The organism is Roseateles noduli, assembly GCF_050626985.1.
Classification (GTDB): Bacteria; Pseudomonadota; Gammaproteobacteria; order Burkholderiales; family Burkholderiaceae_C; genus Roseateles; species Roseateles noduli_A.
In genome coordinates this window covers 6,051,378-6,164,807 of record NZ_CP192463.1, presented here as the reverse complement: position 1 = coordinate 6,164,807, position 113,430 = coordinate 6,051,378, and the positions used below count along the sequence as shown (strand labels likewise).

The 113,430-nt window shown below is 68.6% G+C and carries 99 protein-coding genes and 2 pseudogenes (1 of these 101 cut by a window edge); 47 read left to right on the top strand and 54 right to left on the bottom strand.

The window, feature by feature from the left end:
* The first annotated feature begins 10 nt into the window (after positions 1–10).
* From ACQ4L4_RS26875 to ACQ4L4_RS26835, 9 genes and pseudogenes are all read left to right on the top strand, one after another.
* Positions 11–898 (top strand): NAD-dependent epimerase/dehydratase family protein, encoded by an 888-nt coding sequence (locus ACQ4L4_RS26875; protein WP_431101849.1) that lies wholly within the window; start codon positions 11–13, stop codon positions 896–898.
* A gap of 49 nt (positions 899–947) precedes the next feature.
* Entirely contained in the window at positions 948–1,979 is a 1,032-nt protein-coding gene (locus ACQ4L4_RS26870) for a GDP-mannose 4,6-dehydratase (RefSeq protein WP_431101848.1), read from the top strand.
* Positions 1,979–3,235, top strand: a complete 1,257-nt coding sequence (locus ACQ4L4_RS26865) for an oligosaccharide flippase family protein (RefSeq protein WP_431101847.1) — start codon at positions 1,979–1,981, stop codon at positions 3,233–3,235. Before ACQ4L4_RS26870 ends, ACQ4L4_RS26865 begins: the two co-directional genes overlap by 1 nt.
* A gap of 16 nt (positions 3,236–3,251) precedes the next feature.
* Positions 3,252–4,253, top strand: coding sequence for a glycosyltransferase family 2 protein (locus ACQ4L4_RS26860; protein WP_431101846.1), 1,002 nt, complete (start codon positions 3,252–3,254; stop codon positions 4,251–4,253).
* 16 nt (positions 4,254–4,269) lie between these two features.
* Positions 4,270–4,851, top strand: a pseudogene (locus ACQ4L4_RS26855) (acyltransferase); the annotation flags it as partial.
* Positions 4,852–4,946: 95 nt separating this feature from the next.
* A complete protein-coding gene (locus tag ACQ4L4_RS26850) occupies positions 4,947–6,170 on the top strand; it encodes a hypothetical protein (protein WP_431101845.1) in 1,224 nt (407 codons plus the stop codon).
* A gap of 18 nt (positions 6,171–6,188) precedes the next feature.
* A complete protein-coding gene (locus ACQ4L4_RS26845; protein WP_431101844.1) occupies positions 6,189–7,292 on the top strand; it encodes an EpsG family protein in 1,104 nt (367 codons plus the stop codon).
* A complete protein-coding gene (locus ACQ4L4_RS26840) occupies positions 7,293–8,402 on the top strand; it encodes a glycosyltransferase family 4 protein (protein ID WP_431101843.1) in 1,110 nt (369 codons plus the stop codon).
* Positions 8,399–9,622 carry a glycosyltransferase family 4 protein gene (locus ACQ4L4_RS26835; RefSeq protein ID WP_431101842.1) on the top strand — a complete coding sequence of 408 codons (1,224 nt, stop codon included), beginning with the start codon at positions 8,399–8,401 and terminating at the stop codon, positions 9,620–9,622. The genes ACQ4L4_RS26840 and ACQ4L4_RS26835 overlap by 4 nt, the downstream gene beginning before the upstream one ends.
* Positions 9,623–9,625: 3 nt before the next feature.
* Here the strand turns inward: ACQ4L4_RS26835 and ACQ4L4_RS26830 are convergent, their stop codons facing one another.
* The 21 genes from ACQ4L4_RS26830 to ACQ4L4_RS26730 form a co-directional block, all read right to left on the bottom strand.
* Positions 9,626–10,987, bottom strand: a complete 1,362-nt coding sequence (locus ACQ4L4_RS26830) for a hypothetical protein (RefSeq protein WP_431101841.1) — start codon at positions 10,985–10,987, stop codon at positions 9,626–9,628.
* Entirely contained in the window at positions 10,984–11,946 is a 963-nt protein-coding gene (locus ACQ4L4_RS26825; protein ID WP_431101840.1) for a lysylphosphatidylglycerol synthase transmembrane domain-containing protein, read from the bottom strand. Before ACQ4L4_RS26825 ends, ACQ4L4_RS26830 begins: the two co-directional genes overlap by 4 nt.
* 27 nt (positions 11,947–11,973) lie before the next feature.
* Positions 11,974–12,375, bottom strand: coding sequence for a GtrA family protein (locus tag ACQ4L4_RS26820; RefSeq protein ID WP_431101839.1), 402 nt, complete (start codon positions 12,373–12,375; stop codon positions 11,974–11,976).
* Positions 12,372–13,664: an NAD(P)/FAD-dependent oxidoreductase gene (locus ACQ4L4_RS26815; RefSeq protein WP_431101838.1), complete on the bottom strand. Its 1,293-nt coding sequence runs from the start codon at positions 13,662–13,664 to the stop codon at positions 12,372–12,374. Before ACQ4L4_RS26815 ends, ACQ4L4_RS26820 begins: the two co-directional genes overlap by 4 nt.
* Before the next feature lie 8 nt (positions 13,665–13,672).
* Positions 13,673–14,629 (bottom strand): NAD-dependent epimerase/dehydratase family protein, encoded by a 957-nt coding sequence (locus ACQ4L4_RS26810; RefSeq protein ID WP_431101837.1) that lies wholly within the window; start codon positions 14,627–14,629, stop codon positions 13,673–13,675.
* Between the two features lie 5 nt (positions 14,630–14,634).
* Positions 14,635–16,650: a hypothetical protein gene (locus ACQ4L4_RS26805; protein WP_431101836.1), complete on the bottom strand. Its 2,016-nt coding sequence runs from the start codon at positions 16,648–16,650 to the stop codon at positions 14,635–14,637.
* Positions 16,651–16,769: 119 nt separating this feature from the next.
* Complete coding sequence (locus tag ACQ4L4_RS26800) at positions 16,770–17,513, bottom strand: SDR family NAD(P)-dependent oxidoreductase (RefSeq protein ID WP_431101835.1); 744 nt, start codon at positions 17,511–17,513, stop codon at positions 16,770–16,772.
* 10 nt (positions 17,514–17,523) lie between these two features.
* Entirely contained in the window at positions 17,524–18,834 is a 1,311-nt protein-coding gene (locus tag ACQ4L4_RS26795) for an FAD-binding oxidoreductase (RefSeq protein ID WP_431101834.1), read from the bottom strand.
* Positions 18,831–20,261 carry a UbiA family prenyltransferase gene (locus ACQ4L4_RS26790; RefSeq protein ID WP_431101833.1) on the bottom strand — a complete coding sequence of 477 codons (1,431 nt, stop codon included), beginning with the start codon at positions 20,259–20,261 and terminating at the stop codon, positions 18,831–18,833. The genes ACQ4L4_RS26795 and ACQ4L4_RS26790 overlap by 4 nt, the downstream gene beginning before the upstream one ends.
* Before the next feature lie 58 nt (positions 20,262–20,319).
* Positions 20,320–22,221: a polysaccharide biosynthesis protein gene (locus ACQ4L4_RS26785; protein WP_431101832.1), complete on the bottom strand. Its 1,902-nt coding sequence runs from the start codon at positions 22,219–22,221 to the stop codon at positions 20,320–20,322.
* 49 nt (positions 22,222–22,270) lie between these two features.
* Positions 22,271–22,864 carry a sugar transferase gene (locus ACQ4L4_RS26780; protein WP_431101831.1) on the bottom strand — a complete coding sequence of 198 codons (594 nt, stop codon included), beginning with the start codon at positions 22,862–22,864 and terminating at the stop codon, positions 22,271–22,273.
* Positions 22,865–22,904: 40 nt separating this feature from the next.
* Complete coding sequence (locus ACQ4L4_RS26775; RefSeq protein WP_431101830.1) at positions 22,905–24,116, bottom strand: DegT/DnrJ/EryC1/StrS family aminotransferase; 1,212 nt, start codon at positions 24,114–24,116, stop codon at positions 22,905–22,907.
* Positions 24,113–24,838, bottom strand: a complete 726-nt coding sequence (locus ACQ4L4_RS26770) for a class I SAM-dependent methyltransferase (RefSeq protein WP_431101829.1) — start codon at positions 24,836–24,838, stop codon at positions 24,113–24,115. Before ACQ4L4_RS26770 ends, ACQ4L4_RS26775 begins: the two co-directional genes overlap by 4 nt.
* A 130-nt stretch (positions 24,839–24,968) precedes the next feature.
* On the bottom strand, positions 24,969–26,186 hold the full coding sequence (locus ACQ4L4_RS26765) for a glycosyltransferase family 4 protein (protein WP_431101828.1): 1,218 nt from the start codon (positions 26,184–26,186) through the stop codon (positions 24,969–24,971).
* 18 nt (positions 26,187–26,204) lie between these two features.
* Complete coding sequence (locus ACQ4L4_RS26760) at positions 26,205–27,353, bottom strand: glycosyltransferase family 4 protein (RefSeq protein WP_431101827.1); 1,149 nt, start codon at positions 27,351–27,353, stop codon at positions 26,205–26,207.
* Positions 27,350–28,654, bottom strand: coding sequence for a lipopolysaccharide biosynthesis protein (locus tag ACQ4L4_RS26755; RefSeq protein WP_431101826.1), 1,305 nt, complete (start codon positions 28,652–28,654; stop codon positions 27,350–27,352). The genes ACQ4L4_RS26760 and ACQ4L4_RS26755 overlap by 4 nt, the downstream gene beginning before the upstream one ends.
* A complete protein-coding gene (locus ACQ4L4_RS26750; RefSeq protein WP_431101825.1) occupies positions 28,651–29,904 on the bottom strand; it encodes a DegT/DnrJ/EryC1/StrS family aminotransferase in 1,254 nt (417 codons plus the stop codon). The genes ACQ4L4_RS26755 and ACQ4L4_RS26750 overlap by 4 nt, the downstream gene beginning before the upstream one ends.
* Positions 29,901–30,461: an acyltransferase gene (locus tag ACQ4L4_RS26745; RefSeq protein WP_431101824.1), complete on the bottom strand. Its 561-nt coding sequence runs from the start codon at positions 30,459–30,461 to the stop codon at positions 29,901–29,903. Before ACQ4L4_RS26745 ends, ACQ4L4_RS26750 begins: the two co-directional genes overlap by 4 nt.
* An 82-nt stretch (positions 30,462–30,543) precedes the next feature.
* Positions 30,544–31,647, bottom strand: coding sequence for a DegT/DnrJ/EryC1/StrS family aminotransferase (locus ACQ4L4_RS26740; protein WP_431101823.1), 1,104 nt, complete (start codon positions 31,645–31,647; stop codon positions 30,544–30,546).
* Positions 31,644–32,276, bottom strand: coding sequence for an acyltransferase (locus ACQ4L4_RS26735; RefSeq protein WP_431101822.1), 633 nt, complete (start codon positions 32,274–32,276; stop codon positions 31,644–31,646). The genes ACQ4L4_RS26740 and ACQ4L4_RS26735 overlap by 4 nt, the downstream gene beginning before the upstream one ends.
* A gap of 1 nt (position 32,277) precedes the next feature.
* Positions 32,278–33,342: a Gfo/Idh/MocA family protein gene (locus tag ACQ4L4_RS26730; RefSeq protein WP_431101821.1), complete on the bottom strand. Its 1,065-nt coding sequence runs from the start codon at positions 33,340–33,342 to the stop codon at positions 32,278–32,280.
* A 52-nt stretch (positions 33,343–33,394) separates the two neighbouring features.
* On the opposite strand from ACQ4L4_RS26730, the gene lysS reads away from it, so the two are divergent.
* Positions 33,395–34,936, top strand: coding sequence for a lysine--tRNA ligase (gene lysS / locus ACQ4L4_RS26725; protein ID WP_431101820.1), 1,542 nt, complete (start codon positions 33,395–33,397; stop codon positions 34,934–34,936).
* Positions 34,937–35,257: 321 nt separating this feature from the next.
* Here lysS and ACQ4L4_RS26720 read toward each other — a convergent pair whose 3' ends face one another.
* The 7 genes from ACQ4L4_RS26720 to ACQ4L4_RS26690 form a co-directional block, all read right to left on the bottom strand.
* On the bottom strand, positions 35,258–35,542 hold the full coding sequence (locus ACQ4L4_RS26720) for a DUF4148 domain-containing protein (RefSeq protein WP_297531435.1): 285 nt from the start codon (positions 35,540–35,542) through the stop codon (positions 35,258–35,260).
* Positions 35,543–35,931: 389 nt separating this feature from the next.
* Positions 35,932–36,741 carry an enoyl-CoA hydratase gene (locus tag ACQ4L4_RS26715; protein WP_431101819.1) on the bottom strand — a complete coding sequence of 270 codons (810 nt, stop codon included), beginning with the start codon at positions 36,739–36,741 and terminating at the stop codon, positions 35,932–35,934.
* A gap of 91 nt (positions 36,742–36,832) precedes the next feature.
* Complete coding sequence (locus ACQ4L4_RS26710) at positions 36,833–38,074, bottom strand: DUF3108 domain-containing protein (protein ID WP_431101818.1); 1,242 nt, start codon at positions 38,072–38,074, stop codon at positions 36,833–36,835.
* Complete coding sequence (locus tag ACQ4L4_RS26705; protein WP_431101817.1) at positions 38,059–39,825, bottom strand: M61 family metallopeptidase; 1,767 nt, start codon at positions 39,823–39,825, stop codon at positions 38,059–38,061. Before ACQ4L4_RS26705 ends, ACQ4L4_RS26710 begins: the two co-directional genes overlap by 16 nt.
* Before the next feature lie 111 nt (positions 39,826–39,936).
* A complete protein-coding gene (locus tag ACQ4L4_RS26700; RefSeq protein WP_431101815.1) occupies positions 39,937–40,407 on the bottom strand; it encodes a DUF3429 domain-containing protein in 471 nt (156 codons plus the stop codon).
* Positions 40,408–40,442: 35 nt separating this feature from the next.
* Entirely contained in the window at positions 40,443–41,216 is a 774-nt protein-coding gene (locus ACQ4L4_RS26695) for a DsbC family protein (RefSeq protein ID WP_377157473.1), read from the bottom strand.
* A 42-nt stretch (positions 41,217–41,258) separates the two neighbouring features.
* Positions 41,259–42,368, bottom strand: a complete 1,110-nt coding sequence (locus ACQ4L4_RS26690; protein WP_377157475.1) for an FAD-dependent monooxygenase — start codon at positions 42,366–42,368, stop codon at positions 41,259–41,261.
* A 179-nt stretch (positions 42,369–42,547) separates the two neighbouring features.
* Here ACQ4L4_RS26690 and ychF point away from each other — a divergent pair, with 179 nt between their 5' ends.
* Positions 42,548–43,639, top strand: a complete 1,092-nt coding sequence (gene ychF / locus ACQ4L4_RS26685; RefSeq protein ID WP_431101813.1) for a redox-regulated ATPase YchF — start codon at positions 42,548–42,550, stop codon at positions 43,637–43,639.
* A gap of 91 nt (positions 43,640–43,730) precedes the next feature.
* Here ychF and yddG read toward each other — a convergent pair whose 3' ends face one another.
* Together yddG and ACQ4L4_RS26675 are read right to left on the bottom strand one after the other, a co-directional pair.
* Entirely contained in the window at positions 43,731–44,633 is a 903-nt protein-coding gene (yddG, locus tag ACQ4L4_RS26680) for an aromatic amino acid DMT transporter YddG (RefSeq protein ID WP_431101811.1), read from the bottom strand.
* Positions 44,620–45,561, bottom strand: a complete 942-nt coding sequence (locus tag ACQ4L4_RS26675; RefSeq protein WP_431101809.1) for an AraC family transcriptional regulator — start codon at positions 45,559–45,561, stop codon at positions 44,620–44,622. Before ACQ4L4_RS26675 ends, yddG begins: the two co-directional genes overlap by 14 nt.
* 94 nt (positions 45,562–45,655) lie before the next feature.
* On the opposite strand from ACQ4L4_RS26675, the gene ACQ4L4_RS26670 reads away from it, so the two are divergent.
* Entirely contained in the window at positions 45,656–46,420 is a 765-nt protein-coding gene (locus tag ACQ4L4_RS26670; RefSeq protein ID WP_431101807.1) for an SDR family oxidoreductase, read from the top strand.
* A 7-nt stretch (positions 46,421–46,427) separates the two neighbouring features.
* Here the strand turns inward: ACQ4L4_RS26670 and ACQ4L4_RS26665 are convergent, their stop codons facing one another.
* The 6 genes from ACQ4L4_RS26665 to ACQ4L4_RS26640 form a co-directional block, all read right to left on the bottom strand.
* Positions 46,428–47,297 carry a glycoside hydrolase family 16 protein gene (locus ACQ4L4_RS26665; RefSeq protein WP_431101805.1) on the bottom strand — a complete coding sequence of 290 codons (870 nt, stop codon included), beginning with the start codon at positions 47,295–47,297 and terminating at the stop codon, positions 46,428–46,430.
* Positions 47,298–47,405: 108 nt separating this feature from the next.
* Positions 47,406–48,713, bottom strand: coding sequence for an ABC transporter substrate-binding protein (locus ACQ4L4_RS26660; protein WP_431101804.1), 1,308 nt, complete (start codon positions 48,711–48,713; stop codon positions 47,406–47,408).
* Entirely contained in the window at positions 48,710–49,606 is an 897-nt protein-coding gene (locus tag ACQ4L4_RS26655; protein ID WP_431101802.1) for an MOSC domain-containing protein, read from the bottom strand. Before ACQ4L4_RS26655 ends, ACQ4L4_RS26660 begins: the two co-directional genes overlap by 4 nt.
* Positions 49,607–49,613: 7 nt before the next feature.
* On the bottom strand, positions 49,614–51,017 hold the full coding sequence (locus ACQ4L4_RS26650; RefSeq protein ID WP_431101801.1) for a glycoside hydrolase family 30 protein: 1,404 nt from the start codon (positions 51,015–51,017) through the stop codon (positions 49,614–49,616).
* 213 nt (positions 51,018–51,230) lie between these two features.
* Positions 51,231–52,469, bottom strand: a complete 1,239-nt coding sequence (gene galK / locus ACQ4L4_RS26645; RefSeq protein WP_431101800.1) for a galactokinase — start codon at positions 52,467–52,469, stop codon at positions 51,231–51,233.
* On the bottom strand, positions 52,466–53,638 hold the full coding sequence (locus tag ACQ4L4_RS26640) for a UDP-glucose--hexose-1-phosphate uridylyltransferase (RefSeq protein WP_431101798.1): 1,173 nt from the start codon (positions 53,636–53,638) through the stop codon (positions 52,466–52,468). The genes galK and ACQ4L4_RS26640 overlap by 4 nt, the downstream gene beginning before the upstream one ends.
* Before the next feature lie 140 nt (positions 53,639–53,778).
* Here ACQ4L4_RS26640 and ACQ4L4_RS26635 point away from each other — a divergent pair, with 140 nt between their 5' ends.
* Complete coding sequence (locus tag ACQ4L4_RS26635) at positions 53,779–54,789, top strand: ArsR/SmtB family transcription factor (RefSeq protein WP_431101797.1); 1,011 nt, start codon at positions 53,779–53,781, stop codon at positions 54,787–54,789.
* A gap of 93 nt (positions 54,790–54,882) precedes the next feature.
* Here ACQ4L4_RS26635 and ACQ4L4_RS26630 read toward each other — a convergent pair whose 3' ends face one another.
* Complete coding sequence (locus tag ACQ4L4_RS26630; RefSeq protein WP_431101795.1) at positions 54,883–57,153, bottom strand: aminotransferase class V-fold PLP-dependent enzyme; 2,271 nt, start codon at positions 57,151–57,153, stop codon at positions 54,883–54,885.
* A gap of 103 nt (positions 57,154–57,256) precedes the next feature.
* Here ACQ4L4_RS26630 and ACQ4L4_RS26625 point away from each other — a divergent pair, with 103 nt between their 5' ends.
* Positions 57,257–57,718: an Lrp/AsnC family transcriptional regulator gene (locus ACQ4L4_RS26625; RefSeq protein WP_431105022.1), complete on the top strand. Its 462-nt coding sequence runs from the start codon at positions 57,257–57,259 to the stop codon at positions 57,716–57,718.
* A 12-nt stretch (positions 57,719–57,730) separates the two neighbouring features.
* Here the strand turns inward: ACQ4L4_RS26625 and ACQ4L4_RS26620 are convergent, their stop codons facing one another.
* Together ACQ4L4_RS26620 and ACQ4L4_RS26615 are read right to left on the bottom strand one after the other, a co-directional pair.
* A complete protein-coding gene (locus ACQ4L4_RS26620) occupies positions 57,731–58,372 on the bottom strand; it encodes an NrsF family protein (RefSeq protein WP_431101794.1) in 642 nt (213 codons plus the stop codon).
* Positions 58,369–58,914 (bottom strand): sigma-70 family RNA polymerase sigma factor, encoded by a 546-nt coding sequence (locus ACQ4L4_RS26615; RefSeq protein WP_377157498.1) that lies wholly within the window; start codon positions 58,912–58,914, stop codon positions 58,369–58,371. The genes ACQ4L4_RS26620 and ACQ4L4_RS26615 overlap by 4 nt, the downstream gene beginning before the upstream one ends.
* Positions 58,915–59,094: 180 nt before the next feature.
* On the opposite strand from ACQ4L4_RS26615, the gene ACQ4L4_RS26610 reads away from it, so the two are divergent.
* The 8 genes from ACQ4L4_RS26610 (at position 59,095) to ACQ4L4_RS26575 (ending at position 68,529) form a co-directional block, all read left to right on the top strand.
* Entirely contained in the window at positions 59,095–59,373 is a 279-nt protein-coding gene (locus ACQ4L4_RS26610; protein WP_377157499.1) for a BufA1 family periplasmic bufferin-type metallophore, read from the top strand.
* A 13-nt stretch (positions 59,374–59,386) separates the two neighbouring features.
* Positions 59,387–60,235, top strand: a complete 849-nt coding sequence (gene bufB, locus ACQ4L4_RS26605) for an MNIO family bufferin maturase (RefSeq protein WP_431101793.1) — start codon at positions 59,387–59,389, stop codon at positions 60,233–60,235.
* Positions 60,232–61,032 carry a DNA-binding domain-containing protein gene (locus ACQ4L4_RS26600; protein ID WP_431101792.1) on the top strand — a complete coding sequence of 267 codons (801 nt, stop codon included), beginning with the start codon at positions 60,232–60,234 and terminating at the stop codon, positions 61,030–61,032. Before bufB ends, ACQ4L4_RS26600 begins: the two co-directional genes overlap by 4 nt.
* Positions 61,029–61,514 (top strand): DoxX family protein, encoded by a 486-nt coding sequence (locus ACQ4L4_RS26595; protein ID WP_431101791.1) that lies wholly within the window; start codon positions 61,029–61,031, stop codon positions 61,512–61,514. The genes ACQ4L4_RS26600 and ACQ4L4_RS26595 overlap by 4 nt, the downstream gene beginning before the upstream one ends.
* Positions 61,515–61,680: 166 nt before the next feature.
* The gene (gene groES / locus ACQ4L4_RS26590) at positions 61,681–61,971 is read left to right on the top strand and encodes a co-chaperone GroES (RefSeq protein WP_297524612.1); all 291 of its coding nucleotides are present in this window, start codon (positions 61,681–61,683) and stop codon (positions 61,969–61,971) included.
* A 51-nt stretch (positions 61,972–62,022) separates the two neighbouring features.
* On the top strand, positions 62,023–63,660 hold the full coding sequence (gene groL / locus ACQ4L4_RS26585) for a chaperonin GroEL (protein WP_377157505.1): 1,638 nt from the start codon (positions 62,023–62,025) through the stop codon (positions 63,658–63,660).
* 261 nt (positions 63,661–63,921) lie between these two features.
* Positions 63,922–66,048 (top strand): DUF1631 family protein, encoded by a 2,127-nt coding sequence (locus ACQ4L4_RS26580; protein ID WP_431101789.1) that lies wholly within the window; start codon positions 63,922–63,924, stop codon positions 66,046–66,048.
* 99 nt (positions 66,049–66,147) lie between these two features.
* Positions 66,148–68,529 (top strand): patatin-like phospholipase family protein, encoded by a 2,382-nt coding sequence (locus tag ACQ4L4_RS26575; RefSeq protein ID WP_431101788.1) that lies wholly within the window; start codon positions 66,148–66,150, stop codon positions 68,527–68,529.
* 42 nt (positions 68,530–68,571) lie between these two features.
* On the opposite strand, the gene yihA is transcribed toward ACQ4L4_RS26575, so the two are convergent.
* On the bottom strand, positions 68,572–69,273 hold the full coding sequence (gene yihA, locus ACQ4L4_RS26570) for a ribosome biogenesis GTP-binding protein YihA/YsxC (RefSeq protein WP_431105021.1): 702 nt from the start codon (positions 69,271–69,273) through the stop codon (positions 68,572–68,574).
* Between the two features lie 601 nt (positions 69,274–69,874).
* Between yihA and ACQ4L4_RS26565 the strand changes: the two genes are divergently transcribed.
* The 7 genes from ACQ4L4_RS26565 (at position 69,875) to ACQ4L4_RS26535 (ending at position 77,503) form a co-directional block, all read left to right on the top strand.
* A complete protein-coding gene (locus ACQ4L4_RS26565; RefSeq protein ID WP_431101787.1) occupies positions 69,875–70,465 on the top strand; it encodes a c-type cytochrome in 591 nt (196 codons plus the stop codon).
* A 126-nt stretch (positions 70,466–70,591) separates the two neighbouring features.
* Complete coding sequence (locus tag ACQ4L4_RS26560; protein WP_431101785.1) at positions 70,592–72,730, top strand: cytochrome c biogenesis protein ResB; 2,139 nt, start codon at positions 70,592–70,594, stop codon at positions 72,728–72,730.
* Between the two features lies 1 nt (position 72,731).
* On the top strand, positions 72,732–74,153 hold the full coding sequence (gene ccsB / locus ACQ4L4_RS26555; protein ID WP_431101784.1) for a c-type cytochrome biogenesis protein CcsB: 1,422 nt from the start codon (positions 72,732–72,734) through the stop codon (positions 74,151–74,153).
* A 174-nt stretch (positions 74,154–74,327) separates the two neighbouring features.
* The gene (gene msrP / locus ACQ4L4_RS26550) at positions 74,328–75,320 is read left to right on the top strand and encodes a protein-methionine-sulfoxide reductase catalytic subunit MsrP (protein ID WP_431101782.1); all 993 of its coding nucleotides are present in this window, start codon (positions 74,328–74,330) and stop codon (positions 75,318–75,320) included.
* A 19-nt stretch (positions 75,321–75,339) separates the two neighbouring features.
* Positions 75,340–76,011, top strand: a complete 672-nt coding sequence (locus ACQ4L4_RS26545; RefSeq protein ID WP_431101781.1) for a sulfite oxidase heme-binding subunit YedZ — start codon at positions 75,340–75,342, stop codon at positions 76,009–76,011.
* Between the two features lie 52 nt (positions 76,012–76,063).
* Positions 76,064–76,585: a GNAT family N-acetyltransferase gene (locus tag ACQ4L4_RS26540; protein ID WP_431101780.1), complete on the top strand. Its 522-nt coding sequence runs from the start codon at positions 76,064–76,066 to the stop codon at positions 76,583–76,585.
* Between the two features lie 87 nt (positions 76,586–76,672).
* Positions 76,673–77,503, top strand: a complete 831-nt coding sequence (locus ACQ4L4_RS26535) for an APH(3') family aminoglycoside O-phosphotransferase (protein ID WP_431101778.1) — start codon at positions 76,673–76,675, stop codon at positions 77,501–77,503.
* Positions 77,504–77,530: 27 nt separating this feature from the next.
* Here ACQ4L4_RS26535 and ACQ4L4_RS26530 read toward each other — a convergent pair whose 3' ends face one another.
* Complete coding sequence (locus tag ACQ4L4_RS26530; RefSeq protein ID WP_431101776.1) at positions 77,531–78,307, bottom strand: SDR family NAD(P)-dependent oxidoreductase; 777 nt, start codon at positions 78,305–78,307, stop codon at positions 77,531–77,533.
* A 130-nt stretch (positions 78,308–78,437) separates the two neighbouring features.
* On the opposite strand from ACQ4L4_RS26530, the gene ACQ4L4_RS26525 reads away from it, so the two are divergent.
* The 7 genes and pseudogenes from ACQ4L4_RS26525 (at position 78,438) to ACQ4L4_RS26495 (ending at position 85,069) form a co-directional block, all read left to right on the top strand.
* A complete protein-coding gene (locus ACQ4L4_RS26525; protein WP_431101775.1) occupies positions 78,438–79,391 on the top strand; it encodes a LysR substrate-binding domain-containing protein in 954 nt (317 codons plus the stop codon).
* Positions 79,392–79,461: 70 nt separating this feature from the next.
* Positions 79,462–80,433 (top strand): annotated as a pseudogene (locus tag ACQ4L4_RS26520) (FAD-dependent oxidoreductase); the annotation flags it as partial.
* An 84-nt stretch (positions 80,434–80,517) separates the two neighbouring features.
* On the top strand, positions 80,518–80,886 hold the full coding sequence (locus ACQ4L4_RS26515; protein ID WP_377161568.1) for a dihydroneopterin aldolase: 369 nt from the start codon (positions 80,518–80,520) through the stop codon (positions 80,884–80,886).
* A 106-nt stretch (positions 80,887–80,992) separates the two neighbouring features.
* Entirely contained in the window at positions 80,993–81,997 is a 1,005-nt protein-coding gene (gene ttcA / locus ACQ4L4_RS26510) for a tRNA 2-thiocytidine(32) synthetase TtcA (RefSeq protein WP_377157524.1), read from the top strand.
* A 254-nt stretch (positions 81,998–82,251) separates the two neighbouring features.
* The gene (locus tag ACQ4L4_RS26505) at positions 82,252–82,893 is read left to right on the top strand and encodes a DUF4136 domain-containing protein (protein ID WP_377157526.1); all 642 of its coding nucleotides are present in this window, start codon (positions 82,252–82,254) and stop codon (positions 82,891–82,893) included.
* 130 nt (positions 82,894–83,023) lie between these two features.
* Positions 83,024–84,397, top strand: coding sequence for a bifunctional UDP-N-acetylglucosamine diphosphorylase/glucosamine-1-phosphate N-acetyltransferase GlmU (glmU, locus tag ACQ4L4_RS26500; RefSeq protein WP_431101773.1), 1,374 nt, complete (start codon positions 83,024–83,026; stop codon positions 84,395–84,397).
* A gap of 195 nt (positions 84,398–84,592) precedes the next feature.
* Entirely contained in the window at positions 84,593–85,069 is a 477-nt protein-coding gene (locus tag ACQ4L4_RS26495) for a hypothetical protein (RefSeq protein ID WP_431101772.1), read from the top strand.
* A gap of 2 nt (positions 85,070–85,071) precedes the next feature.
* On the opposite strand, the gene ACQ4L4_RS26490 is transcribed toward ACQ4L4_RS26495, so the two are convergent.
* Together ACQ4L4_RS26490 and ACQ4L4_RS26485 are read right to left on the bottom strand one after the other, a co-directional pair.
* Entirely contained in the window at positions 85,072–85,902 is an 831-nt protein-coding gene (locus ACQ4L4_RS26490) for a transposase (protein ID WP_431101771.1), read from the bottom strand.
* Between the two features lie 226 nt (positions 85,903–86,128).
* Positions 86,129–86,611: a thioredoxin family protein gene (locus ACQ4L4_RS26485; RefSeq protein WP_431101770.1), complete on the bottom strand. Its 483-nt coding sequence runs from the start codon at positions 86,609–86,611 to the stop codon at positions 86,129–86,131.
* Between the two features lie 146 nt (positions 86,612–86,757).
* Between ACQ4L4_RS26485 and ACQ4L4_RS26480 the strand changes: the two genes are divergently transcribed.
* The 5 genes from ACQ4L4_RS26480 (at position 86,758) to ACQ4L4_RS26460 (ending at position 90,220) form a co-directional block, all read left to right on the top strand.
* On the top strand, positions 86,758–87,672 hold the full coding sequence (locus ACQ4L4_RS26480) for a DUF808 domain-containing protein (RefSeq protein WP_431101768.1): 915 nt from the start codon (positions 86,758–86,760) through the stop codon (positions 87,670–87,672).
* Positions 87,673–87,677: 5 nt separating this feature from the next.
* Positions 87,678–87,920 (top strand): hypothetical protein, encoded by a 243-nt coding sequence (locus tag ACQ4L4_RS26475; RefSeq protein WP_377157536.1) that lies wholly within the window; start codon positions 87,678–87,680, stop codon positions 87,918–87,920.
* A 79-nt stretch (positions 87,921–87,999) separates the two neighbouring features.
* Positions 88,000–88,611: a UPF0149 family protein gene (locus ACQ4L4_RS26470; RefSeq protein ID WP_431101767.1), complete on the top strand. Its 612-nt coding sequence runs from the start codon at positions 88,000–88,002 to the stop codon at positions 88,609–88,611.
* Between the two features lie 111 nt (positions 88,612–88,722).
* Complete coding sequence (locus ACQ4L4_RS26465; RefSeq protein ID WP_431101766.1) at positions 88,723–90,039, top strand: M48 family metalloprotease; 1,317 nt, start codon at positions 88,723–88,725, stop codon at positions 90,037–90,039.
* 7 nt (positions 90,040–90,046) lie between these two features.
* On the top strand, positions 90,047–90,220 hold the full coding sequence (locus ACQ4L4_RS26460; RefSeq protein ID WP_431101765.1) for a hypothetical protein: 174 nt from the start codon (positions 90,047–90,049) through the stop codon (positions 90,218–90,220).
* A gap of 170 nt (positions 90,221–90,390) precedes the next feature.
* On the opposite strand, the gene ACQ4L4_RS26455 is transcribed toward ACQ4L4_RS26460, so the two are convergent.
* On the bottom strand, positions 90,391–93,072 hold the full coding sequence (locus ACQ4L4_RS26455; protein ID WP_431101764.1) for a prolyl oligopeptidase family serine peptidase: 2,682 nt from the start codon (positions 93,070–93,072) through the stop codon (positions 90,391–90,393).
* A 213-nt stretch (positions 93,073–93,285) separates the two neighbouring features.
* Between ACQ4L4_RS26455 and ACQ4L4_RS26450 the strand changes: the two genes are divergently transcribed.
* Both ACQ4L4_RS26450 and ACQ4L4_RS26445 read left to right on the top strand, forming a co-directional pair.
* Complete coding sequence (locus tag ACQ4L4_RS26450) at positions 93,286–93,885, top strand: hypothetical protein (RefSeq protein WP_431101763.1); 600 nt, start codon at positions 93,286–93,288, stop codon at positions 93,883–93,885.
* 73 nt (positions 93,886–93,958) lie between these two features.
* Positions 93,959–94,252: a hypothetical protein gene (locus tag ACQ4L4_RS26445; protein WP_377157546.1), complete on the top strand. Its 294-nt coding sequence runs from the start codon at positions 93,959–93,961 to the stop codon at positions 94,250–94,252.
* A 93-nt stretch (positions 94,253–94,345) separates the two neighbouring features.
* Here ACQ4L4_RS26445 and uvrA read toward each other — a convergent pair whose 3' ends face one another.
* Positions 94,346–99,982, bottom strand: a complete 5,637-nt coding sequence (gene uvrA / locus ACQ4L4_RS26440) for an excinuclease ABC subunit UvrA (RefSeq protein WP_431101761.1) — start codon at positions 99,980–99,982, stop codon at positions 94,346–94,348.
* Positions 99,983–100,319: 337 nt separating this feature from the next.
* Between uvrA and ACQ4L4_RS26435 the strand changes: the two genes are divergently transcribed.
* The 3 genes from ACQ4L4_RS26435 (at position 100,320) to ACQ4L4_RS26425 (ending at position 101,519) form a co-directional block, all read left to right on the top strand.
* Positions 100,320–100,850, top strand: a complete 531-nt coding sequence (locus ACQ4L4_RS26435) for a response regulator (protein ID WP_431101760.1) — start codon at positions 100,320–100,322, stop codon at positions 100,848–100,850.
* A 191-nt stretch (positions 100,851–101,041) separates the two neighbouring features.
* A complete protein-coding gene (locus ACQ4L4_RS26430) occupies positions 101,042–101,254 on the top strand; it encodes a hypothetical protein (RefSeq protein WP_431101759.1) in 213 nt (70 codons plus the stop codon).
* 1 nt (position 101,255) lies between these two features.
* Positions 101,256–101,519, top strand: coding sequence for a hypothetical protein (locus ACQ4L4_RS26425; protein WP_431101757.1), 264 nt, complete (start codon positions 101,256–101,258; stop codon positions 101,517–101,519).
* Positions 101,520–101,538: 19 nt separating this feature from the next.
* Here ACQ4L4_RS26425 and ACQ4L4_RS26420 read toward each other — a convergent pair whose 3' ends face one another.
* From ACQ4L4_RS26420 to ACQ4L4_RS26380, 9 genes are all read right to left on the bottom strand, one after another.
* Positions 101,539–102,384: an alpha/beta fold hydrolase gene (locus ACQ4L4_RS26420; RefSeq protein WP_431101756.1), complete on the bottom strand. Its 846-nt coding sequence runs from the start codon at positions 102,382–102,384 to the stop codon at positions 101,539–101,541.
* Positions 102,381–103,448, bottom strand: a complete 1,068-nt coding sequence (locus ACQ4L4_RS26415) for a branched-chain amino acid ABC transporter permease (RefSeq protein ID WP_431105020.1) — start codon at positions 103,446–103,448, stop codon at positions 102,381–102,383. The genes ACQ4L4_RS26420 and ACQ4L4_RS26415 overlap by 4 nt, the downstream gene beginning before the upstream one ends.
* A gap of 22 nt (positions 103,449–103,470) precedes the next feature.
* The gene (locus ACQ4L4_RS26410; protein WP_431101754.1) at positions 103,471–104,481 is read right to left on the bottom strand and encodes a branched-chain amino acid ABC transporter permease; all 1,011 of its coding nucleotides are present in this window, start codon (positions 104,479–104,481) and stop codon (positions 103,471–103,473) included.
* The gene (locus tag ACQ4L4_RS26405) at positions 104,478–105,251 is read right to left on the bottom strand and encodes an ABC transporter ATP-binding protein (RefSeq protein ID WP_431105019.1); all 774 of its coding nucleotides are present in this window, start codon (positions 105,249–105,251) and stop codon (positions 104,478–104,480) included. The genes ACQ4L4_RS26410 and ACQ4L4_RS26405 overlap by 4 nt, the downstream gene beginning before the upstream one ends.
* A 74-nt stretch (positions 105,252–105,325) precedes the next feature.
* Positions 105,326–106,081: an ABC transporter ATP-binding protein gene (locus tag ACQ4L4_RS26400; RefSeq protein ID WP_377157557.1), complete on the bottom strand. Its 756-nt coding sequence runs from the start codon at positions 106,079–106,081 to the stop codon at positions 105,326–105,328.
* Between the two features lie 34 nt (positions 106,082–106,115).
* Positions 106,116–107,630, bottom strand: coding sequence for an extracellular catalytic domain type 2 short-chain-length polyhydroxyalkanoate depolymerase (locus ACQ4L4_RS26395; protein ID WP_431101752.1), 1,515 nt, complete (start codon positions 107,628–107,630; stop codon positions 106,116–106,118).
* A gap of 56 nt (positions 107,631–107,686) precedes the next feature.
* Positions 107,687–108,889 (bottom strand): substrate-binding domain-containing protein, encoded by a 1,203-nt coding sequence (locus ACQ4L4_RS26390; RefSeq protein ID WP_431101751.1) that lies wholly within the window; start codon positions 108,887–108,889, stop codon positions 107,687–107,689.
* Between the two features lie 329 nt (positions 108,890–109,218).
* Positions 109,219–110,844 carry a methyl-accepting chemotaxis protein gene (locus ACQ4L4_RS26385; RefSeq protein WP_431101749.1) on the bottom strand — a complete coding sequence of 542 codons (1,626 nt, stop codon included), beginning with the start codon at positions 110,842–110,844 and terminating at the stop codon, positions 109,219–109,221.
* Between the two features lie 180 nt (positions 110,845–111,024).
* Positions 111,025–112,605, bottom strand: coding sequence for a sigma-54 interaction domain-containing protein (locus ACQ4L4_RS26380; protein ID WP_431101748.1), 1,581 nt, complete (start codon positions 112,603–112,605; stop codon positions 111,025–111,027).
* A 239-nt stretch (positions 112,606–112,844) separates the two neighbouring features.
* On the opposite strand from ACQ4L4_RS26380, the gene ACQ4L4_RS26375 reads away from it, so the two are divergent.
* Positions 112,845–113,430 carry the start of a malonyl-CoA decarboxylase domain-containing protein gene (locus tag ACQ4L4_RS26375; protein ID WP_431101747.1) on the top strand. The gene runs 722 nt beyond the window's last position, so 586 of the gene's 1,308 nt are visible here — the first part of the coding sequence; its start codon is at positions 112,845–112,847; the stop codon falls past the right edge of the window.

Genomic DNA, 113,430 nt, shown 5'->3' with positions numbered 1-113,430 from the left:
CGACGGCGAGATGCGCATCCTCCTGACCGGACCGAGCGGATTTCTCGGCAGCGCGCTCGCCCGTCATTGGGCGGCACGCGGCCACGAGCTGTGGCTGCTCGCGCGCCCCGCATCGCGCCTGGAACGCCTGGCGGACCTGCCCGCCTCGGTGCGGGTGGTGCGCGCCGCCGCGCCTGAGGAGATCGTCGCCGCGTTCCGCGACGCGGCACCGGACGCCGTCGTGCACACGGCCTGCTCCTACGGGCGCAAGGGCGAATCGCCGCTAGATGTGCTGGACGCCAACCTGCGGTTCGGCACGCTGCTGCTGCAGGCTGCACTGGACGCCACGCCGCGGGGCGGCGGTCCGGTCGCGTTCCTCAACACCGGCACGGTGCTGGCGCCGGACGTGAGCCTGTACGCGCTGAGCAAGACGCAGTTCTCGGCCTGGGGAGCGACGCTCGCGACCGCGTCGCCTGACCGGCTGCGCTTCATCGACATCCGCCTGCAGCAGATGTACGGGCCGGGGGACGACAGCTCCAAGTTCACGACGCACGTCATCGAGTCCTGCCGCCGGAACGAGCCGCGGCTCGCGCTGACCGCGGGAGAGCAATTGCGCGACTTCATCCATATCGACGACGTGGTGCGGGCCTACGACCGGATCGTCGATCGGCAGGACGATTTCGCCGCCAGTGACGCGATCGAGGTCGGCTCGGGTGACGCGGTCACGATGCGCAGCTTCGTCGAACTGGCCAGGCGGGTGGCGGGTGCGACGACGGCCCTGGAGTTCGGCGCCGTGCCGTATCGCAGCAACGAGGCCATGCGGTGCGTGGCCGACACGACCCGGCTGCGAGGCCTGGGTTGGCAGCCCGAGGTGGCCCTGGCCGACGGTCTCAAAAGCATGATCGACGCGCCGCGCTGAGGCGCAAGCGCGACCTGCCCCTGTCTCTCGACCTTCTAGAGCAAAACCCATGAAACTCCTGATCACCGGCGGCTGCGGCTTCCTGGGCTCCAACCTGGCGACGCATGCCCTGACCCAGGGCATCGAGCTCTGCGTCTTCGACAGCCTCTACCGCCACGGCTCGCAGAACAACCTGCAATGGCTGCGCGGCCAGGGCGCGTTCGAGTTCGTGCACGGCGACATCCGCAACGCCAACGACGTGCAGCGCGTGATCGCGCGCTTCAAGCCCGATGCGGTCTTCCATCTGGCGGGCCAGGTTGCGATGACGACCTCGATCGCCGATCCGCGGATGGACTTCGAGGTCAACGCAATGGGCACGCTGAACGTGCTGGAGGCGGTGCGCACCCACGTGCCCGAAGCCGTCGTCATCTACTCCTCGACCAACAAGGTCTACGGCGACCTGGAGCAGTTCCAGTACCGCGAGACCGACACCCGCTACGCCTGCGTCGAGCAGCCGAACGGTTTCGACGAGCAGACGCCGCTGGACTTCCACTCGCCCTACGGCTGCTCCAAGGGCTCGGCGGACCAGTACCTGCGCGACTACCACCGCATCTTCGGCCTGAAGACGGTCGTGTTCCGCCATTCCTCGATGTACGGCGGCCGCCAGTTCGCGACGGCGGACCAGGGCTGGATCGGCTGGTTCTGCCAGATGGCGGCGCAGACGCGCGCCGGCACGCTGAAGGCGCCCTTCACCATCTCCGGCAACGGCAAGCAGGTCCGCGACGTGCTGCACGCCGAGGACATGATCTCGCTGTACTTCTCGACCCTGCAGCATGCGGACGCAGCGGCTGGACAGGCCTTCAACATCGGCGGCGGCATCGCCAACAGCCTGTCGCTGCTGGAGTTGTTCGGGCTTCTGGAAGCCGAGATCGGTCAGCCGCTGCAGTACACGAAGCTGCCCCCGCGCGAGAGCGACCAGCGCGTGTTCGTCGCGGACATCGGGAAGATGGAGCGGCTGACCGGGTGGAAGCCGCAGGTCAGCGCACAGCAAGGCGTCTCGCGCATGCTGGCCTGGACATCCAGCATGCTCGCCGAGCGCTGATGAAGTCCACGACTGCGGTGCTGGCCGGATGGTCCGCGCGCGTGGTGGTGGTCGCGTGTTCCTTGGTGAATACGCGCCTGCTGCTGAACATGCTGGACGTGCCCGCCTACGCCGTCTATGCCATCGTGCTGTCCCTGGGCCCCTGGTTTAACCTGCTGGCACTGGGGGTGCCCAATACCGCTCAGAACGCGATCGCACGTCATCGGGCCGAGGGTACGGACCACCGGAGGCTTCAGCACACCGTGGTGAATACTGCCGCGGCGGCGGCGGCGCTGGCTCTGGTCCTTTGCTGGCCGATCGGTTGGGTCGTCCAGCACACGGTGCTGTCCGGCCAGGACGGGATGCCCACTTCCGCCGTGGCGCTGATGTGTTTCGGCCTGTGCCTGACGGCGCTCACGCCGGTCTTCAACCAGGTCCTGTTCGGGCTGCATCGCGGCCTGTGGCCGAACGTGATGCCGGGTCTGCAGAGTCTCACCACGACCGCGCTACTGCTGACGATGTCGAGCCTGGGCCTGAACGGCATCGACTGGGCGGTCGCGACATTCGCCGGCCCTGCCCTGCTCGTCTTCGTCGTCCTTGCGAAGGTAGCCGGCGCCGCACCCCGTCACGGGATCGATTGGCGCCAGCTGAAGCAGGTCATGGTGGAAGGACGCCACTTCCTGCTGTTCGGTCTGCTGTCGACCGGCGCCCTGTCCGCCGACTACATCGTCATGGCCCGCACGCTGGCCAGTCCGGCCATCGTCGAATACAACCTGGCCAGCAAGGTATTCACGGTGTTGCTCACCATCCATGCCGTCGTCCTGTCGACATCCTGGTCCAGCCTGTCCGATCTGCATTACCGAGGCCATACGGAACAGCTGCGGCGCCGCGTGCGATCGCTCTTGCTCGTGGGCGTCCTCGTGGTCCTGCCCGCTGCCCTGCTGGTGGTCGCGCTCCAGGCCGATGTGTTCCGTCTGATCGGCGGTGCGCGCACGGTCACGGTCTCGATGGCGCTGTTGGCGCTATGGCCCGTCTACCTCCTGATCCGCGTCTGGTGCGACACCTTCGCACTCGCACACATGAGCGCCGGTCGCGTGGGCACCATGAACGCGTATGTGGCCGGCCAGACCGCGGTGAGCGTCGCAGGCCAGATTTGGCTGGGCAACCGGTACGGTCCCGCAGGTATCCTCGCGGGCATCTCGCTCTCTTTCCTGGTGACTGCGGCGTGGATCCTTCCTGTCCGCTTCGTGCATCTCACACGTGCCAACGGGTCCTGACCTTTCTCACGCTGCCATGGTTCCACTCATCTCCATCGCGATCCCGACCTACAACCGCGCCTCGATCCTTGCCGAGACGCTGAGCGCCTTGGCAACTCATCCGGAGTTGATGGGCGACGACGTCGAGCTGGTCATCAGCGACAACGCCTCGACCGACACGACGGCCGAGGTCGTCCGGGACTTCACCGCACGGACGGGCAAGGCGGTGCGTTTCAGCCGCAATGATCGCAACCTCGGCATCGACGGCAATATCCATGCGGTGTCCCACCTCGCAACGGGACGCTATCTGCTATTGATGTCGGACGATGACTTCCTGAGGCCAGGCGCGCTCACCCACTTGGCGGCACTGGTCGCCCAGCATCCGGACCTGCTGTTCTGCTTCGCCAACGGCGGCTCATTCAACGGCCGGTACGACCCCGCCGCGGCATTGCCGTCTCTGATTCCGATCCGGGACACGCTGGTGACGCAGGACCCCGACGCCGTGCTCCAGACGATCTGGATCTGGGCCACCTTCATCTCCGCGTTCTTCGTGGACCGGCAGGCCTGGATCGGAGTGCCGGACCAACAGCGCTTCATCGGCAGCGACATCTACCTGACGCACGTGCTGTACCGTGCCCTGGCCGGCAACCGGGGACGGACCTGCGTGGTGACCGCCGACCAGCTGACGGCAGCCCGCATGGAGTACACCGGCAGCTTCCGGATCTTCCATGCCTTCGGCAACAGCTTTCTGGGGCTGGTGTGCAAGGAAGCGCCGCGCCTGGGCTTGGGCAAGACCGCGATGCGCGCGGTCAAGCTGGCGACGATCCGTCGGGGCCTGCCGCCGATGGTGCTGATGGTGCGGCGCGGCCTGAAGCCGAGACGGCTGACGTGGCTCGAGTGGCGCCTCCTGTTCCGCCATACCTGGTGGGAACCGTCGGCCTGGGCGTTTCTGTTGCCGATCTGTCTGCTACCGCAATCGGGCATCGAGGCGCTGATGCGCCTCAAGCGTCGGATCGTCAAACGCTCCCTGTTCGCGTGATCACATGAGGTCGCCGATGGTCATGATCCTGGATCTGAGTGCCCGACTGGCGGGGGCCGCGTCCTACCGCTGGCGCCGGCTGAGGAGCGTGCTCATCGCTCGCCGTTTCGGCCACGCGCCGGGTCACGTCTATCTGGGCAAGGATTGCGTGATCCTGGGTCACCGCCACATCCACCTGCAGGGCCGGCTCGTTGCGCTGGCGCGCAATCGCATCGAGGCCATCGACCGCCACGGCGAACACCGCTTCACGCCCCGGCTGCAGATCGGGGACGGCGTCTCCATGGAGTACGACTGCCACATAGGTTGCGTCAACGAGGTGCGGATCGGCGCACGGGTCCTGATGGCCAGCCGGGTCTACATCTCCGATCACGCGCACGGCGGCACCGCCGCGGAGGACCTCCTGGTGCCCCCGAATGCGCGTCCGGTGGTCTCCAAGGGGCCGGTGATCATCGAAGACGACGTATGGCTCGGTGAAGGCGTCGCCGTGATGCCCGGCGTGCGCATCGGACGCTCGTCGATCATCGGCGCGAACGCGGTGGTCACCCGGGACATACCGCCCTTCAGCGTCGCCGTGGGCGCGCCGGCTCGGGTCATCAAGACCCATGCGGCGGCATCGTCCGACCTTTCTCCGAACAGCATCCTGGGAGCGCAGAACGTCTCCCCGGGCACCCGCATCAACGCCGTTTCCGAGTCATGAGCACTACCGTCTTCACCATCGTCTCCCGCAACTACTTCGCCTATGCACGCACACTGGGCGACAGTCTGCGACAGTCCAATCCGGGGGTCGAATTCAATGTGCTGATCGTCGACCGGAAGGATCCGGCGTTCGAGGCCCGTCATCCCGACTGGCGCGTGACATGGGTCGAAGATCTCGGCGTCCCCGACTTCGAGCAGGTGGCGTTCAAGTACGACATCCTCGAGCTGAACACCAACGTCAAGCCGACGTTTGCCAAGCATCTGCTGAAGCGGCACGACAAGGTCATCTACCTCGATCCCGATATCTTCGTCTACAGCAGCCTGCAACCGATCGTCGACCTCCTGGATCGCCATGCCGTGGTGTTGACGCCCCACATCACGGAGCCGATCGACGACGGCAAACTTCCGGGGGAGCCGGAGTTCCTCACCTCCGGCATCTACAACCTGGGTTTCGGCGCATTCAACGCCGGTGCGGAAAGCCTGAAGGTGCTGTCGTGGTGGGAGCAGCGCTGCCTGCACCAGGCCTACAACGAGCAGAGCCAGGGCTTCTTCGTGGACCAGAAGTGGATGGACTTCGTGCCCAGCCTCTGCGCCTCGGCGTTCGTCCTGCGAGATCCTCAGTACAACACCGCCTACTGGAATCTCCATGAGCGCCAGGTCGTGTGGGTCGATGGCAAGGCGACCATCGCCGGCAAGCCGCTGGTCTTCTTCCATTTCAGCGGCTTGCCGCCGTTGGGTGACGACCGCGTCTCGAAGTACCAGACGCGTTACCGGCTGACCGAGCGGCCCGACGTTGCCCCGCTCTTCACCGCCTATCGCGACCATCTCGGCGGCAACGGTCATGCGGACTACCTGAAGCTCCCCTACGGATTTGGCACCTTCAGCAATGGCACCCCAATCTCGTCGGTTGCCCGCCGAGTGGCCGCAGGATCAGTCGAACTTTCCGCTTCCCCGAAGCCATTCGAATCGGGCAGTGCGATTCAGCGCCTGCTCCAAGCCTCTCACCTGTTGAACAATGCGCCGTCGTCAAAGTCAGGCTCCGGGAATGGCGCTGCGGTCCAAGCGTCAGGTGAAGAGGCCCGATTGCAGCGCATCACCGCCATCGTGTTCCGCGGCCTGCTTCGAATCTTCGGACCAAGCCGCTATGAACGACTGATGCGCTACGTGGCCAGATCCGCCAATCTGCGCGGTCAGAGTTTCCTGCTCCGGCGCGACCGCTGACAATCCCCGAGAGGGCGCATGGAACCCTATCTCTTCATCTTCCTGGTCACCGCGGTCCTCGTGCCGTCGGACAGGATGAACTTCACGCCGCAGGCGCGCCTGGCCAGCCTGAGCGTGCCATTCGTGCTGCTTCTGTTGCTGACCGGAACACGCGTCTCAACGGGCAACGACTGGCGTCCTTATTACGATTATTTCGCCAATCTTTCCTCGCTCAGTGACAAGGCCGACGATTTCGAGATCGGCTATCGCCTGTTCGCCTATGTTGCAAAGGCGGCTGGGCTGAACAACGAGAGCTTTCTCCTGCTGTCCTCGTTTCTTTATCTGGGCGCCTTCTTCCTCGTCTTTCGCAAACAGCGCGGCGCAGTCGCTCTGGTACTGCTGTTTTACTGCACCTATCTACTCGGATGGATGGGGACGGCACGACAGGTGATCGCGATCGGACTGACCGTGCTGGCCGGCCAGTCCTTGCTTGACGGGCACCGACTCCGGTTCTTTGTCCTGGTCCTGCTGGCCGGCACCTTCCACCAGACGGCTGTGATTTTCCTGCTGGCGTGGTACCTCGTGAGACCAGTGCCACGGCTGTGGACGACGCTGGCGATCGTCGCGACATGCGTCGCAATCGGTCAAACGGGCAAGATCTTGCTCCCGGTGGCGCTGGATCGATTCACTGGCGTTGAAGGCCTCGGCGACAAGCTACTTTTCTATGGCGACCTGGGTAGCGAAGAACTCGGTCAAGCCTCGGGCGCATTGCTGGGCGTGCTCTGGTATGTGAAGCGCCTCGTGTTCCTCGGCTTCTTTCTCGCGCTCCGAAATCACTTCAACACGCGCGCGCTCGCTTTCTACTTCAACGCCTACCTGCTTTCGGTGGCCTTGTTCCTGATGGTGGATCCCACATTGCCGATCCTCGCCACGCGTGGCGCGAACTACTTTTCCGTGTACGAGCTCTTCTTGCTGGCGTCCTTGGTGGCGACTCGCGCCCGGCTGTCGGTACTCGTGATCCCGATGATCATCCTGCTGTCTGGACAGCGTCTCTACACATCGCTCTACGCGTACCACCCCGACCTGTATTTGCCCTACAAGGGTCTCTTTATCAATGAAGACTTCCGCCGTGAGGTGTATTGAGTGGGTCTGAAAATAGGCATTGACGCCACGGCGCTCGTCGCCAAGCCGACCGGCGTCGGCAATTACATCCGGGCGCTTCTGGAACCGATGGTCGATGCGCATCCCGAGGCAGAGTTCATCCTCTTCAGCAATGAGGAGGTGGCCTTTCCCTCCCGCCCGAACGTCCGTACACGCGTCTCGCAGCCCAAGCGCCGCGGCCCGTATTGGCAGAACACGCAGTTGCGCCTCATGCTCTCCGAAGAACGTCCCCACACCTACTGGGCCACCAACGGCCTGTTGCCGCTGCTGCGCCCCCGCGGCATGGGCACGGTGCTGACGGTGCACGACCTCGTCTACAAGTTCGCGCCCGAGACCTTGCCGACGGTCAGCCTGTGGGGCCGACGTCTGGGTCAGCAAGCCGCCGTGCGCGCGGCCGATCGCGTCGTCGTGGTATCGAACGCAACGGGCGTCGATGCGGCGCTGGCCTATCGACGCACTCCCGATGCGGTAATACCTCCGCTGGCGGATCCGATCTTCGAGCGGCCGACGCGGGCCGTCATCGAGCAGGTCCGACATCGCCTGGGGCTGTCCTCCCCCTACCTGCTCACGCTCGGGACCCTGGAGCCACGCAAGAACCTGGTCCGTCTGCTCGACGCCTACCTGCGCCGTCGCCGGGCCGGCGTTCCGCTCCCCACGCTGGCGCTCGCCGGCGGGAAAGGCTGGCTCGACGACGACATCGGTCGCCTGCTGGCACAAGGCGAGGCATCCGGCCACGTGAAGCGGCTCGGTTACGTGGCGCTGGAGGACCTGCCCGCCTTGTACGCCGGCTGCGACGCCTTCGTGATGCCCTCGATCTACGAGGGCTTCGGCATGCCGCTACTAGAGGCGCAACTCTGTGGCGCCGCCGTGATACACGGCCCTCACATTTCCATGCGCGAGGCTGCCGGCGAACTCGGTGCGATCACGCCCGTCGATACCGCCGGCATCGAAGGGATGCTGGACCAGTTGGCCGCAGGCGAGCTGGCGGTGAACTGCCGCCTGCCAGGCGACATCGTCAACGATGCCACCGTCGCGGCCGACCGCCTCTGGCACCTGCTGATGGAGACCTGCGGCGGAGCCACACGCCCATGAAGTCTCTGCTGATCCTGACGCCCCGCTTCCCCTATCCGGTGATCGGAGGCGACCGCCTGCGCATCTATCAGCTCTGCCGCGCGCTCGCCGGCCGCTATCGGCTGACCCTGCTCAGCTTGTGCGATAGCCCGGAAGAAATGGCAATGGCGCTGCCCGACGACGGCGTATTCCATCGCGTCGAACGCGTCTTTCTCCCGAAATGGCGATCCTGGCTGAACACGACGCTCGCCTTGCCGTCGCGGACCCCATTGCAGGTCGCGTACTACCGCCATGCCGGATTCCGGCGCCGGGCCCTGGCGCTGATGGCGGAACACGACGGCACGCTCGCGCATCTGATCCGCGTCGGCGACGTCATCAAGGACGCGCCCGGCGTGAAGTTCCTGGAGATGACCGACGCGATCTCCCTGAACTACGAGCGCATCCGCTCGACACGAGGCTCGAAGAGCGACCTGCGCGCCAGGATCTATTCTCTCGAGGTGGACCGCTTGCGGACCTATGAGGAAGCGATCGTCGACCGCTTCGACCACAGCTTCCTGGTGTCCGACATCGACCGCCGGCATCTCTTCGCGGACCAGCCCGGAAAGCTGTCGCGCGTCAGCGTGTTCTCGAACGGCGTGGCACTCGACGCCATGCCTTACCAGTTCGATGCCCGCGGACGTGACATCGTCTTCATCGGAAACATGTTCAGCCTGCAGAACTTCGACGCTGCCCTGTACATGGCGGCCGACGTGTTGCCGCTGGTTCGGAAGGTCCGGCCCGAGGCGCGCCTGCGACTGATCGGTCGCATCCAGCCGGATCAGGCGGCGCAGCTGAACGCCTTCGAGGGCGTCGACGTGACCGGCGAGGTGCCCGACGTGGTGGTGGCCGCGCGAGGCGGAGCGGTCGGCGTCTGTCCGCTGCGCTTGGGCGCGGGCGTGCAGAACAAGGTGCTGGAGTACATGGCGCTGGGCCTGCCGACCGTCTCGACGACGATGGGACTGGAAGGCTTCCATGCGTCACATGGCCGGGACCTGCTCGTCGCCGACGGCACCGAGAGCCTGGCCGCCGCCGTGGTCCGCCTGCTCGACGATCGCGCGTTGGCGGAAGCGATGGCACGGTCGGCGCGCCACTACGTCGAATCGACGCATTCCTGGTCCGCCATGCTGGCGCCGATGATGCAGCTCATCGACGCGCGGCTCGACGCAGGCCCGACGTCCGGCCAGGAAAGCGTGACTGCCTGACAGTCAAGGCGCCTTGGGCGCCAGGATCCAGGACGGGACCTCGATGTCCTCGAACGCCTGCCGCGCCGCACGGACGCGGAACGGCGGCGCGTGATCGCCTGACACCACGAACAGGGACTCGGGATGGGCCTGCATCTGCCGGCCGACCTCTTGCAGCGTGTGGCCCAGCGCGGCGGTCAGCTGGCAGACGCTGTCGGTCACACCTGCCGCGGCGCATAGCGGCGCGAGCTCGGTGGGGATCGCCGTCTCCTGCAGGGGGAGATGGGTGTTCAGCGTCACCACGTAGACGAAGGTGGATGGCTTCAGGCGAGTCCCCGCAGCCTCGAGCACCGCCCCGTCGCAGTGTCCGCGGAACGCGGCGCCACACTGCGGCAGACCCGCCTTGGCCAATTGCTCTGCGAAAAGGCTCTCATCGAATCCGATGGCCGGCCACCACATGCGCCTGTCAAACATGTTCCCGGTGAAGCCATGCATGCCGATGCTGTGCCAGCCCATGCCCGACAGACGCATCGGGAGGCAGCCCTCGGCATGGCTGTCGTCCAGCAGTTGGTAGCTACCCGTGAGCAGGCAGAGCGTGCGCAACTCGCCGTAGGTCGTGGGACCGATGAACTGGACGGGGGCGCGCCGGATCTCGCGCGAGGCGGCATGTCCGGTCAGCCGGCTGTCCAGCCATTGGCGCAGTGCCGGATCCCGCAGGACGCCGAGCGACTCGACGAGAACCAGCATGGTGCTGCCGTCCGGATGGGCGCGGGCCCAGTCCTCGAGCGCGCGATGCAGCGCGACGGCGGCCGGCGTGGCCAGAGGCATTAGCGGCTGCGTTTCCTTCTTGATCGCCAGGACCACGGTCGGACTGCCGGCCAGATTGGCTCGGATCAATCTCACATCGCGGTTCGACAGCAACGACGACCCATTGAGGACGTCCAGCAACAGCAGTCCCACCAATGCGCCGCCGAATCCGATCCAGCGCACGGGTTCCCTCAACAGCCGCGTCAGGGCCAGGAAGGCGACCACGAAGCCGGCAGCCATGACGGCATCCCACAGCGAGAACAGCTCCTTGATGTCGAGCGCCTGTCCGAAGCGGGCCGAAGCCAGGAAGGCCGCCGGAGAACGGAAGTGATAGTTCAACGACAGAGACACCATCACGTCCAGCAGCCAGACCAGGACCAGCAGTACGGCGCCTGCGCGCCGATATCGGCAGGCAATGGCCAGCGCGACGAAGGCATCGAGGTTGAAGATGGGCCGGCTGACCTGATCCAGCATGCCCATCGCCCAAAGCGGCAGATGGAACAACACGACGGCAGCGACGACGCGCAGAACGTCTGCGGCGATGGGGCGCCGCACGGAGGGAACGGTGGTAAGACTCATGAATCTAACGGGGCGCCACGGGGATCTGCCGACCGCTTGTCGCTCGTGCCGCGGACGGCTTGCCATTCCAAGCCGATCATCGACATCAGACCGCAGAGGATGGCAAACCAGAGCGTGGACAGCCTGATGCCGACCGCCGCGAGCACGCCGACGGCGACATCGACGCGGGCCAGCGCCAACAGGGCCGCAATGGTAGCTTCTGTGGAGCCGATGCCTCCGGGCAGCATGGAAGCTGCGCCTGCGAGCATCGACAGCGGGTAGATCGCCAGGGCCTCGGCATCCGGCACGGTCGTGACCCCGAGAGCGCCGATCAAGTGTCGAAAGCCTGCGGCCACCAGACCCCAGGCGATCAGACCCAGCGCTGCGCTCACCGCGAGATCCAGCGGTCTGAACCAGACACGCCCACCCGCAAGCCCGTCCCTCAGCACCCCGGTCCAGCGGGCGGGTGCTGGTAGCGACCGTCGGCGCAGCAGATCCGAGACCATCGTCAGGATCTCCGGACGCCAGGCCAGCAGGACGACGAGCGCCAGGCAGATCAGCACGAAGGCGAACGACACCGCGAGCACGCGGGCATCCTGGATCGCCAGCATGGCGAGCGCGAGGACAACCAGCAGGTCCATCGCGCGCTCGAAGACGAACGCCGCGACCACCCGCCAGGCGGGTATGCCGAAGCGTTGGAAGTAGCGCACGCGGATCAGTTCGCCGACCTTGCCAGGCGTGGCCGTGAACGCAAATCCGGTCAGGTAGGCGAAGAAGCCCGCCACGACGGGCACGGCATCACCGGCGCGACGCAGCAGCCACCACCACCGCAGATAACGCGCGAGATAGCTGCCCATGGAGGCCGCCAGCAGCGCGGGCAACACGCCGGTCAACGCTGCGAGCCCGTCGAATACCTGTCGCCGGCTGTCAGCCCACACCAGCACCGCCACATAGGCGGCCGTGAGCAAGAAGAAGCCCACCAGGGCGCCTCGGATCCGCATGGGGGCCTACCGGAACGACAGATGCTTGTGGCCGAGGTAGCTGGTGAAGACCGGCACCACCACCCCCACCGCATGGCCGATCTCGGGTGCGAAGCGCGTCACGCCCATGGCCGGCAGCAGATAGTCCGCGAGTCCCACGCTCACCGCCCAGGTCTGCAACACGGCAACCGCATTGACCAGCACGAAATACATCGCGGAGTGGTGCAGCGCCCGGCTGCCGTCCTTGAATACGAACTGGCGCGCCAGGATGAACGCCGTCGTCATGCCCAGCAGATAGGCCAGCAGGATCGCCCCCGAATAGCCCATCCACTGGCTGAACAGGATGCGCGAGCCGAAGTTCACCGCCGCCGCCAGCCCGCCGGTCAGCAGGAAGACGAGGAACTGCCGGGAGCGGAACGCCGCGATCACGCCGCCGCGTCCCGCGCCATGTTGCGGCCGTAACCGATGCTCTCGGAGATGCCGCGATCCTCCGGGTAGTAATACGAGGTGTCGGCGACCCACAGCCCCTGCACCGGGAGGCGGGCGGGCGGCAGGCGGTCGAGGTAGCCGGGATCGCAAATCGGCTGCGCGTATCGGTAGCGGCTGGCGCGCATGTCGATGAAGTCCGCATCGGTCAGCACCGGGTTGATGCGCTTCAGGTAGCGCTTCACCTTGTCGAGGAAGACCTCATCGTCATGGGCGAAATTCGGATGCTCGCCAGGCAGGTAAAACGGCACATAAACGATGTGATCCTTCATCGGGCGCAGATTCGTGTACTCGACGACACCCGGGATGTCCATGTCCGGGTCGTTCGTGTTCAGCCAGAACTTGTCCGTCACCGGCTTGCGCAGCTTGGCGATGACGCAGACGACGGCGATGTTCTTCAAGGCCTCGAACTTCGCCAGGATATCCCTGGGCAGGTCCGGCATCAGGCGGCTCACGTATGGCAACGGCACGGTGCTCACGACCTTGTCGAAGGCCTCGTCGCCGCCCACCAGACGCACGCCGCGCACACGGCCCGCCTCGATCAGCACCTGCCGTACCGGCGTGCTCAGGCGGAACTCGCCACCGTGCGCCTCGATCGCGGCCTTCATGCCATTGAGCAACGTGGACGAACCGCCCTCGAGGTAGCCCAGCTTCTCCTTGAAGAGGTTGTAGCGCGAGCGTCCGATGCGCCGGATGCGGCTCCAGATCCAGGCCGCCGACAGCTTGTCGGTGTAGCCGTGGAACTTCAGTTCGAACAGCTTGCGCCACAGCACCTCGTACGCCTCTTCACCCACGCCGCGGCGCAGCCAGCCGGTGGCCTCCAGGTGGTCCAGCGGCTTCCAGTCGTTGCGCTTGATGCACAGGAATGCATGCACGCCGGCACGGATCTTGGCTGGCAGGCTCAGCCCCTTGAATCCCAGCAGCGCGAACGGCGTGCCCCAGGCCTGCAGCCGGCCCTGGTACCAGTAACCCATCTTCGTGGCCACCCAGCGCATGCGATCCGCCAGGCCGAGTTCGTCGAGCATCTGGAGGAACGCGACGTCCGAGGTGCAATGGAAGTGGTAGTAGCGTTCGATGTCGAGACCGCCGAAGTCCTGCGTCGCGGTCATGCCTCCGACGCGATCGTCCGCCTCGAAGACGACGGGCCGATGTCCGTCGAGTGCCAGCTGGTAGGCCACCGCCAGGCCCATCGGGCCGGCGCCCAGCACGGCGATGCGTTGCTGCTGCGTCATGTCTTCTCTCAGAACTCGAGCACCACGCGGCTGTAGCGCGGGTCGTTGAAGGTCTCTTCCACGGCGTCGCGGAAGGTCGTGCGGGTCACGCCGAAGATGCCAGGCCAGTCGATCACCTCGAACTCGTCCTTGGCGCTGAGCGCGGCCAGCTGCTGCGTGGTGAACGGCGGGTTCTTGTCGAACAGGCCCCAGATCCACAAGGCTGCGAAGAAGGCGTGGTAGGGGATGCGCACGATCGGCGTGCGCGAGCGCGTGGCCCGCTTGATCTCCCGGATGATGTCGATGTAATCGACCTTTTCGTGGCCGGAGATGTTGTAGATCCCGTCCTTCACCCGGCCCTCGATGCACCGGATGATGACGTTGCAGAAATCACCGGCGTACAGCGGCTGGCGCATGTACCGGCCATGGCCCGGGATCGGGAAGAGCGGCACCTTCTGCATGAAGCGCGACAACCAGCCGAGGTGCTTGCGATCGAACCAGCCGAACATCAGTGTCGGGCGCAGGATCGGACAGACGATGCCGCTCTCGACGACCAGTTGCTCCTGGTCCTTCTTCGTCTTCGTGTAGAAATCGTCGGCGACGGATTCCACCACCGACGAGCTGATGTGCACGAGGCGCGCGATGCGATGGCGGCGCACCAGCTCGAGGATCAGCCGCGTCGACTCCACGTTGTTCCGGACGAATTCCTGGTAGTCGTTCCCGCCGATCTGCGCCTGCAGCATGACGACCGCGCCGGCGCCTTCGAAATGCCGGGCCCAGTCGCCGGGCTGCGACACATCGGCGAGCTCGGAGACGATGTCCGGCTGGACCTGACGCAGCACGCCGAGGTTGGCCGCATGCTTGTCGATCACGACGATGTTCCGGTACCCCGCGGCCTTCAGGCGGGCCACGAGATTCTGTCCGACGAGCCCGGCGCCGCCGGGCAGGACGATCTTGGTGTCGGAGGGCAAGGAGGCTGGCAGCATGGGGTTCAGGGAGCGGAAATGGGAGCGGCCGCGGGCTGGAGGGCGCGCGGTACGGCGGCGGTGCCGGCATCGTGCAGGTGCACGGTGTAGGCGGCCGACCAGCCCGGGATCGGACTTTCGGACACACCGTCGCGGATCACGAAGCTTTCGATGCGGCGTCCGCGCGGGCTGTCGCCGTCGAAAAGCGCATGCCGGAGTTCATCGGCATTCTCGACCAGCGGACTCAGCGGCAGCGGCAAGGCAGCCATGCCGGGCACGAAGCGGAAGCTGCGGCTTTCCCCGTCACAGGTGCGAACGTCGATCACCAGCCGACGCGTCTTGTAGAACATGGAGGCCAAGCGACCCGTGACGGTCGGCTGGAAATCGAAGCTGGCAGTCACCTGCGGACGGTCGCAGGACAGGACCACGGCTTCGCCCAGCCGCGCCGGGCGGGTCTCGGCAACGCCCGGCACCGAACAGTCACCGCCGGCGCGAACCAGCGGCAGGAACGTCCCCTGCAGCGGACCGGCCGGCCGATAGCGCTGCGCGAGGCAGGTCCATCCGTGGCCTTCTTCGAGGACGGGGAGCCGCTCGTCGATCGGCCTGACGTCGACGAACAGGTGATCCGGTGCGCCGGAACCGGCAACGTGCGCGCGGTTGAGAGTCAGCAGCCGGGGCGTGTACGCGCTGTAGCTCTGGAAGACGGGCCTCGGCTTCCAGGCCATGTCGTGCACCAGCAGGCAGTTGATGTCGGTCGGATAGATGTCGACGCTGCCGTCGACGCGCGCGATCGGGCACGCTGCCAGGATCGCCTGCCTGGACCGGGCCGCGGCATCGCGGAAGGAGTCCCCGCCGCTGGCGACGGCGCGGGCCAGACGCACCGCGTTGTCGCTGCGCTCGGCCAATCCGGCCAGCGGGCTCGGCAGACTGGCGAGGAAAGTCCCCGGGGCCGAAAACACGTACGAACGCCAGTAGCCGGGGCTGCGCTTGAGCGACTGCCAGTCCAGCCCCTGGGCCACCGCATGGTCGCGCGCCGCGAAGACGATGCGACTGATGCTGGTGCCGTCGCCGTTGTAGATCGGCGCGGACACGACCGTGAGTGCCAGTGCGCAGCCGCAGATCAGCCTTGCCAGACGCGGCAGCCGGGCCGGGCCGGGCACGGCGGCCAGCGCCAGCACGCACAGGAGGATCCACGGGAAGACCGAATGCACGCCGCCGTGACGAACGACAGCCGCCTTGATGACGACGGTCAGGACCGCTGCCATTGCCAGCAGCAGATAGGTCCGCGCGGACACCCCTCGGGCCGACCGGATGATCGCGACCAGCAGCGCGGCCGAAGTCAGGTAAAGCAGGACCGTCTCCAGCATCTGGAGATTCACCCCGGCGAACGCCACGCCGAGGTCCCACTCCATGGCGCTCGTATAACCCTTGATGATTTCACCGTCGAGCAGGTACCCGGGCAGGTCGCCCAGCGCCCGGCCGCCAAGCAGCCACAGCACGGCCAGCGACGCGCAGAACAACGCGGCACCCGCGACGGCAACGCGCCAGCGCCCCCGCATCGCTTCGAAGGCGCAGGTCAGCAGCAGCAGCACCGCGCTGAGCGGCAGGAACGACAGCTTGGCCAGGGTCAGCGCGGGCGCGAGCACCGCGGCGGTCAGGAGCGCGCCCCGCCCTTCGCCGTCCGTGCCCGACCGCGCCGCGGCCAGGGGGATCACGCCGAGGAACAGATAGAACAGCGACTCGTTGCTCGGGCTGAGCAGGCACACCAGCACGGCCGCGGGCAGGAAGCGCCGGCCCGCGGCACTGCGCAGGAGCACCGCGAAGTTGAACGCGATCGCCAGTGCCAGCGCCAGGCCGAGCCCGAAGCCCGGCCCGGCATACGCCGTCAACATCCCCGCGAGCGGGCCGTAGGTGAACAGCAGGTCACGGCCCGGCACGGCGCCTTGGGCGAGCGCGGTCGTCAATCCGTTCATCCAGGACGAATCGAGCGACGCGTCCGGAAGGTTGGGAAAGAAGTCGACGCTGAGCAGGATCAGCAGCACGCCGATGCTGTCGGTCAGACGCCAGCCGCGCGGGCCGTGTGGCGTCGACAGGTGTTCATGGCTTCTTACCATGTTGTTTGTCCCTGAAAGTCGATGGTGCCGGTCTCGCGGACCGGCGCTCAGATGTTCATGCGATGGAACACGGCGCGCGGCAGATTCCGGATCACCGCCATGATCAGCGCCCACTTGCCCGGCGTGTACAGCACGGGCCGGCCGGCGTCCGTGGCGGAGACGATCTCCCGCGCCACCGCGCCGACATCGGCCAGCTTCGCGCCTTCCCGCTTCAGGTGTGCCGTCATCGGTGTGTCCGTCGGCCCCGGCTTCACCAGCGTCACGCGGACCGCAGTCGCCGCGAGCCGGTGCTGCAGTCCCTCGACATACCGCTCCACCAGGCCCTTGGCGGCACCGTACACGTAATTGGATCTGCGGCCGCGATCCCCCGCCACGGAGCCGATCACCGCCAGCGCTCCACGTCCCGCGCGCTGCATCGACCCTGCGATCGCCTCCGCGAAGAGGACCGGGGAGACTGCGTTGACCGACAGCTCGCGAGCCGTCAGCGCCAGATCGCCTTCGCACTCGGCTTGATCGGGCAGATGGCCGTGGGCCACCAGCGCGACGTCGATCGGCAACTCCGCAGCCGCTGCCGCCACCAGCGCAGCGATGGCCGCGGCGTCCTCGAAATCCACGATGCGGGTCGTCACCTCGACGCGCTGGCCGCGCACGCGCAGGTCCTGCGCGATGGTGTCCAGCCGTTGCGCGTGGCGTCCGACCAGGACCAGGCGGGCATCGCCGCGCGCCGCCCACAAGCGGGCGCACTGCTCGGCCATCGCCGAGGTCGCACCGATGATCAGGATGTGTTTCATCTCTTCCTCTTCACTCGCCCATGAGGCGACGGGACATTTCGGACGACAGTCCCGGGTCCCGATAGCGCTTGAATTCAGCCAGGCGTGGATAGCCAGCCTCGAACAGCGACCGCGGCATGCGACCGTCCTTGGCCAGGTACAGCCGGCCGCGGCACTCGGCGACGATGGCGTCCAGCCGCTGGAACAGCGTCTCCAGACCGGACCCGGTGTTGGCGAAGTCCAGCGCCAGCGTCACGCCGGGCCGCGGAAAGCTCAACAAGCCGAGGGCTTCGCGGTCGCCGAATGTCTTGAGAACGGCCAGGAACGAGCCACGCCCCGATCGACCGATCTCGGCCAGCATGGCCTGCACACCGGCCGCTCCGCTCTCCGAGGGCAGCACGCATTGGTACTGATGGAAGCCGCGCGGACCATAGATGCGGTTCCATTCGTGCAGGTTGTCCAACGGATAGAAGAACGGCTCGTAATGCTGCGTCGTGCGTCCGGCGCGCCAGCTGCCCATGCTGTAGTACGCCGCGTTGAAGGCGCGCAGGCTCAATCCGTTCACCAGCGACACCGGCGGCGTGAACGGCACGCGCCGCGCCTTGTCGCGCGGCAACGGACCGCGATCGACGGACGCATGGTTGCCGCGCATGAACAGGCCCCGTGCCTGGCCACGGCCCATGCCGCCAGACAGGCAATCGATCCATGACACGGTGTACTCCCAGTCGGCCTCGGACCGGCGGCTCAGCGCGAAGAACTCGTCGAGCGTCCCGTAGGGCAGCGATTCGGTGTCGAGCCAGGCACCGGGTACAGGCCGCAGCTGCAACTCGGCCCATACGATCACGCCGGTCAGGCCGATGCCGCCCACGGTGGCGGCGAACCAGTCCGGCTGCAAGTCGGGGCCGCATTCGATCGTCGTGCCGTCGGTCCGCTGCAGCACCAGTCGCCGGACATGGTCACCGAACGAACCCATCACATGGTGGTTCTTGCCGTGCACGTCGTTGGCGATCGCGCCGCCGACGGTGACGAGCTGCGTGCCGGGGCTGGCGGCCAGCATCCAACCGCGCGGCACGCACAGGCGCTGGATGTCGCGCAGAAGCACACCGGCCTCGCAGCTCAGACGGCCGCTCTCGGCGTCGAAGTCGATGAAGCGATCCAGCCCGCGCGTGGCCCACAGCAGTCCGCCCGCGTTGAGCGCGGCGTCGCCGTAGCTGCGACCCATGCCATGGGCAATGCCGCCGGGTCGTTGCCGGAGCTGGCCCCCGACGCGGAAACGGTCGGTCAGCGGGATGACCTCGTGCGATGCCTCGCTCAACCGGCCCCAGCCACCGACCTTCATCACGCCAGCGCCCCGACGGCCAGCACTACGCCCACGCAGGCGCCGGCCAGCAATGACGTACGGTCCTTGACGGCGAACACCAGCGGGTCGTCGTGCATGCGGCCGCGGTGGGCCTGCATCCACATCCAATGGATCCAGAACAGCATTACCGGCACGGCGCCCCAGATCACCTCGGGGTGGCGGTAAAGCCTAGTCACGGCATCACTGTTGAGGTACAGCGCCAGCACCAGCACCGACGCCTGTCCGGCGGTGATGCCCATCGTCTGGATCAGCGGCGCATCGCTGGTCAGGTAACCGCGCCCGTGCAGCTTGGTCCGGCCGCTGGTGCGTTGCAGTTCGAGCTCGGCGTAGCGCTTCACGAAGGCGAGCGACAGGAACAGGAAGACCGAGAACGCCAACAGCCAGAAAGACAGCGCCAGACCCACGGCGGCGCCACCGGCCAGCACGCGCAAGGTGTACAGGATGGCGAGCGTCAGACAATCCACGAGGATCAGGCGCTTGAGCAGCCAGGAGTACCAGCAGGTCAGGACAAAGTAGACCGACAACCAGCATAGGAAGGCCGTGCCCACGATGCTGGCCAGCCCGAGGCTGGCCACCAGCAGCACCGGTGCCAGCGCCACGCCTGTCCAGACCGGGAGCGCGCCAGAAGCGAATGGACGGGCCCGCTTGCGCGGGTGCAGCCGGTCACTCTCCAGGTCAAGCAGGTCGTTGGCCAGATAGACCGAAGAGGCGCACAGGCTGAAAGCGATGAACGCGATCGCCAGCGTGCCCCAGGCCTGCGCGTTTCCCAGCTGATGCGCCGCCAGCAGCGGCATGAACAGCAGCAGGTTCTTCAGCCATTGATGCAGGCGCAGCGCGCGGCGCCAGACGAAGAAGCCGGCGGCCGGCGCCTCGAAGACCCGCGCCACGGTGAAGCGGGCACGGGCCGCGGCGACGAGCGCGGCGGACGCGTTGACGACGACCGCCTCCCGGGCGCGCTCCCAGACCGCCAAGTCTGGCGTCGCGTTGCCGGCGTAGTCGAAGCCTTTCGGTCCGAAACGCGCTTCGAGCGCGTCGGCCTTGTTGCCGCCGGCCAGATTGACCGTGCCATCGGTGGCGATGACCTCGTCGAACAGCTGCAGATGCGCGGCGATCGCCTCGGCGATCGAGCGGTCCGTCGCCGTGCACAGCACCAGCCGCCGGCCCGCCGCGCGTTGTTCCCGCAACCAGGCGATCAAAGGCTCGTTGTAGGGCAGCGTCTCGACATTGAGCTCTGTCAGGGACGAGATCCTGCGCTTCATGTGCGCCTTGCCGCTGGCCAGCCAGCCCGGAATCCGCAGCGTGCTCGCCGGCTTGTCCCGCAGCAATTGCAGCGCGGACTCATGCAGGGTGTCGGTGTTCAGCAGCGTGCCGTCAAGATCGACCACCAGCGGGTACGGATGCGAAGTCAAAATTTCCCTCAATAGCTCGTGTCTGCTCCCAAGGAGCGGGGCGTATTGTCGTTGGAATTCAGCGAGGCTCCGACGCCGCCGGTTCGGGGCGGCGACCGTACTCGGGGACGAATCGGGAAAGGCCTCGCACGACACCTTCACGCTGACGATCACCGCCTGGGTCGGGGTTGAGGATCCACGGCAGCAACCCGTCCTCCGGGCCGGAGTCGGCGTCTGCCTGCCCCAGCTTCGCAATCCTCACCCGCGCAATCCGCGTGGGCACCGTCCTGTCCGAATCCGCGATCAGCTCCTCATACAGCTTCTCTCCCGGCCGCAGCCCGGTGAACCGTATCCCGATCTCCTGCTCCGAGCGTCCCGCCATCCGGATCATCGTCTTCGCCAGATCCACGATCCTCACCGGATCGCCCATGTCGAGCACCAGCACCTGTCCACTCTCGCCGATCGCACCGGCCTGCAGCACGAGCCGCGCCGCCTCGGGGATGGTCATGAAGTAGCGAATGATGTCCGGATGCGTCACCGTCACCGGCCCGCCCTTCGCGATCTGCTCCTTGAACTTCGGGATCACGCTCCCGCTTGATCCGAGCACGTTCCCGAACCGCACCGCCATGAACTTCGTCGCATGCCCCTGCCCGGCCATGTGGCTGATGACCAGCTCCGCCGCCCGCTTGGTCGCCCCCATCACGTTCGTCGGATTCACCGCCTTGTCCGTCGAGATCATCACGAAGCGTTCCGCGCCGGACTCCGCCGCCGCCGTGCACGCGTGATACGTCCCCAACGTGTTGTTGCGGAGTGCCGCCCACGCGTTCTCCTCCTCCATCAACGGCACATGCTTGTAAGCCGCCGCATGGAAGACGATCTGCGGCCGGTACTTCCCGAACGTGAACCGCAGGTGCTCCAGGTCCTTCACATCTCCGATCAGCCGCACCAGCGGGATGTGCGGGAACTTCTCGCTCAGCTCCTGCTCGATCCGATACAGCGCGAATTCGCTCAACTCATACAGCACGATCTTCGACGGCCCGTACCTTGCCACCTGCCGGCACAGCTCCGACCCGATCGAGCCCCCCGCGCCGGTGATCAGCACCACCTTGCCGCCGATGCACTCGCTGATGCCGCCCTCGTCCAGCTCCACCGGCTCGCGCCCCAGCAGGTCCTCCGGCTCGATGTCCCGCACCTGGTTCACCGCGCGCCCCGCCAGCAGCTCCTGGCTGCTCGGCACCGTCAGCACCGCCAGCCCCGTCTTCCCCGCCAGGTCCAGCGCACGGCGCCGTTCCATCGTCGTCGCCGCCGGCATCGCCACGATCACGTGCGTGATGCCGTGCATGTCGGCCAGCCGCGTCGCGTCCTCCAGCGTGCCGATCACCGGCACGCCCGCGACGCGCGCACCGCGCTTCTCCGGCGCATCGTCCAGATACCCCACCACCACCCAGCCCTGCTGGTGCTGGATCCCCGCCACCAGCAGCCGCCCGGCATCGCCCGCGCCCATCACCAGTGCGCGGCGCTGCTCCAGCGCGCTGCCGCTGATGCGGCTGCGCATGTGCTCGTAGAGCATGCGGTAGCCCATGCGGATCATCGCCAGCACCATCAGCGTGAACACCGGGTGCAGCGCCAGCACCGCGCGCGGCACCTTGGTCAACTGCGCCATCAGCACCGCCACCGCCGCGATCAGGCCCGCAGTGACGCACACCGCCGCCAGCCGCTTGACCTCGCCGAAGCCGCTGAAGCGCCACATCCCCTTGGGCACCTGGAACAGCTTCAGCAAGCCACCGTACAGCGCCACGATGCCCAGCATCACCCAGTGGTCGTAGTCGGGCCGGGCTTCGAACCAGCGCTCGAACCCCAGCCGGAACAGATACGTCGCCTGCCACGCGAGCGCCACCGCCACCATGTCCAGCGCAAGCGCCAGCGCCTCGCGGTAGGGGCGGATCCGCGTCAGGAAGGCATCCAGGGACAACCAGTTCATCGCGTGCTCTTCTTCTTGAACGTCTGTCTGTTTGTCTATCAGGACGGGCTCAGGCCTTGATCGCGCCCAGCGTCGCCAGGATCAGCCGGATGTCGCCGCCCAGGCTGGCATTGCGCACATAGTCCGCCGCCAGCCGCAGCTTCATCGGCATGACCACCTCCACGTATTCGCGCTCGGGATCCTCGGCCTGCGCCAGCAGCTCGCTCTCGTTGCGGAAACTCAGCGAGGCCGGATCCGTGATCCCGGGCCGCACCGACAGCACCAGCGCGCGCAGTTCCGCGGGGTACAGCGCCACATAGCGCGGCACCTCGGGCCGCGGGCCCACCAGGCTCATCGCGCCGCGCAGCACGTCCCACAGCTGCGGCAGCTCGTCGACCTTGCTCGCGCGCAACCAGCGGCCGCTGCGCGTGATGCGCGCATCGTCGCCGATCGTGATCTGCGGACCGAGTGTCGGCGCGTCGACGCGCATCGTCCGGAACTTGTGGATGCGGAAGCTGCGGCCGAAACGCCCCACCCGCTCCTGCCGGAACATCACCGGCCCGCGCGAATCCAGCTTCACCCACACCGCCACGGCCAGCAGCAGCGGGCTCAGCAGCAGCAGGCCCACGCCGGCGCAGAGGATGTCGAAGAGTCGCTTGGCCATCGGCCGTTCCGTCCCGTTTCCGTATGCCTGAGGCGTCCGCTCAGAAGCCCAGGCTGCGGCGCACCGCGGCGATCACGCGCTCGACCTGCTCGTCGGTCATCGCCGTGTACAGCGGGATCGTCACCGTGCGCTCGTAGGCCTTCTGCGATTCGGGGAACATCTCCGGCGTCAGGCCGTAGAGCTCCTGCCAGTACGGGTGCTGGTGCAGCGGCACGTAGTGCACGCTGCAGCCGATGCCCTGCTCGAACATGCGCTCGATGAAGAGGTCGCGCGACACCTCGGTCGCGTCGGACAGGCGCAGCACGTACAGGTGCCAGCTGTGGACGTCCTCGTTGGGCGCCTTCGGCGGCAGGATCAGCGGCAGGTCGGCGAGCGCCTCGAAGTAACGCGCCGCGATCTGCTCGCGCCGCTTCTGGAAGGCCGGCAGCCGCTTGAGCTGGTGCAGCCCCAGCGCCGCGGCGATGTCGGTCAGGTTGTACTTGAAGCCGGGCGCGACGATCTCGTAGTACCAGCTCGGCACCTTGGCGGTGAAGCGGTCGAACGCGTCGCGGTTGATGCCGTGCAGCCGCATCACGCGGGCGCGCTTGGCCAGCTCCGGATCGCGCGTGACCAGCATGCCGCCCTCGCCCGTCGTCATCGTCTTGTTGGCGTAGAAACTGAACACGGTGGCGTTGCTGCCCATCGTGCCGATCAGCTCCTTCTCCAGCGTCGTGGGCAGCGCGTGCGCGGCGTCCTCGACCACCTTCAGCCCGTGCTTGCGCGCGATGTCCAGCAGCGTCAGCATGTCCACCGCCAGGCCGGCGTAGTGCACCGGGATGATCGCCTTGGTGCGCGGCGTGATCGCGGCCTCGATCTGGTCGATCGCGATGTTCATCGTGGCCGGGTCGATGTCGACCAGCTTCACGTCCGCGCCCAGGTAGCGCACCACCTCCGCCGTCGCGGTGAAGGTGTGCGTCGTCGTGATGACCTCGTCGCCGGGGCCGATGCCCAGGGCCTCCAGCGCCAGGTGCAGGCCGGCGGTTGCGGAGTTGACCGCGATGCATTCGATCTGCGGCTCGGCCAGGAATTCGGCGAAGGCCTGCTCGAAGCGCCTGGCCTTCGGGCCGGTCGTGATCCAGCCGCTCTTGAGCGTGTCGACGACCTCGGCGATCTCCTCGTCGCCCAGCTCGGGCAGCGCGAACGGAAGGAACGGGAGCTTGGGCTCGGCCGGGCGCTCTGACGTCGGATCGGACTTCGGATCGTTGGTGCTCATGGTGTCTTGGTGATCAGCGCCAGCACGTGGCTGCGCAGGAAAGGGATCGTGTTGAGGACGCGGTAGGCGCCGGGATGCACGCGACAGGCGGCACGCGCGATCGGCGGAGCCAGCGTGACGCGGCGCACCGCCATCCGGCCCTCGGGGAACAGCGCGCGCACGCGTTTCAGCGGCACGCCCCGGACGTCGGGATTGCGGGGATTGTCGACGATGAAGTCGTACCAGAGCACCGCACCGCCCGGCTTGACCCACCGCCACATCGCCTCGGCGAGCCGGCGCTGCAGGCCGTCGTCCAGGATCGAGGAGAACACCGTCGACTGCAGCACGAGGTCCTGGCTGCCGGGCTCGACCTCCGCCTGCGACGCATCCCCCGCCAGCAGCCGCACCTGCTGCGGCAGCGCGGCCCGCGCGGCGTCCAGCCGCTCGGGCAGCAGCTCGATGCCGGTCAGGTGCTGCGGCTGCAGGCCCAGCCGCAGCATGTCCATCAGGTTGCCGCCGGCGCCGCAGCCGACTTCGGCCATCCGCCAGCCGCTCAGCGGCGCGGCCGGATCCGGCAGGGTCGCGCGGTGCGCCGCCAGCAGCCGCAGCATCGCGGCCTGGCGCTCGTGCAGCATCTGCCAGACCTCGGGGCGCAGCAGGCTGTAGCGCTCCAGCCCGGCCAGCCGCTGGTCGCGCCGGGCGTAACGCTGGGCGATGGCCTGGAGTTCTCGGTCCTGGGTCATGTCGTCGTCGGTCGGAGCCGTGGTGAGGACTGCGTTGATCGGGACTGCGGGGACGTTGGAGGAACTGCTCGCCAACTGCGGGAACTGCGGGAACTGCGGAACTGCGGAAACGGCGTGGGAGCGAAGCCGCTCAGGACACCGCGTCGATGAAGCGCTGCGCCAGGACAGGATAGGTGTGATTCGCCAGCACGAACTCGCGCCCGCGGCGGCCCATGGCGGCGCGTTCCTCGGCCGGGACGGCGGCGAGCTTGAGCAGGCCCTCCGCCACCGCCCTCGGATCCTGCGGCGGCACCGTCAGTCCGGCGCCGGCCTCGGCCACCGGATCGTTGCCCGCCTCCACCGAATGCAGCACCGGCCGCTGCGCCATCATGTAGTCCATCAGCTTGTTGGGCGCGATGCCGAAACGATAGATCGGCGTGCGCTGCCAGCCGATGTAGGCGATGTCGAAGCCCTTCAGCAGCGACGGGATCTGGGCCTTGGGGATGGCCGGGAACATCGCGACGTTCGTGAGGCCCTCGTCGCGCACGCGCGCTTCGAGCTTGTCCCGCAGGTGTCCGCCGCCGACGAGCACGAAGCTCAGTCCGCTTTTGTCCTTCAGCAGCTTCGCCGCGTCCAGCAGCACGTCCAGCGCGTTGGGCTCGCCCATCGACCCCGCGTAGCCGACGACGGTGCGCCCCGCCGCCCGCTCGGCGTCGAGGTGCGCCTGGATCGCGGCCTCGAGCGGCTCGCCGTGTTCGGACCATTCATCCAGCGTGATGCCGTTGGGCACGATGTGCAGCTTCTTCAGGTCGAGGCCGTGCGCGGCCATGTGCTGATGCACCTTGGGCAGCATCGACACGACGACGTCGGCATCGCGGTAGGCGTCGTTCTCCGCCTTCTGGCAGAGCATCGCGAACGGATGCCATTTCGACATGCCGGACAGCTCGATCGGCGACAACGGCCACAGGTCGTGCACCTCGTACACGAGCTTCGCCTTGGCCATCTTCGCGACGCGGCGCGCGACCCAGATGTCCATCGGATAGGTGCTGGAGGCGATCACGACGTCCGGCGCGAATTCGCGCGCCAGGATGTCGGCGTCCTTCCAGACCTGGCGGCAGAAGGACCAGATGTTCTTGACCCGGCCCGTGCCGTTGCCCTGGTACTCGGGCGTGTCGTAGAAGAGGTAGTTCACGCCGCTCATCGCCGCCATGCCGGGCTCGGGCTGGGTCGTGCGGACATGCGAGTAGGACGCGCCCAGGATCAGCGCCTGGTGCCCGGTGCGGACCCATTCGCGGGCCAGATAGAACGGGCGGAATTCCATGCCGTGCTTCGGCGAGCCGGCGTAATGGTTGATCAGCAGGAGCTTCATGGGAAGGAAGGGGAAGGCTCAGAAGCGCTTCAGGCGCTCGATGAAGGTCTTGACGGCGGGGCCGAACATCGCGTGCTCGGCGACCCACGCGCGGTTGGCCGCGCCGAGGCGGTCGGCATCGACCGAATGGCCCGCCACGTCGCTCTGCCCGACCATCAGCTGAAGGCGGTCGGCCAGCGTGGCCAGGTCGTCGCCGTCCTTCAGGATCAGGCCGTGACGGCCCAGCAGCTTGACGTTGGGATGCATCGCCGCGTCGATGCTGCCGGTGCCGCCGGTGCCGAGCACCTCGTCGTTGGCGGGCAGGTCGGACAGGATGGGCAGGCACTCGTGCGCCATCGCCTCCAGCACGGAGACGGACACCGAGTCGCTCTGCGGCAGGCTCAGGAACCAGCGCGCCGGCGCATAACGCCGGCCTTGCGAGGTCGCGTCGACGCGACCGATGAATTCGACGCGGTCCGCGAGGCCGAGCGACGCGACCTGCGCTTCCATCGCGCCGCGCAGCGAGCCGTCGTTGCCGACGACCAGGCGCGCCTCGGGCTGCTTCGCGGCGATCGCGGCGAAGACCTCGATCACGCGATGCGGCCGGTAGATCGGCTCCAGGCCCCGGTTGGTGAAGAAGAGCCAGGGCTGCTTGCGGACGTTCTGCTTGGGCAACTGCTCCAGCCCGAAGGGGAAGGTCATCACCTCGGCCGCGCCCAGCGCGCGCATGCGGGCGCTCATGTGCTCGGAATCGGAGGTCGTGATCGCGCAGGCCTTCAGCACCTGCGTGGTGAGCCAGCGGTAGGCCCAGCCCTGGTCGGGCGTGACGAGGATGTCGCTGCCCCAGGCGGAGCCGGCGATCCTGGCGCGCAGCTTCCAGCCGCGGCGCGCGGCCCAGGCCAGCGTGCCGTGCGAGGTCAGGTAGTGCGCGTGCAGCCAGTCGGCATCGACCTTCTTGAGCCAGGCGCCCAGTGTCGGCAACTGCTTGAGCACGGCGATGTTGCCGCCGGCATGCGCGGGATCGGTGTTGAGCGCGAGGCGGCGGTCCTCGGGGATCAGGAACTGGAACTCCGGCGCGAAGCCGCGCGTGGACGCGGCCCACAGTTCGAGCTCCCGCTGCTGCGACAGCGCGCGCGCCCATTTCAGGAGGTGGGGACTCTCGCCGTCCCCGATCAGGACCAGTCTCATGCAGGCACTCCGTGCAGGGCGGGTCGCGGCGCCGAGCCGCGCACCAGCCACGCCAGATAGATGGCGAAATAGATCGGCAGCAGCACGGCGATGGCGGCCAGCGCCGTCGTCAGCGCGCCGCCGGTGCTGAGCACCAGCGCGACCGGCAGCACGTACAGCGCGTTGCCGACCAGGCTGAACACCAGCGCGCCGCGCTGGCGGCCGGTGACCATGGGCGTGACCGTCAGCGGCGCGGCGATGAAGTGCGCCGCGACGTAGGGCGCGAGCCAGCGGCCGTACTCGCCGGCCCGCGCCCAGTCGGCGCCGAGCAGCCAGCCGAACAGCGCGGGACCGACGGCGATCAGCACGACCATGCAGGGCAGTGCGACCATCGCCAGCAGCTTGATGCCGCGCAGCAGGCGCGGGCGCAGGTCGACGCCGCGCTGCCAGTCGCGGGCGAGCTCGCCGAGCAGGGCCTCGGACAACGCGCCGCCGACCAGCGTCGCCGGCGCTTTCACGAGGCGCACCATCAGCGCGTAGTAGCCCGCCGTGGCGGCGTCGGCCCAGGCGGCGATCATCGCCAGCACCAGCGTCTCCTGCGCCGCGTTGACGAAGGCATGCGGGCTGTTGAGCAGCGGGAACTGCTTGTAGCGCCAGGCCAGGCGGCGCAGGTGGCGCCAGTGCCAGGTCTTGCCGGCGCGATCCAGCCGCGTCGCACGGCGCCACCGGGCCCCGCGCCGGAGCAGCCACAGCGGCGCGAGCAGCGCGGCCAGGCTTTGCGACAACACCAGCGCCGCGACGCTGGCGAACCCGCCCAGCGCGGCCGCGGCCTGTGCCGCCGCCATCACGCTCTGCTGCAGCACGCGGGCCTGGGCGATCACGTCGATGCGACCCTGCCGGTTGTTCCAGAGGCTCAGCGCCTGCTGCATGCCGGCCAGCGCGACCACGGGCGCGAGCATCAGCAGCCACGGATCCAACTGATCGAGGGAGACCCAGCGGCCACCCAGCTTCGCGTGATGCGCCATCAGCAGGTGCCAGCCCGTAGCGCCGACCGCCGTGAGCAGCCCCATGCCCAGCGCGATCCACAGCGCCAGCTGCAGCACCAGGGCCGCCTCGCCGTCCCGGCGCGGCAGGACGATGGCGAACTCGTAGCGTGCATTGGCGATGGTCGCCAGGTTCGCGGCCAGCGCCACGAACAGCGCCCAGTGGCCGAGCGCCTCCGCGCCGTACCAGCGCGTCAGCAGCGGCGCGATCAGCATCGGGATCGCCTGCGTCAGCATCGAGGCGCCGGCGAGCTGTGCGAAGCGGCGGCGGACGGTCATCGAGCCTTCCCTCCGTGACGTTCCGCGATCGCGCGCACGGCGGCGCGTTGCGACGGGCTCAGCCGCGCATGGCGGCCCAGCGGCAGGTTGAGCACGGTGCGCGCGGCGCGCTCGCCGTTCAGGCACTCGCCCTCCGTGTAGCCGAAGCGGCGGCTGCCGCGCGGATGGACGACGTCGTCGAACCAGGTGCCGCCGACGATGCCCTCGTCCTCCAGCGCCGCGATCGCCGCGTCGCGCGTCGCGGCATCGGGCAGCAGCAGCGGATAGCGCAGCAGCACGGCGCCCGGTGCGCGCACGGGCCACTCCCATCCCGGCAGATTGGCCAGCAGCGCGTCGTAGTCCTGCGCCTGCATGCGGCGCAGCGCATGGATCTCGTCGAAGCGGCTCGCCTGCATCAGGCCGATCGCCGCGCTCAACGGGTGCAGGCCGGCGCGGTAGTCCGGCTGCGTGTCGCCGGCGACTTCGCTGTCGGGCGTCTTCGCGACGACGCCCAGCATCCGCGACGGCGCGCGCAGCAGCGCGATCAGCGCCTGCAGCGCCGGGCGCGGCAGGCTCATCGTCAGGCGGTGCCAGCACAGCGTCAGCAGCTGCTTGAGCACCGTCGACGTCGTCGGCGCATGCAGCGCGGGCATGCGCGCCGCGAAGCGCTCGCGTGACGCGGGGTCGTGGATCACCAGCGCGCCGCCGATGCCGGTGGTCAGCGGCTTCGAGTACTCGAAGCTGAAGAACGCCGCATGGCCCAGCGTGCCGACCTCGCGGCCGATCGCGTCGGTGCTGCCCCAGGCGTGGGCGGCGTCCTCGATGAAGACGACGTCGGGGTGCTTGGCCCGCAATGCGTCCAGGCCCTCGGTGACGAGGCCGAAGTTGTGCGGCACGACGACGAGGCGTGTCGCCTCGCCGATGGCATTGGAAATCGCGTCCGGCGTCGGATTGAAATCGTCCCGCGCGATGTCGACGTAACGCACGGCGAGCCCGAGGTGCATGAACACGTTGGGCACGACGACGCAGGTGTAGCCCGGCAGCAGCACTTCCGAGCCGGGGGGCAGGTCCAGCGACGCGGTGAACGCATGCAGCGCCGCGCGTCCGGTGCCGAAGAGGCGGACCTCGCCGGCCTGCGCCGGATCGAGGCCGAGGCTGCGGGCGAACGCGGCGCGGAAATCCTCGGCGCTGCGCGCGCCGTGGCGGAGCCAGTGCCAGAGCGCTCCGGGCAGGTCGCGCCAGCGCAACGCGCCGGCGACGTGACCCTTCACGGGCCGGTCGACGGCGGACGGGCCCCGTCGATCCGGTGGAGCGGCCGGGCCGGCACGCCGCCGTAGACCCAGCCGCTGGGCAGGTGGCCGCGCACCACCGCGTGCGCCGCGACGACGACGCCGTCGTCGATGAAGCTGCCCGGCAGCACCGTCACGCGGGCGCCGATGAACACGTTGCTGCCGATGCGGATCTCGCCGCGCCGGTAGTGGTCGCGGAACAGGCCGGTGGCCGTGACCGCGTTGGACTCGCAGAACAGCATCAGGCCGGGGCCGATGGCGACGTCGTCGCCGATCGACAGGCGCTGGTCGCCGACCAGCAGGTAGCCGCCCGGCGCGATGTGACTGCGCGCGCCGATCGTGAAGCGCCCTTCCCCGGTGGCGAGGATCTGCACGTCGCGGTACAGGATCGATCCCGCGCCCAGCGCGCTGCCCGCGCCGCAGCGCACGCGCGCGCCGGGGTGGATCTGCGCGCGGGTGCCGACGTCCAGTCCCAGCCACGCCGCGACCCGCGCGCGCATCCGGGCGCGTACCGCATCCAGCGTGTAGCCGATCAGCATCGGGAGCAGGTCCTCGTGGTGGTCAAGGGGATGGCCGGGACGGTGGAAAGGGCGGAAAGGACCGAGGCGACGCGGCGACCGGTCAGGTCAGCGCGGCCCGCAGCGCGGCGACGACCTGGTCCTGCTGCGCCTCGCTCAGGTCGGCGCTCATCGGCAGGCTCATCACGCGCCGCGCGGCGGACTCGGCGTTGGGCAGCGGCGTCGCGACGCGGCAGCGCTGCTCGTAGGCGGGCTGGCGGTGCAGCGGCTTCGGGTAATGGACCGCCGTCGGGACGCCGGCTTGCTTCAAGGCCTCCGCGATCTCGTCGCGGCGGTCCACCTGCACGGTGAACTGGGCCCACACGCAATCGCGGTCCTCGCGCACCGCCAGTCGTTGCACCGGCAGTCCGGCGATCAGGCGCTGGTAGCGATCGCCGATCGCCAGTCGCTGGGCGATCTCCCAGTCGAAGCGCTCCAGCTTGCCCAGCACCACCGCGCATTGCAGCGTGTCCATGCGGCCGCCGACGCCCACCCGCGTGTGCGTGTAGCGCTGGCTCTGGCCATGGACACGGATCTCGCGCGCGGCCTGCGCCAGCGCGTCGTCGTCGGTGAACAGCGCGCCGCCGTCGCCATAGCAGCCCAGCGGCTTGCTCGGGAAGAAGCTGGTCGCGCCCCAGGTCGACAGGCCGCAGCTCTTCTTCCCCTTGTAGGAAGCGCCGAAGCTCTGCGCCGCGTCCTCGATCACGGGGATGTTCCCGTGCTTCGCCGCGACCTGGTTGATCGCGTCCATGTCGCAGACCTGGCCGTACAGGCTCACCGGCATGATCGCCTTGGTGCGCGGCGTGATGGCCGACTCGATCAGCGTCGCGTCGAGGTTGCAGCTGTCGGGCTCGATGTCGACCAGCACCGGCACGCCGCCCAGCAGCACGATGGTCTCGACCGTGGCCGCGAAGGTGAACGGCGTGGTGATGACCTCGTCGCCGGGCTGCAGGTCCAGCGCCATCAGCGCGATCAGCAGCGCCTCGGTGCCGCTGGCGACGGTGATGCAGTGCTTCGTGCCGACGTAGGCGGCCAGCGCGGTCTCCAGCTCCTTGACCTCGGGACCCATGATGTACTGGCCGTGGTCCAGCACGCGCTGGATGCGCGCGTCGATCGTCGTCTTCAGCGCGGCGTACTGCGCCTTGAGATCGATGAAGGGAAGGCTCATGGCTGGGAATCCTGGGGCGACGCGGTGGTGGGGGTCGAAGCCGCGTTCGAAGCGGTGATCAACGACAGCGTTTGGCCGTCGAGTTCGTAGAGGTCGCCGCTGGCGGGGCAGGCAGCGCGGCCATGGCCGTCAAGGGGCAGGGCCAGCTTCTCGCCGTGGCGGCTCATCCAGCCGATCTGGCGCGCCGGCACGCCGACCATCAGCGCGTACGGCTTCACGTCGCCCTTGACGACGGCGCCGGCGCCGATGAAGGCGTACTCGCCGATCGTCGCGCCGCAGACGACGGTGCAGTTCGCCCCGAGCGTCGCGCCGCGCTTCACCAGCGTGCGGCGGTACTCGCTCTTGCGCGGCACCGCGGAACGCGGGTTGTAGACGTTGGTGAAGACCATGGACGGGCCGCAGAAGACGTCGTCCTCCAGCGTCACCGCGTCATAGACCGACACGTTGTTCTGGATCTTCACGTTGCGACCGATGGTCACGTCGTTGCCGACATAGACGCCCTGCCCCAGCGAGCAGCCCTCGCCGACGCGCGCGCCGGCGCACACGTGGCTGAAGTGCCAGACCTTGGTGCCGTCGCCGAGCTGCGCGCCGTCGTCGACGACGGCCGAGGCGTGTTGCCAGAAGCTCATCTCAGAACACCAGCGGCAGGCCGACGCGCTGGCCGTCGCGCGCGCTGCGGTAGCAGGCGATCAGCAGCTCCAGCGAGCGCAGGCCCTCGTAGCCGTCGACCTGCGCCTGCGCCTCGCCACGCAGCGTCTGGATGACGTTGTCGTAGTACGCGGCGTGGCCGAAGCCGTAGACGCTGGTGGTCTCGTAGCTGGCGTTCTTCACCAGTTCGTCGTCGGGATGCGGCGTGTCGAAGGTCCAGTGCTCGATCTTGTTCACGGCGGTGCCGCCGATCTTGACCGTGCCCTTCTCGCCGAGGATGGTGATCGAGCCTTCCAGGTTCTGCGGATAGGTCAGCATCGTCACGTTGATGCTGGCCAGGCCGCCGTGGCGCAAGCGCAGGGCCAGCACGCCGGTGTCCTCGGCCTCGATGTCGCGGGCCAGCGTGGCGGTGTAGGCGTGGACGTTGTCCACCGGTCCCACCAGCCAGTCCAGCAGGTCCACGTAATGGCTGGCCTGGTTCATGAAGGCGCCGCCGTCCATGTCCCAGCGGCCGCGCCAGCGGGCGGCGTCGTAGTAGCTCTGCGGGCGCGTCCAGAACACGTTGACCGTGCTCATGAAGATGCGGCCGAAGCGGCCTTCGTCCAGCGCCTTCTTGACCAGCTGCACGGTCGCGTTCAGGCGGTTCTGCTTGACGACGAACAGCTTCACGCCCGCGTCGCGGCAGGCGCGGACCATGGCCTGGCCTTCCTCGAACTTCGTCGCCATCGGCTTCTCGCTGAGCACGTGGCGGCCGGCCTGGGCGCAGGCGATGGCCTGCTGCGCATGCAGGCCACTGGGCGTGGACAGCACGATCAGGTCGGCGTCGGAGCCTGCGAGCAGCGCGTCCAGCGACGCGAAGCCGCGGTCCGCGGGCAGGCCGGTCTGGGCCAGCGCGGCCTGGACGGCCTCGGGGCGGATATCGCAGACGGCGACCAGCTCCGCACGGCCCTGGTGCCGGGTCAGCGCTTCGACGTGATTCTTCGAAATGCGGCCGCAGCCGACCAGGGCGACGCGGACCGGACGGTCCAGGATGGGGAACTGAGACATGGGGGGCGATTTTAAGAGCCTAAAATCGCGGCCAGCTTTTTCCAGGTCCACGATGAGCCAGCCCCAAGCCCCCCAGACCGGCGCCGACCAAGCGGCGCCCGCGCAAGACGACAACAAGCTGATCGCTGAACGCCGCGAGAAACTCGCCGCGATCCGCGAGAAGTCCAAGGCCAAGGGCGTCGCGGCCTTCCCCAACGACTTCAAACCGCAGCACCGCGCGCAGCCGCTGCAGGCGCAATACGGCGAGCTTCCCAACGAGGAGCTCGAGCCGCAGGCCGTCGCCGTGACGGTGGCCGGCCGCATGATGCTCAAGCGCATCATGGGCAAGGCCAGCTTCGCCACGCTGCAGGACGCCACCGGCGCGATCCAGCTGTTCCTGTCCAAGGACGCGCTGGGCGAGGAGGTCTACAACGACTTCAAGCACTTCGACCTGGGCGACATCCTGGGCGCCGAGGGCACGCTCTTCCGCACCCGCACCGGCGAGCTGTCGGTGAAGGTCACGACGCTGCGCCTGCTGACCAAGTCGCTGCGCCCGCTGCCGGACAAGTTCCACGGCATGGCCGACCAGGAGCAGAAGTACCGCCAGCGCTACGCCGACCTGATCTCCGACGGCAAGGCGCGCGACCGCTTCGTGGCGCGCTCCAAGGCCGTGTCCTCGATCCGCTCGTACATGGTCGAGAACGGCTTCCTGGAAGTCGAGACGCCGATGCTGCACCCGATCCCGGGTGGCGCGAACGCCAAGCCCTTCATCACGCACCACAACGCGCTGGACCAGGAGATGTACCTGCGCATCGCGCCGGAGCTCTACCTGAAGCGCCTGGTGGTGGGCGGTTTCGAGCGCGTCTTCGAGATCAACCGCAACTTCCGCAACGAGGGGATCAGCGTCCGGCACAACCCCGAGTTCACGATGATGGAGTTCTACGCGGCCTTCTGGACCCACCAGGAGGTCATGAGCTTCACCGAGGAAGTGATCCGCCACGCCGCGCGCGCCGCCACGGGCAGCGCCCAGGTCACCTACGCCGGCAAGCCGGTGGATCTGGAGAAGCCGTTCACGCGCCTGTCGGTTCGCCAGTCGCTGATCGTGCATGCGGGCGTGACCGAAGCCGAGGCCGATGACGCCGACGTGCTGCGCGCCAAGCTCAAGGAACTCGGCGAAGAAGCGCCGAAGCACTGGGGCCTGTCGGCGCTGCAGTTCGGCCTGTTCGAGGCGGCGGTCGAGGAGAAGCTGTGGGAGCCGACCTTCATCGTCGACTACCCGGTCGAGGTGTCGCCGCTGGCGCGTGCCTCGGACGCGGACCCGACCATCACCGAGCGCTTCGAGCTCTTCATCACCGGCCGCGAGTACGCCAACGGCTTCTCCGAGCTGAACGATGCCGAGGACCAGGCTGCGCGCTTCCAGGCGCAGGTCGCCAACAAGGATGCGGGCGACGAAGAGGCGATGTTCTTCGACGCCGACTTCATCCGTGCCTTGGAGTACGGCATGCCTCCGACGGGCGGCTGCGGCATCGGCATCGACCGCCTGATGATGCTGATCACCGACAGCCCCTCGATCCGTGACGTGATCCTGTTCCCCGCGCTGCGCCGCGAAGGCTGACCGCCCCCGACCCGCACACCACCTGACCCCATTCAACGTGCAGTCAACGACTGCGAGTGGGGCCGGAATGCTGCTGGGGGTTCCCGGAGGAATGCCCCCTGCTGCGTGGAGAGCCCGCGCTTGGCCTCACGCCCGCTTGGCCTCACGACCGCTTGGCCTCACGACCGCTTGGCCTCACGACCGCTTGGCCCCACGACCACAAGGCCTCACACACAAGACCCCGCACCAACGCAAAAGGGACACCTCACGGTGTCCCTTTTCCTTTGCTGGCCCCCCAGGCCGGCCGGTGCGTCCGGCAGTGTCGAGGGGGAGGCGTCGGTCTTACTTGGCCGAGTTGCCTTCGGTCGTCGCGCCCTTCTTGGCGGCGGTCTTGACCGCGGCCTTCTTGGCGGCGATCTGAGCCGAAGTCGGAGCGTTGATGCCGTTCTCGAGCGAGCCGACGCCGGCTTGCTCAGCGCTCAGCGAACCGATTTCGCCGGATTCGCGCGCAGCTTGCAGCTCGGCGATCACTTCAGCGCGGGTCTTCTGGGCCGGTTCGGCGGCGAAGGTGGCGCCGGCGGTCAGGAAGGCGGCGGCAATCAGGGTGGTCTTGATCAGGGTGTTCATGGCGGGCTCCTAGCGGTTCATTGCACCGGACTCCGCACTCCGCGTTGTCCATGGGTTGAACTCTAGGCGCCGCCGCCTAGGGGAAACACTAGGCAAACTGGAAAGATCCGTTCACGGATTGTCAACAATCACCCAACCGGGCGCTAAGCGTACAGCGGTTGGGATCAAGGATTGTTTCAATTTGGGCCGGAAATGGGGGAGGCCTGCCGAGGCCGCTGGCCCTCACCCCTACCCTCTCCCGCAAGCGGGAGAGGGAGTCCGACCGGCGCCCTTCTTGCCCCCTCTCCCGCAAGCGGGAGGGGGCCCCGACCAGCGCCTTTTCTTACCCCCTCTCCCGCTTGCGGGAGAGGGTAGGGGTGAGGGCCAGCGGCCGTCGCAGTGACGCAGGTTCAGCTGTGCTTGAACGCCGGCGCCCGCTTCGCCAGGAAGGCCTCCATGCCTTCGCGCTGGTCGTCGGTGCCGAACAGCGCATGGAAGTAGCGACGCTCGATCGCGACGCCATCGGTCAGCGGGCCCTGGTAGGCCAGGTTGACCAGCTCCTTGATCAGCATCGTCGACGGGCCGCTGAAGCCGTTGATCGTCTCCGCCGCCGCCAGCGCCTCGGCCATCAGTTGCTCCGCGGGCACCACGCGCGACACCAGCCCGGCGCGTTCCGCCTCCGCGGCGTCCATCATGCGGGCCGTCAGCAGCATGTCCATCGCCTTGCTCTTGCTGACCGCGCGCGGCAGGCGCTGCGTGCCGCCCGCGCCGGGGATGATGCCCAGCTTGATCTCCGGCTGGCCGAAGCGCGCCGTCTCCGCCGCGATGATGAAGTCGCACATCATCGCCAGCTCGCAGCCGCCGCCCAGGGCAAAACCTGCCACCGCGCCGATCACCGGCTTGCGCACCTGCAGGACGGTCTCCCAGTTCTTCGAGATCAGCCCGCTCTTGAACGCCGACATGAAGGTGTGCGGCGCCATCGTCGGGATGTCCGCGCCCGCTGCGAAGGCACGCTCGCTGCCGGTCAGCACGATGCAGCCGATGCCGTCGTCCGCGTCGAAGGCCAGCAGCGCGCGGCCCAGCTCGTCCATCAACGGGTCGCTCAGCGCGTTCAGCTGTTTCGGACGGTTCAGCCGGATCACGCCGGTCTTGCGGTCGCCGCTGCCGGCGACCTCCACCAGGATGTTCTCGAACGTCACGTCGGACAGGGCTGCGATCATGGGATGTCTCCTTGAACTGGAATGGCGGCAACTATAGGGGCGCATGCGGGCGCTGACGTCCGCGCGCCCTGACGCCCTGACGCTCGGAGGCTCAGGGGCTGGCGGCGGAGGCCGACGGCGCCGGTTGAGCCGGCGCCAGCGCCTGCTTCGGCGCCGCCTTCAGCACCAGGTCGATGTGCGTGCGCGGATCCTTCGACCGGTTCTGCCAGATCCGCACCCGCACCGGCAGGTACTGCAGCGACGGCGCCAGCCAGAACTCCGCCTGCATGTCGCCGCGGGTGTCTTCCATGTCCATGTCCGAGTCCACGTGCCACGCCGGGATCTGGCCCAGCGGCGTCGCGACGTCCTCCATCCCGCGCACCTTGTAGCGCCACAGGTGCACGTTGCGCGGCAGCGCCAGCGGCTGCTGGATCAGCAGATCGCCCTGCGCCGACTGGCGGCCGGTCAGGAAGAGCCAGGTGAACTGGACGAACTGGCTGGCCGCGTCCTGCGTGCCGTCGGGCACCGGCTCGCGACGGCCGTTGGCCAGACGCACGCCGCCCAGGTCGAAGAGCAGCGTCGACTGGCGGTTCCCGCCCGCGAGGCCGCCGGTCACTTCGTCGAAACGCCGCGGCGCCAGGCCCAGCGGCGTGATCTCCCCGTCGCTGCTCATCCGGCGCGACATCAGCGGCGCGATCTTCGGGCCGATCCAGGCCTCGAGGTGGACCTGGTAATGCGAGCCCTCGCGCAGCCATTGCACCCGGGCATCGCCGTGGATGGCGCCGCGGAAATCGCCGCTCAGCTTGTAGTCGAGTTCGGTGGACAACGGCCATTCGATGCCCGGCATCCACTCGCCGACCGCGTCGGAGACCGCCAGCGCCGGCGGCATCGCCAGGGCCTGCAGCTCAGGCGGCGGCTCGCTCGCGGCGGGATCCGGCGGCAGCGGTGCCGGACCGTCGCCGAGCGCCGGCATCGATTCGATGCGTCGTTGGGGCGTGCCCGGCGGTCCGTCCTTCGGCGGCGTGGTCGCCGGCGGCGGCGGCGGGGCCGGTGCCAGTTCCCGGATGAAGGCCGCCTGCAGCCGCTCCGGCTCCGGCGTCTCGGGCGCCCACTGGTCGTGGAGCTCGCGGGCCCCGCTCAGCAGCCAGAGGTGGGCGCCGATCACCGCGGCCGTGAGTCCGGCCAGCGCGACGTGATGCCTGCGGATGCCGCGCGCCGCATCGCGCCAGCGGCGCGGGTCGGCGAGCGGCGCCATGCCGGTCGCCGCGGCGGACAACGCTCGGCCGACGACCCGACCGGCATCCTGGATCTGCCGGATCTCGAGGGCGAGCCGCCGTCTCAGCCACCCAGCCATGCGCGCCGCAGGCTTTGCGCACGCGCGGGCGCCTTCTCGAGCAGGCCCAGGCAGACCGGCCGCGCGGCGCTGTCCTGCATCGGCAGCGTCAGGGCCAGCGTCAGCATCCGCTGGTCGCGCGTCACCAGCAGTTCCAGCCGTTGCGGGTCGATGTGGTTCAGCGTCAGCGGCAGGTCCTCGAGCCTGCGCACGCGCCAGCCGTTGCAGGCGACGATCTCGTCACCCGCGCTCAGCCCGGCGGCCAGGCCGGCGCTGTCGAGCAGCACGTTCTTGACCGTCACGATGCCGTCGTTCTCCGACACCCGCAGCCCCAGGCGCTGCGCCAGCGTCGGCTTGTCCAGGCACCAGCGCACGCCGACGCGCTCCAGCAGCTGCGGCAGCGGCAGATCCTCGGTGCCATGCACCCAGGTCGACAGCGTCTGCGCGATCGCCTCGCCGCCGAGGTCGACCAGCTTCTGCAGGATCTTCGCCTCGCTGACCGGACCGCCGCCGGTGTCCTTCCACAGGCCGCGCATCAGGTCGTCCACCGACTGTGGCTTCTCGCACTTCTCGGCGCCGCGCAGCGACAGGTCCAGCGCCAGCGCCACCAGCGAGCCCTTGGCGTAGTAGCTGACCACCGCGTTGGGCGTGTTCTCGTCCTGGCGGTAGTACTTGGTCCAGGCCTCGAGGCTGGAGCGCGCCACGCTCTGGTGCTTGCGCCCCGGTGCGCCCAGCACCTGCGTGAGGGTGTTGGCGATTAGCTTCAGGTAGCGCGCCTCGTCGATCAGGCCGGCGCGGACCAGGAACAGGTCGTCGTAGTACGAGGTGAAGCCCTCGAAGAACCACAGCAGCTCGGTGTAGTTCTCCTGCTCGTAGTCGTAGCGCTCGAACACGTCCGGACGCAGCCGCTTCACGTTCCAGGTGTGGAAGTACTCGTGGCTGATCAGGCCAAGCAGCTTCACGTAGCCGTCGCTGGTCTCGGACTGCCCCAGGCGCGGCAGGTCGCGCCGCGCCGCGATCAGCGCGGTGCTGGCGCGGTGCTCCAGGCCGCCGTAGCCGTCGTCGGTGCAGTTCAGCAGGAACACGTAGCGCGACATCGGCGGCTTGCTCTTGCCGCAGTGCCAGAAGGCGATCTGGGTCTCGCAGATCTTCTGCGCGTCGCGCAGCAGCCGCTCGCCGTCGAAGATCGGCAGCGCGCCGGACACGACGAACTCGTGCGGCACGCCGCCGGCGACGAATTCGCCGCGCCAGAACGGGCCGAGCTCGAAGGGATGGTCGGCCAGTTCGTCGTAGTCGGCGGCCTCGAACTGCAGCGGCGCGTCCTCGACCGGCGCCATCGCGGTGGCGACCTCCCAGCCCTCGGGCAGGCCGACGAGCTCGACACGATGCGGCAAGTCGTCCTTGCCGTGCGCGCGCAGGCAGAGGCTGGTCGCGTTGAAGAAGCCCCGCTGAGCGTCCAGGAAGGCGGCGCGCACGGAGGTGTCGAAGGCGTAGACCGGGTAGCTGATGACCAGCGCGGCGCGGCCGGCGCACTCGAACTCCCAGCGGTTCTTCGCCGTCTGGGTGACGAGGACCTCGCGCTGGCCCTGGCGCGCCGTCACGGCGCCCAGGTGGCGGGAGAACTCCCGCACCAGATAGCTGCCCGGGATCCAGACCGGCAGGCTCAAGGCCTGGCACGGTTCGGGCGCCGGCACGGTCAGCGTGACCTCGAAGCGATGCGCATGCGGGTCGGCGACGGCGATGCGGTAATGGATCGTGGGGCGAGCGGTCATGAGGAACAGCCTACCAAGCCTGGCCCATGCGTGGTGCGCGATTGGGCGGTTCTCGTTCAGCGGACCCGCGAGGGTTCACCCGGATCGACGCCTGTGCGGGTTCGAAGGGGCTCAGGTCCCCTGGGCGGCGATGAAGCAGCTGAGCGCCGCCACGGCGCTCAGCCGGAAGCGCAGCGTCAGCCACGGCGAGGCGCCCAGCGACGGATACAGCTTGCGGTCGGCGACGTAGCAGGCGATCAGCAGGAAGCCTTCGATCACCAGGCCGGCGTACGGGGGCATCGTCGAGGCGATCCAGGCCAGCAGCGCCGGCACGACGCCCCAGATGAAGGGCGCGGGCGACGGGACGGTCTGGCGCATGCCCAGGCCCCAATGGATCGCCCCCAGGAAGGTGATGACGATGGCCGCGTAGCGCGACAGGCCGTCGGTGACGTAGGGGTGCGCGTCCTCCCGCACCAGCCAGACCAGCGCCGCGCCGAGCACGAACGGGATCAGGCCGGCGTAACCCAGTCGCGCGGCGATCGGGTTGACGGAGGCCGAGGCGGCGTGCACCGGGGCGGCATGGTGGGGCGTGCGGTCGCTCATGGGGATCAGTCGGGATCAGGCGGAATCAAACGGGATCAGGACTTCTTCTGTGTCTTGTCCGCTTCCTGGATCGCCTGGAAGCGTTGCTCGAGCTGCTGCGGGCTGATCGCGCCCGGGGCGCGGGTGCCGTTCTCGAACAGGATGGCCGGCGTGCCGTTGACGCGGATCTTCTGGCTGAGGGCCAGGTTGCGCTGGATGGCCGAGCTGTCGCATTTCGGGTCCGCCGGGCCGGCCATCGCGCCGTCGATCATCCAGTTGCGCCAGGCGGTGGTGTTGTCCTTGGCGCACCACATGGTGCGCGACTTCTCCGGCGAATCGCCGCCGAGGATGGGGATCACGAAGGTGTAGACGGTGATGTTGTCGACTTCCTGCAGCGACTTCTCGAAGCGCTTGCAGTAGCCGCAGTTCGGGTCGGCGAAGACGGCGATGCGGCGCTTGCCGTCGCCCTTCTTCCAGACGATCGCGTCCTTGAGCGGCAGCGCGGCGAAGTCGATCGCGGTGATCTTGTCGACGCGCTCCTGGGTGAGGTTCTTGCGGTTCTTCAGGTCGAGGATCTCCCCCTCGACGAGGTACTGGCCGGCGGCGTCGGTGTAGCGGATCTCGCTGCCGATGCGGACCTCCCACAGGCCGGCGATGGGGCTGGGGCGGACCTCGTCGATCTTGATCTCCTTGGGCATCACCGCGGCGAGGTTCTTGCGGATGGTGTCCTCGTTGGCCTGGGCCGTGCAGCCGTACAGGCCGAGCGCGGCCAGCGAGGCGACCAGGGCCAGGGTCTTGCGGGAGAAGGTCTTGGACAGCGTGGAGATCATGGGGACTTTCGAGAACTTGCAGGGTGAACGGACAAGGACCGTTCAGTGGCCGAGCGCGCGGGCCGTGAGCCATTTCTTGAGCGGGCCGGCGCGATCGACCAGGCGCAGACCCTCATTGCGGAGCCGGGCGAGCACGGGCGCCTGGCTGGCGAAGCCGCGCAGCAGGCCGTCGGTCAACTCGCCCATGGCCCAGGTCGGGGCGATGCGGGCGCGGGCGTAGCGGCGCAGCAGCTTCTCGTCGCCGAGGCTGCGCCAGGATTCGCGGCGGACGATGACGTCGACCAGCGCCTCGACGTCGGCCAGGCCGAGGTTCAAGCCCTGCCCCGCCAGCGGGTGGACGAGGTGGGCGGCGTCGCCAAGCAGCACCCAGCCCGGGCCGCACAGCGCGTCGGCGCGGCACAGCTGCAGCGGCCAGGCCTGGCGCTCGCCGGCCAGCTTCAACGTGCCGGCGGCACCGCCGGTGGCTTCCAGCAGGGCGGATTCGAATTCGGCCGGGCCGGCGGCCATCAGTCGACGGGCCTCGTCCTTGGGCAGCGACCAGACCAGGCCGTAGCTGTGGCCGGGCTCGGGGCGGTCGAAAGGCAGCAGCGCCAAGACATCCGGCGATCTGAACCACTGCCAGGCCTGGCCCTGGTGGGGCTTGCTGGCGATCAGCCGGGTGGCGACGCCCATGTGGCCGTAGTCGTGACGCTCGTAGTGCACGCCGAATTCCTGGGCGGCGCCGGTGTCGCGGCCTTCGCACAGGGCCTGCAGCGTGGCGGGAACCGGTTCGGTCACGCGCTGCACGTGCGGGGCGAAGCGCAGCGCGGCGTCCAGCTGGTCCTCCAGCGCGGCGGCGTCGACGATGTGGGCGAGCTCGCCCGCGCCCTGCTGCCAGGCGCTGAAGTGCAGCTCCGCGCCGGCGCGGTCGCCGTGGATGCGCATGTCGTGCACGGGGGTGCGGGCGTCCTCGGCGAGTCCTTCCCACACGCGCAGCCGGGTGAGCAGCGCGACGGAGGCGGCGTTGAGCGCATAGGCGCGCACGTCCGCGGAGGACGAGGGGGCGGTCGGCCGGGCCAGCAGAGCCACGCGCAGGCCGCGGGCGCCGAGCGCCAGCGCCAGGCTGCGACCGACGCAGCCATTGCCGCGCACCAGGACGTCGAACTTTTCCATGGACGGCGATTGTAGGCAGGGGCGATGGGGCGGTCCCGGGCGGGCTTCCAGACGGCGCGGACAGGCCGACGGGCGACCGCCACGGCGGCGGAAGCCGCGGTTGACTAAAATGCCGGTTTCGCCCGCGCGCTGCCGCAGGCCCACACCAGCATTCCCAGCATTTCCCCCGAAAGCCAACCATGAGCCTCAAATGCGGCATCGTGGGCCTGCCCAATGTCGGCAAGTCCACCCTCTTCAACGCGCTGACCAAGGCCGGCATCGCCGCCGAGAACTATCCCTTCTGCACGATCGAGCCGAACGTCGGCATCGTCGAGCTGCCCGATCCGCGCCTGGGGAAGCTGGCGGAGATCGTGAAGCCGGAGCGCATCGTGCCGGCGATCGTCGAATTCGTGGACATCGCGGGGCTGGTGGCGGGGGCGTCCAAGGGTGAAGGCTTGGGCAACCAGTTCCTGTCGCATATCCGCGAGACGGACGCGATCGTGAACGTGGTGCGCTGCTTCGAGGATCCGAACGTGATCCACGTCAACGGCAAGGTGGATCCGATCTCCGACATCGAAGTGATCCAGACCGAGCTGTGCCTGGCGGACCTGGGGACGGTGGAGAAGAGCCTGCACCGCTACAACAAGGTGGCGCGCGCGGGCGACAAGGAAGCGGCGGCGCTGGTGAAGGTGCTGGAGAAGTGCCAGGTCGCGCTGGACCAGGCCAAGCCGGTGCGGTCGATCGACTTCAGCAAGGAAGAGCTGGTCATCCTGAAGCCGCTGTGCCTGATCACGGCCAAGCCGGCGATGTTCGTGGGCAACGTGGCGGAAGACGGTTTCGAGAACAACCCCTTCCTGGACCGCCTGAAGGAATACGCGGCGGGCCAGAACGCGCCGGTCGTGGCGATCTGCGCGAAGACCGAAGCCGAGCTGTCGGAGATGGAAGACGAGGACCGCGCGATGTTCCTGGCCGAGATGGGCCAGGACGAGCCGGGCCTGAACCGCCTGATCCGCGCGGGCTTCAAGCTGCTGGGTCTGCAGACCTACTTCACGGCGGGCGTGAAGGAAGTGCGGGCGTGGACGATCCACGTCGGCGACACGGCGCCGCAGGCGGCCGGCGTGATCCACACCGACTTCGAGCGCGGCTTCATCCGCGCGCAGACGATCGCCTTCGACGACTTCATCCAGTACAAGGGTGAACAGGCGGCCAAGGACGCCGGCAAGATGCGCGCGGAAGGCAAGGACTACGTCGTCAAGGATGGCGATGTGCTGAACTTCCTGTTCAACGTCTGACCGCCCTTTCGCCGCACCCCGAGACGCCCGCAACTGCGGGCGTCTTTCATTTCACATGCAGCCAATGCGGATCGGCCGCGGAGCACCGCGCTCAGGCGCCCGGGCGCGCCGACCGAAGCCCCACTCCCGCAATCAACGACCCGATCGCCACCAAGCCCGCCCCAGCCCAGAAGATCGGCGGCAGGGGCGCGCTCAGCAGCACCGACGCGAACAGCGCCGACATCAGCGGCGTGCCGTTCGCGGCGAGGCCGAGGACATGGATGTTCCCGCGCAGCACGCCGATGTTCCAGAGCGTGTAGGCGAGCGTCACCGCCGCGCTCGCGAGCGCGACCTGGATGACGATGTGCATCGTCCAGTTCATCGGCGGGCGCTCCGCGTTGAGCGCGTGCACGATCCAGAAGCCCGCCGCGCTCAGTGCCATGAAGAACCAGAGCGCGTTCTTGCCTTTGGCCATGTGCTTCGTGCAGGTGCTGTAGAGGGCCCACACGATGGCGCCGATGAAGGCGAGGCCGTAGCTGAGCGGATTCGACGCGGCGTTGTGGAAGAAGCGGCTGAGCGACAGTCCCTCCGGCGGCGAGGACGCCGTGATCACCCCGATGAAGGCGAGCGCCAGTCCGGCGAGCATCGGCGCGTTCAGCCGCTTGCGGTCGGCGATCGCGGAACACAGCACGGTGAGGCTGGGCCAGAGGTAGTTGACCATGCCGACCTCGATGGCCTCGTGGCGCGTGCGCGCGAACCCGAGCGCCAGCACGAAGCAGAGCTCGTACCCCACGAACAGCGCGGCGCCGAGCCAGAGATAACGACGCGGCAGCTCGCGCAGCGAGGTGCGCGTCGGCAGGAGCAGCAGCGCGGACACGGTGAACAGCACCGCCGGCGCGCCGGTCCGGCCGAGGAACTCGATCGTGCTGCGCGTGACGCCGACGGAGGTGCTCCAGAACAGGATGGCCACGAGGCCCAGCAGCGTGGCGCCCTTCGACAGGTCAGACTTCGACATTCATGCTTTCGTTCAGGGCGACGTTTCTGGCGAATCTTCCGGGAGGCATGCCCACGTGCCGCGTGAACGCCACGCCGAACGGGCCGACGGCGCTGTAGCCGACGCGCTCCGCGATCTCCGCGATCGACAGCTCGCGCTGCCGCAGCCATTGTTTGGCGAGCGCCATGCGCCACGCGAGCAGGTAGGCCATCGGCGCAATGCCCACCGCACGGCTGAAGCGCTCGAAGAAGGCGGAGCGCGACATCGACGCCTCCTTCGCGAGCTCGACGACCGTCCATGGCATCGCGGGCGATTCGTGCATGCGCCGCAGCGCCGACGCCAGCTTCGGATCGGCCAGGCCGCGCACCAGGCCCGGCGTCTGCGCCGTGCTCGCCGTCGAACGGAAGGCTTCGATGAGGAGCACCTCCAGCAGCCGCGACATCACGATCTCGCGCGCCGGCCGATGGGCGCGGGATTCGTCACCGACGAGCTGGACCAGCGTCGACAGGCGACTCTCTCCGCGCACGTGGACCCACTGCGGCAGCAGCGACACCAGCAGCTCCGCGTCCGGCGAACCGAGCACGCAGTTGCCGACGAGCATCCGCATGTCGACCTTCCCGTCCGGATCGCCGATGCGCGCGCCGCCCGGCATCGGCGCGATCGGGGTCGTGACGGGCTCGCCCTCGCGCGGCGGCGGGCGATCCAGGCTCGAGGTCGAGAAGTTGCGCGCGGCCGGAATCAGCACGAAGTCGCCCGGATGGATCGTGATCGTGTCGCTGTGCGACGGCCCGTCGATCGTCACGTGGCACGAACCCTCGAGCGCGACGAAGTAGAACGGACGGCCTGTTTCGCTGCGGCGCACCGCCCAGGGCGCGGAAGCGACGACGAGCTTCGAGAACGGCGCCTGCGGCCGCAACAGGGACACGACTTCGGCCAACGGGTCGACCATCTGGACGATCTCGACAAAGGAATGGACTGCGCAGTGTAGTCAGTCCGGATCGCGCCCTCTATCGTGCGGACATCCCCAATCGAAGGAGTTCCCGATGTCCCGCACTTCCACCGTCCTGATCACCGGCTGCTCGTCCGGCTTCGGCCTCGAGACCGCGCGCTTCTTCCTCGACAAGGGCTGGCGCGTCGTCGCGACGATGCGCACGCCGCGCGAGGACCTGCTGCCGCGCTCCGAGCTGCTGCGCGTGCTGCCGCTCGACGTCACCGATGCCGAGAGCATCCGCCAATGCCTCCGGGATGCCGGTCCGATCGATGCGCTGGTCAACAACGCCGGCGTCGGCCTGCTGTCGCCGCTGGAGGCCGTCGACATGGCCAACGCGCGCGCGCTCTACGAAACCAACGTGCTGGGCACGATCGCGATGACGCAGGCGGTGCTGCCGCAGTTCCGCGAACGCCGTGCGGGTGTGGTGGTGAACGTCACGTCGAGCGTGACGCTGATGTCGCTGCCGCTGCTCTCGGTCTACACAGGCAGCAAGGCGGCGGTGAATGCGTTCACCGAGTCGCTCGCGCTGGAGCTCGAGCCTTTCAACATCAGCGCCCGGCTCGTGCTGCCGGGCCGCTCGCCGGGCACGAGCTTCGGCGACAACGCGCGCAAGCTGATGAGTCCCGACGTGCCGAAGGCCTACGTGGAATTCCGCGATCGCGTCTTCGCCGCGGTGCGCGACGCGTCCACGCCGGTGACCCACGCGCAGGACGTGGCCGAGGCCGTCTGGCGAGCGGTCACGGATCCGCAGGCGCCGATGCGGATTCCGGCGGGGGCGGATGCGGTGGCGTTGGCGACCTCGTTGGCAACGAACTGACGCGAGATCACTTCCCCGCCTGATAGACCTTCACATACTCGACCTCGTACCCGATCGGAAAGATGCCGTCGTCGATCTCCCCGCCGAGGTCGCCGCCGATCGCGAGGTTGAGGATCAGGAACTGCGGCTTGTCGAACGGCCATTGCGCCGTTCCCTTGCCCAGGTTCGGATACGCCGCGTGCACCTGGCCGTCGATGCCGAAACGGATCTCCTTCGGCGTCCAGAGCATCTGGTAGTTGTGGAACTCGCCGCAGGCCGTGGCGAGCTTCCTGCCGTCGCCGACGCCATGCCCGCCGTGGCCCGACGTCGTGTGCACCGTGCTGAACACCCAGTCGGGCTTCTGGCCCATGTGCTCCAGGATGTCGAGCTCCCCCGACGCGGGCCAGTCGCCCTGGCTGCCGAGCATCCAGATCGCCGGCCACGTGCCCTGCCCGCAAGGCAGCTTCGCGCGGACCTCGAAGTAGCCGTAGGTCCACTCGGCCTTGCCCTTCGTGATCAGGCGCGTCGAGGTGTACTTCTGGCCGCCCCAGTCGGGCTGCGACGACAGCGATTCCTTGCGCGCCGTGATCACCAGCCGGCCGTCCTTGAGCGCGGCGTTCTCCGCGCGCGGACCCGAGTAGTACTGCTTCTCCCGGTTGTGCCAGCCCTGCTTGTTCATGCCGGTGTCGTAGGCCCACTTCGACTCGTCGGGCAACGCGCCCTTGTCGAATTCATCGGACCACACCAGCGTGTACCCCGCCGGCAGTCCGATCGGGCCGGTCGCCGCGCCGCCCTTCCCCGTCGCCGTCTGCGCCTGCGCGAGCGCCGCGCCGCCATCGATCGCCAGCGCCGCCAGCAGGGGCAAGGCGGCCCAGCGCCGCGTCAGTCGTTGCTTCATGAACGAGGTCTCCTTCGTTGTATTCCGTCGAGATGCGTCGTAATGCGCCGTGATCCGTGGTGACCCGTCGCGATCGATCAGGCGTGAGGATCACCGGACGCGGCGCGCTCAGCGCTTCGCGCGCCGCTGCAGCAGCTGCTCGGCATCCGCCAGCGCCGCCTTGATCGTCTTCTGTCCGCGCAGCACCTTGTCGAGCTCGGTCTGCACGACCTCCTCCGCGAACTTGGCCTGCTTGTGCACCGGCAGCGCGGTGATGCGCAACGCGTCGTCGCGCCACAGCAGCCGCGCGCGCTGTCCGCCGAGGAAGTCCACCGGCTCGCTGAAGAACGGGTCGTCGTGGACGTCGCGCAGCGCCGGGAAGGCGTCGTAGGACTTGAACGCCTGCAGCTGCTGCTTCGGGTCCAGCGTCATCATCTGGATGAATCGCCACGCGAGCAGCTTGCGCGACGGCGCGGACTTGCGCGCGATCGCATAGAAGGTGCCGCCGTACGGCGCATGCGATCCACCGGGCAGCGACGCCGCGCGCCACAGTCCCTTGGTCTCCGGCGCGACGAACGCGTTGAGCTGCCCCACGAGCCATGCCCCCGACAACTCCGTCGCCAGGCGTCCCTGCTTGAAGCCGGCGCCCCAGTCGTTGGACCACGCCGGCACCTTCGCGTCGAGACCCTTCTGCCGCGCACGCAGCGACACCTCGAACGCGCGCTCGAAGCGCGGCGAATTCACCAGCACGCGCGACTCGGTGTCGAAGTAGATGCCTTCGCCCGGCTGCAGCCCGTCGGCGATCAGGATGTCCTTGATCTCCTGCACGTTGGCGATCAGGTACACGCCGGTGCGCGCCTTGATGCGCTCGCCCGCGGCGACATAGCTGTCCCAGCTGCGCGTCAGTTCCTCCGGGGGAACGCCTGCGCGCTCGAGGATGTCCTTGCGGTACAGCATCGTGCCGGGCCCGATGTCCGCGGGCATCGCGACCACCGCGCCGCTGCGTGCGATCGCCTGGTCATACGCATACGGCACGATCCGCGGGCGGAAGGCCTCGATGCTGAACGGCGGCTGTCGCAGATCCTCCAGTCCGCCGCCCTGCGCGAAGCGGCCGACGAAGCTCGACTCCAGCGCCATCACGTCCGGCAGCCCCACCGCCGTCGACAGCGCGGTCGTCATCGCCGTGTGATGGTCCGTGTACTGACGCATCAGGATGCGCAACTCCACGTCCGGATGCATGGCCTGCCACGCCGGAATCGCCGCCTTGGCGATCTCGTCCATCAGCGGGAAGGCCGCGATCGTCAGCACCTCGCGCGCCTGCGCCAGGGCGGGAACGACCAGCACGCCCGACCACGCCGGCACCGTCATCGCCGCGAGCATCCCGCGTCGGGTGAGGCCCTGGCGCACGCGCCCGTCGCGTCCGTTCTTCGCGCTCAAAAGTCGAGCTCCATCGTCATGACCGTGCCTTCACTCAGCGAGCCGCCGGGCGGCGGTCGCAGATAGACGCCGAAGCGCGACGCCTGTCCCGGCCAGCGCTGGGCGCTCAGCGTCGCGATGGCCGTGTCGATGCCGGACTGCGCCTCGCCGGTGTCCGGATCGACGTTGGGCACGACGCAGCGCTCGCAGGCCGCCGCGTGCGTCATGCGGCGCCACCACCCCTCGCCGTCCCGCCAGACCAACTGCATCAGGTGTTCCTCGATGAACGGCACCAGCGCCTCCTGCATGCCGCGCAGCACGAGGTTGGGCCGCAGCCGCCGCACGTCGACGCGAGCGAGTCCTTCCGCGGCCAGATGCTCGTTGAGCTCGACCACCGATCCCGTGGAGACCGCGTGCAACGCGTTCGGCGCCGTCGCCAGCGCCGCGTTCCGCTCGAGCTTCACGAGCCGGAGATCGTGCCCGGTGACCTCGCGCAGGAACTGCGCCGCCAGGGCGCCGGCATCCCGACCGCGATGGCTCACCATGCGGCGCTCCTCCGGATGCCAGATCAGGGCATACGTCGCCGCGCCTTCCGCCTCGCGCGACAGCCGCAGCGGCTGCTGTCCCTGCGCGCACAGCAACAGCGCATCAGCCAGCAGCTTGGGCTGCAGCAGCGCCAGCTTCGGGTGCGAACCGAGCCACGCCAGCTCGCCGCGCGCGTCGACGACGATCCACTCGCGGTCACCGACGATCCGGCCGTCCTCGTCGAAGCGCACATCGGAGACGCGCACCCCGGCGCAGGACTTCACCGGATACACGTACAACGCATCGACGCAGGCATAGGCCGTGGACGACACCGCCGCGGGATCGCCGTCGATGGCGGCCATGGCGGCAATGACGGAGGTCTGGTCCACGTCGACCTCAGCGCGGCAGCACGTAGGTCGCGATGCAGCGCGGCGGCAGCGCCGCGACGCCCGCCTGGCCGTCGATGCGCAGCGTGAAGCGATGCTCCCGCTCGCTGCGGTTCATCACGACGACGGCGATGCTGCCGTCCTCGTTGACCGCGGCGGTGCATTCGAGGTCCTGGCTGCTCGCCGAGCACAGCACGCGGATTGCGCCCGGCTTGATGAAGCGGCTGAAGTGGCCGAGGTAGTCGTACGAGCTCTGCGGCATCAACCGGTTCTGCTCGCGGTCCGCGATCATCGGCGCACTGCACAGGTTGCCGACGTGGTTCGGTCCGCCGGTCTCGTCGAGCAGCAGGTTCCAGTCGATCCAGCCGACCGTCCAGCGGTTCAGGTCGTTGAGGATGCTGCGCCCGTAGCGCTCGCCGGTGTTCCACGAGCCGATGTGCGGTCCGCCTTCCTGGCAACCTTCGGTGAACAGCAGCTGCTTGTCGGGATACGCGTCATGCAGCAGGCCGACGTGGTCGAAGTGGTCCTCGACGTACCAGTGGAAGCCGCAGCCCCACACGTACTTCGCGGCCTCGGAATCCGAGTACACGACGTCCGCGCGTTGCACCATCTGGTCGCGGTTGTGGTCCCAGATGACGACCTTGATGCGCTGCAGCCCCGCCGCGTGCAGCGCCGGGCCGAGATGGTCGCGGACGAAGTCGCGTTCCTCCTCCGCGGTGTAGACGCACGAGTCCCAGCGCTGCACCGCGTCGGGCTCGTTCTGCACGGACACGCCCCAGACGGGCACGCCTTCGGCCTCATAGGCCTGGATGAACTTCACGTAGCACTGCGCCCAGGCCTTCGCGTACTGCGGCAGCAGCTTGCCGCCGTTGTTCATCTGCCCGTTGGTCTTCATCCACGCCGGAGGACTCCAGGGCGACACCAGCAGCTTCATCGGGCCCGGTGCGACCTTCATCGCAGCCTGGATCATCGGCAGCAGCGCGCGGCGGTCGCGGTCGATGTTGAAGTGCGTCAGCGCCTCGTCGCCCGGCACGTCCGCATGTGCGTAGTTGCCCAGCGAAAAGTCGCAGCTGTTCATGTGCACGCGGTTGAAGGTGTAGCCATGCCCCGCGCTCGCGTCGAAGTAGGCGCGCAGCAGCGCGTTCGCCTCGGCGGGCGGGAGCTTCTGCCAGGTGATTGCCGAGGCTTCGGTGAACGCGCCGCCGAAGCCCTCGATGCGCTGGAAGCGGCGTGCGCTGTTCACCACCAGCTTGGGCATGCCCGCAATCGCGGCATCAGCCATCAGTTGCGCCACCGGCTGCAGCGCCAGCTCGGGCTGCGCCGCCAGGCGCGTCGAGCTCGCCAGGTCCGCGCCTTTCGCGGACAGCGTCCATCGGAGGGACGCGCGCGCGCCCGCTGAAGTTGTCTCCGTCATCGACCTACCTTTGTTGTCGTGTTCTGAACGGCGCATGAAAGCGCTTTCATGACCCGAGCATAGAGGCAGTCGACGTGACGGTCAATTCAGGGATGGCCCGGAGGCGTCACGGGGCCGCCGGCCCTCGCTCCCCTCTCCCGCAAGCACCGACGGTGCCGACGGTGCCGGTGGTGTCAGTCGTGTCGGTCGCGACGCTGGTGGAGTCCGGGGCGCTCATACCAGCACACCCGCGCCGTCGGACGCGGCGCAGACGTGGAATTCCGCGGCGCGGCCATCCGGCGAGCGGTAGCCGCGTTCGACCGCAACGCGGATCTCGTCGACCATCGCGCGCGTTGCGAGTGCGATGACACAGCCGCCGAAGCCGCCGCCGGTCATGCGCGCACCGCCGTGCGCGCCGATGACGTCCTGCATCAGCGCGGCGAGCGCATCGATCGCGGGGACGGTGATCTCGAAGTCGTCGCGCATGGACTCGTGGGACTCGCGCATCAGGTGGCCGATCGCGGCGAGGTCGCCGCGCGACAGCGCGTCGGCCAGGCCGGCGCAGCGCTGGCTGTCGGAAATGATGTGGCGCGCGCGACGACGCACCACGGGGTCGAGCTGCCCGCCCAGCCGCGACCACAGCGCGTCGTCGACGTCGCGCAGCGCCTTCACGCCGAGCCCCTTCGCCGCGGCCTCGCATTGCTGGCGGCGCAGGTTGTATTCGCTGTCGACGAGGCCGCGCTGGATCTTCGAATCGACGACCAGCACCGCGATGTCCTCGGGCATCGGGATCGGACGGACCTCCAGGCTGCGGCAGTCCATCAGCAACGCCTGGCCCTTCACACCGAGCGACGACGACAGCTGGTCCAGCACGCCGCAGCGGCAGCCGGCGTAGACGTTCTCGGCGCGCTGGCCGGCGAGCGCCATCGTCGTCGGCGGCAGCGTCCAGCCGTTGAGCGCGGAGAACGCGTGGCCGATCGCCATCTCCAGCGACGCCGACGAGCTCAGCCCCGCGCCCTGCGGCACGTTGCCCGCGATCGACAGCGTCGCGCCGCCGACGGCATGGCCCTGCTCGCGCAGCACGGCGACCATGCCTTGCACGTAGCGCAGCCATTGGGGACTGGCGGAGACGTCCGCCGCGTCGCCGATGCGGAAGCGACCGCGCGCCCCCTGGGCATCCCGACCCGCAACGCCCACGCTCGCCTTGCCGGTGATGCCACTCGACCCGTCAGGCTCGGCCAGCAGGTCGCAGGCGATGACGTCGATGATGTCGTCATCGCGCCGCGCCGCCGCCACGACCGTGTCGCGGTCGATGGCGCAGGGCATCGCGAATCCCTCGTTGTAATCGGTGTGCTCGCCGATCAGGTTGACGCGCGCCGGGGCGCGGGTCAGGCGCTCGGGCGACCGGCCGAATGCGCGTTCGAAGCCTTGCACCGCGCGCTCGCGCGGTGTCGCTGGACGGTCCTGGCTCATGCGCCCTCCGACTGCGCGGCGCGGCGCGCCTGCCGGTAATGCACGGTGTCGCTGACCTCGCGCAGCTGCTGCGCGGCGGCCTCCGGCGTGAGGTCGCGCTGGGCCTCGCCGAGCATTTCGAAGCCGACCATGAACTTGCGCACCGTCGCCGAGCGCAGCAGCGGCGGATAGAAATGCGCGTGCAGTTGCCAGTGGCGGTTGGCGTCGTCGTCCGGCTGTCCGGCGCCATACGGCGCGCCGTGCCAGCCCATCGAATACGGGAACGAGCACTGGAACAGGTTGTCGTAGCGCGTCGTCAGGCGGCGCACGGCGACGGCGAGATCGTCCGCCTGCGCCGTCGTCATCGCGTCGAGCCGCAAGGTGGGGGCCTTGGGCAGCAGCAGCGTCTCGAACGGCCACGCGGCCCAGTACGGCACGACGGCGACCCAGTGCCCGGTCTCGACGATCACGCGCTCGCCCGCGGCCAGCTCATCGCGGACGTAGCGGACCAGCAGCGGTTCGCCGTGCCGGTCGAGGTACTCGCGCTGATGCGTGTCTGCGAGCACGGCCTCGTCGGGCCACCGATCCAGGCCCCAGACCTGTCCATGCGGATGCGGGTTGGAGCAGCCCATCGCCGCGCCCTTGTTCTCGAAGACCTGCACCCAGCGGTGGCGCGCGCCCATGTCCGCGGACTGATCCATCCAGGCCCGCACGACGGCGCGGAGTTCAGGCAACTCGAGTTCCGGCAGCGTGCGGGCGTGATCGGGGGAGAAGCACAGCACGCGGCACTCGCCGGCGACCGGTGTCGACTGAAGCAGATCGGCGCCCGCTTCGCCCGCGACAGCGAAGGTCGCCTCGTCCCCCTGCGCCGGCTGCAGCGCCGCGAAGTCGTTCGTGAAGACGAAGGTCCCCGTGTAGTCCGGATTGCGCTGACCGTTCGCCCGGACGTTGCCGGCGCACAGGTAGCAGGTCGGGTCGTGGCTCGGCAGGGGCGTGTCGTCGATCGACTCCTGCGCGCCCTGCCAGGGCCGCAAGCTGCGGTGCGGCGAGACCAGCACGTGACGGCCGGTCAGCGGATTGCGCCGACGGTGGACGCGGTCAGGCCGGTCGGCGCGCAACGCAAGGCCCTCGGGGGAATCAGCGGGGGTGGCGATCTCGGCGCCTCGCCCGTCCTGGTGTGCGGGGTTCATGCCCGTGATTATCACGAACATTCTTGTTATTAATGAGGAAACCTTACCCGACTCCCCAGGGCCGCGGGTTCCATCTCATAAACTCGCCAATTCATTGGGTCCAAAGCGATGGCCCGCGACAGCACAACAGGGGACGCGCGATGGTGGAGGTCTCGGGCAGCCGGGTCTTGATGGTGGAGGGAGACGCGGCACTGGCCGTCGCCAAGGCCTTGGCCTCGGACACGCGGCAGGCGATGCTGGGCCTGCTCACGCACCAGGTGCTGAACGTGTCGGAGCTGGCCTCGGCGATGAACCTCCCGCATTCGACGGTGAGCTTCAACATCAACCAGCTGCAGGCCGTGGGACTCGTCTCGGTGGAGGTGGAACCCGGCACGCGCGGCCGGCAGAAGCTCTGTTCCAAGCGCTACGACGAGGTGCGCCTGCGCCTGCCCGGCGCGGCGATCGAGTCGCAGCCCAACGTCATCTCGATCAGCATGCCGATCGGCAGCTACCGCCACGTCGAGGCCAAGCCCACCTGCGGCCTGGTCAGCGAGCGCAAGATCATCGGCATGCTGGACGACGCGCGCTCGTTCTTCGAGCCCGAGCACGTCTACGCGCAGCTGCTGTGGTTCGGCGGCTCGGGCTACGTGGACTACGCCTTCCCCAACAACCTGCCCTACGGCGCGGTGCCCAGCCACCTCGAGCTGTCGATGGAGATCTGCTCCGAGGCGCCGCAGTTCAACGAGGACTGGCCCTCCGACATCACGCTCTGGATCAACGACAAGGAGATCGGCACCTGGACCAGCCCCGGCGACTACGGCGGCAAGCCCTCGCTGCTGATGCCGGGCTGGTGGCAGGTCGACCGCACGACGCACGGGCTGCTCAAGCAGTGGAGCGTAGGGGAGAAGGGCTCGATGATCGACGGCGTCGCGCTGGGCGCGGTGAAGATCGGCGACCTGGACCTGCCGCAGACGAATCACATCAAGGTGCGACTGGGCGTCAAGGACGACGCCCGCAACCGCGGCGGTCTCAACCTGTTCGGCCGCAAGTTCGGCAACTACCCGCAGGACATCGTCATGCGGATCGCGTTCGACTTCCCACGCGGGCACGGCCCCGATGCGGTCGCCGCGGACGCCTCGGTGTCGTCTCGACCGCCGCGCGAGATGCGCTGAGCGGCCCCCAGGGCTCACGACGCTACTGAAGCGCTTGCGGCGTCCGACGCGGCCCGTCAGCAACAAACATGCTTGTCATTGACGACACCGTGCTCAGATCGCGATGGCGTCAAGCGCCGTGGCTGTCCGGGTGGTCGGCCACAGCGCCAGGCCGCCGGCCAGGCTCCACGCCTGCCCGTGGCCGAGCCGGCGCAGCGCCCGCGCCGCCTGCGCGCTGCGGTTGCCGCTGCGGCAGAAGAAGATCACCGGCGTCTGCTCCGGCAGCGCACGCCAGCGCGGCAGTGCGTTGATCAGCGCCGACAGTGGCACCGCCTCGGGCGCGAGTTCGTCGGTGGGGCTCATTCGCGCCTCGTAGGCCTCGCGCACGTCGACCAGCACCGGCGTCGGTCCGACGCCGTCGCCCAGCATCGACTGCAGGCTCCCGACGTCGAGCTCGACGCGCTCCGTCGCCCGCGCGCAGTCCACGCGCGCGCCGCAGGCCATCGTCTGGTACTCGGTGGGCGCGAGGTCGCGCTCCAGCACGCCCTTGCCGATCGCGAACGCCTCGGCGCTCAAACGCCCTTTCAGCACGCCGTCGAGCAACGGCTGCGCGCCGCATTCCACGGCAAGCGTCGTCGCAAAACGGTCGTCGTAGTCGTGCCCGGGCAGCAGCAGGCCGTTCAGGCCGACGTTGCGCTCCAGCGTCTTCAGCGACGGGCCGAAGGCGGTCGGCGCGCTCTGCTCGAAATCGCTGCGGCCCAGCGCGCCCGGCATCACCGTGTCGCCGACGAAGGCCGTGATCAGCTCGCCGCCCGCGTGCAGCAGGTAGGCGGTGGAATCTTCCGTATGGCCGGGAATCGCGAGACGCGACAGCCGATGCGCGCCAAGCGCGATCACCTCGCTGCCCTTGGGCCAGCCCAGGGCGTCGACGCGATCGGCGAGCGCTTCCTCGGCGAGCAGGCTCGTCATCGCGTCGCGCAGCGCCTGCGCGGACGAGGCATGGTCGCCATGGCTGTGCGTGTCCAGTACCGCGGCCAAGGTCAGCCCGCGACATCGCATCCACTGCGCCAGCGTGCCGGTGAGTTCGGGCAGCGGGTCGACGACCACGCAGCGGCGGCTCGACACATCGGCGACGACGTAGCAGCAGGCGCCGTCGACGGCAAAGCGTGTGAGCAGCTCCGGTGCCTGCGGGGTCTCGTTCGGTGCTGGCGTCTGGCAGGTCGCGCGCAGCGACTCGCCACAGGCGCGCAGGCGTCTGCAGGCTTCATCGATGGTCGACTCAGCATCGGCCGCGCCGAAGGACAGGCGCACCGCGGCGCCGGCTCGCCACGCCGGCAGGCCCATCGCCTGCAGCACGTAGCTCGGCGCCGCCTTCGCCGCGCCGCAAGCAGAGCCCCCGCTGACGCGCAGGCCGGCGGCGTCGAACAGGTCGAGCAGCAGCTTCGCGCTCAGCCCGGGGACCGAGACGTTGAGCGTCGTCGGCAGGCTGATGTCGAACGGCGCGTTGAACACGACGCCGGGGAAGGCCTCGCGCAGCGCGTCGGCCAGGCGTTGGCGACGGTCCAGCAACTGGCCGAGCGACGCGAACACGCCGCCGCCTTCGAGCGCCTCCAGCACCGCGCCCAGCGCGGCGATGCCGGCCATGTTCTCGGTGCCGGAGCGCTGCGCGCCTTCCTGCCCGCCGCCGGCCATCAACGGCGTGAACGGGGCGCCCTCGCGGACATAGAGCATGCCGACGCCCTTGGGCGCGTAGAGCTTGTGGCCGGAGAACGGCGCGTAGTCGATCGCGCGTTCGCCGAGTTGCAGCGGCAGCTTGCCGAGCGCCTGCACGCCGTCGACCAGCCAGAGCGCGCCGGAGCCTCGCAGCGCGTCGGCGATGCCGTCGAGGTCGCTGATGACGCCGGTCTCGTTGTTGGCGGCCATCGTGCAGACCAGGCCGGCCGACGAGGCGTTCGCGCGCAGCCAGGCGAGGTCATGGCGGCCGTCGATGCCGACAGGGATCGCGACGACGTCCAGGTCCAGGCCCAGCAGCGTGTTCCAGTGCCGGAGCGCCTCGGGCACCGCCTTGTGCTCGGTGGCGCCGTAGAGCAGTTGCGGCGGGATGGTCTGGCCGGCCTCGCGCCGTTGCCGCAGGGCGGTCAGGGCGGACAGCACGGCGGTCTGGATGCCCTCGGTCGCCCCGCTGGTGAAGACCAGCCGGCCGCCCGGTGCGCCCAGCACGCGCCGCGCGGTGGCGCGGACCGCGTCGAGCCGCGCCCGGGCCTTGAGACCGCTGCCGTGGATGCTGCTCGGGTTCCCGAACGCGTCCGCCATCACGGAGAGCGCGGCGTCGCGGGCCTGCGGCAGGACGGGGGTGGTGGCGTTGGCGTCGAGGTAGATTTCCATGGTGGTCGATTGTCAGAATTCACGCTTGGAATCCACGTGCAAAATCCATCTTTCCTTGGCCGATTTCGGCAATTGAATTCCAAGGTTGGCCAACATGACGAAACTGGATTCCATCGACCGAAAGATTCTCGATGTCCTGCAGCGGGACGCGTCCGTGCAGGTGAGTGAGCTGGCGGTGGAGGTCGGGCTGTCGACGACGCCGTGCTGGCGCCGGGTGCAGCGACTGAAGGAGTCGGGGGTGATCACCCGCAACGTGATGCTGGTGGACCCGAAGAAGGTGAACGTCGGGGTGACGGTGTTCGTCTCGGTGCGGACGAACGTGCACTCGCAGGCCTGGTTCGACCAGTTCCGCGCGGCGATCGAGGCGATCCCGGAGGTCGTCGAGTTCTACCGGATGAGCGGCGACGTGGACTACCTGCTGCGCGTGGTGGTGCCGGACATCGCGGCCTACGACCAGGTCTACCGCCGGCTGATCGCGGGGACGCAACTGTCGGACGTCAGCTCCAGCTTCGCGATGGAGGAGCTGAAGTTCACGACGGCGTTGCCGTTGTCGTATATCGCGTGAAGGGCGGCCCGCTCACCACCTCAGCCAATGCCGCCCAGCGAGCGCGCCCAGCGCCGCCGACATGCCCATCCCGAGCACGTACCAGATCGCGACGAACGGGGCTGCCATCTCCGGGCAGTGCAGCGAGTAGACGCACGCGCCCACCGCGCCCGCGAGCCAACCTGCCGCCGCCCCGGTCAGCACCGGCCGCGTCGGCGCCAGGCCGCGAAGCGCCCACAACAGGCCCACGCCGATCGGCAGCGCCGTCGCCGTCACGTTGAACACGCAGACCCGCCACGTCGTGCCCAGCACCAGCGGCACGCGCGCGGCGGGTTCGGCCATCCACAGCACCACCGCCGCCCAGATCCACAGCAGCGACACCGGCAGCCACACGCCCAGCCACCAGCCGTTCATCCGCGCCCCGGGGTGACCGAGACGGAACACCACGACCAGGCCGGTCGCGGCCACCGCCAGCGGCATTGCCACCTTCTGCCAGAACACCGCCGTGCCCATCAGCTCGGCCAGGTCGGCGCGGATGCCGAAGGCGCCCTGCACCCACGCCAGCGCCAACGCCACGCCCACCAGCAGCGCGACGGCGAAGCGCCGCTCGCCAGTGCGCGTCGGCACCGGGCCGGCATCCTGCGCCAGCAGTCCGATCAGGTCGTCGGTCTTCATGTCATGTCCTTCCACAGTCGCGCCAGCGTCTTCAATCCCCGGTGCACCCCGACCTTCACCGCCGACTCGCTCAGCCCGGTGAGCTGGGCGGTCTCCTGGACCGACAGCCCCTCGACCTTGGTGTGCAGGATCGGCAGGCGCTGGTTGGTCGGCAATCGATCCAGCAGCCGGCTCAGGTCGCGGCGCGAATCGCCGGCCTCGTGGTCGGCGGCCGCGAACACCGCGAGGTCGTCGTCGAGCGGCTCGTTCAGCGCGTCGTGCCGCTCGCGACGACGCCAGAGGTCGACCAGCTTGTAACGCGCGACCGCATGCACCCAGGCCGTCAGCGGCTCGCCGCGGCGGTAGGTCTGACGTTGCGCGTGCACGGCCATCAGCGTCTCCTGCACCAGATCCTCGACCTCGTCCGGCAGCTGCTGCAGCCGCCGCCGGAAGTAGCCGCGCAGCAGCGCCCCCAGGCGCTGGAGGAAGCGGTGGTAAGCCCCCGCATCCCCGTCCAGCCCGGCCAGGAAGAGGTCGTGCAACTCATGTTCTGTCGCGATCACGGGATCTATTCGCGTCATGGGGCCGGAAGGTTACAGGGGGCTCGAAAAAAAGAACCTGGAAATTTCCGGGCGGCGCTGTAACCCCCGGCGCAAATGGCACGAACTAACCCTCGGATGCGACGGACCAATCGGCGCGTTCATCACGCAAACCCACTATCCACCCGCACAAGGAGTGCCCCCATGAAGTCGACCACCCTGAGCCTCGCCCTGGTCACCCTGACCGCCCTGTCCGCCTCCGCCATGGCACAGGACGCCAAGCCTGCCGCCGCGGAGAAGGAGCGCTGCTACGGCGTCGCCATGGCCGGCAAGAACGACTGCGCCGCCGGCCCCGGCACCACCTGCGCCGGCACCGCCAAGATGGACTACCAGGCCAACGCGTGGAAGTACGTCCCCGCCGGCACCTGCACGACGATCAAGACCCCCAAGGGCATGGGCTCGCTCTCCGCGATCAAGTCCTGAGCGGCAGACCCTCATGACACACGCGCTGGGCGCCGGCCTGGGCTTCAAACCGGAGTTCGCGGAAGACGCGCTGGCAGCGCGTGATCCGGGACTCTGGTTCGAGGTCCACCCCGAGAACTACCTCGTCGCGGGCGGCCCGCGTCTGGCGCTGCTCGAGACCCTGCGGGCGACACATCCGCTGTCGCTGCACGGGGTGTCGATGTCCCTGGGCGGCACGGCGCCGCCAGAGCCCGAGCATCTGCGGCGCTTCGCCGCGTTGGCGGACCGGCTGCAGCCGGCGCTGGTGTCGGAGCATCTGGCGTGGAGCCGCTTCGGCGGCGCGTATGCACCGGACCTGCTGCCGGTGCCGCGCACGACGGAGGCCTTGCGTCATGTCGCCGCGAACCTCTCCCGCATGCAGGACGCGCTGCAGCGCCGTGTCGCCATCGAGAACCCCACGCATTACCTGCCCCTCGCCCACGACTGGGGCGAGGTCGATTTCCTTCACGAACTGGTCCGCCGCAGCGGCTGCGGTTTGCTGGTCGACGTGAACAACGTGTTCGTGTCCGCGAGCAACCTCGGCATCGACGCCTCGGCGTGGATCGACGCGATCGACAGCGACGCGGTGATGGAGATCCACATCGCCGGCCATCGCGCCGACGCGGACGCCAGCACCGGCCTGTTGATCGACAGCCACGATGCGGCCGTCGCGGCCCCGGTCTGGGCATTGCTGGCGCGATTGACCGTTCGCATCGGTCCCAGACCGACCCTGGTCGAGCGCGACGGCAACCTGCCACCTTTCGCCGAATTGATCGCCGAACGCAGACAGGCTCAGTCAGCGCTCGACGCGGCAACGCGCGCGCCTCATGAGGTGCTCGCATGACGCGCATCGAATCGCGCGCGGAGACGACGCTTGAATCGCTCGCCAGATTCCAGGAGACGTTCTGGCGCGACCTCTGGGCCGCGCCGGAGGACGGCACTGCCCGCCCCGCATCGGCGGCCGCTCACCCCGGCTTCGCCGTCTATCGCAACACCGTGTTGAAAGGCTGCGCGGATGCGCTGATCTCGCTCTATCCGGCCGTACACCGGCTGACCGGCGATGCGTGGATGCAGGCGGTGGCGCTCGACGCGGTGCGGGCCGACCCGCCAACGGGCGGAGACCTCCAGCACTACGGCGCGCGCTTTCCGGCGTTCCTCGACGAGGCGCTCGCGGGCAGCGAACTGCCCTGGCTCGGCGAGGTCGCACGCCTGGACCGGCTCTGGAGCGAGAGCCACGTATCGGCCGATGCGCCGGTACTCGACGTGCCGGCGATCGCGCGGCTCGATGCCGAACGACTCGCCGCGTCGCGGCTGGTGCCGCACCCCGCGGCGCGATGGCGCTGGTGCGCCGGCTGGCCGGCGTTCAGCCTCTGGAACGCGGCACGCACCCAAGGCGCCGATCCGAATCCACCGCATTGGCAGGGCCAGGGCGCGCTGCTGACGCGGCCCCTTGGCGCGGTCATCGCGCTCGAGATCGACGCCGCCGATTGCGCGCTGCTCGACGCCTGCGCCGACGGCACACCGCTCGGCGCGGCGCTGGACACGATCCAGGCCCGCCTCCCCGCCTTCGACCCCGGCGCCGCGCTGGGCCGTCTGCTCAATCAAGGCGCCTTCACCGGCGTCATGGAGATCCCGTCATGAACACGATCAACTCCACATCCCGCACCGGACGCGACGCCTCCTGGTCGCTGGCCACGATCCGCCAGCGCCTGGAGCGCCTCATCTCGCATGACCTCATCGCGCTGGCCTGCCGATTCAGCATCGCGGGCGTGTTCTGGCTGTCCGGCCGCACCAAGGTCGAGGGCTGGTTCACCCTGACCGACACGACCTTTCTGCTGTTCCGCCAGGACTACGCGCTGCCGCTGATCCCGCCGGAGTGGGCGGCCTACCTGGCCACGTCCGCGGAGCACATCCTGCCGATCCTGCTCGTGCTGGGGCTGTTCACGCGGGTCGCGGCGCTCGGCGTGCTGGGGATGACGGCGGTGATCCAGACCTTCGTCTATCCGTCGGGCTGGCCGACGCATCTGAGCTGGGCGGCGCCGATGCTGTATCTCCTGGGTCGGGGCCCCGGCCGGTGGTCGCTGGACCATCTATTCAGCCGCGGTATTCAAGCGCGCTCTTGAAACGCCAAGACCGGTCCATATAATCTCCCTGCTAGCACTCGCGATGGTCGAGTGCTAACAAGCCCCAAGGCCGTGGCTGAGGGGCTTACTTCTTGTGATGGACTGGCTTGTGCGCTGAGCGCACAGCGGGTCCTTGAAGCAAGTCTGCATTAGTCAAGGAGATCTGATGAAACTGCGTCCTCTGCACGATCGCGTGATCGTTAAGCGCCTGGAAAACGAAACCAAGACGGCCTCCGGCATCGTCATCCCCGACAACGCCGCCGAGAAGCCCGACCAGGGCGAAGTGCTGGCCGTCGGCCCGGGCAAGCGCAACGACAAGGGTGAATTCATCGCCCTGAACGTCGCCGTCGGCGACCGCGTCCTGTTCGGCAAGTACAGCGGCCAGACCGTCAAGGTCGACGGCGACGAGCTGCTCGTCATGCGCGAGGAAGACCTGTTCGCCGTCATCGCCAAGTAATCGGCGACCGCGACAGACTTTCATCCAGATAAAGATTTCGGAGAGATACACATGGCAGCAAAAGACGTTGTCTTCGGCGGCGAGGCCCGTGCCCGCATGGTCGAAGGCGTGAACATCCTGGCCAACGCGGTCAAGGTCACGCTGGGCCCCAAGGGCCGTAACGTGGTGCTGGAGCGCTCGTTCGGCGCCCCCACCGTCACGAAGGACGGTGTCTCGGTCGCCAAGGAGATCGAGCTCAAGGACAAGCTGCAGAACATGGGCGCCCAGATGGTCAAGGAAGTCGCTTCCAAGACCTCGGACAACGCCGGTGACGGTACCACCACCGCCACGGTCCTGGCCCAGGCCATCGTCCGCGAAGGCATGAAGTACGTGGCCGCCGGCATGAACCCGATGGACCTGAAGCGCGGCATCGACAAGGCGGTCACCGCCCTGGTCACGCAGCTGAAGGCGGCCTCCAAGGCCACCACGACCTCCAAGGAAATCGCCCAGGTCGGCACCATCTCCGCCAACTCCGACGCCGACGTCGGCGAGATCATCGCCAAGGCGATGGACAAGGTCGGCAAGGAAGGCGTGATCACCGTCGAAGACGGCAAGAGCCTGGACAACGAGCTCGACATCGTCGAAGGCATGCAGTTCGACCGCGGCTACCTGTCGCCGTACTTCATCAACAACCCGGAAAAGCAGTCGGCGATCCTGGACAACCCGTTCGTCCTGCTCTACGACAAGAAGATCTCCAACATCCGCGACCTGCTGCCGACGCTGGAAGCCGTCGCGAAGTCGGGCCGTCCGCTGCTGATCATTGCCGAAGAAGTCGACGGCGAAGCACTGGCGACCCTGGTCGTCAACACGATCCGCGGCATCCTGAAGGTCGTCGCCGTGAAGGCCCCGGGCTTCGGCGACCGCCGCAAGGCCATGCTGGAAGACATCGCCATCCTGACCGGCGGCAAGGTGATCGCCGAGGAAGTCGGCATGTCGCTCGAGAAGGTCACGCTGGCTGACCTGGGCCAGGCCAAGCGCGTCGAAGTGGGCAAGGAAAACACCACCGTCATCGACGGCAACGGTGCCGGCGCCGACATCGAAGCGCGCGTCAAGCAGATCCGCGTCCAGATCGAGGAAGCCACCAGCGACTACGACCGCGAGAAGCTGCAGGAACGCGTGGCCAAGCTGGCCGGCGGCGTCGCCGTCATCAAGGTCGGTGCCGCCACCGAAGTCGAGATGAAGGAAAAGAAGGCCCGTGTCGAAGACGCGCTGCACGCCACCCGTGCCGCCGTTGAAGAAGGCATCGTGGCCGGCGGCGGCGTCGCGCTGCTGCGCGCCCGTCAGGCCGCTGGCACGATCAAGGGCGACAACGCCGACCAGGACGCCGGCATCAAGCTGATCCTGAAGGCCATCGAAGCCCCGCTGCGCGAGATCGTCTACAACGCCGGTGAAGAAAGCTCCGTCGTCGTCAACACCGTGCTGGCCGGCTCCGGCAACCACGGCTACAACGCGGCCAACGGCACCTACGGCGACATGATCGAGATGGGCATCCTGGATCCGACCAAGGTGACCCGCACCGCGCTGCAGAACGCCGCGTCCGTAGCCTCGCTGATGCTGACGACCGAGTGCATGGTCGCCGAAGCGCCGAAGGACGAGTCCGCCGGCCCGGCCATGCCTGGCGGCATGGGCGGCATGGGCATGGACATGTGATGTCCGCCTGAGCACGGCGCGCGGTGGTCCCACCGCGCTGCCCGCTCGGGATGAACGCTCCGGAAAGGGGTCGCTTCGGCGACCCCTTTTTTCGTTCGTGCAAGATGAGTCGGTTGCGCGTCGATACGACGTAGGCTTGGCCATTGCCAATATCGGCTGCAGCATCCACTCAGCATCATGGTCACCGCCGGCCGTCAGGTCGCGCGGCCATCAGGCTTTCCCCAGGTCGCACGTCCCCGCGCCCCAGGGGATGTCACCTGAATGAGGGGCGACCATAATGCGGCTGACAACTTGTCACAAATGATGGTCCAAGCGTCTTCGCCCTCCCTGCAGTCCCTGCTCGACGACACCCTCGCGCATGTGCCCGCGTTGGCGCACGCGGTCTACAACGGCCTGCAGGACGAGCTCAAGAGCCGGCTCGAGCATCACCAGTTGCTCGCCGGATGGTCCAAGCGGCGCGCGAGTTTCGCGTCCGACTTCGAAGGCTCGCTCAACCTCCTGCTGAAGACGGCCCGCGACGGCGGCGATCCGCTGCAGCGGGAGCGCCCCGTCTCACGCGGCGGCGAACTGTCCTTCAGCCTCGTCGACGAGAGCCAGGCCCTGAAGGACGTCGCGATCGCGCACGTGATCACCGCGATCGAAGACCAATCCCGGGCCGAGCTGCATCAGCTGGGCAACTTCTTCGCCGCGCTGCGCGGCATCGCGCGGCCGCTGAAGAACGACAACCCGTTGCGGGCCGCGCTGTTCGCACAGGCGCTGGCACGCGCCATCGAAGGCGTGGACCTCGACGCGGACGGCCGCTACGCGCTGATGCGCATGGCCGCGCATCCGCTGGCGACCAAGCTGCAGCCGATCTACACCCTGCTCTGCCAGGGCCTGAGACAGGCGCAGTTGAGCGGCATGCTGACCAGCCACGGGTCGGCGCTCAAGGAATCGGAACTGCGGCTGCGCCAGTTCAAGACCTTGACCGACACGCCGACGCAGAACGCGACGCTGGACCAGGTCGCGATGAAGCTGGACCTGATGAACACGCGCGCCGCCGAGCTCGGATCGGCGCGCGCCGCGGCCTCGGGTTCGCCCACTTCGCCGACGGGTGCCCTGGCCGCCCCGCCGCCCAAGCTGGGACCGGGCATCGGCGCGCCGGGCACGGACCTGCTGTCGCGCCTGTACGACCAGATCCTGGCCGACGACAGCCTGCAGCCGCCGCTGAAGGTCCTGATGGGTCGACTGCAGGTCGCGATCGTGCGCCTGTCCAAGACCGATCCCTCGCTGCTGCGTCGCCAGGACCATCCGACCTGGCAGTTGCTGAACCGGCTGGCCGCGCACGGCGCGGGCTTCCAGCGCAGCGACGACGCGGAACTGAAGGCCTTCCTGCAATTCCTGGAACGCGTGATCCAACCGCTGCTGGACAGCGCGCATCCCTCCGCGTTGCAGTTCCAGCAGGCCTTGACCGAGGTCGACACCCACATCCGCGCGCAGGCCGAGGCCCGCGGCCAGCGCAGCGCGGTGGCGCTCGAGCGCCTGGACCGCGAGCAGCGCCGCCAGGAATGGCAGCGGATGCTGCGCGACCAGTTGCAGCACCAGCTCGACGACGCCCAGGCGGGCAAGCTGATGCGGCGTTTCCTGCTCGGCCCCTGGGTCGAGGTCATCGCGCAGGCGATGGTCCAGCACGGCCGGGATGCCTCGGAACCGCAGACCTACATCGAACTCGTGGACGCGCTGCTGCACAGCGTGTCGCCGCAGCCGGACGAGGCGGCCCGCACGCGCCTGCGCGCCCAGTTGCCGGACCTCGTCCGCGCGCTGGACCGCGGCATGGATGCCATCGCGCTGCCCCCGATGCAGCGGCAGACCTTCCTCGACGAGCTCATGCGCCAGCACGGCCGGGTGCTGCGCGGACTGCCAGCCGTGGAGGAGGCCGCCCCGGCCGCCCCGTCGCCGCGACGCCCGGCGCAGACCTCCGAGGAACTGCTGCAGCAACTGCTCGACGAACGCGAGTCGCAACTGCCCTCGCGCTGGGCCTACGAGCGCGTCGACCGCGGCCAGTTGCCGACGGTGCCGGTGGCGCTCTACAGCGAGGAGCACTCGCCCCACGCTCACGCGGCGCTGCAGGACTGGATCGCCGGCGTGCACATCGGCGGCTGGTACCACTTCTTCCACCAGAGCGAGTGGATCACCGCGCAGATCGCGTGGATCAGCGACAGCCGCCAGATGTTCCTGTTCGTCGGCCAGGCGTCGGAGGAGCGCCACTCGGTCACGCGCGGCGCGCTGGAACAGCTGGTCGCCAACGGGCTGATCACGCAGCTGGAAGACGAGCCGCTGCTGCAGCGCGCGATCGGCACGCTGATGCTGGACCTGGACCGCGCCCCGCCCAACGGCAACGATCACTGACGGACACCGTCGGAACCCCGCCGGGCCCTGCCCGCGGGCCAGGTTCGGGTCACAATGCGCCCGCCTCGCGCCGTTGCCGCGAGCTTGTCCTGCAGCCCGATGTCCGCCCTGTCCCGAGATCCCCGCGCGCTTCCCGGCGTGCTTCCCCGCGTTCGTCGCCTTCTGCGCCTGAGCGGCCGGTGCCGGCTGGCGCTGGCGGTCGCCTTCACCGCGCTCGCCGCGCTCACCGCGCCGGTCGCCGGCCTCGCCCAGTCGGTGCCGCCCAATCCCCCGCCCGGGCCGGTGGCGACGCCCGCGGCCGACCAGGCCCAGCGGCCCAAGCTCGGGCTGGTGCTCTCGGGCGGCGGCGCGCGCGGCCTGGCGCACGTCGGCATCCTGAAGGTGCTCGAACGCGAACGCATCCCCGTCGACATCGTCACCGGCACCTCGATGGGCGCGATCATCGGCGGCCTCTACGCCAGCGGCATGTCGGCCGACGACCTCGACCGCGAGCTGTCGCGGATCGCCTGGGACCGGCTGTTCGCGAGCCGCGTCGACCGCCAGGACCTGTCGCAACGCCGCAAGGAGGAGGACTTCGAGTTCTCCGCGACGATCGAGTTCGGCCTGCGCGACGGCGAGGTTCGCGTGCCCACCGGCACGCTCTCCAGCCGCGGGCTCGAGGCGTTGCTGCGCCGGCTGACGCTGCCGGTGCGCGACGTGCACCAGTTCGACCGCCTGCCGACGCCCTTCCGCGCCGTCGCCACCGACATGGAGAACGGCCACGAGCGCATCCTGGCCGAAGGCGACCTCGCGCTGGCGCTGCGCTCCAGCATGAGCGTGCCCGGCGTGTTCGCGCCGGTCGAATGGGAGGACCGCATCCTCGGCGACGGCGGCCTGGTCAACAACCTGCCGGTCGACGTCGCTCGCGAGATGGGCGCGACGCGCCTGATCGCGGTGAACGTCGGCACGCCGGTGGGAGGGCGCGACACGCTGAACTCGCTGCTCGGGCTGACCGCGCAGATGATCAACATCCTCACCGAACAGAACGTGCAGCGCTCCATCGCCAGCATGTCCGCCGGCGAAGACCTGCTGATCACGCCGAAGCTGGGCAAGCTGACGTCGGGCGACTTCGACAAGGTCCGCGACCTGATCCGCGCCGGCGAGGAAGCCGCCGAGGCGATGCTGCCGCAGCTGCGCGCCTACGCCGTCGACGAGCGGACCTACACGGACTGGCAGATCGCGCGCATCGGCACCAAGGCGCCGGGCGTGTTCATCGCCGCGGTGAAGCTGGAAGGCTCCGACAACACCAACCCGGAGCGCTTCCGCAGCCAGCTCGAATCGAAGCCGGGCCAGCCCTTCAACAACGAGACGGCGGAGCGCGACATGCGCTTCCTGTCCTCCAGCGGCGACTACAACCGCGTCGACTATCACGTCGAGCAGCGCGCCGAGGGCGAGACGCTGGTCTTCAACATGGAAGACAAGCCCTGGGGGCCGAACTACTTCCGCGTGGGCATGGACTTGTCGACCGACTCGGGCGGCGACAGCTTCTTCAACCTGCGCCTGAGCCACAACCGCCACTGGCTGACCGACAAGGGCACCGAGTGGCGCAACCAGATCACGATCGGCGAGACGCCGCGGCTCTATACCGAGCTGTACCACCCGCTGGGCCTGAAGCTGGGCGTGGCCGACGACTGGTTCGTCAGCGCCTGGGGCGAGGCCAACCAGCGCAAGCAGATCGTCTATGACGACAACGATCCGGACAACGCCAGCCTGGGCCAGGCACGGCTGGTGCGGCGCGACGCCTCCGTGGGACTGGATGTGGGTCAGCCGTGGGGGCGCTGGGGCGAGGTGCGGCTGGGCGTGATCAGCCAGATCCGGCACGCCAAGCCCGACCTGATCACGGTGGCGACGCCCGCGATGGGCAAGCTGCGCTGGACCAGCTACGAGCGCGGCTTCCGGTTCCGGACCGTCGTCGACCAGCTGGACTACGCGAACTTCCCGCAGCACGGCTACCGCTTCACCGTCGAGGCGCAAGGCGGCCGCCAGGACAACCGCAACCTCAGCAGCGGCCGCTTCCTGCGGCTGAACACGGACGGGAACGTGGTGCGCAGCTTCGGCGGCCACACGGTCAGCCTGTACGCGCGCGCCGTGGCGTCGCAGCAGCCGGACGACACGGGCCTGGGCGGCTACACGCTGGGCGGTTTCCACCAGCTGTCGGGCTACAACCCGAACCAGCTCAGCGGCAACTCGCTGCTGTTCACGCGGGCGACCTACTACCGGCGCCTGAACGACCAGCCCTTCCTGTCGCGCGGGTTCTTCATCGGCGGCACGCTGGAGGCGGGCAACACCTGGCTCTCGCGCCGCGACATCAGCGTCAAGGACATGCGCTACGCGAGCAGCATCTTCCTGGGTTCGGACACGGGACTGGGGCCGCTGTACGTGGGCATCGGCTATGCGCCACGCGGCGGGACCGCGTTCTACGTGTTCATCGGCCGGCCTTGAGAGACATCGCCGGCGCAGGGCCGGCGAGGTTCGTGGGCAGGGTCAGGGCTTGTCGTGCCCGACGGCGTCGGTGTCGTCGGACGCCGTGTCCTCATCCGGCCCGTCATCCGGCCCGTCCTCCGAACCGTCGTCGGACGCCTCGTCCTCTTCCTCGCTGTGCGGCGCGCGCGGCTCGGCGTGCGCCCAGTCGTAGATCACCTCGGCGACGTCTTCCAGGCCCTGCTTGCTCAGTGCCGAGAACAGCGTGACGCCGATGTCGGAATCCTCCGTCGCCAGCACGCCCAGGTCCTTCTGGACCTGCGCCAGGATGGCGGCGCCTTCCTTGCGGTTGAGCTTGTCGGCCTTGGTCAGCACGACCAGCAGGCTGACCTCGCCCGCGGTGACGCGGTCGGACACGTATTCGAGCAACTGCTTGTCGAGGTCGGTCAATCCCAGGCGGGAGTCGACCATCAGCACCACGCCCGACAGCTCCTCGCGCTGGCCGAGATAGTCGGCCATGACGCGCTGCCAGCGCAGCTTGGCGTCGCGGGCCACCGCGGCGTAGCCGTAGCCGGGCAGGTCGGCGAACAGCGCATTGGGCGCGTCGCGCGGGCCCACCGCGAACAGGTTGATGTGCTGCGTGCGGCCCGGCGTCTTCGACGCGAAGGCCAGGCGCTTCTGCTGGGCCAGCGTGTTGACCGCCGTCGACTTGCCGGCGTTGGAACGACCGACGAAGGCGATCTCCGGCAGGCCGCGCGGGGCCAGGTCTTGCGCGCGCGCCTCGCCCTCGCCGACTTCCTCGCCGGTCGCTTCGGATCCCGGGGCGTCTTCCGAGTCGTCTCCCGAGTCGGAATGCGGCGCGCCGACGTCGGCGTCGGCGTCGGCGTCAAGCAACGCCTCGTCGAACTCGGCGGCTTCGGCCTCGGCCAGCGCCGCCTCCGCGCGCGCCAGCGCCTCCCCCGGCAGCACGCCGTCGACCGGCAGGTGCTTGAGCTGGCTGGCCGTGGTCAGGAATCGGGCGGTGTGCGTCCAGGCCAGCGCGCGCTTGCCCGGGGTCATCGGCTCGGCGCTGGCGGCCTTCTTCACCGGCGGGGGCAGGCCTTGCGCCCTGGCCTTTTCGGCGTTCTTCGCGCGGGCCTTGGCGGCCGCGCGCATACCCGTTTTCCCGGGGCCCTGCTTCTTCTTTGATGCTCCAGCGCGTCCCGCGCCACGGCCTGCGGGTTTCCCTGGGGCCGCCGGGGCGGGTTTCTTGTTGGAATCGGTCATCGGGCTGCGCGGGCTCTAAAGAGGTGCATTGTAAGATCCCGCGGTTGCGCTCACCCAACCCTCAACATTCATGAAGACTGCCGCTTTCTTGTTGTCGAGCATGGTTTTGATGTCCGGCGCCGCCATCGCCGCCGAATCCCCCGCATCCGCGAAGCCGGATCTGGCCAAGGGCCAGGCCATCAGTTCGCAAGTCTGTGCCGCCTGCCATACGGCGGACGGCACCCGCGGCAGCCCCGCCAACCCCATCATCGCCGGCCAGCACGCCGACTACCTGGCCAAGCAGCTGCACGAGTTCAAGTCGGGCAAGCGCAAGAACCCGGTGATGTCGGGCATGGCCGCGCCGCTGACGGACGACGACATCCGCAACGTCTCCGCGTTCTACGCCAGCAAGGGTTCCAAGCCCGGCTTCGCGAAGAACAAGGAGCTGATCACCCTGGGCGAGAAGATCTACCGGGGCGGCATCGCGGACAAGCAGGTGCCCGCCTGCGCCGGCTGTCACAGCCCCAACGGCGCCGGCATCCCGGCGCAGTACCCGCGCCTGGGCGGCCAGCACAGCGACTACACCGAGGCCCAGCTGACGGCGTTCCGCGCCGGCGGCCGCCCGAACAGTCCGCAGATGCTGGCCATCGCCGCCAAGATGAGCGACCGCGAGATCAAGGCGGTCTCGGACTACATCGCCGGCCTGCGCTGAGCGATCGCCCGCGGGGCGCACCTTTCGGGGAAGGTTCCGACGAACGAGGCCGGTGATCCGATCACCGGCCTTCGCTTTTGCCGGCCCTCGCCCGATTCGTCGCCGGGCGCAACGAGAATGCCGGCCATGACCGAGAAGTCCCCCGAGAGTCCCACCAGGCAGACAGCCCAGGCCGCCGCGCGCGTCGCGCTCGACGACGCGATGGAGCTGGTGGCGTCGATGCGCTTCGCCATCGCGCTGCTGACGGTGCTGTGCATCGCCTCCGTGATCGGCACCGTCGTGCAGCAGCGCCAGCCGATGCCCAATTACGTCAACCAGTTCGGACCGTTCTGGTCGGAGCTGTTCGGCAAGTTCGACCTGTACACCGTCTACAGCGCATGGTGGTTCCTGCTGATGCTGGGTTTCCTGGTCGTGTCGACCAGCCTGTGCATTGCGCGCCATACGCCCAAGATCCTGCGCGACCTGAAGACCTACAAGGAGACGATGCGCGAGCAGTCGATCCAGGCCTTCAAGCACAAGGCGCTGGGTTACCTGCACATGAATCCGGAAGCCGCGCTGGGCCAGATCAACGCGTGGCTGAGCGCCGAGGGCTGGAAGGCCCGCGCGCAGGTGCGCAACGGCGGCGTCATGATCGGCGCGCGCAAGGGCTCGGCGCACAAGATCGGCTACCTGGCGGCGCATTCGGCCATCGTGCTGATCTGCCTGGGCGGGCTCTTCGACGGCGATCTGGTCGTGCGCGTCATGATGTGGGCGCAGGGCAAGCAGATCTACCAGGGCGACGACCTCACCCAGGTCACCGACATCAACCGCCTGACGCCGACCAATCCGAGCTTCCGCGGCAACCTGTACGTGCCGGAGGGCAGCCGCTCGTCGACGGCGCTGATCTCGATGCCCAGCGGCGTCGTGGTGCAGGACCTGCCCTTCGACGTGGAGCTGAAGAAGTTCATCGTCGAGTACTACGCGACCGGCATGCCCAAGCTGTTCGCCAGCGACGTGGTCCTGCACGACCGCCGCGACGGCACGTCGACCAAGGCGACGGTCAAGGTCAATGAGCCCGTGACCTACCGCGGCGTGACGCTCTACCAGAGCAGCTTCGAGGACGGCGGCTCCTCGCTGAAGCTGAAGCTGCGCGCGTTGCAGGCGGCGCACGACACGCCGCTGGACGGCAAGGTCAACGGCACGACGACGCTGACGGCGGACGGCGAGAAGTTCGGGCTCGAGTTCACCGGCCTGCGCGTCATCAACGTCGAGAACTTCGCCGACGACGGCAAGGACAAGAACGGCACCGACGTGCGCAAGGTGGACCTGGTCGGGCGGCTGGAACAGCACCTGGGCTCGGGCGCCAACCTCGAGGGCAAGAAGACGCTGCGCAACGTCGGCCCTTCGTTCAGCTACAAGCTGCGCGACGCCAGCGGCCAGGCGCGCGAGTACAACAACTACATGCTGCCGCTGGAGCTGGACGGCCACCGCGTGATCCTGCTCGGCGTGCGCGACACGCTGTCGGACAGCTTCCGCTACCTGCGCATCCCCGTGGACGGCAAGGACAGCATGGAAGGCTGGCTGGCGCTGCGGCGCGGGCTGGCCGATCCGGCGCAGCGGCTGCAGGCGGCCAGGCAGTACGCGCTGGGCGCCAGCCCGCCGGACAAGCCGGCGATGCAGGCGCAGCTGGAAGCGACCGCGCTGCGCACGCTGACGCTGTTCGCCGGCGCCGAGGGCCTGAAGGCCGACGCGCCCGCGCAGGGCGCGGCGGTGGGCGGCCTGCCGGCGCTGTCGCAGTTCATCGAGCGCGAGGTGCCCGAGGCCGAACGCGCCCGCGTGTCCGAAGTGCTGCTGCGCATCCTCAACGGCAGCCTGTTCGAGCTCCACAAGCAGGCCGAGGCGCAGCACGGCCGTCCGGCGCCCCAGCCGGGCGAGGCCACGCAGGCCTTCATGACGCAGTCGGTGATGTCGCTGTCGGACGCGATGTTCTACCCGTCGCCGGTCATCATCCAGCTGGACGACTTCCAGCAGGTGCAGGCCAGCGTGTTCCAGGTGACGCGCGCGCCGGGGCAGACCCTGGTCTACCTCGGAGCGGTATTGCTGATCATCGGCGTGTTTGCGATGCTCTACATCAAGGAACGTCGCCTGTGGCTGTGGCTGGAAGCCGCGCCGGGCCGCTCCGAACAGACCCGCGTCCGCATGGCGCTGTCCAGCAACCGCGATACCGCCGACCTGCCCGTCGAATTCGAATCGCTCAAGCAGCGCCTGCTGCATGAGGAGGCCTGACATGAACACCACCACCGCGGACTCGTCCCACCTGCCCTCGCAACTGCCGTCCCAGTTGCCGGGTTCCGGCGAGGCGACCCCGACACGCTCGCTGGTCATCGGCAAGCGCGGCTACTTCCAGGGACGCAACGCCTTCGACTGGATCTTCGCGGCGCTGGTGCTGATCAGCGCCGGCTTCGCGTTCAGCCGCTACAGCGCGTCGATGGATGTCTACGAGAAGGGCATCCTGGCCGGCGCCGCGCCCGCACTGATCGCGCTGGGCTGGTTCTGGCGGCCGCTGCGCCTGCTGTGCCTGATCGTGGGCGCGACCAGCCTCTTCGCCATCCAGCTCTACCTGCGCCAGACCGACGGGTTCGGCGCCGACCTCGCCGCGGGCGAGAAGGTCTTCTTCCTGAAGTACATGCTGTCCAGCCAGAGCGCGATCCTGTGGATGAGCGTGCTGGTGTGGATGAGCACGCTGTTCTACTGGCTGGGCTTCCTGCAGAAGTCGGGCCACAGCGCGGCGGAGGCGATCGGCACACGCCTGGCGTGGGGCGCCGTGGGCATGGCGCTGATCGGCACGATGGTGCGCTGGTTCGAGAGCCACCAGATCGCGCCCGACATCGGCCACATCCCGGTCAGCAACCTGTACGAGGTGTTCGTCCTCTTCACCTGGCTGACGACGCTGATGTACCTGTACTACGAGCAGCGTTTCGCGACGCGGGCGCTCGGCGCCTACGTGATGCTGGTGGTGAGCGCGGCGGTCGGTTTCCTGCTCTGGTACACGATGGCGCGCGAGGCCCACGAGATCCAGCCGCTGGTCCCGGCGCTGCAGAGCTGGTGGATGAAGATCCACGTGCCGGCGAACTTCATCGGCTACGGCAGCTTCGCGATGGCCGCGATGGTGGCGCTGGCGACGCTGCTGAAGACGGCGACGCCGCGCGCGCTGGTGATCGGCCTGATCGGCGTGCCGGTGGGGCTGGTGCTGGTGCTGGTGGGCTTCCGCTTCGGCGCGAACGTCTCGCCGGAGATCGCGACCGGACTGAACGGCTGGGCCGGCAAGATGGCCGGCGTGGCGGTGTTCCTGGCGGCCAGCGTCGCGCTGCGCGGCCCGCTGACGGCGCGGCTGCCGGCGCTGCCGGTGCTGGACGACCTGACCTACAAGTCGATCGCGCTGGGCTTCGCCTTCTTCACGATCGCGACCATCCTGGGCGCGTTCTGGGCGGCGGAAGCCTGGGGCGGCTACTGGAGCTGGGACCCGAAGGAAACCTGGGCGCTGATCGTCTGGCTGAACTACGCGGCCTGGCTGCACATGCGGCTGATCAAGGGCCTGCGCGGCGTGGTCGGCGCGTGGTGGGCGCTGATCGGGCTGCTGGTCACGACCTTCGCGTTCCTGGGGGTGAACATGTTCCTGTCGGGGCTGCACTCGTACGGGACGCTGTAAGGCCTCCTTCCCTCGACAGGGCGGCGCCGGGTTCGAACCGGGCGCCGCCCTGTTTCATTTGGAATGGGGCGCGGCCGCGGCGGGCGCCTCGAATCAGGGGGCCTTAAGCGCACCCTCATGAAAACCTTCAGCCAAACGCGTAAGGTTCGAACCTTCTTTCCCCCGAGGTCCGCCATGCATTTCCACAAGCCCCGCGACGGCCAGCGCATCCCGTCCTCCGAGATCACCTCCCGAGAGGTCTACGACAGCCGCCGCGACTGGTTGAAGTCGGCCGGCGCGCTCGGGCTGACCGGGCTGGGCCTGAGCGGCATGTCCGGCGCGGCGAGCGCGCAGACCGCCGGCCCCGGCAAGCTGGCGAAGCTGCCGGGGGTCAAGAGCACGGTGGCCGGCGCGACCGTGATGGAGAAGCTGACGGCCTACAAGGACGTCACCTCGTACAACAACTTCTACGAGTTCGGCACCGACAAGTCCGACCCCGCCGAGAACGCGCACACCCTCAAGCCCCGGCCCTGGTCCGTCGTCATGGAGGGCGAGTGCGCCAAGCCGGGCCGCTTCGGCCTGGACGACCTGCTGAAGGTCGCGCCGATGGAGGAACGCGTCTACCGCCTGCGTTGCGTCGAAGGCTGGTCGATGGTGATCCCCTGGGTGGGCTACTCGCTGGCCGAGCTGCTGAAGAAGGCGGAGCCGACGGGCAAGGCGAAGTACGTCGAGTTCACCACGCTGGCCGACAAGGCCCAGATGCCGGGCGTGCGCTCGGGCGTGCTGGACTGGCCCTATGTCGAAGGCCTGCGCCTGGACGAGGCGATGCATCCGCTGACGCTGATGGCCTTCGGCCTCTACGGCGAGGTGCTGCCCAACCAGAACGGCGCGCCGCTGCGCCTGGTGGTGCCGTGGAAGTACGGCTTCAAGTCGGCCAAGTCCATTGTCAAGATCCGCTTCGTCGAGAAGCAGCCGGTGAGCAGCTGGACCAAGGCGGCGCAACAGGAATACGGTTTCTTCTCCAACGTGAACCCGCAGGTCGACCACCCGCGCTGGAGCCAGGCCTCCGAGCGCCGCATCGGCGAGGACGGCCTCTTCGCCAAGCGTCGCCCGACGTTGATGTTCAATGGCTACGAGGCGCAGGTCGGTCAGCTGTATGCCGGCATGGACCTGAAGAAGAACTTCTGACACCGCCGCGTCTCCGATCATGAGTGCCTCGCCCGCCGCGCCGTCCAGGACGCAGCCAGCCCCGCCCACGCCTCGGCGCGCGCCTGCGAAACGCCATCCGCTGCTGCATCCGGCGGCGAAGGTCGTGCTATTCGTTCTGTGCCTGCTGCCGCTGAGCTGGTACGTCTTCGGCGCGATCGCGCAGCCGGATCTGCTCGGCGCGAATCCCGCGGAGACGCTGATCCGTGGCCTGGGCGACTGGACCCTGCGTTTCCTCTGGATCACGCTGGCGGTGACGCCGGTGCGGACCTGGACGAACCAGGCGGCGCTGGCGCGCTTCCGGCGGATGCTGGGGCTGTTCACCTTCTTCTACGCGAGCCTGCACCTGCTGGCCTACGGCTGGCTCGACAAGAGCCTGGACCTGGCCGACATCCTGCGCGACATCGCCAAGCGGCCCTTCATCCTGATGGGCTTCGTCGCGTGGCTGCTGCTGGTGCCGCTGGCGGCGACCTCGTTCAACCGGGCGATCAAGGCGCTGGGCGCGGCACGCTGGCAGATGCTGCACAAGCTCGTCTACGCGATCGCGCTCGTCGGGTTGATGCACTTCATCTGGATGCGCGCGGGGAAGAACAACTTCGCCGAGCCGATCGTGTATGGGTCGATCCTGGCGGTGCTGCTGGGATGGCGGGTGTGGAAGCGGGTGAGACGCTGAGATGAGCTGAGCTGATCGAGCGGCCGCCAACACGCCGCTATGCTCGACGCCCATGCTGAGTCTTCATCCTGTCTCCGAGCGCGACCTCGCCGATCTGCGCCGCTTCGAATTCGACAACCGCGCGTTCTTCGAGGCCCACATCAATGCACGGGCCACGTCGTACTACGCCGACGGTGGCATCGAGTCCGCCATCGCGTCCGCGCGTCGCGAGGCCGAAGCGGACACGGGGCATCAGTTCCTGATCCGCGGCATCGCGGGCGCGCTGATCGGCCGCATCAACCTGAGCCAGATCAAGCGCAAGCACTATCACTCATGCGAGCTTGGCTACCGCATCGCGGAGAGCGAGAACGGCAAGGGCTATGCGAAAGAGGCGGTGCGCCTGGTGCTCGACAAGGCCTTCGGCGAGCTGCGCCTGATCCGCGTCGAGGCCAAGGCGCGCGCCGGGAACGCCGGCTCGATCAAGGTCCTGCAGCGCAACGGCTTCACCGAGTTCGGGCGCTCGACGCGCAGCTTCCAGCTCCGTGACGAGTGGGAGGACATGGTGTATTTCGAGTGCCGCGCGCCGGGACGCTAGCAGCAAGGAGGGCGGCTTCAGGCGTCATGGGCGGCGATTTTGTCTGCCGTCGATACTCGCGCGGTCTTTATCGCCTCATCGCGTTTCATGACCGACCACGACGAGACCGCCCCTCCAAGAGAAGCCCCCAGCCGCGCGCCCGAGTTGCCACCCGCCATCGCGACAAAACTGGCCGGCTACGACTGGCACCGCAATCTCGTCGGCGAGGCCGGCGCGATCGTGCATCGCCTGCATCGGGCCGATGCACGGGCGCTCTACCTCAAGCACGGTGACGGCGACGCGGCGATCGCCATCGCCGACGAGTTCGCCCGCCTGCAGTGGTTCGCCGAGCGTTGGCCGGTGCCTCGCACCGAGCATTTCGAATGGTCGGACGGCACCGCCTGGTTGCTGACCCACGCCCTCCCCGGTCGCACGGTCTACGAATGGCTCGACGACGATCCGTCACGCGCCGCAGCGATCGTGACGTCCGTCGGTCGCTTCCTTCGCGGGCTGCACGACCTGCCGGTCCACACCTGCCCGTTCAACGCCAATCACCGACTGCAGCTCGACCTCGCCCGGAAGCGCCTCGACGCCGGCCTCATCGATGCCGACGACTTCGACGACGCGCGTCAGGGCTGGACGCCGCAACAGGTGTGGGAGGCGCTCGGTGCGATGCTGCCGCTCTCCGAGGATCCGGTGGTGAGCCACGGCGACTTCTCGCTCGACAACATCCTCATGAACGAGGATGGCGAAGTCGTCGGCGTCATCGACCTCGGCCATGCAGGCATCGCGGATCGCTACCGCGACCTCGCCATCCTGGCGAACTGCCTCGATGAATTCGGCCCCAAGCTCCGCGACACGCTGTTCAACGCCTACGGCATCGTCGAGCCCGACCTGCGCAAGCTCGAGTTCCACCTGCTGCTCGACGAGTGCTTCTGAGGCCGCGCTTCGGCGGCCTCGTCCGCTTCAGAGGTGTACGCCGCCCGACACCTCGATCCGCTGCCCGGTGACGAAGCGGTTGCCCTCGCTCACCAGCGCGGCGATCGCGCCGGCGATGTCCTCGGCGACGCCGAAGCGACCCAGCGGCGTCAGCGACGCGATGTGCTTCTGCAACTGCTCGTTCGAGCGCAACAGGCCGCCGCTGAAGTCGGTCGCCACGGCGCCCGGCGCGATGACATTCACCGCGATGCCCCGCGGTCCCAGCTCGGTCGCCAGGTAGCGCGACAGCACCTCCACCGCGCCCTTCACCGAGCTGTAGATAGCACGTTCCGGCACGTAGAAGCGCGCGGTGCCGCTGGAGATGTTGACGATCGACCCGGGGTTCGCGATCAGCGGCACCAACTGCTGCGTCAGGAAGAACACGCCCTTGAAGTGCACGTCGACCAGTTGATCGAACGCGTCGGGCGTCACCTGCAGCGTGGGCTGCGCCACCTGCACGCCGCCGTTGTTGATCAGAACGTCGAATCGCTCGCGGTGCCAGGTCTTGCCCAGCACGTCGCGGACACCGTCGACGAACGCCCCGAAGTCTTGGACGCGAGAGACGTCCAGCGGCAGCGCCACCGCGATGCGCCCGAGCGCACCGATCTCGCGGATGACCTCCTCGGCCTCTTCGCGGTGCGAGCGGTAAGTCACGATCACGTCGAAGCCGTCGCGGGCGAGCCGGAGGGCGGTGGCGCGGCCGATACCGCGGTTGGCGCCCGTGATCAGGGCGATGCGGGACGTCGTGGTCGGGATTCGGGTCATGTCGGGCTCCTGGTGTGCGGTGAAGAAGAAGCCCGAATGCTGAGCGCTTCGATCCGACAGATAAATCGCTCAATATCGACATCACTGTCCAAGTAAATTGCACAATTCGAGCATTCAGTCCGGAGAGCCCATGGACCGCATCGACGCCATGCACCTGTTCACGCGCATCGTGGACCTCGGCAGCTTCACCGCCGCCGCCGAGGAACTGGACCTGCCGCGCTCCAATGTGACCTACGCCGTCCAGGCCCTGGAAAAGCGGCTCGGCGCGCGGCTGCTGACGCGTTCGACGCGCCATGTGAGCCCGACGCCGGAGGGTCACCTCTACTACGAGCGCTGCCGCCGCGTGCTGGAAGAGGTCGAGCAGGCGGAGGCCGTGCTCGGCGAGGCCGCCCAGCAACCGCGTGGCCGGCTGCGCGTCGACCTGCAGGCCGGGCTGGCTGCGGCTTTCGTGTTCCCGCAGCTTGGCGACTTCTGCCGGCGCTATCCCGGCATCGAACTCATCGTCGGCACCGGGGACCGACTGGTCGATCTGGTCCGAGAGGGCGTCGACTGCGTGCTGCGCGGCGGCACTCCGCAGGAGTCGGGACTGGTGGCACGGCGCATCGCGGACCTGCCGTCCATCACCTGCGCCAGCCGCGACTACCTCGCCACGCACGGCGTGCCGACGAGCATCGACGCGTTGCGCCAGCATCAGGCGGTGAACTTCCAGTCCAGCGCCACGGGCCGCGTCGCGCCATTCGAGTTCCTTGTCGAGGGCAGGGCGCAGACGCTCACGCTGCGCGGCCCGGTCTGCGTGACTTCGGCACCGGCCTACCGCGCCTGCTGCCTGCAGGGATTGGGGCTCATCCAGTGCCCACGCTTCGGCGTCGCGTCGCTGCTGGCATCGGGCGATCTCGTGGAGCTGCTCCCGGACACCCCGCCTCCGCCAATGCCGGTCTCCGTGATGTTCCCGAAGCAGCGCCAGATGATGCCGCGCGTGCGGGTGTTCATCGACTGGGTGGTGGAACGTGTACAGGAAGGTTTGGCAGCGGAGCCCGGCGCGGCAAGGCCCCCGGCGACCCTGTCCGGCGCTCATCCGGGATAATCGCCGGTTTTCTCCGGCGCCTTGCGGCCATCGCAACGCCCGCCGCCAGCCGCCAGCCGCCCGCCTTCCCATGTCCCAGACCACGCCCGACCGACTGCCCGCCAGCCTGCCCGCGCTCGTCGACGCCGCCATCATCGGCGGCGGTCCGGCGGGCTGCAGCGCCGCGAGCTGGCTCACGCAGCTGGGCTTGAGCGTCGCGCTGATCGAGCGCGCCCCGCGCCTGTGCGACAGCCTGCGGCCGCTCGATTACAAGCAGGATTGGCTGCTCGGCGCGCCCGGTGAATCGCTGGCCGCGCTGGGCGAGCGCTACGCCCACCACGCCACCGCGCAACCCGGCGTGCACACGGTGCTGGGCCAGACCATCAACACCCTCGACTGGCAGGCCGAACAGGGCTGGACGCTCTACTTCGACGGCGGTCCCGCCTTCGCCGCGCAGGCCGGCGAAACCGCCGAGCCCGCCGCCACTGGCGGACTGCGCCCGCTGCGGGCCCGATCGCTGCTGCTCGCCACCGGCCTGACGCCGCGCCATCCGTCGCCCCTCTATCCAGAACGGGACCGCCACGACCGCGTGCTCGACGCCATCGAGCTGACCGCCGTCCGCGACCGCTTGAAGCCGGGCAAGGTGCTGCTGCTGGGCGGCGGCGACAACGCCATCGAGAACGCCCTCTACCTGGCCGGTCGCGGTCATGCGGTCACGCTGTGGTCGCGCTCGGAATGGCGCGCGCAGAGTCACCTGATCCAGCAGCTCGACGGCGCGCCAGGCCTGCGTCGCCGGCCCGCGCAATCCCTGCCGACCGCCGTGACCGCCTCGCCGGACGGCGTGACCGTCACGTCCAAGGCCTATGGCGAAGAGCGCTTCGACCACGTTGCCGTGCTGCTCGGCTACGAGCCCGCGCCGTCGGCCTGGCTGCTCGTCGCCGATGCGCTGCAGCGCGCCGGCGTCACCGCGCCGTCGCAGCCGTTCCGCGACGAACCGCGCTTCGGCGTGCTGGGCCTGTTCGTCGCCGGCGATGCCAGCGGCCGGCAGCATCCCTGCGTGCAGACCGCCCTTGGCGACGGCGTCGTCGCGGCCAAGCAGATCGAGTCCTTCCTGCGCCCGCTGCGCGAATCGCAGCCACCGCCGGCGCTGCGCCGCAACAACCGCCAGGTCATCCACATCAACGGGCTGCGCTTCGGCGCCAACCTCGGCGTGCTCGACTTCGAGCGCGAAGGCCCGCAGCCGATCCTCGTCGACGCGGAGATCAACCTCGGCGCCCAGACCATCGTCTCGCGCGACGCCGACATCGGCCACGTGCTCGACTACCGCCGTGTGCGCACGATCATCATCGACGAGTGCACCGCGGAACACACCGATCTGCTCGAGGCCCTGCTGGGCAAGCTCTGCGTCCGGCTGATGAAGCTGCCCGGCGTGGTGGGCGTGCGCATCAAGGTGACCAAGCTCGAAATCTTCCCCGACTGCCAGGTCGCGATCTCCGCCGAATGCGGCACCTGGTAGACCGCCCCCTACGCGCTGACGCGCGCCCCCTCAAGGGGGTGGGCCTGACGGCCCGGCACAGCCGGGTCCGCGGGCCCTGCTTGATTGAAGACATTGAGGACTGAACATGACTGACTCGACCACCGCCATCGAAGGCATTGATCTGGCGGCCGCGGATGCCGCGGCCAAGAAGCATGCGCACGAGATGAACAAGCTCTCGAAGCGCCTGCACCGACAGGTCGGCCAGGCGATCGGCGACTTCAACATGATCGAGGACGGCGACAAGGTCATGGTCTGCGTGTCCGGCGGCAAGGACAGCTACTCGCTGCTGGACATCCTGATCAACCTGCGCGACCGCGCGCCGATCAAGTTCAGCATCGTCGCCGTCAACCTCGACCAGAAGCAGCCCGGCTTCCCCGAAGACATCCTGCCCGCCTACCTGAAGTCGCGTGGCGTGGACTTCCACATCGAGGAGCAGGACACCTACTCCATCGTCAAGCGCCTCGTGCCCGAGGGCAAGACGACCTGCTCGCTGTGCTCGCGCCTGCGCCGCGGCATCCTGTACCGCGTGGCGGGCGAGCTCGGCGCGACCAAGATCGCGCTCGGCCACCACCGCGACGACATCGTCACCACGCTGATGCTGAACATGTTCTTCGGCAGCCGCATGAAGGGCATGCCCGCCAAGCTGGTCAGCGACGACGGCAAGAACGTCGTCATCCGGCCGCTGGCCTACGTGAAGGAATCGGACCTCGAGCGTTGGGCCGAGCACCGCGAGTTCCCCATCATTCCGTGCAACCTCTGCGGCAGCCAGCCCAACCTGCAGCGCGCCACCGTCAAGGCCATGCTGCAGGACTGGGACAAGCGCTTCCCGGGCCGCGTCGACAACATGTTCACCGCGATGGGCAACATCGTCACCTCGCACATGATGGACCGCGAGCTGTTCCCGTTCCAGACGATCAAGGCCACCGGCGCGCCTGTCGCCGACGGCGACATCGCCTTCGACGAGGACGAGCAGTGCGGCACCCCGGCGCCGGCCACCGGTGTCGTCAACTTCGTCCGTCCAGGGGCCAAGGGGCAAGTCCCGGCCCCCGTCGACGACGCGGGCGAGGCCTACTCGGCCGCCGACGACTGAGGTCGGCCCGGCGCGATGACGCGTCATGGACGCTCGGAAGCCCGGCCCGCGCCGGGCTTCGTGCTTTCCAACGAAGAGAAACCCGCCGCTTACCGCCCTGTCACGCAGTTCAAACGCGCGGGTCAACCGGCTCGGGCCACAATCGTTGCACTGTCACGCTCGCATCGACGTCAGATGAGGCGTCCATGGGACGTCACCGGGAGCGGCACCTGCCCCGATCGACGGCCACGAGCGGTATCCGACTGGAGGTCACCATGTTCACCTTGAATCGTCGAGTCGCCCTGTTGAGCCTGGGCGCCGCGGCCGCACTGTCGCTCGCCGGCTGCGCCGCCCTGAATACCGTGGTCGCGGATGCGCAGACCTTCGGCAGCTGGCCGGCGGGCCGTCAGCCCGGCAGCTTCGCCTTCGAGCGGCTGCCGTCGCAGCAGCGCAATGAAGCCAACCAGGCCTCGCTCGAGGACGCCGCCCGCGGCGCGCTGCTGAAGGCCGGCTTCACCGAATCCGCCGATCCGAAGGCCGCCGACATCGTCGTGTCGCTCGGCGCGCGCGTCACCCGCTCCGGCCCCGCGCCGTGGGACGACCCGCTGTGGTGGCGCTGGAACGGCAGCTACTGGGGCTGGCGCTACGGCCCGGCCTGGCGGCCGTATTACAGCCGCTGGGGCTACTCGTACCCGATGGATCCGATGATGGAGCGCCGCTACGACCGCGAGGTCGCCATGCTGCTGCGCGACCGCAAGACCAACGAGCCGCTGTATGAGGCGCGCGCCTCCAACGACGGCTTGACCGAAGGCGGGAAGGAGCTGTTCGGCGCGCTGTTCGAGGCCTCGATGACCGACTTCCCGCAGACCCGCCCCGAGCCGCACCGCGTGAGCGTGCAGCTGACGCCGTCGAAGTAGGACGGCCTGCGCCCGTGGGCGCCGGCAGGCACCCACAAGCGGCGACAACCGGTCACCGCGACGCCATGAAGTCCGTCGCGGGCGACCCCGATAATCGCGGTCTCTCCAACAGGGAACCGCGATTCTTCTTATGTCGCTGAACATCGTCGTCATGGCCGCGGGCAAGGGCACCCGCATGAAGTCCGGCCTGCCCAAGGTGCTGCACAAGCTGGCCGGCCGCGCGCTGCTCCAGCACGTGCTCGGCAACACCGCCGCGCTGGATGCCGACGCCCGCATCGTCATCACCGGCCACGGCGCCGAACAGGTCGAGGCGGCCGTCGGTGGCGAGGGGCTGCGCTTCGTGCGCCAGGAGCCTCAGCTCGGCACCGGCCACGCGATCCAGCAGACGGTCCCGGCGCTGGTCGCCGGCGGCACCACGCTGATCCTCAGCGGCGACACCCCGCTGATCAGCACCGCGACGACACGCGCGCTGGTCGAGGCCTGCGGCGGCGACAAGCTCGTGCTGCTGACCATCGAATACGCCGACCCGACCGGCTACGGCCGCATCGTCCGGGGCGGCGAGCAGATCAAGGCGATCGTCGAGCACAAGGACGCCAGCGACGCGCAGCGTCGCCTGCGCGAGTGCTACACCGGCATCATGGCCGCGCCGACCGAGGCGCTGAAGCGCTGGGTCGGTCAGTTGAACAACAACAACGCGCAGGGCGAGTACTACCTGACCGACATCGTCGCGATGGCGGTGGCCGAGGGCATCTCCGTCGTCGGCGTGAAGACGCAGGACGAGACCGAAGTGCTGGGCGTCAACAGCCCCTCGCAGTTGGCGCAGTTGGAGCGCCGCTTCCAGCTCGCCCAGGCGGAGACGCTGATGACGGCGGGTGTGCGCCTCGCCGACCCTTCGCGCTTCGACCTGCGCGGCACGCTGAGCTGCGGCAAGGACGTCGAGATCGACGTCAACTGCGTCTTCGAAGGCCACGTGACGCTGGGCGACGGCGTGCGCATCGGCGCGAATTGCGTGATCCGCAACGCCACGATCGGCGCCAACGCCCGCATCCACGAATTCACCCACATCGACGGTGAAGCCGCCGGCGCCAGCGTCGGCGAGGGCGCGCTGATCGGCCCGTTCGCGCGGCTGCGCCCGGGCGCGCAACTGGGGGCCGAAGTCCACATCGGCAACTTCGTCGAGGTGAAGAACTCGACGCTGGCCAAGGGCGCCAAGGCCAACCACCTGGCCTACCTGGGCGATGCCACCGTCGGCGAACGCGTCAACTACGGCGCCGGCAGCATCACGGCCAACTACGACGGCGCCAACAAGCACCGCACGACCATCGGCGCGGACGTGCACGTGGGCTCCAACTGCGTGCTGGTCGCGCCGGTCACGCTGGGCGACGGCGCCACCATCGGCGGCGGCTCGACCATCACGAAGGATGTCGCTCCCGGCCAACTGGCTGTGGCGCGGGGCCGACAAACAGTGATTTCCGGCTGGAGCCGGCCCAGGAAGGGGAAGTGATTCACCCAAATCAGCGATGAAACGCCGTAAGCTGGGGCTGTTCGTGTCACGAAGTGTGACAAGTTCCCGTGATCAGGCTCCCTAGGCGTCTGCGCCGACGATGTTCCCCCCGAGCTATGGGAGGCGCATTTGCCGGTAGCAACCTAGCATTCGTGTCGTTGATTGGTTGAACCGCTGTTCCCCAGCTGAACTCTCATGGCGAACTCCAAGACCGCTTCTCCGCTGCTGCCCCAGGACGACGATCTCATCGCCGTCCCGCCGGCGTCTGCCGCGCTGGACGCGTTGGCGGACCGCTCGGATGATCCGGCCGCCCAGGCGGCCCGGTCCGAGGCGCTGGAACAGTTGGCGATGTCGCACGCGATGTGCGATCAGGCGGCGGACGCCTGCTTCTACCTGTGCCGCAGCCTGGGGCTGGCTCGCCAGCAACAGTCGCCGGATGCCGCGCCGGATCTGGAGCTGCTGTTCCAGCTGCTGGGCGCCCTGGCGGATCTGCCGGGTGAAGTGTCCGCGCTGCCGATGCCGGAAGGCGAAGCCGACGGCCTGGGCGTTGCCGAACTCTGTCATCAGCTGAGCGCCGCTCGCGAAATGACAACGGCCGCCTGGAACGAGGCGGCCGAGTTGGATGAGTCGGTGGCGGCGTGCCCGGCCGGTCCGGCGAGGGCTCTGCATTAAGTTCAGCGCTGTCGCTCGTGGCCAGCAATGAGCCGGCTGACGCGAGAGACCGAAAGTCCCAATTCCCGCGCAAGTTCAGTCATCGACTGACCGCCTTCGGTGTGCGCGCGGTACAGCGCCTCTTCCCGACTGCCGCTGGCCTTGAGCCAATCGCCCCAGCGTCGTGGACGCGGCGTACGGGGCGGGTGCTCGCTCAGCCGCACGGTGCGTTGAACAAACGCCGCATCACCCAGGAAGATCTGGTGCCGCAACTGGCCCCAGATATCGAGGTCAGGCTCGGCCTCCACGATCGCCTGATAACGCTGCGCCGCCTTGCGACGGTCGGCCGCGTTCTGCGGCACACGCCCCAGGACGTTCGTCCATAGCCCATCGATCTCGAGCCAGTCCGGCGCGGTCACCAGCCCGGCGTGTGCCTGCAGGCTGCTCCAGCGCCAGGCCGTCGGCGACGATGCCAACCCGGACCGCCGCCCGATCAGCTCCACGTAGCGGCAGGCATCCAGCAACAGATGCTCGCGATCCACCAGCACCGCCTTGAACCGCCCTTGGAAGACGTGTCCGAACTGCCCATGCCGCCGGTTGTGCGCCTGGGTGTACACGCCGTTCAGATGGCGCATCAGTCGGGAGAGATTCGCCTGCCGCGTGAACAGCAGCAACTCGTAGTGCTCACGGCCCAGCCCGTAGGCGAGCACCTGGGCGTCGAACCGGTCCGCCGCCTGCTCGATGAGCCCGAGCAGCGTCTGACGATCCTCGTCGTCGGCGAAGACGGGGGCGTCGGCACGTGTGGCCACGTGATAGACGGCGCCGGGGAATTCGATGCGAAGAGGCCTGGCCATGCCCAATAACTAGGCGATGACCGCACAAAAGACAAGCGCCCGGGCCGGGATTCGAGCTCGGGCGCAAGACTTGACCCCTGATCACGGGGCCTGAGCGCGTGCTGCACTGCGGGACGCGCGCCTCGTTGAGGTCTTCCGATAGCCGGAGCGCTATCGGGGGTCAGGACTCAACAGCAAAACCTGGAACCCGGAATCGCTGCCTATGCATGGATCCCGCGGCGCCGATTCAGCTCTTGCCGAGGGACTCCAGCACCTTCATCACGGCGTCCTCGCCCATGTTGCGCGCGTCGGCGAGTTCGCCGCCCTTGGTCGTGCCCAGCACCTGGCCGTCGGTCCCGAGCACCGCGACGGTCGGGATGCCCTTCTTCAGCGTCACGCCCATCTGGTTGGCGACGTCGACGTTCTTGTCGAAACGCCCGACGTTGACCTTGACCGTCACGAAGCGCTTGTCGACGGCGGTGCCGAGGTGGCCGTCACCGAAGCCCTTGTTCAGCGCCAGGCAGTCCTTGCACCAGTTGGCGCCGTAGACCACCAGCACCTGCTTGCCGTCCTTGGCGGCGCGGGCGACGGCCTTGTTGATGTCGGCGCGGGCGTCGGCCTGCTCGTCATAGGGACCAGGTCCCGAGATGGCGTCGGCGGCGTGAACCGAGGTCACGGACACCGCGGCGAGCGCGGCGGCGAACAGCAAGGAGGCGGTGCGGCGTTTCATGACACCGGAGTTTGCCACCAGGCGGCAAGACCGTGGCGGCCGCGAGGCCCCAGAAACCGCCGCGAATGGACCGAAAGCCCGATGGCTTGGGGTACAAAGGCGGGCTTCGCACAAATCATCACTTTCAGGGAACGGACTCTTCCGCCATGGCCTCCAGCCTGCTTGCACTGCTCGACGACATCACCACGGTCCTGGACGACGTGGCCCTGCTCTCCAAGATGGCCGCCAAGAAGACGTCCGGCGTGCTCGGCGACGACCTGGCGCTCAATGCGCAGCAGGTCACCGGCGTCAGCGCCGACCGTGAGCTGCCGGTGGTCTGGGGCGTCTTCAAGGGCTCGATGCTCAACAAGGCCATCCTGGTCCCGGCCGCGCTGGCGATCAGCGCCTGGGCGCCCTGGCTGGTCACGCCGCTGCTGATGATCGGCGGCGCCTACCTCTGCTTCGAGGGGGTCGAGAAGCTCGCCCACAAGTGGCTGCACACCGCCGAGGACGACGCCCACGAGGCGGCGCTGTCCGAGGCGGTCAAGAACCCGGCCATCGACCTCGCCGCGCTGGAGCGCGACAAGGTCAAGGGCGCGATCCGCACCGACTTCATCCTGTCCGCCGAGATCATCGCGATCACGCTCGGCACGGTCGCGGACGCGACGTTCACGACGCGCGTGCTGGTGCTGTCCGGGATCGCCATCATGATGACGATCGGCGTCTACGGCCTGGTCGCCGGCATCGTCAAGCTGGACGACGCCGGCCTGTGGCTGAGCCGCAAGGCCGCCGCCTGGCAGCAGGCGCTGGGCCGCGGCCTGCTGTGGCTGGCGCCGTGGCTGATGAAGGCGCTGTCGGTGGCGGGCACGGCGGCGATGTTCCTGGTCGGCGGCGGCATCCTGACGCACGGCGCACCCTTCCTGCATCACGCGATCCAGCATGTCGTCGAAGCGCTGGGCGTGAGCGGCTTCGCGCGCACGATCGTCGAGGTGCTGGGCGACGCCATCGCCGGCATCCTGGCCGGCATCGTCATCGTCGCGGTGGTCACCGGTTTCCAGCGCCTGCGTCATCGCCGAGAATGACGCCCATGAAGACGCATCACATCGAAGTCCAGAAGTTCAAGGCCGCCACGAATTCGACCACCAGCGGCCTGGTGACCTTCAAGCTGGACGCCCTCGTCAAGGAACGCGAGCCGGTCGACGGCATCGAACCCAGCACCCTGCTCGTCATGACCGAGGCCAACGCCCGCGTGCTGATGGCGCTGCTCAAGACGCAGCTGACCGATATGGACGGCCGCAAGCCCAAGAGCCGTCACGGCCGCCACGGCTGACCTCGCCGCCCGTTCGCCGCCCGTTCGCCGCTCCCTAGCCACTTCTCGCCGCCCCTCGCCCGACTCTCCAGGATCCGACATGGACTTTCCGCAGTACCAGCCCGACAAGGCGCTCTACACCCCGCTGACCGACGACGAGCTGTCGGACCTGGACGACTTCCTGTCCGAGCTGGACAACGACGCCGCGATGAACATCGAGGCGCTGGACGGCTACCTCAGCGCGCAGCTGCTGAGCCCCCTGCCGCTGAGCGCCAAGCCCGGCGCCGAATGGATGAGCCCGGTGTGGGGCGGCGGCGATCCGTTCCCCAGCGGCAAGCAGCGCAAGAAGATCGCCCTGCTGCTGCTGCGCCACGTGCACAGCCTGTCGGTGCAGTGGACGTCCAAGCAGGACGAATGGGAGCCCATCTTCAGCGTCGCCGAGGAAGGCGAACAGCAGCTGGTGGACGCCGAGGACTGGTGCACCGGCTTCATGATCGGCGTCGACCAGGACGGCGAGGCCTGGACGCCGCTGTTCGACCACGTCAAGACGGCCGCGGCGCTGGCGCCGATCGCGCTGCTGGGCGGCGACGAGAGCCAGCTCAGCGCCGAGGACCAGGACAAGCTCACCGACCTGCACTGGCGCGACGCGCTCAGCCGCGAAGTGCCGGAAGGCGTGCTGACGCTGTGGACACTGCGCACGCAGGCCGAGTGAGCGCCTGATCGCCCGACCGCCCGAACGCCAGCGCACCTGAACGCGAGAGCACCTGACCTCCTGCCCGGTCCACCGGCCGGGCGCTCTTTCCCTCTTTCGCCGCCGATTCCGATGAAGCGCAACTTCCCGTTCGCGGTGCTGGCCACCGCCGCCTTGCTGACGATCGCCGGCTGCGGCACCAACGTCGTCAATCCGGTCACCGGCCGCACCGAACGCAGCGCGATGAGCCCGCAGCAGGAAGTCGCGACGGGCCGTCAGGCGCATCAGGACGTGCTCAAGGAGTATTCGGTCGTCGACGACCCGAAGCTGCAGGCCTACGTCACCGCGCTGGGCAACAAGCTGGCGGCGCAGTCGCACCGGGCGGAACTCGAATGGCACTTCACCGTCCTCGACAGTCCGGAGGTCAACGCCTTCGCGCTGCCCGGCGGCTATGTCTACGTCACGCGCGGCATCCTCGCGTACATGGAGAACGAGGCCGACCTCGCCGGCGTCATGGGGCACGAGATCGGCCATGTCACGGCGCGGCACGGCGCGCAGCGCGCGACGCGCCAGCAGAACGCCGGCATCGGCGTGCTGGCGGCGACGGTGCTCGGCGCGGTCCTCGAATCGCGCGGCATCAGCGGTGCCACGGACATCGCGGGTCAGGTCTCGCAGAACGCCGCGGCGGGCTACGTCGCCTCGTACAGCCGTGAACAGGAACTGCAGGCCGACCAGCTCGGCGCCGAGTACCTCGCGCGCAACCGCTACGACCCCAGGCACATGGTCGACGTGATCCAGGTCCTGAAGGACCAGGAGCAGTTCGCGGCCGACCAGGCCAAGGCACAAGGCAAGCAGCCGCAGAGCGGCAACAGCTGGCTGGCCTCGCACCCGAGCAACGAGCAGCGCCTGCAGCGCATCCGCGACGAGGCGGCGCAACTGACCGGCGACCAGCCGGTCGACGAGAACCGCGCGGCCTTCCTGCAGGCGATCGACGGCATGGTCTTCGGCGACAGCCCCTCGCAGGGGCTGGTGCGTGGACAGCAGTTCCTGCATCCGACGCTGGACATCGCGCTGACGGCGCCCACGGGCTGGGCGCTGCAGAACGGCAGCGAGACGCTGACGGTGATGAGTCCGCAACGTGATGCGGCGCTGATCCTGCAGCCGGCCGGAGAAGGCCGGCACGGTGCACGACGACATCCTGCGCCGCTGGGGCGCGGAACAGGGCCGCACCGACGCGAAGACGATCAACGGCCTGAAGGCCACGCACTTCAGCGGCGTGCGCAAGAACGCGCAGGGCCAACGCGGCAATGCCGAGATCACGCTGATCACGAGCGCCAAGGGCGCGGTGTACGCGCTGGTCTATGCAGCGAAGGACGGCCAGTCCTTGCAGGCGCGGCGAGCCGCGCTCACGCAGGCGGAGGAGAGCTTCCGCGCGCTGACCGCCGATGACAAGAAGTTGGCCAGGCCCTGGAAGGTTGCACTGCGGCCCTACCCGGCCGGCGGCTTCGCCGAGATGGCGAAGGCCTCGGTGATCCCCGAGGCGCAGTTGAAGCTACTCAACGGCCGCTACGGTGGTGAAGCGCTGCCGAAGGTCGGCGAACGCGTGAAGACAGTCGTCGCGGCGCCCTGAGCCCGAGAAACGACAAGCCCCGCAGTCCTCGGTAGCAAAACCGATGAAGTGCGGGGCTGATGGGGGACGGCAGGTCGCAGGGTTTTGGCGCTGGCCGCCAAGGCCCTGCGACCTGGCGGCCAACGCCCCGCCCTCTGCAGGTAGGCGTCGACCCGCCGCCCGCCACGGCATCACTTCTGCTGTGCCGCCCCCAGGTTCCGCAACCAGAACTGCTCGTACTTCCGATGCCAGCCCACGGCCTTCACCGCGCCGCCGAGCGCGTGCTCGCCGTCCGGATCCAGGAAGAGTTCGACGAGCCCTTCCTTGCCTGATTCCAGCAGCGCGCGGTACACGTTGACGGTGTCCTGGTAGAGGACGTTGGGGTCCTGCATCCCGTGCACCAGCAGCAGCGGCTTCTTGAGGTTCTTGGCCAGCGGCAGCAACGAGTATTTGCGCAACACCGGCTTGGTCCGGTCGACCTTGCCGATGGTGCGTCCGCTGTACCAGCTGTTGTAGTTCTCCCATTCCGTCGGGCCTGCGCCCGCGATGCCGGCCGCGAACAGCTCGGGCTTGGTGTACATGGTGTACTGGGTCTGGAAGCCGCCGAAGCTCCAGCCGTTCAAGCCGATGCGCGCGCCGTCGACGCCCAGGTTGGCCTTCATGTAGGCGACCAGGTCCTCGAGGTCTTCGGTCTGCGGCGCGCCCGGCTTCTCCCAGTTGGCGTCGGCGAACTTCTCGCCGTAGTTGGAGTGGCCGCGCGGGTCCACCGTCACCGTGACGTAGCCGTGCTTGGCGGCCATGTACATCGCGAAGACGTAGCCGGTCGGCTGGAAGCTGTCGGTCTCGACCGAATGGCGGTCGTTGAGCGGACCGCCGTAGGTGTAGACGATCGCCGCGCGCTTGTCGGTCGGTGCCCAGCCCAGCGGCTTGAAGACATAGGCGGGGATGGTGTCGCCATGGCGGTTCTTGAAGCTGAAGCGCTCCGGCCGCAGCACGTCCAACTGCGCCCAGGCGGGATCGTGGCTCTGCGTCAGCAGCTTGCCCGCTTCCGCGCCGGCAGCAGGCGCCTGGCCCTTCAACAGCTTGAGTTCCGGACGCTCGGCCCAGTTGCCGGCGACCGCCGCGGCCCACTGGCCGTTGCGCGCCACGACCGCGTTGCGGTGGTAGTCCGGCGAGCGGCCCAGCGCCGTCATGCGGCCGTCCTTCAAGTCGACGCGCCAGACGTTCATCGCCGCGTAGTCGTCCTTGTTGGCCACGACGAACATCGTCTTCGCGTCGGGCGTGAAGCCAAGCACCTGGAAGGCCTCGAACTCACCCGTCAGCAGCGGCTTCACCGCGCGGTCCGCGCCGGCCGCCAGGCTCATCGCGTAGGGCTGGCGCCAGCCGTTGTCCGCCAGGATCAGCACCAGCTGCTTCGAGTCCGGCGTGAACGACGGCGTCATCACGTTGACCAGCTCGTGGTGGATCGGCGCGCGGCGCTCCAGCACCATCTCGGGCTTGGCGTCGCCCGGCTTGCCGAGGTAGACGCGGAACTGGTCCTTCTCGCGCTCGAAGGTCGTGAACGCGTAGTAGCTGCCGTCGCGGGCCCACACGACCGGCGAGATCTCGAACCAGCTGTCGCCGCCCGGATGCGTGAACACCGGCTGCGGTTGCCGCTCCGGCGCGGCGCCGGGCGCCGGCACCTTGCGGACGTAGATCGCCATCGAGGGCACGCCACGCTTGTCGTCGGAGACCTCGCGGTCGACCTTCTTCGCGGTCGCCCAACGGTCGTTGAAGTTCATGATCTCGACCTGCCGGCCCGGCTTGGGCAGCGGCTTGCCGTCGGCGCCCACCAGCGGCGCGTTGGCGACCAGCGCCATCCAGCGGCCGTCCTCGCTCATCGCGGTCTGGGCGATCTTGAACTTGCGGTCCTCGTCGTCGGGGTTGAACAGCTCGCGGTTGATCACCTCGATGCCGGCCGTGGCCAGACGCACGCGCAGCACGCGGGTCTCGTCCTGCACGATCAGGAACTGGTCGTCCGGCGCATAGGCCACCGGCTTGAGCGTGCGACCGGTGGCGAGCAGCGGCTCGGCGCGCTCGCTGCCGGCCTTCCAGCGCAGCAGCTGGCCGCGGTAGGCCAGGACGAGTTCCTCGCCCTTGGACGCCCACACGAACTGCGCCACGCCGGGGTACAGGTCCTCCGGCTTGAGCTTCTCGCGCTCGCGCTTCTTCTTCAGCTCGTCGCGCAGCTCCCACAGCGCCATGTCCTTGGGATCCTTGGCCGGCTTCTTCGCCTCGGGCGCCGAGGCGCCGGAGGCGGGTGCCGCGGCGGCCGCCGGAGCATCGCCCCAGGCGGCCTTCTCGGCGGCCTTGCGGGTCTCGTCGCGGGCCTTGCGTTCGGCCAGCTCGACCTTCAGCGCCTCGATGGCCTTGCGCTCCCATTGCTCGAGGTCGACCGCCTCGCCGCGCAGGTAGGCGGCCTGCGCCTCCTCGCGCGCCTGGCGCTCGGCCAGTTCGTCGCGCTTCTGCTTGAGCTTCTTCGCGTAGCGGTCCAGGTTCTCGGGCGTCTCCACCGCCGCCATCAGCGTCGGCGACGTCAGGCGCAGCGTCTTGCCCGTCTGCGTGTCATGCACGTACAGGTCGCTGCCGGGCTCGCCGAACGGGTTCCACAGGTAAGCGACGTAACGGCCGCTCGCGCTGAACTTCGCGTCCTTGGCGGACTCGCCGCGATAGGGCTCGGCGCGGAACAGCTGTTCCAGCGTCAGCGGCCGGTTGGTCACGGCCACGGGCGCGGCCGAGGATGCCGGGGTGGTCTGTGCCAGCGAGCCTTCGCTCGCGCCCAGTCCCGTGGCCAGGGTCGCCAGCACCAGGGAAGTCAGGATCCATTGCTTCAATCGTTGCTCCACGCCCCGCAGGTTCGGCAGGGACGCGGGATTCTAGGGACGCCCTCAACAACTGCTTACCGCTGCGATGTCCACCGCATCCGTCAAGCGCGCGTTAACTGTCCATACTTTCCCTAGGCAGGCCCTTTCCGGACGCTTTGCCCATGACCTCCGGCAGGGGGGCTGGTCGCAAGACGAACGGAAAGCACCAAAGAGAGGCATTCGATGAAGCACCTGATTCAACGCATCCTCGGCGCCGTGGCGCTGACGGCTGGCGCGCTGGCCGCGCCGGCGGCCTTCGCGGGCGACGTGGGCGTGTCCATCAGCGTCGGGCAGCCGGGCTTCTACGGCCGGATCGACGTGGGCAACGTCCGTCCCGACGTGGTGTACGCACAGCCGATGGTGATCGAGCGCGTCTACGCGCCCGCCCCGCCGCTCTACCTGCGCGTGCCGCCGGGGCATTACCGCTCCTGGGCGCGCCATTGCGGCTACTACGGGGCCTGCGGCCGGCAGGTGTACTTCGTGCGGGAGGACTGGTACTCCCGCGCCTATGCGCAGGCCTACTACGGTCGCCCGCATGTGCATCCGATGCCGGTGTACGCGCCGCCCCCGCCGCGGTGGGATCCGCCGCGTCGCGACCATTGGGACGGCCGCCGCGACTGGCACGACCATCGGGACGACCGCCGCGGCTGGGAAGGCCGTCGCTGGGACGAGCGCCGGGATGACCATCGCGGTGGCGACCGCGGCGGCTGGGATCGTGGAGACCGGGGCGATCGGGGTGATCGGGGCGACCACGGTCACGGCCACGGACGGCATCGCGACTGACAGACGGGCTGCGGGGCCTCGCGTATAGTGGTCGGCTTACACACCAGCAAGGTGTGATTCACAGCGCCGACGTATGTTCGCAAAAGTCCTCGCCGCTCTCGGTCTGCTGACCTGCGTGTTCCTCGCGATCGACATGGCCTTGCCGCGCCGGCACCAACTGGCCTGGCGTGGCTGGTTGAAGCGGACCGCCCTCCGCATGAACGGGTTCAGCCTGCGTGGTCGCTTCAATTCCCGCGACCGTCGCCGCGCGGCGCACGATGCGGCGCTCGACGCCATCGCCCGCGCGAAGCACCGCTCGGGCACCTGGGACGGCAACGTCTATCACGGCGACGACTTCGAGCAGCGGCAGCGGCGCAAGCCGCATTGATGACGGCGCTGCGACACCGCCCTTGACCTCCACGAAAACGGCCTCTCACGAGGCCGTTTTCCATGGCGCGCATGGCGCGCCGCAAGAGACCGCTCAGCGCCGCGCCAGCACCGGCTCCAGCGCCTTCCCGGTGTGCGTGCCCTGCGCCACCAGCGTCTCCGGCCGTCCTTGCGAGACCACGAGCCCGCCCGCCGAGCCGCCTTCCGGCCCGAGGTCCAGCACCCAGTCCGCCTCCGCGATCACGTCGAGGTCGTGCTCGATGACGACCACGCTGTGCCCACCGTCCACCAGCCGGTGCAGCACGCGGATGAGTTTCTCGACGTCCGCCATGTGCAGCCCCACCGTCGGCTCGTCCAGCACGTACAAGGTGTGCGGCGCCTTCTGGCCGCGGCGCGTGACGTCGTCGCGCACCTTCACCAGTTCGGACACCAGCTTGATCCGCTGCGCCTCGCCGCCCGACAGCGTCGGGCTCGGCTGCCCCAGCGTCAGGTAGCCCAGCCCCACGTCCTGCAGCAGCTTCAACGGATGCGAGATCGAGGTCATCGCGGCGAAGAACTCCACCGCCTCGTCGATCTCCATCTGCAGCACCTCGCCGATGCTCCTGCCGCGCCAGCTCACCGCCAGCGTCTCCGGGTTGAAGCGCTGTCCGTGGCACTGGTCGCAGAGCACCTTCACATCCGGCAGGAAGCTCATGGCGATCGTGCGCATGCCCTGACCCTCGCAGCCCGGGCAACGGCCCTCGCCGGTGTTGAAGCTGAAGCGGGCCGGTGCGTAGCCGCGGGCCTTCGCTTCCAGCGTCTCGGCGAACAGCTTGCGGATCGCGTCCCAGAAGCCGATGTAGGTCGCCGGGCAACTGCGCGGCGTCTTGCCGATCGGCGTCTGGTCGACTTCGAGCACCCGGTCCACCTGCGCGTGCCCCTCGATCGCGTCGCAGCCGATCCACTTCGACGGCGCCCGACGCAGCGGCACGGCCGCGGCCATGTTGGCCAGCAGCACGTCCCGCGCCAGCGTCGACTTGCCCGATCCCGACACCCCCGTGATCGCCACCAGTCGATGCAGCGGCACGTCGACCGTCACGCCACGCAGGTTGTGCAGCGATGCGTTGAGCACCTTCAGCTTCGGCGCCTCGGTCTCCATGACGCGGCGCTCTTTCAGCGGGTGCACCAGCGGTCTCGACAGGAAGCGGCCCGTGAGCGAGTCGGGGTTCTTCGCGATCTGCTCCGCCGTGCCCTCGGCGATCACGCGACCGCCACGCTTGCCCGCGCCCGGTCCGATGTCGATGATGTGATCGGCGCGCCGGATCGTGTCCTCGTCGTGCTCGACGACCACCAGCGTGTTGCCCTTGTCGCCCAGCGTCGCCAGCGCCTTCAGCAGGATCTGGTTGTCGCGCGGATGCAGGCCGATGGTCGGCTCGTCCAGCACATAGCAGACGCCCTGCAGGTTGCTGCCGAGCTGCGCCGCCAGCCGGATGCGCTGCGCCTCGCCGCCCGACAGGGTCGGTGCCGCGCGGTCCAGCGTCAGGTAGCCGAGGCCCACCTCCTCCAGGAACTCCAGACGGCCCTTGATCTCGACGACCACGTCGCGCGCGATCTCCGCGTCGCGGCCGGTCAGCACCAGGCCGGCGATCCACTCGCGGGCGTCCTTCACGCTCCACGACGCGACCGTGCCGATCGTTTCGTGCTCGAAGCTCACCGCGCGCGCCACCGGGTTCAACCGCGCGCCGTGGCAATCGGGACACGGCGCATCGCTCAGGTCCTCGATCTCGGCTTCTTCCGCGGGGAAGCTCTGCTCGCGGCCGCGGTTGTCCTTGTCCTGCTGCGTGTCGTCGAGCGCCTTGCGCTGCTCGCGCGTCAGCGCCAGGCCCGTGCCGACGCAGGTCGTGCACCAGCCGTGCTTGGAGTTGTAGCTGAACAGCCGCGGATCCAGCTCCGGATAGCTGGTGCCGCACTGCGGGCACGCGCGCTTGGTGGAGAACACGCGCAGCTCGCCGATGCCGCGCGTCGGCTTCCCGCTGCGCAGCGCCTCGTGCAGCCCGTCCAGCGGCGACAGCACATGCACCACGCCCTTGCCGTGATCCAGCGCCTTGGCCAGCAGCTCGCGCAGATCGGCCTCGGTCTCCGGCGTGATCGTCATGTCGCCGACCGGCAGCTCGATGCTGTGCTCCTTGAAGCGGTCCAGGCGCGGCCACGGACTGGTCGGCAGGAACTCGCCGTCCACGCGCAGGTGCGTGTGGCCGCGCTGTTTCGCCCATTTCGCGAGGTCGGTATAGACCCCCTTGCGGTTGACCACCAGCGGCGCGAGCAGCCCGATGTGCACGCCCTTGTAGTCGCGCAGCAGCTGTGCGGCGATGGCCTCGACGCTCTGCGGCTTCACCGGCGTGCCGTCGTTCGCGCAATGCTGGACGCCCAGCTTCACGTAGAGCAGCCGCAGGAAGTGCCAGACCTCGGTCGTCGTCGCGACCGTGCTCTTGCGTCCGCCGCGCGACAGACGCTGCTCGATGGCGACGGTCGGCGGGATGCCCCACACCGCGTCGACCTCGGGCCGGCCCGCCGGCTGCACGATCGAACGCGCATAGGCGTTCAGCGATTCCAGGTAGCGGCGCTGACCCTCGTTGAACAGGATGTCGAAGGCCAGCGTGCTCTTGCCCGATCCCGACACGCCGGTCACGACGTTGAACTTGCCGCGCGGGATGCTGACGTCGACCGACTTGAGGTTGTGCTCGCGCGCGTTGACGATGCGGATCACCTCGTCTTCCTGGCGGCGCCGACGCAGCAGCGACTGCAGCGGCTGGCCTTCCGAGACCTTGACCGGCGCGCGGTCCATCTCCAGTGCGTACTCGCGCAGCGCCTTCGCGGTGTGCGAGGTCAGATGGTCCTTGAGATGCTCCGGGGTGCCGGTCGCGACGACCAGCCCGCCGTCCTCGCCGCCCTCGGGGCCGAGGTCGATGACCCAGTCCGACGCGCGGATCACGTCGAGGTTGTGCTCGATCAGGATCAGCGAGTGACCCGCCGACAGCAGCTTGCGCATCGCGCGCATCAGCTTGGCGATGTCGTCGAAGTGCAGGCCCGTCGTCGGCTCGTCGAACAAGAACAGCGTGCCCTTGGTCGCCGTCGCCTGGCGCGGCTTGGAGGCCGCCTCGGCCAGGTAGCCGGCGAGCTTGAGCCGCTGCGCCTCGCCGCCCGACAGCGTCGGCACCGGCTGCCCCAGCGTCAGGTAGTCGAGCCCGACGTCCGACAGCGGCTGCAGCTTGTTGAGCACCTCGCGGTCGACGCTGAAGACGTTGAGCGCCTCGGCCACCGTGAGCTCCAGCACGTCCGACACGCTCAACTGGCGGCCGGCGCGCTCGAGCTTGACCTCCAGCAGCTCGGCGCGGAAGCGCTTGCCATCGCAATCGGGGCAGCGCAGGTAGACGTCGGACAGGAACTGCATCTCGACGTGCTCGAAGCCCGAGCCGCCGCAGGTCGGGCAGCGGCCGTCGCCCGCATTGAAGCTGAACATGCCCGCGCCGTAGCTGCGCTCCCTGGCCATCGGCGTATCGGCGAAGCGCTTGCGGATCTCGTCGAAGACACCGACGTAGCTGGCCGGGTTGGAGCGCGCCGTCTTGCCGATCGGCGACTGGTCGACGAAGACCGCGTCGGCCAGCCAGTCCGCGCCCAGCAGCCGGTCGTGCTGGCCGGGCGTCTCGGTGGCCTGGCCGAACCAGCGCGCCAGCGCCGGATACAGCACGTCCTGCATCAGCGTGCTCTTGCCCGAGCCCGACACGCCGGTCACGGTGACCATGCGCTGCAGCGGGAACTCGACGCTGACGTTCTTGAGGTTGTGCTCGCGCGCGCCTTCGAGGATCAGGCGCGGCGTGCTTTCCTCGACGACGCGCTTGAGGCCCATGCCCACGTGCTTGCGCGCGCCCAGGTAGGCGCCGGTCAGCGTATCGGCCGAACGGATCTGCGCGGGCGTGCCGTCGAAGACGATCTGCCCGCCCTGCTGCCCCGGGCCCGGGCCCATGTCGATGAGCCGGTCGGCCGCCAGCATCACGGCCGGGTCGTGCTCGACGACGACCAGCGTGTTGCCCGCGTCGCGCAGCCGCTGCATCGCCTCGACGATGCGGTTCATGTCGCGCGGGTGCAGGCCGATGCTGGGCTCGTCCAGCACGAACAGCGTGTTGACCAGCGAGGTCCCGAGCGCCGTCGTCAGGTTGATCCGCTGCACCTCGCCGCCGGACAGCGTGCGGCTCTGCCGGTCCAGCGTCAGGTAGCCGATGCCGACGTCGACGAGGTACTTGAGCCGGTTGCGGATCTCGTCGAGCAGCAGCTTGAGCGCCTCGTCGAGCAGCGAGCCCGGCAGCTGCAGCTCGTCCATGAAGCGTCTGAGCCGATGGATCGGCAGCTGCATCAGGTCATGGACGGACAGGCCCGGCAGCGCCTCGAGCTGGACGCGGTTCCACTTCACGCCCTCGGGCATGAAACGCAGGTCGGGCGGGAGCGCCGCGTCGGCCAGCGCCTTCGAGCCGACGCGCCACAGCAGCGCCTCGGTCTTGAGCCGCGCGCCGCGGCAGGTCGGGCACTCGGTGTAGCTGCGGTACTTCGACAGCAGCACCCGGATGTGCATCTTGTAGGCCTTGCTCTCCAGGTACTCGAAGAAGCGGTTCACGCCGTACCACTGCTTGTTCCAGTTGCCGTTCCAGTTCGGGCTGCCGCCGATGACCCAGTCGCGCTGGGCCTGCGTCATCTGGTTCCAGGCGGTGTCGCGCGGGATGCCCGCATCGCCGGCGTACTTCAGCATGTCGTCCTGGCTTTCCTTCCAGGCCGGCGTCTGCATCGGCTTGATCGCGCCGCCGCGCAGCGTCTTGCGCTCGTCCGGGATGACCAGGCCCAGGTCCACGCCGATCACCCGGCCGAAGCCGCGGCAGGTCTCGCACGCGCCCATCGCGGAGTTGAACGAGAACAGCGCCGGCTGCGGATCGGCGTAGCGGATGTCGCTCTCCGGGCAATGCAGGCCGGTGGAGTAGCGCCACAGCGTCGGCTCGACGCCCTCCACCGCGCTGAGCACATGGACCGTCAGGCGGCCGCTGCCGCGCTTGAGCGCCAGCTCGATCGCCTCCATCGCGCGCGCCTGCTCGACGCCCTGGATGCGGAAGCGGTCGGCCACGACGTCCAGCACCTTGCGCCCGTTGACGACGCGCTCGGACTGCACGCGCGTGAAGCCGGAGGCGGACAGCCATTGCTCGACCTCGCCCGCGCTGACCGACTCGGGCAGCTCGACCGGGAAAGTCAGCACCAGGCGCGGGTCGTCGCCCACCGTCCGCGCCAGCAGTTCGGCATAGATCGTCTGCGGCGAGTCGTGGCGGACGGGCAGCGCGGTCTCGCGGTCGAACAGGTCCGCGCCGCGCGCGAACAGCAGCTTCAGGTGGTCGTTGAGCTCCGTCATCGTGCCGACGGTGGAACGGCTGGTGCGGACCGGGTTGGTCTGGTCGATCGCGATGGCGGGCGGCACGCCCTCCACCTTGTCGACCGCCGGCCGGTCCATGCGGTCCAGGAACTGGCGCGCGTAGGCGGAGAAGGTCTCGACGTAGCGGCGCTGGCCCTCGGCATACAGCGTGTCGAAGACCAGGCTGGACTTGCCCGACCCGCTGGGCCCGGTCACCACCGTCAATTCCCCTGTGCGGATGTCCAGGTCGAGGTTCTTGAGGTTGTGCTGGCGGGCGCCCCGGATGCGGATATCGGAATCGGACATGTGGTGTGGGCCTTGGAGCCTCGGAAAAGGCAGTGGGCGACGATTCTAGGGAGCGGAGGTGCCACGAAGTGGCAGCAGCGGCGAAGTGGGCGCGCCTGACGACCGTGACGACATGGTGGTAAGCAAATGCAAGCAGGCAACCGCTCAGCAAGCCTTCCCCTACCTCTTGTCAAGGCCTCCGAATGATGACTTCCGCACACTTGCTAGTCTCCGGGGCCTGCGGCAACAATGGACCCCGTCGTCGCCGAGCAACACCGGTCCCCCGGTCCCACCCGGACGGCGGATGACACACCTAGGGATTACCCGCATTCCGATCGGATCGCGGGCGACAAGCGACATGGACAGAAACGACGGCCATTCCACTCACGAGATCCCCGAGACCACGCTGGTCTTGATGACCTCGGACGCGTCCGCGAAGCCCTCGCCCGCGTCGTCGATGGCCGACGCCTCCGTGTCCGGCCAGCGTCCGGCGCCCGGCGAGCCCTTCGTGCTGCTGGTCGAGGACAACCCGATCAACCAGGTCGTCGCGCTGGAATTCCTGGCGCTGATGGGACTGAAGACGCAGCTCGCGCGCAACGGCCAGGAAGCGCTGGACCTGTGCGAGCAGGCGGCACCCAGCCTGGTGCTGATGGACATCCAGATGCCGGGCATGGACGGCCTGGAATGCGCGCGCCGGCTGCGGGAGCAGCAGGCGCAGGGACGGCTGCCCCGTTTCCCGATCCTGGCGCTGACGGCGCACGCGCTGGACAGCGACGTCGCGGACAGCCTGAAGGCCGGCATGGACGAGCACCTGACCAAGCCGCTCGACTTCCTGACGCTGCGCCGCCGGCTTGCGCGCTGGCTGGATCTGCCGCAGCTCAACGACTGACCCCCGAGAGCACCCCGACGAGGGATGAGGCGTCCCCACAACGGGTGGACGCTCGTTATTTCGAGGGTCATTGATCGCGCGCAAACCTTCCAGGAATCCCCCGTCGTAGCGCTGGCGTTAAGCGCTGCCTGCGTGCTCCACTTTCGATTCGCACCCGATGTCCGGGTGCGCCGATGCGAAAGGAAATCTGCATGCCAGTCCCGCTGACCGCCACGTTGACCGACGCAGCCTACGACGACATCCGCTGGGCCGCGAGGGAAGACCGTCGCTCTGAAATCGAGGTGATCGACCGCGCGCTCTACACCTACTTCAAGTTGCGCCGCGAGGTTCGGTATGGCCGGATCCTCGGATTCGTCGACCAAGGCCAGGAGCATCATCTGAAGACGCAGGTCAACTGGATCTGACATGAGCAGCGAGGACGCCACGTCGAGGGCTGCCCAACTGCTCGACGCCAAGGTGGGAATCCCCGAATCTCGGGCAGATGCACGCACTCGCCGGATCAAGGACCTGGGTCTCTTCTTTGTGAGCATCGTCATCTTGATGGTGCTGGTCGGCTTCAGCCTGTTCACGCTTCGAGACCAGTGCGTGATCGACGAAAACCGTCAATGGGCGCTGTCCACGCTCACCGCCGTGTTCGGCGGCGTGCTGGGCTGGCTGATCAAGCGATGAGCGCTTGCATGCACCACGCTCATCCGTTCTCAAGAAATCGCTGCACGATCGCGAAGTGCTCCGGCACGTTCAGCGCGGGCGCATGGCCGCAGCCCGGGATCGTCACCACCTCCGCCCGCGGACCGCGCACGCGCATCGCCTCGGCCGTCTCCGGCAGCAGAAGATCCGAGGTCTCGCCGCGCAGGCACAGCACCGGCAGGCTCAGCGAGTCCCACTCCGTCCAGCGCTTGTAATCGTCCGGATGGACGAAGAACTGGCGCACCATCGCCGGGTCGTAATGCGGCGTCACGCGCCCGTCGGGCAACCGCCGCACCGAGCTCTCCGTCAACCGGCGCCACTGCGCGTCGCTCATCCAGCCGTAGGGCTGATAGATCTGGCGGAAGTACTGTTCCAGCGCCGTCACCGTGTCGAACGCCGACGGCGCCCCCGCATAGCTGCGGATGCGCTGGATCGCCGGTTCCGCGAGTTCCGGCCCGATGTCGTTGAGCACCAGCCGCCGGATGCGCCCGCGCAAGGATGTCGCCGCCGCCAGCAACCCGATCGCGCCGCCCATCGAGGTGCCGATCCAGTGAAGCTCCTTAAGCCCCAGTTGATCGACGAGCGCCACCGCCAGCTTCACATAGAACGCGAGGCAGTACTCGTTGTCCGGATCCGGACTCCATTGCGACAACCCTCTTCCGAGGGTGTCCGGACACACCACGAAGTAGCGACCTGACCCCGCCAGGTGGGAGGCCAGCTCGTCCATGTCGCGCCCGGTGCGGGCCAGGCCATGCCATGCGATCACGGGCTCGCCCGCCGGATCGCCCCAGGCCCGGAAATGAATCTCGCGGCCTTCGCAGCGCAGGTAGTTCGACGTCGACTTCAAGTTCTCCTCCCCGCCTGCCGCAAACGCCCGACCAGTCCGTTCGGGAAGTGGTACACGGCCAGCACGAACAGCACGCCCAGCCACAGCAGCCAGCGCTCCGGCGCGATCAGCTGCGACAGCACCGGCACGCCTTCCACCGCCGACGCGCCGACGCGCATCAGGTCTTGCAGGTAGCTCTGCGCGAGCACGAACAGCGCGCTGCCGATCACCGCGCCGTAGATCGTGCCCATGCCGCCGATCACGACGATCAGCAGGATGTCCAGCATGATCTCGAAGGACAAGGAGGTGTCCGGCCCGTTGTAGCGCAGCCAGATCGCCAGCAAGGCGCCCGCGAGGGTCGCGAAGACCGCCGCCAGCAGCGTCGACAGCGTGCGGTAGGTCACCAGGCGGTAGCCGATCGCCTCGGCGCGGAAGTCGTTGTCCCGAATGGCCTGCAGCACGCGCCCGAACGGGGAATTGACGATGCGCAGCAACGCGAGCACCAGCACGACGGTCACGACGAACAGCAGGTAGTAGCTCAGCAGCCGGCCGTCGATGGAGACGCCGAACACGGGCTCCTCGAGGAATTCGGTCGACGGCGACAGCAGCTCGGGCAGCCGGAAGTTCAGCCCGTCCTCGCCGCCGGTGAAGTCGGACAGTTGCGAGGCCAATCCCTGGAACGCCGCCGCGACGGCCAGCGTGATCATGGCGAAGAAGATCGCCTTCACGCGCAATGAGAACAGACCGATGACCAGCGCGAGCAGCAGCGACAGCACCAGTGCGCCGCCGATGCCGACGACGAGCGCGGCGAAGCCCGGTTCCAACCGGGAGCTCGCGATGGCGACGCCGTAGGCGCCGATGCCGAAGAACATCGTGTGCGCGAAGCTGACGATGCCGGTGTAGCCGAGCAGCAGGTCGTAGCTGCCCACGAGCACGATGAACACGAGGATCTTGGCCGCCACGTTGAGCGCCCGGGTGCCGGGGAACACGAACGGCGCCAGCGCGAGTCCGAGCACGGTCAGCAGCAGCAGCGCCGCCAGCACGCGGCTGCGCGGCAGGTCATGCGACAGCAGGGATCGGATCAGGGTCATGAAGGCATCGCTCCGTTCAACGGCGTCCGACCGGATAGAGGCCTTGTGGCCGCCACAGCAGCACGGCGACCATCAGGCCGATGTTGGAGAACAGGGCCGCCTTGGGCGCGAGGAAGCCGCAGTAGTTGGCCATCAATCCGACCAGCACCGCGCCCACGAAACACCCCAGCGTCGAGCCCAGCCCGCCGATGATGATCACGATGAAGATCAGCGTGTTGACCTGCGCGCCGATCTGCGGGACCACGCTCTGCTGGTAGAGCCCCCACAGCACGCCGCCCAGCCCCGCCAGGCCCGAGCCGGCGACGAACACGGCCACGAACAGGCGTCGGATCCGATAACCCAGGCTCTCGACCATCTCCCGGTCCTGGACGCCGGCGCGGATCAGCAGGCCCAGCTTGGTCCGGTTGAGCAGCCACAGCAGTCCCGCGAAGACCAGCAGGCCCACGACGACGGCCAGCAGCCGGAACTTCTCGACCGCCACATCGCCGACCACGAGCGCGCCCCGCAGCGACTCCGGCGGCTGCAGCGGGATCATCTGCGCGCCCCAGACCAGCTTGATGAGCTCCTCGCCGATGATCATGCCGCCCATCGTGATCAGGATCTGCTTGAGGTGCATGCCGTAGACGGGCCGCACCAGTACGCGCTCGAAGACCAGGCCCAGCGCCGCGGCGCTGACGATGCCGGCCAAGGCCGCCACGGCGACCGCGATCAGGTTGGCCGCCAGCGACGGACTCGCCACGAAGCCGCCGTAGGTGTTCATCGCGCCCATCACCGTCGTGGCGACGAAGGCGCCGAGCGCGATGAACACGCCGTGACCGAAGTTCAGCACGTCCATCAGGCCGAAGATCAGCGTCAGGCCCGAGGCGATGACGAAGACGATCAGCCCCATCGCGAGGCCGGCGATCGTCAGCGTCGCCCAGCTCGACATCGAGCCGATCAGCGGCAGTGCCGCCAGCGCCAGCCCGACGATCAGCAGCAGCGGGATCGCGTCGAAACGTGCCTGGGGCACCGGAGAGGTGTCGTTCATTGATGTGCCGCCAGCGAAAGTCCCAGCAGCCGCTGCTGCAGCGCCTCATCGGCCGCCAGGTCGGCCATGCGGCCCGCATGCACGACGCGGCCGTCGTCCATGACCGCGACGCCGTCACCCAGCGCCTGGGCGACCATGAAGTTCTGCTCCACCAGCAGCACGGTCGTCCGTGCGCCGTCGCGGCCGCGCTGGATCTCCCGCAGCGCCTCGATGAGGTTGCGGATGATCGCCGGCGCCAGCCCCTTGGTGGGTTCGTCGATCAGCAGCAGCCGGCGCGGCTCGACCATCGCGCGCGCGATCGCCAGCATCTGCTTCTGCCCGCCGCTCAGCTTGCCGGCCGGATACAGCCAGAACTTGCGCAGCGCGGGGAACAGCCCGAACAGCCAGTCCAGCCGCGTGGTGTCGAGGTCGTCGAGCGAGCGGGCGCCGCGTGCCGCCAGCAGCAGGTTCTCGCGGACCGTCAGGTCGCCGAAGATGCCCATGTTCTCCGGGACGTAGGCGATGTCCAGGCGCGCGATCTCCGGCGTCGGCATGGCCTGGATCTCGCGGCCGTCGAGCTGCACGCGCCCGGCGCTCGCGCGCCACAGTCCCATCACCGTGCGCAGCGTCGTCGTCTTGCCGGCGCCGTTGCGGCCCAGCAGCATCGTGACTTCACCCTCGGCGACGCCCAGGTCGACGCCATGCAGGATGTGATACGCCCCGATGTGCGTGTGCACGCCGTCGAGGCGCAGCAGCGTCCTGTTCGCCGGCAGGCTCATCGATGCGCCCATCGGGGCCTCCATCGGCGCATCCATCGGCGCGCTCGTTGGCGCACTCGTTGGCGTGCCCGTCGATGTGGACCCGTTCATGCGGCCTCCGGCATCGCCAGTCCCAGGTAGGCGCTCTGCACCACCGGCGAGGCGATGACCGCTTCGGGTTCGCCGTCCGCGACCAGTTGCCCGTTGTGCAGCACGACGATGCGATCGGCCAGTTCCCGCACCACGTCCATCTTGTGCTCCACCAGCAGGATCGTGTGCGTCCCCTCCGCCTTCAGCGCGCGGATCAGGTCGAGGATCACCGGCACCTCGTCGACGCTCATGCCCGCGGTCGGTTCGTCGAACAGGTAGACCTTGGGCTTGAGCGCCATCAGCATCGCGACCTCCAGCTTGCGCTGGTCGCCGTGCGGCAGGCTCGCGGCCGGCGCGTCGACGCGATGCCCGAGCCGCACGCGCTCGACGATCGCGCGCGCCTCGTCGAGCAGCTCGCGGTGGTTCAGCCACACGGAGAACATCCGCAGGCCCTCCCCGCGCCGCGACTGCACGGCGAGGCGCACGTTCTCGAGCACGCTCAGCGTCGGGAACAGCTGCGTCAGCTGGAAGGCGCGCCCCAGTCCGCGCCGCGTGCGCAGCGGCGCGGCCAGTCGCGTCAGATCCTCGCCGTCGAGCAGCACCCGACCCGCGCTCGCACCGAGCTGGCCCGAGATCAGATTGAAGTAGGTCGTCTTGCCGGCACCGTTGGGCCCGACGATGGCCGTCAGCGTGCCCGGACGGAAGGCGCAGCTGACACGATCCACCGCGGTGTGGCCGCCGAACCGGATGGTGAGGTCATGGGTCTCGAGCATGCGTGCGGAAAGCTTCCAGGCGCGATCGCCGCCCTCAGGGGCAGGTGCCGATCACGTAGTAGTTGGGGCCGGTCTGCTTCAGCGTCGTCGTGATGAAGACGTTCCACAAGCCCATGTTCTGGTTGGAGCCGTTGGCGAGGGCATACCCGCCGCTCTGATGGGCGCGCCCCGCCGTCGTGTGGGCATAGTTGGTCGCGGTGAAACAGGTGGCCGCGGCGCCGGTCGTGGTCCCGCTCACCGGGGCGGAAGCGGCGCCCTCGATGCCTCCGCCGTCGACCGCACGGACCGTCCAGCTGTAGGTGGTCGCCGGGGACAGACCGGTGTCGCCGTAGCTGGTGCCGGTCACGGCCGACGCGGTGACCTTGGTGCCGTTGCGGTAGACGTTGTAGCCCGACGCGCCGGTGACGGCGGCCCAGCCGATCGTCATCGTGGTGTTGGTCGCGCCGGTGGCCGTCACCGACGCCGGCGCCGGCAGCGTGCCGGGCGTGCCGCCGCCGCCCGAGGACACCTGGTCCACCATGGCCTTGATCGCCGCGATCTGCGTGCCGGCCTTCTGCGCAAAGTTCGAGCCGTACCAGCCGACCCAGTCCCAGCAACCATTCGGGTTGGGCAGCAGCCCGCTGGCCGAGGTCGAACGCGAGGTGTTGTCGACCTTGGTCTGCGGGAACAGCACGACGATGTTGTTGGTGTCGGCCCAGCGCGAGAAGCCGGTGTTCCTCACGAACTTGTCGCCGATGGTGGCGTAGTTCTGCTGGCAGCCGTGCAGCGCGACGTGCAGCTTGCAGACCTGGCCGGCCGCGCAGTTGGCCGGCACGTAGGCCCAACCGGTCGCCGCGAGGCCGGGGTTGGTGCTGAACGCGGTCTGGTCGAACTCGATGTAGTTGGCCGCGGCGGGGCTGTTGTTGCGCGCGCTCAGCGTGCCGTAGAGCTTGGTGAGCACGGCTTTCGCGCCGTCGTAGCCGCAGTTGGCGATGTAGGGCGACGCACTGGTGCCACAGCTGTTGTTGCCTGTGGCATCGAAGTCGGTGGGCAGCACATGGGCGGTGCCGCTGCGCTGGACGTACTCGAGGTTGGCCGCCGTGACGCCGTTGTTGAGGTACTGCGTCTGCACCGCGTTCATCGGATTGGGACCGACCGTGGTGTCGCTGGTGCCGACGAACAGGTAGACCTTCTGCGAGGCGACGTTGCTCTTGGCGTCGATCGCCGTGCCGCTCCAGTTGTTGAGGTCGGCCTGCATCGTGTTCAGCGCGGACGACGAGATCGTCGCGTTGTACATGCAGGCGGTGTAGTTGCTGTGGCCGGCGCACATGTACGGCCCGCCGGCGAAGACACCGACGCCCTTGAACGTCGATGAATGCGCGTAACCGAGCTGGTTGGCCATGAAGCCGCCCGACGACAGGCCCGACACGGTGGTCTGGGTCTTGTCGATGTTGAGCGAGGGCAGCGGCACGGCGGCGTGGCCGACGCCCGCCGACAGGAGCGACGCGGCCACCACGGCGGTGGGAACGAGAAAGCGGGTAGCGGAACTTCTGACAACGGATGACTTCATCGGAAACCTCCTGGATGTCGACGGACCTTCAACGCCTGATGCTGGGCACCCAGCGCTCAGCGCTTGTTGCGAATCGGAATGTTCATCTCCTCCGGCTTGATCTCGCGCACCAGCTCGGGCACGCCCCAGGCGAAGGCCGGATCCACCTTGATCCTGAAGTGATACATCGACTGCATCGCCTGGTGGTCCTCGGGCCGGAAGGTCATGCGGCCCTTGGGTGTCTCGAAGCTCATGCCCTCCATGGCCTTGATGAGCTTGTTGGTCGCCGTGTCGCCCGCGGTCTTCTTGAGCGCCTCGACGACCGCGATCGCCGCGCTCATGCCGCCGGCGGTGAAGAAATCAGGCGGCGTCTTGAACTGCTTGTAATGGTTGGCGACCAGCCATTCATTGACCGGATTCTTCGGGATGCCGAAGTAGTAGTAGGTCGCGCCCTCCATGCCGGGCAGCGCCTTGTACGCGGCCATCGCGGGCAGGATGTTGCCGCCGGTGGCGATCTCGATGCCGTAGCGCTTGAGGTCGAGATCGGCGATCTTGAACGGGTTCCCCGCGCCGGCCCAGATGATGAAAATCACCTTGCGGCCGGGCTGGTCCTTGAGCCGGTCGATGAGCCGCTGCGCACCGGCGGTGAAGTCGGTCGTGGTGGTCGGCAGGTATTCCTCATGGACCACCTTGGCCTTCTTGATCGCATCCTTGAAGGCCTTCACGCCGTCGCGGCCGAAGGCGTAATCCTGCGCCAGCGTCGCGATCACGGTACCCGGCCTGTCGAGCGCGACCGCGTTGGAGATCGCATCCTGCGAGCTGTTGCGGCCGGTCCGGAAGATGTACTTGTTCCACTTGTCGCCGGTGATCGAGTCGGCGACCGCGGGCTCGACCAGCAGGATCTTCTTGTACTCCTCGGCCACCGGCAGCAATGCAAGCGCGACACCCGACGAGGACGGGCCGACGGCGATGTCGGCCTTGTCGTCCCCATAGGCGGCCGCCAGCAGGCTCTTGCCCACGTCGGGCTTGCCCTGGTCGTCCTTCTCGATGACGACGAGCTTGCGGCCCGCCACCGTCATCGTGCCGCCGGTCGCGTAGTCCAGGCCCATCAGGAAACCGGTCTGCGTCTGCTTGCCGTAAGCCTCGAGGGGGCCGGTGCGGCTGTAGACATGGGCGATGCGGATTTCCTTGCCTTGAGCGTGCGCCGGAGCGCTCATGCTCAAGACGGCGGACAGCGCCAGCGCCGCGCCGGCCGCGGCGCGGATGAAGCCATGGGTCATGGAACTTGTCTCCTGTTGGGGCGGACCGGTCGTGCGCCGGTCTCGAGGAGCCTCCTTCGCAAGGTCCATGCCGACATCGTTCGGCCGGGCGCGGGCACTCCACGACTCAGGGGGCATCCCTCCGGGAACCCCCAGAGTCATTCCGGCCCCATCGAGGCTCGCTGACCTCGCGCCTCTCCGTGAGACCGGTGGGATCGGCTCCCGGAATGACAACGCCGCTGTCCGGGTTCCAGACAGCGGCGTGCGGTGGCGATCAGAACCTTGTCCGGAAATCGGGCAGTGTCCGGAGTCCAGACAGCGGGGCGTTCGCGCGCCGCCGGGTGAGGCGGTCAGGTGCGGAAGGTCGCCACGTGTTCGTTGAGCAGGCGGGCCTGCTGCTGCAGCGATTCGGCGGCGGCAGCGGTCTCTTCAACCAGCGCCGCGTTCTGTTGCGTCATGTCGTCCAGGTGCTTCACGGCCTGGTTGATCTGGGCAAGTCCGTCGGACTGGCCCGCGCTGGACTGGCTGATCTCGGCGACCGTGCCGCTGACCTGCTGCACCGACTGGAGGATCTGGCCCATCGCCTCGCCGGCGCGACCCACCTGGGCGCCGCCCGCGTCGACGCGCGAGACCGAGTCGTTGATCAGCGCCTTGATCTCCTTGGCCGCGTTGGCGCTGCGCTGCGCGAGCGCGCGCACTTCCGAGGCGACGACCGCGAAGCCCCGGCCCTGCTCGCCCGCGCGGGCCGCCTCGACGGCCGCGTTCAGGGCGAGGATGTTGGTCTGGAAGGCCACGCCGTCGATGACGGAGATGATGTCGGCGATCTTGCGGCTGGCACCGGCGATGCCGTCCATGGTCTGCACCACTTCGCCCATCACGTCGGCGCCGAGCTTGGCGCGATCGGCCGCGCCGATGGCCAATTGATTGGTCTGGTGCGCCGCCTGCGCGGAGTGCGTGACCTGTTGCGTCAGCTCATGCATCGACGCCGCCGTCTGCTGCAGGCTGGAGGCCGCCTGCTCGCTGCGCTGCGACAGGTCCTGGCTGCCCATCGCGACCTCGCGCGACGCATGCTGGATGGAGTCCGTGGCGTCGCGGATGGCGCGCACCAGATCGCTGAGTCGGCCCTGCATCGCGGCGACCTGCGTCAGCACCTGGCCGATCTCGTCGTTGCCCACATCCTCCCCGCCCATCACCTGCGTGCGCAGATCGCCGTTGGCGACGGCCTCGACGACTTCGCGCATCTGGTTGAGCCGGCGCTTCAGGCCGCGCGCGAACCATTCGACCGCGACCAGCGCGGCGATGCCCACGGCGATCACCAGCACCAGCGCGACCGTCGCGTCGCGACGGGCGATGCCGGACACGTCGTCGATGTAGACGCCGGAGCCGATCACCCAGCCCCAGGGCTTGAAGCCGGCGACGTAGGAACGCTTGGGTTCCGGATCCTTGGCGCCGGGCTTGGGCCACAGGTAGTCGACGAAGCCGCTGCCCTGCGCCTTGACCGTGTCGACGAAGGCGACGAACAGCTTCAGGCCGTTCGGGTCCTTGTTGCCGGACAGGTCCTTGTCGTTGAGCTCCGGCTTGATCGGGTGCATGACCATCTTGGGCGTCATGTCGTTGATCCAGATGTACTCGTTGCCGGAGTAACGGATCTTGCCGATCTCGGCGGCAGCCTGCTTCTTCGCGTCGGCCTCGGTGAGACCGCCCGCGCCGATGCGGTCGAAGTGGCGCTTGGCGATCTGCTCGGCGTTCTTCACCTGCTCGACCGTCGTGATCATCTTGACGTCCAGCAGGCTCATCGCGGAGCGGTGGCTGAGCCACATCACCAGCACGACGAAACCGACCACCGCGGCCAGCACCGCCACGCGCAGCTTGGTGGCCAGCGTCCAGGCCCGGGGTGCCGCGCTCCTGGAAGTATTCCGGGCGCCGGAGGGCATGTCCGCATGCAGGCCGGTCGCAGTCGTGGTGAGCGTGTTCATAGGTCTCCTGGGCGGGCCGGTCCATCCGGTCCTCGTCGTCTGCCCTGGCCTCGAATATGCGCATACCGCACGGCGTGCGGCAAGCCCCTCGAACCCTCGAACAAGCCCTTGAACACAGGCCAAACGTGACGATATGGCGTCGCGCGGCCTCCATTCAGGGGGCATGCGCTGCCGTACGCGTCAGGCAGAGGCGAGTTCGGGGTACTTCGCCAGCTTCTCGTAGAGCGTGGCGCGGGAGATCGCCAGCAACCTCGCCGCGGCGACGCGGTTGCCGTTGGTGCTCCTCAATGCCTGCGCGATGGCGGCGCGCTCCAGCTCGGCCTTGCGGGCGGGCAGGGTCTCCGTGGGACCGAGCTCACGTTGCGCAGGCCGGTACCCCTCCTCGCTCCCACTTCTCCTCACGCTCGACAGGTCGCTCGGAGGGGCACCGGCCTGCGCAACGTCCGCATCGCTCGTGGTGAACGCCGTGAACATCGTGGGCGCGGTGGTGGTGGTGGTGGTGGTGGTGGTGGTGGTCGGGGTCGCCGTCTCGTGGAGTCCGAAATGCCTCGGCAGCAACTCGTCCTCGTCGCTCATCAGGAAGGCCTGTTCCAGCGCGTTGCGCAACTCTCGCACGTTGCCGGGCCAGGTCTTGCCTTCGAGCGCCCGCAGCGCCGCGGCGCTCAAGGTCTTCGGCGCCAGGCCGCTGCGCCGCGTGATGTCTTCCAGCAGCACCTCGACCAGCGTCTCGATATCCCCGCACCGCTCGCGCAGCGCGGGCAGGCGGATCGGCAGGACGTTGAGCCGGTAGAAGAGATCGGCGCGGAACTCGCCGCGCTGCACCATCGCCCCGAGGTCGCGGCTGGTCGCCGCGATCACGCGGACGTCGACCTTCACGACCTCGTTGCTGCCCAGCGGCTCCAGCTCCTGCTCCTGCAGCACGCGCAGCAGCTTGGCCTGCAGCGCCGGGGGCATGTCGCCGATCTCGTCGAGGAAGAGCGTGCCGCCGTCGGCCAGCCGGAACTTGCCGTCGCGCCCCTTGCGATCGGCGCCGGTGTAGGCGCCGGGCGCGACGCCGAAGAATTCCGCCTCCAGCAGCGTCTCCGGCACGGCGGCGATGTTCACCGACACGAGCGGCTTCGCCGCGCGCCGGGAGGCCGCGTGGATGGCGTGCGCGAGCAGTTCCTTGCCGGTGCCCGTCTCGCCGAGCAGCAGCACCGTCGCCTCGGTCTGCGCGACGCGGCGCGCATGGCGCTTGACCTCGACCGCGGCCGCGCTCGATCCGACGAAGTCGACGATGCGGTGCTTGGCACGGCGGTTGCGGGACTGCTCGGCGGCGAGTTGGCGTCGCGTGTCGTCGAGCTCCGCCTGCAGACACGCGAACTTGTTCATCAACGGTTGCATCGTCGTCTCGGGATGGTCCAGCAGGACCATGCCCATCGCGCCGATGACGTCGCCGCCCGGCCCGCGCAGCGGCAGCCGGCTGACGAGGAAGGTGCCCGCCTTGTTCGTCAGCAGGTCCACGAGGATGGGCTGGCCGGTGTCGATGACCTGCGCCATCAGGGTGTTGGGGACGACCTCCTCGACACGGCGGCCGACGAACTCGGATTCGTCGCGGAAGCCGAGCGCGGGCAGGAAGCGCTTGTAGCCCTCGCTGATCCAGACGACGCGGTGCTCGCGGTTGACCACCATCGCGCCCTGCGCGGTGCTGGCCAGCACGTCGAACATCGACTGCGCCGCCAGCCGCAGCACCGCTTCGGCATCCTGGGGAATGTCGTTCATGGCTTGTCTCCTGGACGTTCGTCCTGGCCGCTGTCCCCAGCGCGCCGGGCGCGCCGCAGGGGCGGCCCGCGGGTGTCCGGGTCGGGCTGCCGCCGCGCGGCGCCGCCTCGGATCTGGTGCGGACCAATGTAGCAGCCGCCTCGCCGGTGCGAGGGCCGGTCCGGGAGTCGCACGCCCTGGGGAATCCCCGAGTCGCTCGTCGAGCCGCACGGGAGGCGATCCGGCTATAAACCGCCCTCATGGCCATCGTGGATTCCTGGACTTCGGCGCGCGCGGCAAGGCAGGTGCTGTCGTTGGCGCACAAGCTGCTGTCGGAACGCGGACAGGCGAACAGCCTGGGCTTGGCCCATGACCTGATCGGCCGCATGGGGGCGCTGCCGGCGGACGCCTGGCCGGCGGTCTTCGACAGGCTGGCCGCCGACTTCAATCCCGCGCCGGACGCGGTGCTGCGCGCCGCGCAGGCCTATGCCGACGCGCCCGGCACCGAGACGCTGCGTCAGCTGACCGACGTCAGCGAGCCGCCGCGGCAGGAACTGTTCCGCCGCCTGAACCGCGCGCCCGGCGGCACGGGCACGCTGGTCCGCATGCGGCGCCGGCTGCTGGAGGGCCTGTCCTCGCACCCGGACTGGCGCATGGTGGACGCCGACCTGCTGCACCTGCTGTCCTCGTGGTTCAACCCCGGCTTCCTGGAGATGCGCCAGGTCGACTGGCACTCGCCGGCGCACCTGCTGGAACAGATCATCCGCCACGAGGCCGTGCATGCGATCGACGGCTGGGACGACCTGCGGCGACGCCTGCTGCCGGACCGGCGGCTGTTCGCGTTCT

Bases quoted from the DNA above. Each gene is read 5' to 3' on its own strand.
- galK (WP_431101800.1), bottom strand. From the start codon at position 52,469: ATGAGCCAGGACCGTCCAGCGACACCGCGCGAGCGCGCGGTGCAAGGC.
- ACQ4L4_RS26800 (WP_431101835.1), bottom strand. From the start codon at position 17,513: ATGAAACACATCCTGATCATCGGTGCGACCTCGGCGATGGCCGAGCAG.
- groL (WP_377157505.1), top strand. From the start codon at position 62,023: ATGGCAGCAAAAGACGTTGTCTTCGGCGGCGAGGCCCGTGCCCGCATG.
- ACQ4L4_RS26830 (WP_431101841.1), bottom strand. From the start codon at position 10,987: ATGAGTCTTACCACCGTTCCCTCCGTGCGGCGCCCCATCGCCGCAGAC.
- ACQ4L4_RS26470 (WP_431101767.1), top strand. From the start codon at position 88,000: ATGGACTTTCCGCAGTACCAGCCCGACAAGGCGCTCTACACCCCGCTG.
- bufB (WP_431101793.1), top strand. From the start codon at position 59,387: ATGACACACGCGCTGGGCGCCGGCCTGGGCTTCAAACCGGAGTTCGCG.
- yddG (WP_431101811.1), bottom strand. From the start codon at position 44,633: ATGTCGAAGTCTGACCTGTCGAAGGGCGCCACGCTGCTGGGCCTCGTG.
- ACQ4L4_RS26705 (WP_431101817.1), bottom strand. From the start codon at position 39,825: ATGACCGCTCGCCCCACGATCCATTACCGCATCGCCGTCGCCGACCCG.
- ACQ4L4_RS26780 (WP_431101831.1), bottom strand. From the start codon at position 22,864: ATGGCCAAGCGACTCTTCGACATCCTCTGCGCCGGCGTGGGCCTGCTG.
- ACQ4L4_RS26505 (WP_377157526.1), top strand. From the start codon at position 82,252: ATGTTCACCTTGAATCGTCGAGTCGCCCTGTTGAGCCTGGGCGCCGCG.
- ACQ4L4_RS26665 (WP_431101805.1), bottom strand. From the start codon at position 47,297: ATGAAGCAACGACTGACGCGGCGCTGGGCCGCCTTGCCCCTGCTGGCG.
- ACQ4L4_RS26630 (WP_431101795.1), bottom strand. From the start codon at position 57,153: ATGGAAATCTACCTCGACGCCAACGCCACCACCCCCGTCCTGCCGCAG.
- msrP (WP_431101782.1), top strand. From the start codon at position 74,328: ATGCATTTCCACAAGCCCCGCGACGGCCAGCGCATCCCGTCCTCCGAG.
- ACQ4L4_RS26650 (WP_431101801.1), bottom strand. From the start codon at position 51,017: ATGACGGAGACAACTTCAGCGGGCGCGCGCGCGTCCCTCCGATGGACG.
- ACQ4L4_RS26600 (WP_431101792.1), top strand. From the start codon at position 60,232: ATGACGCGCATCGAATCGCGCGCGGAGACGACGCTTGAATCGCTCGCC.
- ACQ4L4_RS26700 (WP_431101815.1), bottom strand. From the start codon at position 40,407: ATGAGCGACCGCACGCCCCACCATGCCGCCCCGGTGCACGCCGCCTCG.
- ACQ4L4_RS26740 (WP_431101823.1), bottom strand. From the start codon at position 31,647: ATGAGCCTTCCCTTCATCGATCTCAAGGCGCAGTACGCCGCGCTGAAG.
- ACQ4L4_RS26865 (WP_431101847.1), top strand. From the start codon at position 1,979: ATGAAGTCCACGACTGCGGTGCTGGCCGGATGGTCCGCGCGCGTGGTG.
- ACQ4L4_RS26735 (WP_431101822.1), bottom strand. From the start codon at position 32,276: ATGAGCTTCTGGCAACACGCCTCGGCCGTCGTCGACGACGGCGCGCAG.
- ACQ4L4_RS26565 (WP_431101787.1), top strand. From the start codon at position 69,875: ATGGTTTTGATGTCCGGCGCCGCCATCGCCGCCGAATCCCCCGCATCC.
- ACQ4L4_RS26675 (WP_431101809.1), bottom strand. From the start codon at position 45,561: ATGGTCGACCCGTTGGCCGAAGTCGTGTCCCTGTTGCGGCCGCAGGCG.
- ACQ4L4_RS26525 (WP_431101775.1), top strand. From the start codon at position 78,438: ATGGACCGCATCGACGCCATGCACCTGTTCACGCGCATCGTGGACCTC.
- ACQ4L4_RS26815 (WP_431101838.1), bottom strand. From the start codon at position 13,664: ATGACGCAGCAGCAACGCATCGCCGTGCTGGGCGCCGGCCCGATGGGC.
- ACQ4L4_RS26860 (WP_431101846.1), top strand. From the start codon at position 3,252: ATGGTTCCACTCATCTCCATCGCGATCCCGACCTACAACCGCGCCTCG.
- ACQ4L4_RS26745 (WP_431101824.1), bottom strand. From the start codon at position 30,461: ATGCTGATCGGCTACACGCTGGATGCGGTACGCGCCCGGATGCGCGCG.
- ACQ4L4_RS26530 (WP_431101776.1), bottom strand. From the start codon at position 78,307: ATGACCCGAATCCCGACCACGACGTCCCGCATCGCCCTGATCACGGGC.
- ACQ4L4_RS26810 (WP_431101837.1), bottom strand. From the start codon at position 14,629: ATGCTGCCAGCCTCCTTGCCCTCCGACACCAAGATCGTCCTGCCCGGC.
- ACQ4L4_RS26575 (WP_431101788.1), top strand. From the start codon at position 66,148: ATGTCCGCCCTGTCCCGAGATCCCCGCGCGCTTCCCGGCGTGCTTCCC.
- ACQ4L4_RS26385 (WP_431101749.1), bottom strand. From the start codon at position 110,844: ATGAACACGCTCACCACGACTGCGACCGGCCTGCATGCGGACATGCCC.
- lysS (WP_431101820.1), top strand. From the start codon at position 33,395: ATGAGCCAGCCCCAAGCCCCCCAGACCGGCGCCGACCAAGCGGCGCCC.
- ACQ4L4_RS26870 (WP_431101848.1), top strand. From the start codon at position 948: ATGAAACTCCTGATCACCGGCGGCTGCGGCTTCCTGGGCTCCAACCTG.
- ACQ4L4_RS26690 (WP_377157475.1), bottom strand. From the start codon at position 42,368: ATGGAAAAGTTCGACGTCCTGGTGCGCGGCAATGGCTGCGTCGGTCGC.
- ccsB (WP_431101784.1), top strand. From the start codon at position 72,732: ATGAACACCACCACCGCGGACTCGTCCCACCTGCCCTCGCAACTGCCG.
- ACQ4L4_RS26760 (WP_431101827.1), bottom strand. From the start codon at position 27,353: ATGAGACTGGTCCTGATCGGGGACGGCGAGAGTCCCCACCTCCTGAAA.
- ttcA (WP_377157524.1), top strand. From the start codon at position 80,993: ATGACTGACTCGACCACCGCCATCGAAGGCATTGATCTGGCGGCCGCG.
- ACQ4L4_RS26765 (WP_431101828.1), bottom strand. From the start codon at position 26,186: ATGAAGCTCCTGCTGATCAACCATTACGCCGGCTCGCCGAAGCACGGC.
- ACQ4L4_RS26435 (WP_431101760.1), top strand. From the start codon at position 100,320: ATGGACAGAAACGACGGCCATTCCACTCACGAGATCCCCGAGACCACG.
- ACQ4L4_RS26430 (WP_431101759.1), top strand. From the start codon at position 101,042: ATGCCAGTCCCGCTGACCGCCACGTTGACCGACGCAGCCTACGACGAC.
- ACQ4L4_RS26670 (WP_431101807.1), top strand. From the start codon at position 45,656: ATGTCCCGCACTTCCACCGTCCTGATCACCGGCTGCTCGTCCGGCTTC.
- ACQ4L4_RS26545 (WP_431101781.1), top strand. From the start codon at position 75,340: ATGAGTGCCTCGCCCGCCGCGCCGTCCAGGACGCAGCCAGCCCCGCCC.
- ACQ4L4_RS26495 (WP_431101772.1), top strand. From the start codon at position 84,593: ATGGCGAACTCCAAGACCGCTTCTCCGCTGCTGCCCCAGGACGACGAT.
- ACQ4L4_RS26405 (WP_431105019.1), bottom strand. From the start codon at position 105,251: ATGGGCGCATCGATGAGCCTGCCGGCGAACAGGACGCTGCTGCGCCTC.
- ACQ4L4_RS26640 (WP_431101798.1), bottom strand. From the start codon at position 53,638: ATGAACCCCGCACACCAGGACGGGCGAGGCGCCGAGATCGCCACCCCC.
- ACQ4L4_RS26620 (WP_431101794.1), bottom strand. From the start codon at position 58,372: ATGAAGACCGACGACCTGATCGGACTGCTGGCGCAGGATGCCGGCCCG.
- glmU (WP_431101773.1), top strand. From the start codon at position 83,024: ATGTCGCTGAACATCGTCGTCATGGCCGCGGGCAAGGGCACCCGCATG.
- ACQ4L4_RS26445 (WP_377157546.1), top strand. From the start codon at position 93,959: ATGTTCGCAAAAGTCCTCGCCGCTCTCGGTCTGCTGACCTGCGTGTTC.
- ACQ4L4_RS26835 (WP_431101842.1), top strand. From the start codon at position 8,399: ATGAAGTCTCTGCTGATCCTGACGCCCCGCTTCCCCTATCCGGTGATC.
- ACQ4L4_RS26485 (WP_431101770.1), bottom strand. From the start codon at position 86,611: ATGAAACGCCGCACCGCCTCCTTGCTGTTCGCCGCCGCGCTCGCCGCG.
- ACQ4L4_RS26465 (WP_431101766.1), top strand. From the start codon at position 88,723: ATGAAGCGCAACTTCCCGTTCGCGGTGCTGGCCACCGCCGCCTTGCTG.
- uvrA (WP_431101761.1), bottom strand. From the start codon at position 99,982: ATGTCCGATTCCGATATCCGCATCCGGGGCGCCCGCCAGCACAACCTC.
- ACQ4L4_RS26850 (WP_431101845.1), top strand. From the start codon at position 4,947: ATGAGCACTACCGTCTTCACCATCGTCTCCCGCAACTACTTCGCCTAT.
- ACQ4L4_RS26710 (WP_431101818.1), bottom strand. From the start codon at position 38,074: ATGGCTGGGTGGCTGAGACGGCGGCTCGCCCTCGAGATCCGGCAGATC.
- ACQ4L4_RS26875 (WP_431101849.1), top strand. From the start codon at position 11: ATGCGCATCCTCCTGACCGGACCGAGCGGATTTCTCGGCAGCGCGCTC.
- ACQ4L4_RS26380 (WP_431101748.1), bottom strand. From the start codon at position 112,605: ATGAACGACATTCCCCAGGATGCCGAAGCGGTGCTGCGGCTGGCGGCG.
- ACQ4L4_RS26480 (WP_431101768.1), top strand. From the start codon at position 86,758: ATGGCCTCCAGCCTGCTTGCACTGCTCGACGACATCACCACGGTCCTG.
- ACQ4L4_RS26580 (WP_431101789.1), top strand. From the start codon at position 63,922: ATGAGGGGCGACCATAATGCGGCTGACAACTTGTCACAAATGATGGTC.
- ACQ4L4_RS26395 (WP_431101752.1), bottom strand. From the start codon at position 107,630: ATGAAGTCATCCGTTGTCAGAAGTTCCGCTACCCGCTTTCTCGTTCCC.
- ACQ4L4_RS26715 (WP_431101819.1), bottom strand. From the start codon at position 36,741: ATGATCGCAGCCCTGTCCGACGTGACGTTCGAGAACATCCTGGTGGAG.
- ACQ4L4_RS26450 (WP_431101763.1), top strand. From the start codon at position 93,286: ATGAAGCACCTGATTCAACGCATCCTCGGCGCCGTGGCGCTGACGGCT.
- ACQ4L4_RS26785 (WP_431101832.1), bottom strand. From the start codon at position 22,221: ATGAACTGGTTGTCCCTGGATGCCTTCCTGACGCGGATCCGCCCCTAC.
- ACQ4L4_RS26425 (WP_431101757.1), top strand. From the start codon at position 101,256: ATGAGCAGCGAGGACGCCACGTCGAGGGCTGCCCAACTGCTCGACGCC.
- ACQ4L4_RS26720 (WP_297531435.1), bottom strand. From the start codon at position 35,542: ATGAACACCCTGATCAAGACCACCCTGATTGCCGCCGCCTTCCTGACC.
- ACQ4L4_RS26535 (WP_431101778.1), top strand. From the start codon at position 76,673: ATGACCGACCACGACGAGACCGCCCCTCCAAGAGAAGCCCCCAGCCGC.
- ACQ4L4_RS26595 (WP_431101791.1), top strand. From the start codon at position 61,029: ATGAACACGATCAACTCCACATCCCGCACCGGACGCGACGCCTCCTGG.
- ACQ4L4_RS26770 (WP_431101829.1), bottom strand. From the start codon at position 24,838: ATGACCCAGGACCGAGAACTCCAGGCCATCGCCCAGCGTTACGCCCGG.
- ACQ4L4_RS26755 (WP_431101826.1), bottom strand. From the start codon at position 28,654: ATGACCGTCCGCCGCCGCTTCGCACAGCTCGCCGGCGCCTCGATGCTG.
- ACQ4L4_RS26490 (WP_431101771.1), bottom strand. From the start codon at position 85,902: ATGGCCAGGCCTCTTCGCATCGAATTCCCCGGCGCCGTCTATCACGTG.
- ACQ4L4_RS26775 (WP_431101830.1), bottom strand. From the start codon at position 24,116: ATGAGCACCAACGATCCGAAGTCCGATCCGACGTCAGAGCGCCCGGCC.
- ACQ4L4_RS26610 (WP_377157499.1), top strand. From the start codon at position 59,095: ATGAAGTCGACCACCCTGAGCCTCGCCCTGGTCACCCTGACCGCCCTG.
- ACQ4L4_RS26845 (WP_431101844.1), top strand. From the start codon at position 6,189: ATGGAACCCTATCTCTTCATCTTCCTGGTCACCGCGGTCCTCGTGCCG.
- ACQ4L4_RS26400 (WP_377157557.1), bottom strand. From the start codon at position 106,081: ATGCTCGAGACCCATGACCTCACCATCCGGTTCGGCGGCCACACCGCG.
- ACQ4L4_RS26730 (WP_431101821.1), bottom strand. From the start codon at position 33,342: ATGTCTCAGTTCCCCATCCTGGACCGTCCGGTCCGCGTCGCCCTGGTC.
- ACQ4L4_RS26410 (WP_431101754.1), bottom strand. From the start codon at position 104,481: ATGAACGACACCTCTCCGGTGCCCCAGGCACGTTTCGACGCGATCCCG.
- ACQ4L4_RS26475 (WP_377157536.1), top strand. From the start codon at position 87,678: ATGAAGACGCATCACATCGAAGTCCAGAAGTTCAAGGCCGCCACGAAT.
- ACQ4L4_RS26540 (WP_431101780.1), top strand. From the start codon at position 76,064: ATGCTGAGTCTTCATCCTGTCTCCGAGCGCGACCTCGCCGATCTGCGC.
- ACQ4L4_RS26390 (WP_431101751.1), bottom strand. From the start codon at position 108,889: ATGACCCATGGCTTCATCCGCGCCGCGGCCGGCGCGGCGCTGGCGCTG.
- ACQ4L4_RS26560 (WP_431101785.1), top strand. From the start codon at position 70,592: ATGACCGAGAAGTCCCCCGAGAGTCCCACCAGGCAGACAGCCCAGGCC.
- groES (WP_297524612.1), top strand. From the start codon at position 61,681: ATGAAACTGCGTCCTCTGCACGATCGCGTGATCGTTAAGCGCCTGGAA.
- ychF (WP_431101813.1), top strand. From the start codon at position 42,548: ATGAGCCTCAAATGCGGCATCGTGGGCCTGCCCAATGTCGGCAAGTCC.
- ACQ4L4_RS26635 (WP_431101797.1), top strand. From the start codon at position 53,779: ATGGTGGAGGTCTCGGGCAGCCGGGTCTTGATGGTGGAGGGAGACGCG.
- ACQ4L4_RS26695 (WP_377157473.1), bottom strand. From the start codon at position 41,216: ATGATCTCCACGCTGTCCAAGACCTTCTCCCGCAAGACCCTGGCCCTG.